102 protein-coding genes are annotated in these 115343 nt (G+C 51.4%); 35 read left to right on the forward strand and 67 right to left on the reverse strand.

What is annotated here, in order from left to right; genetic code table 11:
- Nucleotides 1-817 precede the first annotated feature (817 nt).
- Nucleotides 818-1738 (forward strand): cation diffusion facilitator family transporter, encoded by a 921-nt coding sequence (locus ACO0LC_RS00005; RefSeq protein WP_422999343.1) that lies wholly within the window; start codon nt 818-820, stop codon nt 1736-1738.
- Between the two features lie 41 nt (nt 1739-1779).
- Here ACO0LC_RS00005 and ACO0LC_RS00010 read toward each other — a convergent pair whose 3' ends face one another.
- From ACO0LC_RS00010 to ACO0LC_RS00030, 5 genes are all read right to left on the reverse strand, one after another.
- Nucleotides 1780-4518 (reverse strand): DUF1631 family protein, encoded by a 2739-nt coding sequence (locus tag ACO0LC_RS00010; protein WP_422999345.1) that lies wholly within the window; start codon nt 4516-4518, stop codon nt 1780-1782.
- A 122-nt stretch (nt 4519-4640) separates the two neighbouring features.
- Nucleotides 4641-7238: a DNA topoisomerase III gene (locus tag ACO0LC_RS00015; RefSeq protein WP_422999347.1), complete on the reverse strand. Its 2598-nt coding sequence runs from the start codon at nt 7236-7238 to the stop codon at nt 4641-4643.
- A 167-nt stretch (nt 7239-7405) separates the two neighbouring features.
- On the reverse strand, nt 7406-7870 hold the full coding sequence (locus ACO0LC_RS00020) for a DUF494 family protein (protein WP_422999349.1): 465 nt from the start codon (nt 7868-7870) through the stop codon (nt 7406-7408).
- Between the two features lie 63 nt (nt 7871-7933).
- Complete coding sequence (gene dprA / locus ACO0LC_RS00025; RefSeq protein WP_422999351.1) at nt 7934-9031, reverse strand: DNA-processing protein DprA; 1098 nt, start codon at nt 9029-9031, stop codon at nt 7934-7936.
- Between the two features lie 20 nt (nt 9032-9051).
- Complete coding sequence (locus tag ACO0LC_RS00030) at nt 9052-10149, reverse strand: LysM peptidoglycan-binding domain-containing protein (RefSeq protein WP_422999353.1); 1098 nt, start codon at nt 10147-10149, stop codon at nt 9052-9054.
- A gap of 161 nt (nt 10150-10310) precedes the next feature.
- Between ACO0LC_RS00030 and def the strand changes: the two genes are divergently transcribed.
- The 4 genes from def to ACO0LC_RS00050 all read left to right on the forward strand — a co-directional run bounded on the left by def (nt 10311) and on the right by ACO0LC_RS00050 (nt 13260).
- Nucleotides 10311-10835, forward strand: a complete 525-nt coding sequence (gene def, locus ACO0LC_RS00035; RefSeq protein WP_422999355.1) for a peptide deformylase — start codon at nt 10311-10313, stop codon at nt 10833-10835.
- Nucleotides 10835-11791, forward strand: coding sequence for a methionyl-tRNA formyltransferase (gene fmt, locus ACO0LC_RS00040; RefSeq protein WP_422999357.1), 957 nt, complete (start codon nt 10835-10837; stop codon nt 11789-11791). The genes def and fmt overlap by 1 nt, the downstream gene beginning before the upstream one ends.
- A gap of 219 nt (nt 11792-12010) precedes the next feature.
- Nucleotides 12011-12688, forward strand: coding sequence for a hypothetical protein (locus ACO0LC_RS00045; protein WP_422999359.1), 678 nt, complete (start codon nt 12011-12013; stop codon nt 12686-12688).
- A complete protein-coding gene (locus tag ACO0LC_RS00050) occupies nt 12688-13260 on the forward strand; it encodes a FlgO family outer membrane protein (protein ID WP_422999361.1) in 573 nt (190 codons plus the stop codon). Before ACO0LC_RS00045 ends, ACO0LC_RS00050 begins: the two co-directional genes overlap by 1 nt.
- Nucleotides 13261-13368: 108 nt before the next feature.
- On the opposite strand, the gene nhaR is transcribed toward ACO0LC_RS00050, so the two are convergent.
- Nucleotides 13369-14280, reverse strand: coding sequence for a transcriptional activator NhaR (gene nhaR, locus ACO0LC_RS00055; RefSeq protein ID WP_422999363.1), 912 nt, complete (start codon nt 14278-14280; stop codon nt 13369-13371).
- Nucleotides 14281-14443: 163 nt separating this feature from the next.
- Here nhaR and ACO0LC_RS00060 point away from each other — a divergent pair, with 163 nt between their 5' ends.
- Both ACO0LC_RS00060 and ACO0LC_RS00065 read left to right on the forward strand, forming a co-directional pair.
- A complete protein-coding gene (locus tag ACO0LC_RS00060) occupies nt 14444-15127 on the forward strand; it encodes a Bax inhibitor-1/YccA family protein (RefSeq protein WP_422999365.1) in 684 nt (227 codons plus the stop codon).
- 3 nt (nt 15128-15130) lie between these two features.
- The gene (locus ACO0LC_RS00065; protein WP_422999367.1) at nt 15131-16087 is read left to right on the forward strand and encodes a TerC family protein; all 957 of its coding nucleotides are present in this window, start codon (nt 15131-15133) and stop codon (nt 16085-16087) included.
- Nucleotides 16088-16224: 137 nt separating this feature from the next.
- Here the strand turns inward: ACO0LC_RS00065 and ACO0LC_RS00070 are convergent, their stop codons facing one another.
- On the reverse strand, nt 16225-18093 hold the full coding sequence (locus tag ACO0LC_RS00070; RefSeq protein ID WP_422999369.1) for a DUF4214 domain-containing protein: 1869 nt from the start codon (nt 18091-18093) through the stop codon (nt 16225-16227).
- A 385-nt stretch (nt 18094-18478) separates the two neighbouring features.
- Between ACO0LC_RS00070 and ACO0LC_RS00075 the strand changes: the two genes are divergently transcribed.
- Nucleotides 18479-20338: a hybrid sensor histidine kinase/response regulator gene (locus ACO0LC_RS00075; protein ID WP_422999371.1), complete on the forward strand. Its 1860-nt coding sequence runs from the start codon at nt 18479-18481 to the stop codon at nt 20336-20338.
- Nucleotides 20339-20350: 12 nt separating this feature from the next.
- Here the strand turns inward: ACO0LC_RS00075 and ACO0LC_RS00080 are convergent, their stop codons facing one another.
- The gene (locus tag ACO0LC_RS00080; RefSeq protein ID WP_422999373.1) at nt 20351-20992 is read right to left on the reverse strand and encodes a response regulator; all 642 of its coding nucleotides are present in this window, start codon (nt 20990-20992) and stop codon (nt 20351-20353) included.
- A gap of 409 nt (nt 20993-21401) precedes the next feature.
- On the opposite strand from ACO0LC_RS00080, the gene metH reads away from it, so the two are divergent.
- Complete coding sequence (metH, locus tag ACO0LC_RS00085) at nt 21402-25151, forward strand: methionine synthase (RefSeq protein ID WP_422999375.1); 3750 nt, start codon at nt 21402-21404, stop codon at nt 25149-25151.
- Between the two features lie 120 nt (nt 25152-25271).
- Here the strand turns inward: metH and ACO0LC_RS00090 are convergent, their stop codons facing one another.
- The 3 genes from ACO0LC_RS00090 to ACO0LC_RS00100 form a co-directional block, all read right to left on the reverse strand.
- Nucleotides 25272-25727, reverse strand: coding sequence for a hypothetical protein (locus ACO0LC_RS00090; protein WP_422999377.1), 456 nt, complete (start codon nt 25725-25727; stop codon nt 25272-25274).
- Between the two features lie 40 nt (nt 25728-25767).
- Nucleotides 25768-26361: a chalcone isomerase family protein gene (locus tag ACO0LC_RS00095; protein ID WP_422999379.1), complete on the reverse strand. Its 594-nt coding sequence runs from the start codon at nt 26359-26361 to the stop codon at nt 25768-25770.
- A 187-nt stretch (nt 26362-26548) separates the two neighbouring features.
- On the reverse strand, nt 26549-29431 hold the full coding sequence (locus ACO0LC_RS00100) for a TonB-dependent receptor plug domain-containing protein (RefSeq protein ID WP_422999381.1): 2883 nt from the start codon (nt 29429-29431) through the stop codon (nt 26549-26551).
- Between the two features lie 266 nt (nt 29432-29697).
- On the opposite strand from ACO0LC_RS00100, the gene ACO0LC_RS00105 reads away from it, so the two are divergent.
- The 6 genes from ACO0LC_RS00105 to ACO0LC_RS00130 all read left to right on the forward strand — a co-directional run bounded on the left by ACO0LC_RS00105 (nt 29698) and on the right by ACO0LC_RS00130 (nt 36927).
- Nucleotides 29698-30657: a LysR family transcriptional regulator gene (locus ACO0LC_RS00105; protein ID WP_422999383.1), complete on the forward strand. Its 960-nt coding sequence runs from the start codon at nt 29698-29700 to the stop codon at nt 30655-30657.
- A gap of 96 nt (nt 30658-30753) precedes the next feature.
- Nucleotides 30754-31773, forward strand: coding sequence for a transporter (locus ACO0LC_RS00110; protein WP_422999385.1), 1020 nt, complete (start codon nt 30754-30756; stop codon nt 31771-31773).
- Nucleotides 31774-31822: 49 nt separating this feature from the next.
- On the forward strand, nt 31823-32512 hold the full coding sequence (locus ACO0LC_RS00115) for a nitroreductase family protein (RefSeq protein ID WP_422999387.1): 690 nt from the start codon (nt 31823-31825) through the stop codon (nt 32510-32512).
- A gap of 42 nt (nt 32513-32554) precedes the next feature.
- On the forward strand, nt 32555-33010 hold the full coding sequence (locus ACO0LC_RS00120) for a YybH family protein (protein WP_422999389.1): 456 nt from the start codon (nt 32555-32557) through the stop codon (nt 33008-33010).
- 240 nt (nt 33011-33250) lie between these two features.
- The gene (locus ACO0LC_RS00125; RefSeq protein ID WP_422999391.1) at nt 33251-34534 is read left to right on the forward strand and encodes an HD-GYP domain-containing protein; all 1284 of its coding nucleotides are present in this window, start codon (nt 33251-33253) and stop codon (nt 34532-34534) included.
- A complete protein-coding gene (locus tag ACO0LC_RS00130; protein ID WP_422999393.1) occupies nt 34531-36927 on the forward strand; it encodes a sensor domain-containing protein in 2397 nt (798 codons plus the stop codon). Before ACO0LC_RS00125 ends, ACO0LC_RS00130 begins: the two co-directional genes overlap by 4 nt.
- Nucleotides 36928-37002: 75 nt before the next feature.
- On the opposite strand, the gene ACO0LC_RS00135 is transcribed toward ACO0LC_RS00130, so the two are convergent.
- Complete coding sequence (locus tag ACO0LC_RS00135; protein WP_422999395.1) at nt 37003-37764, reverse strand: tetratricopeptide repeat protein; 762 nt, start codon at nt 37762-37764, stop codon at nt 37003-37005.
- 161 nt (nt 37765-37925) lie between these two features.
- Here ACO0LC_RS00135 and ACO0LC_RS00140 point away from each other — a divergent pair, with 161 nt between their 5' ends.
- A complete protein-coding gene (locus ACO0LC_RS00140) occupies nt 37926-38837 on the forward strand; it encodes a methylglyoxal synthase (protein ID WP_422999397.1) in 912 nt (303 codons plus the stop codon).
- Here the strand turns inward: ACO0LC_RS00140 and ACO0LC_RS00145 are convergent.
- From ACO0LC_RS00145 to ACO0LC_RS00155, 3 genes are all read right to left on the reverse strand, one after another.
- Nucleotides 38834-39604, reverse strand: a complete 771-nt coding sequence (locus tag ACO0LC_RS00145; protein WP_422999399.1) for a hypothetical protein — start codon at nt 39602-39604, stop codon at nt 38834-38836. The two genes, ACO0LC_RS00140 and ACO0LC_RS00145, sit on opposite strands and share 4 nt — an antisense overlap.
- A 70-nt stretch (nt 39605-39674) precedes the next feature.
- The gene (locus ACO0LC_RS00150) at nt 39675-40487 is read right to left on the reverse strand and encodes a DUF2491 family protein (RefSeq protein ID WP_422999401.1); all 813 of its coding nucleotides are present in this window, start codon (nt 40485-40487) and stop codon (nt 39675-39677) included.
- 4 nt (nt 40488-40491) lie between these two features.
- The gene (locus ACO0LC_RS00155) at nt 40492-41331 is read right to left on the reverse strand and encodes a hypothetical protein (RefSeq protein WP_422999403.1); all 840 of its coding nucleotides are present in this window, start codon (nt 41329-41331) and stop codon (nt 40492-40494) included.
- A 116-nt stretch (nt 41332-41447) separates the two neighbouring features.
- Between ACO0LC_RS00155 and ACO0LC_RS00160 the strand changes: the two genes are divergently transcribed.
- Complete coding sequence (locus ACO0LC_RS00160; protein WP_422999405.1) at nt 41448-41939, forward strand: phage regulatory CII family protein; 492 nt, start codon at nt 41448-41450, stop codon at nt 41937-41939.
- A 202-nt stretch (nt 41940-42141) separates the two neighbouring features.
- Here ACO0LC_RS00160 and ACO0LC_RS00165 read toward each other — a convergent pair whose 3' ends face one another.
- Nucleotides 42142-42963 (reverse strand): DUF2314 domain-containing protein, encoded by an 822-nt coding sequence (locus tag ACO0LC_RS00165; RefSeq protein ID WP_422999407.1) that lies wholly within the window; start codon nt 42961-42963, stop codon nt 42142-42144.
- A gap of 203 nt (nt 42964-43166) precedes the next feature.
- Here ACO0LC_RS00165 and ACO0LC_RS00170 point away from each other — a divergent pair, with 203 nt between their 5' ends.
- Together ACO0LC_RS00170 and ACO0LC_RS00175 are read left to right on the forward strand one after the other, a co-directional pair.
- Nucleotides 43167-43760: a chromate transporter gene (locus ACO0LC_RS00170; RefSeq protein WP_422999409.1), complete on the forward strand. Its 594-nt coding sequence runs from the start codon at nt 43167-43169 to the stop codon at nt 43758-43760.
- Entirely contained in the window at nt 43760-44356 is a 597-nt protein-coding gene (locus ACO0LC_RS00175) for a chromate transporter (RefSeq protein WP_422999411.1), read from the forward strand. Before ACO0LC_RS00170 ends, ACO0LC_RS00175 begins: the two co-directional genes overlap by 1 nt.
- A gap of 6 nt (nt 44357-44362) precedes the next feature.
- Here the strand turns inward: ACO0LC_RS00175 and ACO0LC_RS00180 are convergent, their stop codons facing one another.
- Together ACO0LC_RS00180 and ACO0LC_RS00185 are read right to left on the reverse strand one after the other, a co-directional pair.
- On the reverse strand, nt 44363-45763 hold the full coding sequence (locus ACO0LC_RS00180; protein WP_422999413.1) for a DUF1501 domain-containing protein: 1401 nt from the start codon (nt 45761-45763) through the stop codon (nt 44363-44365).
- Between the two features lie 50 nt (nt 45764-45813).
- Entirely contained in the window at nt 45814-47574 is a 1761-nt protein-coding gene (locus ACO0LC_RS00185) for a DUF1800 domain-containing protein (protein ID WP_422999415.1), read from the reverse strand.
- A 300-nt stretch (nt 47575-47874) separates the two neighbouring features.
- Here ACO0LC_RS00185 and ACO0LC_RS00190 point away from each other — a divergent pair, with 300 nt between their 5' ends.
- Nucleotides 47875-48735, forward strand: a complete 861-nt coding sequence (locus tag ACO0LC_RS00190; RefSeq protein WP_422999417.1) for a hypothetical protein — start codon at nt 47875-47877, stop codon at nt 48733-48735.
- 51 nt (nt 48736-48786) lie between these two features.
- Here ACO0LC_RS00190 and ACO0LC_RS00195 read toward each other — a convergent pair whose 3' ends face one another.
- The gene (locus ACO0LC_RS00195) at nt 48787-49098 is read right to left on the reverse strand and encodes a hypothetical protein (protein ID WP_422999419.1); all 312 of its coding nucleotides are present in this window, start codon (nt 49096-49098) and stop codon (nt 48787-48789) included.
- Nucleotides 49099-49276: 178 nt separating this feature from the next.
- Here ACO0LC_RS00195 and ACO0LC_RS00200 point away from each other — a divergent pair, with 178 nt between their 5' ends.
- Both ACO0LC_RS00200 and ACO0LC_RS00205 read left to right on the forward strand, forming a co-directional pair.
- Nucleotides 49277-50734, forward strand: a complete 1458-nt coding sequence (locus tag ACO0LC_RS00200; RefSeq protein WP_422999421.1) for a PLP-dependent aminotransferase family protein — start codon at nt 49277-49279, stop codon at nt 50732-50734.
- A 146-nt stretch (nt 50735-50880) separates the two neighbouring features.
- Nucleotides 50881-52206, forward strand: a complete 1326-nt coding sequence (locus ACO0LC_RS00205) for a dicarboxylate/amino acid:cation symporter (RefSeq protein ID WP_422999423.1) — start codon at nt 50881-50883, stop codon at nt 52204-52206.
- A 253-nt stretch (nt 52207-52459) separates the two neighbouring features.
- On the opposite strand, the gene ACO0LC_RS00210 is transcribed toward ACO0LC_RS00205, so the two are convergent.
- The gene (locus tag ACO0LC_RS00210; protein WP_422999425.1) at nt 52460-53692 is read right to left on the reverse strand and encodes a TCR/Tet family MFS transporter; all 1233 of its coding nucleotides are present in this window, start codon (nt 53690-53692) and stop codon (nt 52460-52462) included.
- A gap of 78 nt (nt 53693-53770) precedes the next feature.
- On the opposite strand from ACO0LC_RS00210, the gene ACO0LC_RS00215 reads away from it, so the two are divergent.
- From ACO0LC_RS00215 to ACO0LC_RS00225, 3 genes are all read left to right on the forward strand, one after another.
- Nucleotides 53771-55084, forward strand: a complete 1314-nt coding sequence (locus ACO0LC_RS00215) for a hemolysin family protein (RefSeq protein ID WP_422999427.1) — start codon at nt 53771-53773, stop codon at nt 55082-55084.
- Between the two features lie 115 nt (nt 55085-55199).
- Nucleotides 55200-56474, forward strand: a complete 1275-nt coding sequence (locus ACO0LC_RS00220; protein ID WP_422999429.1) for an Hsp70 family protein — start codon at nt 55200-55202, stop codon at nt 56472-56474.
- 261 nt (nt 56475-56735) lie between these two features.
- Nucleotides 56736-58964: a bifunctional diguanylate cyclase/phosphodiesterase gene (locus ACO0LC_RS00225; protein WP_422999431.1), complete on the forward strand. Its 2229-nt coding sequence runs from the start codon at nt 56736-56738 to the stop codon at nt 58962-58964.
- Nucleotides 58965-59057: 93 nt separating this feature from the next.
- Here ACO0LC_RS00225 and ACO0LC_RS00230 read toward each other — a convergent pair whose 3' ends face one another.
- Nucleotides 59058-59579: a Spy/CpxP family protein refolding chaperone gene (locus ACO0LC_RS00230; protein ID WP_422999433.1), complete on the reverse strand. Its 522-nt coding sequence runs from the start codon at nt 59577-59579 to the stop codon at nt 59058-59060.
- A gap of 267 nt (nt 59580-59846) precedes the next feature.
- Here ACO0LC_RS00230 and ACO0LC_RS00235 point away from each other — a divergent pair, with 267 nt between their 5' ends.
- The 3 genes from ACO0LC_RS00235 to ACO0LC_RS00245 all read left to right on the forward strand — a co-directional run bounded on the left by ACO0LC_RS00235 (nt 59847) and on the right by ACO0LC_RS00245 (nt 62525).
- Nucleotides 59847-60575, forward strand: coding sequence for a response regulator (locus tag ACO0LC_RS00235; protein ID WP_422999435.1), 729 nt, complete (start codon nt 59847-59849; stop codon nt 60573-60575).
- Nucleotides 60572-61918: an ATP-binding protein gene (locus ACO0LC_RS00240; RefSeq protein WP_422999437.1), complete on the forward strand. Its 1347-nt coding sequence runs from the start codon at nt 60572-60574 to the stop codon at nt 61916-61918. The genes ACO0LC_RS00235 and ACO0LC_RS00240 overlap by 4 nt, the downstream gene beginning before the upstream one ends.
- Before the next feature lie 136 nt (nt 61919-62054).
- Nucleotides 62055-62525 carry a DUF2721 domain-containing protein gene (locus ACO0LC_RS00245; protein WP_423000191.1) on the forward strand — a complete coding sequence of 157 codons (471 nt, stop codon included), beginning with the start codon at nt 62055-62057 and terminating at the stop codon, nt 62523-62525.
- A 75-nt stretch (nt 62526-62600) separates the two neighbouring features.
- Here the strand turns inward: ACO0LC_RS00245 and ACO0LC_RS00250 are convergent, their stop codons facing one another.
- Nucleotides 62601-64019 (reverse strand): PKD domain-containing protein, encoded by a 1419-nt coding sequence (locus tag ACO0LC_RS00250; RefSeq protein WP_422999439.1) that lies wholly within the window; start codon nt 64017-64019, stop codon nt 62601-62603.
- Between the two features lie 195 nt (nt 64020-64214).
- Between ACO0LC_RS00250 and ACO0LC_RS00255 the strand changes: the two genes are divergently transcribed.
- Both ACO0LC_RS00255 and ACO0LC_RS00260 read left to right on the forward strand, forming a co-directional pair.
- Nucleotides 64215-65879: a long-chain fatty acid--CoA ligase gene (locus ACO0LC_RS00255; RefSeq protein WP_422999441.1), complete on the forward strand. Its 1665-nt coding sequence runs from the start codon at nt 64215-64217 to the stop codon at nt 65877-65879.
- 142 nt (nt 65880-66021) lie between these two features.
- A complete protein-coding gene (locus ACO0LC_RS00260) occupies nt 66022-66492 on the forward strand; it encodes a DUF5071 domain-containing protein (RefSeq protein ID WP_422999443.1) in 471 nt (156 codons plus the stop codon).
- 170 nt (nt 66493-66662) lie between these two features.
- Here ACO0LC_RS00260 and ACO0LC_RS00265 read toward each other — a convergent pair whose 3' ends face one another.
- The gene (locus tag ACO0LC_RS00265) at nt 66663-67073 is read right to left on the reverse strand and encodes a hypothetical protein (RefSeq protein ID WP_422999445.1); all 411 of its coding nucleotides are present in this window, start codon (nt 67071-67073) and stop codon (nt 66663-66665) included.
- A 427-nt stretch (nt 67074-67500) separates the two neighbouring features.
- On the opposite strand from ACO0LC_RS00265, the gene ACO0LC_RS00270 reads away from it, so the two are divergent.
- Nucleotides 67501-68295 (forward strand): N-acetylmuramidase domain-containing protein, encoded by a 795-nt coding sequence (locus ACO0LC_RS00270; RefSeq protein WP_422999447.1) that lies wholly within the window; start codon nt 67501-67503, stop codon nt 68293-68295.
- 251 nt (nt 68296-68546) lie between these two features.
- On the opposite strand, the gene ACO0LC_RS00275 is transcribed toward ACO0LC_RS00270, so the two are convergent.
- Entirely contained in the window at nt 68547-68903 is a 357-nt protein-coding gene (locus tag ACO0LC_RS00275) for an immunity 22 family protein (protein WP_422999449.1), read from the reverse strand.
- A complete protein-coding gene (locus ACO0LC_RS00280) occupies nt 68903-69502 on the reverse strand; it encodes a hypothetical protein (protein ID WP_422999451.1) in 600 nt (199 codons plus the stop codon). Before ACO0LC_RS00280 ends, ACO0LC_RS00275 begins: the two co-directional genes overlap by 1 nt.
- Before the next feature lie 257 nt (nt 69503-69759).
- On the opposite strand from ACO0LC_RS00280, the gene ACO0LC_RS00285 reads away from it, so the two are divergent.
- Entirely contained in the window at nt 69760-70782 is a 1023-nt protein-coding gene (locus ACO0LC_RS00285; RefSeq protein ID WP_422999453.1) for a BMP family ABC transporter substrate-binding protein, read from the forward strand.
- Between the two features lie 12 nt (nt 70783-70794).
- Here ACO0LC_RS00285 and ACO0LC_RS00290 read toward each other — a convergent pair whose 3' ends face one another.
- The 6 genes from ACO0LC_RS00290 to ACO0LC_RS00315 all read right to left on the reverse strand — a co-directional run bounded on the left by ACO0LC_RS00290 (nt 70795) and on the right by ACO0LC_RS00315 (nt 79416).
- Entirely contained in the window at nt 70795-70983 is a 189-nt protein-coding gene (locus ACO0LC_RS00290) for a 4-oxalocrotonate tautomerase (RefSeq protein ID WP_422999455.1), read from the reverse strand.
- 43 nt (nt 70984-71026) lie between these two features.
- Nucleotides 71027-72355: a guanine deaminase gene (gene guaD / locus ACO0LC_RS00295; protein ID WP_422999457.1), complete on the reverse strand. Its 1329-nt coding sequence runs from the start codon at nt 72353-72355 to the stop codon at nt 71027-71029.
- 126 nt (nt 72356-72481) lie between these two features.
- On the reverse strand, nt 72482-73615 hold the full coding sequence (gene xdhC, locus ACO0LC_RS00300) for a xanthine dehydrogenase accessory protein XdhC (protein ID WP_422999459.1): 1134 nt from the start codon (nt 73613-73615) through the stop codon (nt 72482-72484).
- Nucleotides 73616-73653: 38 nt separating this feature from the next.
- The gene (xdhB, locus tag ACO0LC_RS00305; protein WP_422999461.1) at nt 73654-76020 is read right to left on the reverse strand and encodes a xanthine dehydrogenase molybdopterin binding subunit; all 2367 of its coding nucleotides are present in this window, start codon (nt 76018-76020) and stop codon (nt 73654-73656) included.
- A 14-nt stretch (nt 76021-76034) separates the two neighbouring features.
- Complete coding sequence (gene xdhA / locus ACO0LC_RS00310; protein WP_422999463.1) at nt 76035-77516, reverse strand: xanthine dehydrogenase small subunit; 1482 nt, start codon at nt 77514-77516, stop codon at nt 76035-76037.
- Between the two features lie 313 nt (nt 77517-77829).
- Nucleotides 77830-79416: a S41 family peptidase gene (locus tag ACO0LC_RS00315; protein ID WP_422999465.1), complete on the reverse strand. Its 1587-nt coding sequence runs from the start codon at nt 79414-79416 to the stop codon at nt 77830-77832.
- Nucleotides 79417-79560: 144 nt separating this feature from the next.
- Between ACO0LC_RS00315 and ACO0LC_RS00320 the strand changes: the two genes are divergently transcribed.
- The gene (locus ACO0LC_RS00320; RefSeq protein WP_422999467.1) at nt 79561-80319 is read left to right on the forward strand and encodes a helix-turn-helix transcriptional regulator; all 759 of its coding nucleotides are present in this window, start codon (nt 79561-79563) and stop codon (nt 80317-80319) included.
- Nucleotides 80320-80322: 3 nt separating this feature from the next.
- Here the strand turns inward: ACO0LC_RS00320 and ACO0LC_RS00325 are convergent, their stop codons facing one another.
- From ACO0LC_RS00325 to ACO0LC_RS00380, 12 genes are all read right to left on the reverse strand, one after another.
- The gene (locus ACO0LC_RS00325; RefSeq protein WP_422999469.1) at nt 80323-80730 is read right to left on the reverse strand and encodes a hypothetical protein; all 408 of its coding nucleotides are present in this window, start codon (nt 80728-80730) and stop codon (nt 80323-80325) included.
- Between the two features lie 13 nt (nt 80731-80743).
- Nucleotides 80744-83110: a protein kinase domain-containing protein gene (locus ACO0LC_RS00330; protein WP_422999471.1), complete on the reverse strand. Its 2367-nt coding sequence runs from the start codon at nt 83108-83110 to the stop codon at nt 80744-80746.
- Nucleotides 83111-83767, reverse strand: coding sequence for a 4Fe-4S single cluster domain-containing protein (locus ACO0LC_RS00335; RefSeq protein ID WP_422999473.1), 657 nt, complete (start codon nt 83765-83767; stop codon nt 83111-83113).
- Complete coding sequence (locus ACO0LC_RS00340) at nt 83764-85611, reverse strand: AAA family ATPase (RefSeq protein ID WP_422999475.1); 1848 nt, start codon at nt 85609-85611, stop codon at nt 83764-83766. Before ACO0LC_RS00340 ends, ACO0LC_RS00335 begins: the two co-directional genes overlap by 4 nt.
- Complete coding sequence (locus ACO0LC_RS00345; protein ID WP_422999477.1) at nt 85608-86678, reverse strand: hypothetical protein; 1071 nt, start codon at nt 86676-86678, stop codon at nt 85608-85610. The genes ACO0LC_RS00340 and ACO0LC_RS00345 overlap by 4 nt, the downstream gene beginning before the upstream one ends.
- An 80-nt stretch (nt 86679-86758) precedes the next feature.
- Nucleotides 86759-87334 (reverse strand): hypothetical protein, encoded by a 576-nt coding sequence (locus ACO0LC_RS00350; RefSeq protein ID WP_422999479.1) that lies wholly within the window; start codon nt 87332-87334, stop codon nt 86759-86761.
- Between the two features lie 12 nt (nt 87335-87346).
- Nucleotides 87347-88009 (reverse strand): HAD-IA family hydrolase, encoded by a 663-nt coding sequence (locus ACO0LC_RS00355; RefSeq protein WP_422999481.1) that lies wholly within the window; start codon nt 88007-88009, stop codon nt 87347-87349.
- The gene (locus ACO0LC_RS00360; RefSeq protein WP_422999483.1) at nt 88006-88470 is read right to left on the reverse strand and encodes a GNAT family N-acetyltransferase; all 465 of its coding nucleotides are present in this window, start codon (nt 88468-88470) and stop codon (nt 88006-88008) included. Before ACO0LC_RS00360 ends, ACO0LC_RS00355 begins: the two co-directional genes overlap by 4 nt.
- Before the next feature lie 7 nt (nt 88471-88477).
- On the reverse strand, nt 88478-88816 hold the full coding sequence (locus ACO0LC_RS00365) for an antibiotic biosynthesis monooxygenase family protein (protein WP_422999485.1): 339 nt from the start codon (nt 88814-88816) through the stop codon (nt 88478-88480).
- Nucleotides 88817-88941: 125 nt separating this feature from the next.
- The gene (locus tag ACO0LC_RS00370) at nt 88942-89283 is read right to left on the reverse strand and encodes a YkvA family protein (RefSeq protein WP_422999487.1); all 342 of its coding nucleotides are present in this window, start codon (nt 89281-89283) and stop codon (nt 88942-88944) included.
- Nucleotides 89284-89294: 11 nt separating this feature from the next.
- Nucleotides 89295-89927, reverse strand: coding sequence for a LysE family translocator (locus tag ACO0LC_RS00375; protein ID WP_422999488.1), 633 nt, complete (start codon nt 89925-89927; stop codon nt 89295-89297).
- An 84-nt stretch (nt 89928-90011) separates the two neighbouring features.
- Nucleotides 90012-90839 carry a L,D-transpeptidase gene (locus ACO0LC_RS00380; RefSeq protein ID WP_422999490.1) on the reverse strand — a complete coding sequence of 276 codons (828 nt, stop codon included), beginning with the start codon at nt 90837-90839 and terminating at the stop codon, nt 90012-90014.
- A 214-nt stretch (nt 90840-91053) separates the two neighbouring features.
- On the opposite strand from ACO0LC_RS00380, the gene ACO0LC_RS00385 reads away from it, so the two are divergent.
- Nucleotides 91054-91521 (forward strand): hypothetical protein, encoded by a 468-nt coding sequence (locus tag ACO0LC_RS00385; protein ID WP_422999492.1) that lies wholly within the window; start codon nt 91054-91056, stop codon nt 91519-91521.
- 12 nt (nt 91522-91533) lie between these two features.
- On the opposite strand, the gene ACO0LC_RS00390 is transcribed toward ACO0LC_RS00385, so the two are convergent.
- The 22 genes from ACO0LC_RS00390 to ACO0LC_RS00495 all read right to left on the reverse strand — a co-directional run bounded on the left by ACO0LC_RS00390 (nt 91534) and on the right by ACO0LC_RS00495 (nt 112047).
- Nucleotides 91534-91974, reverse strand: a complete 441-nt coding sequence (locus ACO0LC_RS00390) for a GNAT family N-acetyltransferase (protein ID WP_422999494.1) — start codon at nt 91972-91974, stop codon at nt 91534-91536.
- Nucleotides 91975-92056: 82 nt separating this feature from the next.
- Nucleotides 92057-92608, reverse strand: a complete 552-nt coding sequence (locus tag ACO0LC_RS00395; RefSeq protein ID WP_422999496.1) for a gamma carbonic anhydrase family protein — start codon at nt 92606-92608, stop codon at nt 92057-92059.
- Between the two features lie 79 nt (nt 92609-92687).
- On the reverse strand, nt 92688-94724 hold the full coding sequence (locus tag ACO0LC_RS00400; protein ID WP_422999498.1) for a primosomal protein N': 2037 nt from the start codon (nt 94722-94724) through the stop codon (nt 92688-92690).
- Nucleotides 94725-95227: 503 nt separating this feature from the next.
- On the reverse strand, nt 95228-96310 hold the full coding sequence (hemE, locus tag ACO0LC_RS00405) for a uroporphyrinogen decarboxylase (RefSeq protein ID WP_422999500.1): 1083 nt from the start codon (nt 96308-96310) through the stop codon (nt 95228-95230).
- 360 nt (nt 96311-96670) lie between these two features.
- Nucleotides 96671-97435 carry an SGNH/GDSL hydrolase family protein gene (locus tag ACO0LC_RS00410; protein WP_422999502.1) on the reverse strand — a complete coding sequence of 255 codons (765 nt, stop codon included), beginning with the start codon at nt 97433-97435 and terminating at the stop codon, nt 96671-96673.
- Nucleotides 97432-98256: a PPK2 family polyphosphate kinase gene (locus ACO0LC_RS00415; protein ID WP_422999504.1), complete on the reverse strand. Its 825-nt coding sequence runs from the start codon at nt 98254-98256 to the stop codon at nt 97432-97434. Before ACO0LC_RS00415 ends, ACO0LC_RS00410 begins: the two co-directional genes overlap by 4 nt.
- A gap of 34 nt (nt 98257-98290) precedes the next feature.
- A complete protein-coding gene (locus tag ACO0LC_RS00420; protein WP_422999506.1) occupies nt 98291-98707 on the reverse strand; it encodes a CoA-binding protein in 417 nt (138 codons plus the stop codon).
- Between the two features lie 97 nt (nt 98708-98804).
- Nucleotides 98805-99227 (reverse strand): F0F1 ATP synthase subunit epsilon, encoded by a 423-nt coding sequence (locus tag ACO0LC_RS00425; protein WP_422973703.1) that lies wholly within the window; start codon nt 99225-99227, stop codon nt 98805-98807.
- A 74-nt stretch (nt 99228-99301) separates the two neighbouring features.
- Nucleotides 99302-100708: a F0F1 ATP synthase subunit beta gene (atpD, locus tag ACO0LC_RS00430; RefSeq protein WP_186945797.1), complete on the reverse strand. Its 1407-nt coding sequence runs from the start codon at nt 100706-100708 to the stop codon at nt 99302-99304.
- Between the two features lie 30 nt (nt 100709-100738).
- Nucleotides 100739-101608, reverse strand: coding sequence for a F0F1 ATP synthase subunit gamma (gene atpG, locus ACO0LC_RS00435; RefSeq protein WP_422999508.1), 870 nt, complete (start codon nt 101606-101608; stop codon nt 100739-100741).
- Nucleotides 101609-101637: 29 nt separating this feature from the next.
- Complete coding sequence (gene atpA / locus ACO0LC_RS00440; protein WP_162044016.1) at nt 101638-103179, reverse strand: F0F1 ATP synthase subunit alpha; 1542 nt, start codon at nt 103177-103179, stop codon at nt 101638-101640.
- A gap of 26 nt (nt 103180-103205) precedes the next feature.
- Entirely contained in the window at nt 103206-103739 is a 534-nt protein-coding gene (locus tag ACO0LC_RS00445) for a F0F1 ATP synthase subunit delta (protein WP_422999510.1), read from the reverse strand.
- Between the two features lie 2 nt (nt 103740-103741).
- The gene (locus ACO0LC_RS00450; protein ID WP_422999512.1) at nt 103742-104212 is read right to left on the reverse strand and encodes a F0F1 ATP synthase subunit B; all 471 of its coding nucleotides are present in this window, start codon (nt 104210-104212) and stop codon (nt 103742-103744) included.
- A 65-nt stretch (nt 104213-104277) separates the two neighbouring features.
- Nucleotides 104278-104520, reverse strand: coding sequence for a F0F1 ATP synthase subunit C (gene atpE / locus ACO0LC_RS00455; protein WP_186917574.1), 243 nt, complete (start codon nt 104518-104520; stop codon nt 104278-104280).
- A gap of 107 nt (nt 104521-104627) precedes the next feature.
- A complete protein-coding gene (atpB, locus tag ACO0LC_RS00460; RefSeq protein WP_422999514.1) occupies nt 104628-105458 on the reverse strand; it encodes a F0F1 ATP synthase subunit A in 831 nt (276 codons plus the stop codon).
- A gap of 2 nt (nt 105459-105460) precedes the next feature.
- Nucleotides 105461-105799, reverse strand: a complete 339-nt coding sequence (locus ACO0LC_RS00465; protein WP_422999517.1) for an ATP synthase subunit I — start codon at nt 105797-105799, stop codon at nt 105461-105463.
- Between the two features lie 309 nt (nt 105800-106108).
- Nucleotides 106109-106675, reverse strand: coding sequence for an RBBP9/YdeN family alpha/beta hydrolase (locus ACO0LC_RS00470; RefSeq protein ID WP_422999519.1), 567 nt, complete (start codon nt 106673-106675; stop codon nt 106109-106111).
- Between the two features lie 13 nt (nt 106676-106688).
- Nucleotides 106689-107582, reverse strand: coding sequence for a ParB/RepB/Spo0J family partition protein (locus ACO0LC_RS00475; RefSeq protein ID WP_422999521.1), 894 nt, complete (start codon nt 107580-107582; stop codon nt 106689-106691).
- Between the two features lie 2 nt (nt 107583-107584).
- Nucleotides 107585-108361 (reverse strand): ParA family protein, encoded by a 777-nt coding sequence (locus tag ACO0LC_RS00480; protein ID WP_422999523.1) that lies wholly within the window; start codon nt 108359-108361, stop codon nt 107585-107587.
- A gap of 16 nt (nt 108362-108377) precedes the next feature.
- Complete coding sequence (gene rsmG / locus ACO0LC_RS00485; protein ID WP_422999525.1) at nt 108378-109028, reverse strand: 16S rRNA (guanine(527)-N(7))-methyltransferase RsmG; 651 nt, start codon at nt 109026-109028, stop codon at nt 108378-108380.
- Nucleotides 109029-109160: 132 nt separating this feature from the next.
- Nucleotides 109161-111104 (reverse strand): tRNA uridine-5-carboxymethylaminomethyl(34) synthesis enzyme MnmG, encoded by a 1944-nt coding sequence (gene mnmG, locus ACO0LC_RS00490; RefSeq protein WP_422999527.1) that lies wholly within the window; start codon nt 111102-111104, stop codon nt 109161-109163.
- Between the two features lie 184 nt (nt 111105-111288).
- The gene (locus ACO0LC_RS00495; protein WP_422999529.1) at nt 111289-112047 is read right to left on the reverse strand and encodes a sulfite exporter TauE/SafE family protein; all 759 of its coding nucleotides are present in this window, start codon (nt 112045-112047) and stop codon (nt 111289-111291) included.
- A 187-nt stretch (nt 112048-112234) separates the two neighbouring features.
- Between ACO0LC_RS00495 and ACO0LC_RS00500 the strand changes: the two genes are divergently transcribed.
- Nucleotides 112235-113392: an iron-containing alcohol dehydrogenase gene (locus ACO0LC_RS00500; RefSeq protein ID WP_422999531.1), complete on the forward strand. Its 1158-nt coding sequence runs from the start codon at nt 112235-112237 to the stop codon at nt 113390-113392.
- Nucleotides 113393-113465: 73 nt separating this feature from the next.
- Here the strand turns inward: ACO0LC_RS00500 and ACO0LC_RS00505 are convergent, their stop codons facing one another.
- Both ACO0LC_RS00505 and ACO0LC_RS00510 read right to left on the reverse strand, forming a co-directional pair.
- Complete coding sequence (locus ACO0LC_RS00505; RefSeq protein WP_422999533.1) at nt 113466-114860, reverse strand: cytochrome D1 domain-containing protein; 1395 nt, start codon at nt 114858-114860, stop codon at nt 113466-113468.
- 27 nt (nt 114861-114887) lie between these two features.
- On the reverse strand, nt 114888-115313 hold the full coding sequence (locus tag ACO0LC_RS00510; RefSeq protein WP_422999535.1) for a DUF305 domain-containing protein: 426 nt from the start codon (nt 115311-115313) through the stop codon (nt 114888-114890).
- Nucleotides 115314-115343: the final 30 nt, after the last annotated feature.

The raw sequence follows: 115343 nt of genomic DNA on the forward strand, positions 1-115343 counted from the left end.
CTTTATTTCTTGTGAACACTTGCTATATTATTTAAGCTTTCCAAACAACCTAAGTTGCTTGGTGCGCTTCACCAAGTGCCCACATTTATTGACTGTTAATTGTTAAAGAACCGTATTCTTTTCTACTTCACCGGACTACTTATTCATCCAGTTTTGCGTCGCAGCGTTGTGTGCGTCAGCAGCAGAGAAACGAGATTATGGAGCATTTCGCTTTCACTGTCAACACCTTGATTTCACTTCGTTTTATTTCGCTCTTTCAAGCGAGTAAAACTGTTGTTCGGTGTTCACAGCTGCCCGTTTATTCCGCAATTTGTTCAATCGCTCATTTCTCGGGCCTGGCTACTTTTACTTCTCTTCTCACCCGCCTTTCAGCGGGAGGCGAACTATAGCAAACTACTACCCGCCTCCGCAAGGCTTTATCGGTAATTATTTACTCTGTTTATTGAAAGGCTAATAAAGGCAAAACCTTGGGTGCGCTGCGCGCACCCTTTGCATTCTCATATTTATATATGTCTGTGAGCAAGTATCGCGGCTTATCAACGAAAGACGCTGGAGCGCCAGCCCGGTAGCCTCCTGCCTGCGCAGGAGCGACGATTTGGAGGGTGTGTCTATTAATAATATTTCGCTTATCGGCCGAAACTCATCACACTGTCATGCCCACCCAGGTATTTCACTATGCTGCATGCAAGTTGCTTCGGCTCTTTTGGGTGTGGCAGTAATCTATATAGCCGAATACCCGCTCCTATATAGAGTATCCATTTGATTATTTGCAGAGAAATCAAGTAAGGTTAGGTTTTTCTCACTTTCCATTATTTCCATGTCTGCGAATTCAGAAGGTTCTACCAAGGCGATTTTTTATGCACTGGGTGCCAATGGTGGTATCGCTTTGGCCAAATTTGGCGCTGCCATGTTTACTGCTTCTGGTGCCATGCTGGCAGAAGCCATCCATTCCACTGCTGATTGTATTAATCAAATCTTTTTGCTGATAGGTTTAAAGGAAGCCAAGCGTGCGCCTGATGCGTCTCACCCTATGGGCTATGGAAGGGTCGTTTATTTTTGGGCCATGATGGTGGCCCTGCTGCTGTTTTTCCTGGGCGGTGCTTTTTCTGTCATGGAAGGTGTGGAACGTCTGAAACATCCTGAGCCTTTAAAGAACCCTATGGTCGCGCTGGTGGTACTGGGTATTTCTGTCGCCCTGGAAGCTTTTTCCTTGTATGGGGCGATGCAGGAGATACGCAAGATAGCCGGAGGCAAGTCTTTCTTTCGCTGGTTCCGCGAAACCCGTCAATCTGAACTGATGGTGGTGGCAGGTGAAGATATCGCTGCCCTGGCGGGTCTGGCAGTGGCTTTTGTTGCGGTGGTGTTATCGGTGGTGACAGGTAACCCGGTCTGGGATGCGATAGGCTCCATCATTGTGGGCTGTCTGCTGATGGCGGTCGCATTTTTCGTCATCCGCGAAGTCAAGGCCATGATTACCGGTGAATCTGCAGCGCCGGAAGTCAATGAGGCGATACGTGCGCATATAGAAGGCCATCCGCAAGTTGAGCACGTCATCAATTTGATCACCCTGCAATGGGGTGAGCAGTTAATGATAGCGGTACAAGCAAAAATGCGTCCGCAGGGATCTGATCAAGCCTTGATTGCCGCCATCAATGAAGTCGAAGATGGCATACAAATCAATTGGCCACAGGCGAAATGGTGTTTCTTTGAGCCGGATATTGATACTACCGACGACTAAGAAAATGCGCCGGTGAGTTTGCTCATCTGTCAGGATTTTTGTTAAACCCTGACATTGTCGACTTCATCGGCAGACTTGAGCAAGGTGTGGATGGCGCGCTCAAACAGAGGCTCTTCTTCTATGAAGCGCAGCTTGCCAAAGTCCAGCAATTCACTGAGTACACGCATGCTGAGTACGGAGGGGTATTCTTCCCCTTTGATGCTGAGCACCACATATTGCAAGTTAGGATCTACCCAGCGCAAGCAAGCCCTGGCTTTGATTTGCTCAGCCTTGATATCAAGCAGGGCACCGCAGACTATGCGTTCAAGATAGGCGGGATTGAGCTCTGGCCCAGCCGCTGTTTCAACAGGAGTCGGGCTTTCTGTAGCAACAACAGGCTTGCGGACCTCTCTATCAAGCATCCTGGCTGGCAAACCCAATTCAGCCAATACTGCCAGTTGATACTGCTCTCTGGCAAATTCATAGTGATGTATCTCGGAGTGTTCTATGGTATCGGCCTGATTGGTAAATTGCTCAAACCTGTCATGCATGGCAGGCAAGCTCAGTCCTTGCAGCTTTTTGCTATCCGCCGCCGGGCGCAGGGCTGTGGAATGAGCTTCTGCCAACCAGTTCAAGAGCTTCTGTTGCCTGGCCTTTTCCAATTCCATCAAATCCAGGCCATGACGCAAAGTGCCTACCATGCTGGGCAACATGGATGACAACAGGGTTCTATCCTCGTTTTCTGTCTTGGGGAAGACACTCCAGAGCAAGTCCGGTACCAGCAGGCGATAACGACGGGCGAGTATGGCATCTGTTCTTTCTGCCACTTCTATCGCCCTGACCCAATCTTTCCTGAGAAAGCTGCGGAAAGAGGCTTCCACATGCACTTTTGGCATGGCCTTATTGATCGCCACTGCAATGCAGGCAAAGCGCATGAAGCGTATCTCTGCTTCATCCATGGCTTTCACGGTGCGGCGTATATGTTGGTCATTGGTGCGCAATTCACGGGCAATAAAGGTTTCAAACCTGTTTTGTATGCGCGAAAATAATTCTGGCACTTCACTGTCATGCCGCATGAGGGTCTTGATAATGCGGGCTATCTCTTCTGAAACATGATTTTCCACATCGCCAATTTGCTCGGCGCTATAGGAAATGGAGCAAATCCGGTTCAACAAGAGGCGAGCCGGGTGTTTGCCCTCACTGAGCAAGTTCTTGTCTTTCAAGGCCAGCTGCAATATCAGGAATTGCAAACGCCCCAGATCAATGCGAGTCTTGAATGGCACGAGCTCGTCACAGAGCATGACTTCAAACAACATGGCGACCAGGTCTATGCACATTTGTTCGTCGGTATCTTTGGCCAGACTATACAGAGCGTCCTTGTGTTCACGTATCAGATTGCGGATTTCGCCTTGCTCGTCTTTCATGGAAGCACTGTCCGGCACCATGACTTTATGCATCTGGCCCAGCACTTTGGCCAGGCCCATACTCATTTCTGGAGGCAATTGTTGGGTTTCCGCCCTTTGTTTCAACTGGCTTTCTATATTATGCAAATGCGAAGCAACCAGCGCCGCTGGCACTTGTATCAAATCGGCACTACTCTTGCCTACCGAACTTGGCAGACCGGTATGCGCAAACTGGCCAGTATTGACTTGATTACCTGCGCTGCCAGTTGGCGCAGGAGCACTCTCCCTGGCGGTAAAAGGAATGCTGCCTTCTACATGTTTATCTCTTTGTGGGTTGGCAGTAGCGGCCGTTTCACCAAAGGCCTGTCTTAATACACCACCCAGCGCGCTGGCACTACTCAGCCAGGCTGGGCCTGCACTGGCTGGTGCAGCAGCAGGTGATGGCATGCCAGGATAAAACATGGCCGGCGCAGGCATATTGCCAGAAGCTTGTGCCAGTACCGGTGTGGCAGGTGGCAGGCTCAGTGGCTTGCCGCGCACAGTCTGGAATAATTGCTCCAGACGTACTCCAGGGCTGGCCATCGTGGTTTGTTGTGCAGCGGGAAATGCCCCGCCCTGCACCTGGCCTTGCCCTCCAGTTTGTGCTCCAGGGAAAACCCCGGTCTGCATGGTGGAATACCCCTGGGAGCCTTGCCCGCCAGGCCCGCCCTGAGGGGTAGTGGCCTGATTGCGGGGTGTTTGCGATTCCGGTGCCTTGCTGATCTTGAGTGAGAGATGCGCGCTGATGCCCTGTTTTTCCAGCGCAGAATTGGCTTCCTGATAAATCGCCGCCATGCTGCCAGCCAGAGTCTCGCCCAATTGTTCTATGAGGATGGCTTCTGTCTCGGCCTGCAAACGCTGCTCTTCTACGGCCAGGAACACGCAACGAGCCAGCAGATAGGGACGGAAAGGATTTTCCCTCTCGCGTATATCGTCTTGTCCGAACAGAATGGCAATGCGTATATTTAAATCCAGCAAGGCTTGCCCAGCCTTGTCGCGGAAATTCTGCGTCATTTCATTGAAACGCAAAGTGGTCTCAAAGGTCGACGAATCCAGCAAGCTCAGTTCGCTTGCCTTTGTCAGGGTCGAGGCGGGCCTGAATGTGCTGTAGGCAGTGCTAATGCTGCGGTCCAGTAACTGTACCAGGTGCACCGGCATGGCGCGGGATATGGCATCCCATTTTTCTGGCAAGAGGGCACGCGCAGCAACGATGCGGCTTTTTTCTGCCGATGAATTGCCATTGTAATTCGCCTTGGTCAGCAATGCTTCCATGGCTACGGGCAGAATGCCGGGTACTGCATGATTAAATGCATGAGTAAATTCAGCGCGAGCACTGGATAAGGACTCGTTTGCGACCATGTGTACCCTATATCTAGAAATTCATCCTTTAACAATACGCGAAAATGACACAGCTTGCAGGAAAAGTGGTGTTATCCCCCCTCCCTGCTGCTGTTCTTTGCTAATTTGCATCAAAAACCTGATCAGGCAGCCTTCTTTTTCCTGACCACGGTCTTTTTAACAGGCGCAGCCTTCACAGTAGTTTTGGCTTCTGCCTCAGGTTCGGCTTTCGCTTTCGATTTTGCAGCAGCAGGGGCTTTTGCCTTGCGTTCTTCAAATTCAAAGCTGACCTTGCCATCCTTGCCACGCACCAGGAAAGCCTTGAAAGGGCGACGGGTGCGTTGCGAGATAAAGCCAGGCAACAGGTCAGTTTTGCCATCATTCAACAATTTACCCATTTGTTCAGGCAGGATTTCTTGTTGCAGGATGATGCGGCCACTGCGGAAATCACAAGCCTTGGGTTTGGCCATGGTTTTTTCGCAGACATAGGCCAGGCCCATTTCATAGACTCCACTGCCACACTTAGGACAAGGTCCGAGGGAAGTTTGTTCAGAAAAATCGACGGCTTCGCCATCTTCGCCTTCATCCTGATTCTGACCAAAGTCAAATTCCAGCTTCAGGTTATTGTGTTCGGTGTCTGGCACGATCTTCAGGATGGCTGCAAATGGCCGCCCCATCTTGGAACGGAAACCTTGCAGCGGGCCAATCTCACGTTTGGCCAGCAATTCTTCCACTTCAGCGACTTCAAACTGACGACTGCCTGGTGTCTTGCTCATGGAGAATTCGCACTTGGTACAGGCAAAGCGACGGTAATTCTCTTTAACGACACCGCCACAATGCGGGCAAGGTGTATGCAAGGTCGCATAGTCACCAGGTATAGTGTCATTATTATATTCTTTGGCGCGTTTGACGATGATTTGGGTCATCTGGGCAATTTCGCGCATGAATTCTTCGCGGCTGATCTTGCCTTTCTCCATTTGCGAGAGCTTGTATTCCCACTCACCCGTCAGTTCTGGCGAGGTCAATTCATCGACCCCCAGACCACGCAACAAAGTCATCAACTGGAAAGCTTTGGCGGTAGGCATCATTTCGCGGCCTTCGCGCAACAGGTATTTCTCGTTCAGCAAACCCTCGATAATGGCGGCACGGGTGGCTGGCGTACCCAGGCCCTTGCCGGCCATGGCTTCACGCAGGTCACCATCATCCACCAGTTTGCCGGCACCTTCCATGGCGGACAACAGGGTCGCCTCGCTGTATCGCGCAGGTGGTTTGGTGACCAGGGCATTGGCGGTAATTTGCTCAGTCAGGACTTTTTCACCTTTGGCAACAGCAACCAGAGTGCCCTTGCTTTCGCCGTCGGCCTTCTCTTCCAGCGCATCCTTGCCATAAATCGCCAGCCAACCCGCGCTGGTCATGACCTTGCCCTCAGTCTTGAACTGATGACCGGATACTTCAGTGATACGGGTCGTTACCTGGAACTCTGCTGACGGGAAAAACACGGCCAGGAAACGGCGGGTCACCAGGTCATACAGTTTTTGCTCAGGCTCAGATAAGTTCTTTGGCGTCAGACCAGTCGGAATGATGGCAAAGTGATCACTGATCTTGGTATTATCAAAAATACGTTTGTTCGGCTTGAGCCAATTATTCTTCAGGATTTGCGACGCAAACTGGTGATAATTATTAGTTTCTGAGATGGTGCTCAGGGTCTCTTTCACCGTAGGCAGATAATCTTCCGGCAAATGACGGGAATCGGTACGCGGGTAAGTCAGAACCTTATGCTTTTCATACAAGGCCTGGGCCAGGCCCAGGGTATTTTTGGCAGAAAAACCGAAACGGGCATTGGCCTCGCGCTGCAAACTGGTCAAGTCAAACAGGGGTGGTGCGATTTGCGTGGCTGGTTTGGATTCTTCAGTAACATTGCCCTGGCGATTACGGCAAGCGGCCACGATGGATTCGGCTGCTGCCTTGCTCCACAGGCGCTCAGCCTTTTTCTCAGGGTCGTGTTCATCTTTTTTGAACTGGTGATCTTGCCAGCGGCCTTCGTAGATACCAGCGGCACAGACGAATTCTGCCTTCACTTCCCAATAATCACGGGAAACGAATTTCTTGATTTTTTCTTCACGCTCAACCACGATGGACAGGGTGGGTGTTTGCACACGGCCTACCGTGGTCAGATAAAAACCACCTTCCTTGGAATTGAAGGCCGTCATGGCGCGCGTGCCATTGATACCGATCAGCCAGTCAGCCTCAGAACGACAACGCGCTGCGTCGGCCAGGGGCATCATTTCTGTATCGCTACGCAATTTCTGGAAGCCATCGCGTATCGCACCTGTCGTCATGGATTGCAGCCACAGGCGGCTGACCGGTTGCTTGGCCTTGGCATGCTGGGCAATCAGACGGAAAATCAACTCACCTTCGCGGCCCGCGTCACATGCGTTAATCAGGCCGGTGACATCCTTGCGCTTGATCAGTTTGTTCAACACTTTAAGGCGTGACTCGGTCTTGGCAATCGGGTTCAGGGCGAAATGCGGCGGTATCATCGGCAGATGGGTGAAACTCCATTTGCCGCGTTTGACGTCATATTCTTCTGGAACCGTGATTTCCAGCAAATGGCCTACGGCTGACGACAGCACATAATTGTCTGATTCAAAATAATCATCATGCTTGGTGAAGCCACCCAGCGCTTTCGCTATGTCATTAGCGACTGAGGGTTTTTCGGCAATGATGAGCGTTTTTGTCATTTCGGGGTTCTCGAATAGGGTAAAGCGTGGTCGCCAATGTCGAATAGGCAACATTTCGCAAAATAAGCGTAAGACTAACCTAAATTTGCGGGGAATGATAAACGCGATAGACGAAAAACCGCAATCTATGCGCGATTTTTGTCATAAAAATTCCATTTAGGAAATGATTAATGCAAAAGCCTGCCCGTGTTGTCGTCATCTGACAACAATAATTCATCAAACATGAGCATGTCGGGCTCGGCACCCTGGCTCCACAGCATCATCAAGACAATAATGCGCAGCTTATCCAGGGGCAAGGGTGATTCATTGACAACTAATGCTCTTTCAATCACGATTTCGCGCTGATTGGCATTCAATAAACCGGCAGATTCCAGAAATTGTATGAAACCCAGGGCTGGCGTACCCAGGGCGGTAATTTCCTGCTCTGCATAAATCCTGAAACCCTGGGATATGGGCGCAGCTGTTACCGGCTCGGCAGTATTAATCGCCAGGCCCGTGAGCCAGTCCAGGGCTTCGGTAATTTCATCCTCAGGAAAGCCGACTGCCGACAATTTTTTGGTCAAGGCTGCCGTGTCAGGACAGGCGTCCGGACGGTAATAAGTTTCGTAGAGGTAAACAAGAATATCAAACATGCTGCTACTGTAGCCTTTGCGGCGATTTCAAACAAGCCCCCAGGACTTACGATGCATTATCAATCAGGCAAGTCGGCGGTAATAACCACCTGGCAAAGACTCCAATTGTCCACCCAGCTCCAGCGTCAATAACTCTGTCGTCAGGCTGGCAATGCCTATGCCAGTGCGGCTTGCGAGCATATCCATGTGTACGGGATCAAAACTGATTTCTTGCAAGAGCAACGATTCTGAGGCATCAACAGACACGGGTTCTTGCTGCGCCTTGATCTGGGGAGAGTGTGTCTGCAATTGCAGTTCTTCCAAGATATCTTGTGCCGATTCCACCAGTTTGGCACCCTGGCGTATCAATTGATGGCACCCCTTGGATAAAGGTGAATGGATGGAACCGGGAATGGCAAAGACTTCCCTGCCCTGCTCCGCCGCCATACGTGCCGTGATCAGGGAACCTGACTGCGCTGCCGCTTCCACCACCAGGACGCCTTTGGCCAATCCGGAAATAATGCGGTTACGACGCGGGAAATTAGGTGCCAGCGCTGGTGTTCCCAGTGAATACTCACTGACGATACAGCCGCCCTCAGCAATCAGATGTGCCAGATGACGGTTACGCGCCGGATAAACGATATCGGCACCCGTACCTATGACGGCAATCGTGGAACCCGGGCCACGCAAGGCACCTTGGTGGGCCGCGGTATCTATGCCTGCCGCCTGCCCGGAACTGATGCACAGGCCGGCAAGGCTCAGGGCTTCAGAAAATTGTTCTGCATTGCGTATGCCTTGTACCGTTGCATTCCTGCTGCCAACCACGGCCACCGTGGCAGCATCAAGCAAGCTGACGCGGCCTTTGATATACAGCATCAGGGGTGGATCAGGAATTTCCAGCAAGGAGCGCGGATAAGCCGTATCCGCCAAAGTCAATATCAAATTGCCTGGCTGCTCTTGCCAGTCCAGGGTCTTATCTACTTGTTGCCGGAAATCAGCTGGCATGGCCAGCAGGGCACTGGCCAGCCTGGGTGTGACGACTTCACATAAGGCGGTATGGCTGGCCGCAAAAATCTGCGCAGGCAAACCGAATACAGACAGCAAGCGACGTGCCGTTTCATTGCCCACGCCTGGCGTTTGCTCCAGCCTCAGCCAGGCGATTAAATCCGTCGACAATTCCACGCGCTTGCAGTGTTGATGACTTATCTTGGCGATCTCGCTGCGTCACCGACTTTGACGATGTCCTTGACTTGCATGATGAGGCCGTAAGAAATATTGCTGAAGACGCGGAAAATAAACAAATCGCCGATAGGCTCATCCGGCAACTTGATTGAACGATTAGCGTCGGTTTTGTCCTGTATCACTCTGCCATAATTATACAAAGTCAACACTGTTCCCAAATTCAAACCATCATTCTTGCCGCGGTTGACGGTCACGATCTGGTTTTGCCCCGCAGATGCCACGCCACCATAGACGGAGACTACACGGGCATCTACTTCGTCGGCCGGCGGGTGTGGCACATAGTTCAGGATAGGTGAAGGCGGGATAGGCATCAAACGGTCACCTACGGCCATTTCTTCCTTGGACCTGACAACATTAAAAGTATGCACGTCGCTTTCGTCCGTGCCTTCACGTTCAAGCTTGACTGTACCTAGGTAGACTGCCTCATAAGCAATGACGGCCTTGGTTTCTGGATCACGTAAAGGCGTGCCTGGACGGAAAACCTGGAAGGAAGTCCCTCCCTCGAGTTCACCGCGAACATATGCCTGTTCGCCCACACCCAGGTTCACCCTGCCTTCCTTGGTGGCAATAATCCTTGGTGCAACAGCCAGGTCATTGTCTTCCAGGATCAAAGGCTGGGACAGGAAGGGCTCTATCATCGATGCCGGGATAGATGGAATGGCATTTACCCCCAGACCCTGCACCCGTGAATGCGGATTCATTTTGACGGTAGGTATGCCGCCGGGGTTACCAAGACGCAAACGACCATTGACGCGGTCAAAATAGACGATCTGGCCAGGATAAATCCAGTGCGGATTCTTGATATCCTCTTGATTCATGCCCCACACCACTGGCCAGCACCACGGGTTTTTCAGGAACATGCTGGAAATACCCCATAGCGTATCCCCTTTAACAACAACATGCTTGTCTGGCGCTTCCGGCAAGAAGTCGCATTTGGTTTTGCTGGCAACTGCTTGCGCCTGTGCGGTGGTGGCCTGCCCACCGGCAGCGAGCGCCCCTGAAGAAATCAGGGGAAGACTGACAGCGAAGATGGAGGCGATTGTGCTAAACTTTTTCATGAATAATATCCGATGCAAAATACTGCAATACCGCAAGTGAAGGCGCGCAGGCAGGCGCAAACTTGCAAAACTTGCCAAATTGAATCAAATTCTGCCCATAAATCCTTGAACTAGCAAGAAAAACTGCGCAATAAGCCTTAATGCTTGTTGTGAAATGTCTTATGACGATACTAAATATACTGCGCTATCCCGATGCGCGCCTCCATAAAGTGGCAAAACCGGTAACACAATTTGATGAACGCCTGAAAACCCTGGTGGCCGATATGGCAGCCACCATGTACGACGCACCCGGCGTCGGTCTGGCTGCCTCCCAGGTCGATGTGCACGAGCAGTTGGTGGTCATTGACGTCTCGGAAACAAATGACCAGTTACAAGTTTTCATCAACCCGGAAATACTCTGGGAGAGTGCAGAACGCAAGGTCTATGACGAAGGCTGCCTGTCTGTCCCTGGCATTTATGACGGCGTAGAACGTCCGGCTGAAGTCAAGGTCCGCGCCCTGGATGCCGACGGTAAGCCTTTCGAACTGCATGCAACCGACTTACTGGCTGTCTGTATACAACATGAAATGGATCACCTCAAGGGCAAGGTCTTTGTTGAATACCTGTCACCCATGAAGCGTAATCGCATCAAGACCAAGATGCTGAAAGAAGAACGCGAAGAACAACGCAGACGGGCTGAACGTTAATGCGCGTCATCTTCGCTGGCACCCCGGAATTCGCGGCTACCGCCCTGCAAGCCATTCATGCAGCGGGTTTTGAAGTCCCCTTGGTATTAACCCAGCCTGACCGCCCGGCAGGACGAGGTATGCAATTACACGCCTCTGCCGTCAAACAATTTGCATTGCAACATGGCATCACGGTAGCCCAGCCTCAGTCTTTACGTCTGGATGGTAAATATCCTGAGGTCGCCAGAGAAGCACACGATTTACTCAATAACACAGCGCATGATGTCATGGTGGTGGCGGCTTACGGCCTGATCCTGCCGCTGTCTATATTGAATATTGCGCGCCTGGGTTGTTTGAATATACATGGCTCTTTGCTGCCACGCTGGCGTGGCGCGGCCCCTATACACCGGGCGATAGAAGCAGGCGATACAGAAACCGGTATCACCATCATGCAAATGGAAGAGGGTCTGGATACCGGGCCTATGCTGCTCAAGCAAAGTGTTACCATCGCAGAGAGCGATACTACGGGCAGTTTGCATGACAAATTGGCAGCACTGGGGGGGGAAATGATTGTTGCAGCATTACAACGTTTAACAAGTGGTGATTTGCCAGCGACAATGCAGCCAGAAGCTGGCGTCAACTATGCATCCAAAATCAGCAAGGACGAAGCTGGCCTGGATTTCTGCTTGCCAGCCGAGGTTTTGGCGCGAAAAATTCGGGCCTTCAATCCTTTTCCCGCTACCCACGCTCAATATGCAGGCACCACCATTAAAATTTGGAGTGCAAAGCTACTTGAAACAACTGGTAACCATAAACCCGGGCAAATACTATCGGCAAATTCGGAACAAGGTGTTATTGTTGCCTGTGGCCAAGGCTCGCTCAGCTTGACCGAATTGCAAAAACCCGGCGGTAAACGACTTTCAGCGACAGATTTCCTACAGGGCTATGCTTTCAACGAGGGAGAATTTTTCAGTTAAACAAGAAAAAACAAAAAAAGATGAAGCAAAAAAGCTACAACTTTCTCTTGTAAAGTTGCTTCACGGTGTTATAAGTGCGGAAATAATCCATTTAATGCCTGGCTGCAAGCAAAATCTTTGTTGCTCGCCGCTACTTGTTGTATTCTCTTACACTGAATTATTGCCATTTTCGTTTTCGATAACAAAAACTCTGACTAAGACCTAAAAAAAGGTGAGCTCATGAAGAAATTTCTTCCCATTGCCCTGGCAGCAACGCTGTTGGCAGGTTGTACTACTCCATACAGTGAAACGCCTTTAGCAGGCAATTTTCCGACGACTACGCAAAATAAACTGCAAGCAGCGTCGCACTGGCTCGTCATCGCGAAAGATGTAGCAGAGCAAATCAAACTCGGAACCGACAAGATAGGCGCCCCGGTTTACGTCATGCCGCCAGAAAAAGATAGCCAGTTCACGCAGGCTTTCTATACCCAGATCATTACTTCCCTGGTCAATCAGGGCGTAGTTGTCAGGAAAATCAATGACGGCACTTCACAAGTCGTCAGTATAGAAACTCAGCTGGTGCGCTTCTCCTATGATCGTCATCAAAACAAGCGCTTCACCAGCGTCACCGCTATCGGTGCTGGTATTGCTGCAGTACATGGCCTGGGTATCCCGGTCAAGACAGATGCCGTCCTGGGAGTATTCGCCCTGACTGGTGCTTATGACTACACCAGCTGGATCAATCAGGAATATGCAAGAGGCCGTACGCCTCAGCATGAGTTGATCGTGACGACGTCTTTGGTGAAAAACTCGCAATTTATCGCCCGTCGCACCGATGCCTACTATATCTCGGACTGGGATTGGACACTTTACAATAAAGACACCGATTTTAACTTCCGTGTTGTTGGGGGCCAATAATGATGAAAAGCGCAGCTCTCGTAATTGCTTCTGCCATCGCACTCAGTGCTTGTGCCAATCTGGGCCTGGGCAACACACCGCCACCAGCGGCAGCATCCCCTGTGCCTACGTGGAAAGATGCGGAAGCCAATGAATTCATCCCGGCGAATCAACGTGCAGCAGCACTATTGATCAGCAATGCAGGCTTGAAACTAGATCCTTCCCGTCCTTTGATTATTGCCACCTTGGCCAATATCAACTTCCTGGAAGAATCTTCGACCTTTGGTCGCATTATCGCCGAACAAATTTCAGGTCAGTTCACCCGTCAAAACTACAAGATGGTGGAAATGAAATTCCGCGATAAAGTGTTCATGAAGCAAAATGTGGGTGAATTGCTGCTGACACGTGAAATCAAGGATGTCGCACAAAATCATAGTGCCCAGGCGGTTATTGTTGGCACCTATGCCGAAAGTGACAAACTGGTTTTCGTCAACTTGAAGCTGGTCAGACCTAGCGACAATACCGTCATCAGCTCGGTTGATTACGCGATTCCCATGGATAAGAATGCCAAATCCCTGTTGGGACGTCGATAATTATCAAGTAGTGAATGAGCTTGCGCTCATTGTTACGGCAAGAAAACGACAGCCCAGGCTGTCGTTTTTTTTGCCTCTTGTCAGATTGGCAGGCTGCAATGACAAGCATCACCTAACTTCCATGGCAAATAAATCACTGCGTGCCGCCTGACTGATAGCTAATACTGCCGGATGTGTCAGCTTGCGCTGTACTGAGATGGCATAAAACTGCTCTTTGATTTCATCCGTCTGTCCCAGTAATTGCACATCATATTGGCGCATCACCATATCTGCGATCACCGTAGGTGCGGCAAAAAAACCTGCCCCAGCCTGGCCAAAAGCGCTCATGAGCGCACTATCATCAAACTCGCCAGCAATACGCGGATGCAAACCCTGATGATCAAACCATTGTAATAAGCGGGCGCGCAAAGCTGCATCTTCACCAGGCAATAAAAAAGGTGCGCCTTCCAGGCTTTGAGGGAATGGCTGAGAATATTGCTGCAGCAAAGCATTGGTGGCAAAAAAACTGATCCCACATTCCCCCAGTTGATGACTATAGCCACGCACATTGGCGCTGACAGGCATGGGACTGTCTGACATGACAACATCGAGTTTATGGGTTGCCAGGTCAGCCAGCAAGACTTCCAGCTTGCCCTCGCGGCAATTGATGCGCAAGGTTTGTGGCAACTTCAAGGCTGGTTCCAGCAAGCGATAAGCCAGGGTCTTGGGCAAGGCATCTGATACCCCCACTCTTAACTGCACAGTGCGGGCAGTCGGTCTATGATGCAAGACTTCTTCCAGCTCTTGCCCCAAGGCAAAAATATCATCGGCATAACTTAATACCAGGCGGCCAGCCTCAGTCAATTCCAGGTTACGCCCATTCTTGCGAAACAATTCCTCGCCCTGGATTTCTTCAAACAGGCTCAATTGCCCACTGATGGTTTGCGGCGTCAGATGTAATTGCTCACTAGCGCGAGCAATGCTACCAGCCTTGGCTACCATCCAAAAATAATGCAAATGCTTGTAATTGAGATGCGGCATATGAATTTGCTTGTTTTAAAAATACATCGGTTTTTACGAATATATATTCAATTATATTCGACTTTTCTTGTTTATCCCTAAGGCCTACACTAGCTCTACCTTCTGTTGAGAAGGTGAAGCCATTTTGCAGTCATGCATGGTTTCAACATTTCAGGAGATAAGCATGAAAATCTTGAGTCGTTCTGCCACTGATGCGCAAACCGTTGCCTATAGAGACAGCAATATCAGCACCGGCCATAAAGTCTTGCGCAACACTTATATGTTGCTGTCGATGACGCTGTTGTTTTCCGCAGTGACTGCGGGTGCGGCGATAGCCTTTAATATTCCCGGCCCCGGTTTCTTACTGACATTGGTCGGTTATTTTGGCCTGTTGTTTGCCACGACTAAACTGCAAAACAGTGGCTGGGGTATTGCTTCCGTATTTGCCCTGACCGGTTTCATGGGTTACACCTTGGGGCCTATGCTGACACGTTACCTGGGCATGCCAGGTGGTACGGGCATCGTGATGACGGCGATGGCCATGACAGGTCTGATATTCATGGGCTTGTCGGTTTATGTACTGGTCAGCAAACGTGATTTCAGTTTCATGGCGGGCTTTTTGATGGTGGGTATGCTGGTGGCTTTCGTGGCCAGCCTGGGGGCGATTTTCTTCCAGATACCTGCGCTGTCACTGACGATTTCTGCCGTCATGGTCTTGTTGATGTCGGGCATGATCCTGTTCGAGACCAGCAACATCATCCATGGTGGTGAAACCAATTACATCATGGCGACTGTCAGCCTGTATGTCACCATCTTCAACCTGTTCACCAGCCTCTTGCAATTGCTGGGCTTTATAGAGAGAGAATAATAAATGATCCATTCCGTCGCCCAGCCCTGGATGTGGGCAGTATTTATAGGTTTTGTTTTACTCATGCTGGCAATAGACGTGTTGGCCCTTGGTGGCTCACGCGCCCATAAAGTCAGTGTCAGGGAAGCGGCGGCGTGGTCATTGGTCTGGGTCAGCCTGGCCTTGTTGTTTGATTTTGGTTTATGGATTTACTTGTCCGATACCGTAGGTCGTGAAGTGGCTACGGCCAAGGCCATGGAATTTCTGACCGGCTATGTCATAGAAAAGTCCCTGTCGGTCGACAATGTGTTTGTTTTCCTGCTGATCTTTGGCCACTTTGCAGTTCCACCGCAGTATCAGCGCAAGGTCTTGCTGTACGGCGTACTGGGTGCCATCGTCATGCGCATTATCATGATTTTGGCTGGCAGCTGGGTGGTTACGCAGTTCTCATGGGTACTGTATTTGTTCGGTATCTTCTTGCTGGTCACAGGCTTTCGTATGCTGGTGGCAGCGGACAAGGAACCAGATCTGGAAGCCAACCCGGTCTTGCGTCTGGCAAAAAAACTGCTGCCCTTTTCCAATGAGTTTCACAAAGAGAAATTCAGCATCAAAGAAAATGGCAAGCGCCTGTTCACGCCCTTATTCCTGGTACTGATACTGATAGAAATATCGGATGTGGTATTTGCCGTGGATTCTATACCAGCGATTTTTGCAGTGACAACCGATCCCTTTATCGTATTCACCTCAAATATCTTTGCCATCATGGGCTTGCGTGCACTGTATTTCTTGCTGGCCGACATGGCAGACCGCTTCCATTTGCTGAAATTCGGCCTGGCTTTTGTACTGATGTTTGTCGGCATCAAGATGCTCATCGTGAAGTGGATGCATGTACCGACCAGCATATCGCTGATCGTCATTGCCACCCTGCTCGGCAGCTCGATTATTGCCAGCCTGATAGTCAGCCGCAAAAAAACTACTTAAACACCAGCAGTTCTTCCATTTTGTACGATTCCCCTTGGCACATCACAGCAAGACCGTGATGTGCCTTTTTTATCCGGGATAAGCGGCTAGTGCATGCAGGGGTGAGCAAAAATACTGTCTGTCCAATTTTGCCATGTTTAATTAAAGCTGATATCAGCGACATTGCCAGCCAAATCCTTGACACCAAGTAAAGTCAGATGTGTGAGCGAAAAAGCAACTAACGAATAACTACCAAGAGTAATGGTAAATTGATCGCCAGCAGCATTCCATGTCCCCTTGGCACCCGAACCGAAATACGCTTCCACAGGATAATTGTCGAACACATCTGTCACCAGAATATTGCGCAGGGTGATTTCTTTTGTTGTTGGCTCACTGAATTTCAAAATTGCTTTGGTTCCCTCTTCAAAGCTAAATCCAATTGATGGTTCCGGAACTCTGACGATGGTAAACGGGCTCACACTGGCCGCCTGTGGCGGAGTGATATCGTTACCAGGGCTTGCTGGATTTTTGGATATGGAGAGATTTTGCAGATTCTCCGTGACACTATTGCCAGATGCATCAAATAACTTGATCTGCGTCCTGCCCGTATTGATACCGCTCAACAAGGATGTGGCTGAATTTACATCCAAGGCAAAGCGAACATCGCCATCATTGGCAGCGATCTGGCTATCAGTCGCCACGACATTACCGTCCAGCAGCAGATATGCTTTCCCTCCATTGACCTGGCCCGCCGTAATGTTGACAGCAATTTCACTGCCACCATTTTGTAAAGTAACAATGCTGGCTTTGCCTGGTATAGTAGGCGGCAGATAGTCATGCAGGAATTTCTCACTGCTCACCTGAGTCACCTGACCAGAACTATCTATAACGCGCAAATAGAATGCTGCGTCTCGCGACATGATTTTTTGCAACAAAGAACTTCCCATATTTGACAGGTCAAATTTAATATTGCCATCCGAGGTTGAAGTAATATTTTTTGTTGCAAGTGTATTAAAGTCAGACAAGTTGTCCGAATATTTCAGCTCTACTCTCCCCCCTGCAAGCTGACTGATGTCCAGGCTTGCTTCAGCAAACAAACCTGTATTGCTGGTATTTACTTTTCCGGCGACGACATTTCCCCCTGTCGTGATGACATGAAAATTCACAGCTGCATTTGGCCCTGTATGCTTATATTCAGGTTTAAGCAAATCAAAAGATTCAGAGCTAGACAAAATATTGCCAGATGCATCCATCAGCAAAATTTTTCCCATATTGCTTGAATATTTAGATATTCTAGGAAAACTGAAGTCCAGGGAAGTATCAGATTTGGAAATAGTGCTATCAATCGCAATATTCTTGTTACCGATTTGTAGGACTGCAGTCTTTGCGGCCCAGGGCAAAGCTGTCAGGTAGACATGCGCTCCTATCGTTTCCTGATCCAGACTTGCACCATTTTTAAGGCTATCTACCGTTGTGACGGTATCAAATACCAAAGACTTGATAGGCAAGATTTTGGGATAAGCCGGAATTTGTAAAGCTGGCATATCAACACCCGGCTTGACTGTGGACATCAATACTTTCATTGCATCAAGAGCGTCGGGATCAAGATAACTAGCCTGTTTTTCAGGCGTATCCAGCACGCTGGTAAAAGCCGTTGCAAAACGCAACTTGGCCGCAATCATTTGCTCATCGGCACTACCACTGGTGACGCCGTTGACAATTGCCAATGCAGCAGTTCCTATATTGACTACCTTGTTTTCGATTTGTTCGGTCCAGTAAGCCAATCCGGCTGCGTCTGGATTGCGACCCAATAAATTCTTATATAAAGCAGTCACTACATCTAGTGTATTTTTACCAAAGTAAACATCTTGGTACTCCCGCTGCACACTAAATGACTGCGCAATGCCGGCCAGGGAAATCTTATTGGCATCAAGTTGACCTTGCCAATAAGCCAGGCCGGTTGTATCGGCAGGGCGATTGAAATAAGCGATGTAAAGCTTCTGTATGGCGCCGGCGTTGATGCCCATGAAAACCCCAAATGAGTTAAAAATGATGAATGCATAATAAACATGCATAAAACTGCACATACCTGGTCAAAGTCAGGTAATAGACATGGAATATGGAGGTATTAAAAATTGAAATTTTGAGAAAAAGAGATTTGGCCATTCAATAAAAGGCTCAAATTTTCCATCGCACCCATAGAAGAAAAATTCTGTTACTTCCAAAAACGATGGGGCGTACACCAGCATTATTTACATATTGTAACAATCCCTTGTGTCCCCTGTCTAATACCAAGGTATGTAGCGCGATGAATTGACGTCCTTCCCTGTTTGCGTTCCAATAAACAGGGAATCAGCCAGTCAATCCAGTTCATCGCTTATCTAAATAGGACGTACAGTCTCAGGCATGCAAATGGGAAAAAAACTTTCGGCGAGCCTGCGTAAGGACCTATGGGAAATACTGTTTCCTGATAAGGCTTATCTGGAGCGCAAGCGTGAAAATCACCGTCTCATGCTGGCCATGCTGCATGCTGCCTGCGCCCTGTTTGGTTGCCTGATGTGGTTCTGGGATTATTTTATCGATCCCATAGGTGCACAAAACACCCTGGGTCTGCGTCTCATGCATGTAGTCTTGTTCTTGAATGTCATCAATGCGCTATGGCGCACGCGGCTGTGGCTGGCGCAGTTGACGGTCCTCACCACCGGTTTATTCATCGAATGGCTATTCATGGAAATTCTGAACCGTCTACATGGCGCCATGGAATATGGCATAGGCGGTTTCATGTTTTTTCTACTCATGCCTCTGGTGCTATTCCAGGGCATGGCGCTCAGCTTTGGCATAGTGTATGCAGTATGCGCCACCTTCATGCCCCATCTGTTTGCCTGGCTGGGCTTATTACATGATTTCCCCCATGTGCAATACGCCATCTTGTTATGGCCTGCCTGCGGTTTGTTCATTTTTACCAGCTGCGCTGCAGAATTGAATTACCTGCGCCGCTACCATTCTGAAAATCAGCATCGCAGGCGCAACAAGGAAGTTTTGCAACAAAAAGAGCTGCTGGAACAGCAACGTAGCGCACTGGAGCAATCCAACCAGGCATTGACACTGGCCTACCAATTACAGGAACAGCAACAAAGTGAGTTGACACGTTTTCTGGCAGTCGCCAGCCATGACTTGCGCCAGCCCATGCATGCCCTGAACCTGTACCTCGGGGCCTTATCGAATATAGATTTGCCCACGCAGGCGCGCAGCCTGTTAAACAATGTCAGGCATTGCACCGACATCATGGATGATATGTTTTTATCCTTGCTCGATGTTTCACGGCTGGACGCGCACATAGTCACGCCAACCATACAGAGCTTCCCCATCGCTGCGGTGCTCAGCAAGATCATCATAGAATTCACACCACAGGCACAAAACAAGCATCTGGAGTTTTACGTTCATACCAGCACTATCTGGGTAAAGACTGATGCCAGCCTGCTAGAGCAAATGTTGCGCAACCTGACCGCAAATGCGATACGCTATACCCACGCAGGTGCTGTCAAAATTATTTGCCAGGCAGAGGCCGACAAACTGTGCATCCATGTCACTGACACAGGTATTGGTATTTCTGCCTACCAGCAAAAAACCGTCTTTGAAGAATTCTTCCAGGTTGGTAACCAACATAAAGACAATAGCAAGGGCCTGGGTTTAGGGCTGGCCATCGTCAAGCGCTTGAGCAGCTTGCTCGACATCCCCGTCAGCCTACAATCGAAACTCAATGAAGGCAGTTGCTTTTCCATTAAAGTCCCTATGGCTGCGGCTGAAGAGATCCCAGCCCAGGAAAATCTCGATCCAAGTCAGCTCAGTGATGAATTACGTGACAGCTTGATCGTGGTCATTGATGATGAAAAGAGTATCTTGCTAGCGACCCAGGCGCTTCTGGAATTGTGGGGTTGCCAGGTTATTGCCGCAGCCTCTGGGCCAGAAGCCCTGAGCGCCTTGAGCAGCCTGAATAAAAGGCCAGATGCCTTGATCTGCGACTACCGTTTGTCTTCCAAAGAAAATGGCTGCGATGCCATCGCAGCCATACGCGAAGAATTCAACGATGACATACCAGCCTTGCTGGTAACAGGAGAAACCTCGGCAGAGCAAATCGGCACGCCACAAAGCCAGGATTTCCAGATTTTGCACAAACCCATGCAAGCTGAGGCCTTGAAAGCTGCCTTACTGGAATTATTGCGCCATAACCCGGGACTACCGGCTCTGGTATACGCTTCTGACTTTGACTAAGCCGAATACCTCTTAGTCGTGCTGATCGGGAGAATACAAACCCAGACGCCGTGCCGCCAATACGGCCTGGGTACGATTCACCACATTCAAGACCCGGAAGATGGAAGTCACATGCATTTTCACGGTGATTTCTGCCAATTCCAGGCGCAAGCCTATCTCCTTGTTGGACAAACCCTGGCACAGCAAGGTCAGGGTTTCTTGCTGCCTGGGGGTCAGGGCCAGCAAGGGCTCTTCTTTGTTGGCTTGCTTGCCACGCAAGGTGATCCAATTCGAATCCAGGCTTTCTTTTGCCAGTATCTTGCGCACGATCTCTGCCATGACATCGGTAGACACGGCCTTGGAAATAAAGGCTTTGGCCCCAGCCCGCAAGGCTGCATCGACTTCGCGCCTGTCTTCTGATGCAGAAATGACCACAATCGCGACATCAATATAGTTTTTGCGCAAAGAACTGATGGCTTCCACCCCATTCATGCCAGGCAATCCCAGATCCAGCAAAATCAGTCGCAAACCAGCATAGTGACCAGCTTGTGCCAATGCCTCTTCGGTAGAAGTCACTGCTGCCACCATACTGTCTCCCAGCATATGGCGCATGAATACCAACAAAGCATCACGATAAATCGGGTGATCTTCAATAATGAGTGCAGAAATTTTCATCTGGACCTGAGAGTGAAAGGGCAAAAATGAGCGGCAGGCACAAGTACGACCTTTAAAGGATGATAATTGATGGTATGTAGAATAGTGAAGCGGCTACTGCTTTCAGGCAAGCAAAAATTACAAGTTTATACTTGTCAGGCAATTTATGCTCATTGCCAGCCTCTTCTGGCTCAGTGACAATGACAAAAGTGTCTTTGTTTTCTTTGCATGAGCAGTTTGGCAAGGCAAAAACCATACAGCTAAATGCTCGCAACTATCCAAGCCCTTGATTTGACGTATAATTTATACTTTCTTGCGCCGATTTGAGATTCAGATTGCGGGCGCGTAATAAGTGCTGCTAAAAGGACGTCGCCCGATCCGCCTGCACACACAAGCTGATCGGGTTTTTGCATTTATGTGAGTAAACATCATGACTACGACCCTGCCTGTATCTGCCCTCGAAACCCGTTTGCGCGAGATTTTGCAAAAGCGCATCCTGATACTCGATGGTGCCATGGGTACCATGATACAGCGCTATAAACTGACCGAAGAAGATTATCGCGGCGAGCGTTTCAAGGACTTTAGCGGCCCGGAAACCGTGCGTGAACTCTTCGTCAAGGGCAATAATGAATTGCTGTCACTGACACAGCCGCATGTGATTGCCGAAATCCATGAACAATACCTGGCAGCCGGGGCCGACCTCATAGAAACCAATACCTTTGGTGCGACGACTGTCGCGCAAGATGATTACCACATGGCGCACCTGGCCTATGAGATGAATGTCGCCTCAGCCAAAATCGCGCGTGCTGCCTGCGATAAATATTCAACCCCGGACAAACCACGCTATGTGGCAGGTGCCTTGGGCCCTACGCCCAAGACCGCATCGATTTCACCGGATGTGAATGACCCTGCAGCGCGTAATGTCACCTTCGACCAACTGGTGGCAGCCTATCTGGAGCAAACCCGCGGCCTGGTCGAAGGTGGTGCGGATGTGCTGCTGGTCGAAACCATTTTCGATACACTGAACTGTAAAGCGGCGCTGTTCGCCATCGACCAGTTTTTTGAAGAAACCGGCACCCGCCTGCCCATCATGATCTCAGGCACGGTGACAGATGCATCTGGCCGTATCCTGTCAGGCCAGACCGTACCTGCATTCTGGAATTCTGTGCGTCATGCCAAGCCGCTGACAGTCGGCCTGAACTGCGCTCTTGGTGCTGCCCTGATGCGCCCGTATGCAGAAGAATTGTCGAAGATAGCCGACACCTTCGTTTGTATCTATCCAAATGCCGGTTTGCCCAACCCCATGAGCGATACCGGCTTTGATGAATTGCCAGCTGACACCTCAGCCCTGCTGAAAGAATTTGCCGAAGCCGGTTTCATCAATATCGCCGGGGGCTGTTGCGGTACCACGCCTGACCATATCAAGGCGATTGCCGACATCCTGCAAACCCGCACGCCACGCGATATCCCGACAGTACCGGCAGCGATGCGGCTGTCTGGCCTGGAGCCGTTCACGATTGATGAAACATCACTGTTCGTCAACGTTGGTGAGCGTACCAATGTCACCGGCTCGAAAGCTTTCGCCCGTCTGATCCTCAATGAGCAGTACGATGAAGCCCTGGCAGTCGCCCGCCAGCAAGTAGAAAACGGTGCGCAAGTCATCGACATCAATATGGATGAAGCCATGCTAGATTCACTGGCAGCGATGACACGCTTCCTGAACCTGATCGCATCCGAACCTGATATCGCGCGCGTACCCATCATGATCGATTCGTCGAAATGGACAGTCATCGAGGCAGGCCTGAAATGCGTGCAAGGCAAGGCTATCGTCAATTCAATTTCCATGAAAGAAGGCGAAGCAGAATTCCTGCGCCAGGCTACGCTGTGCAAGCGCTATGGTGCGGCTGTCATCGTCATGGCCTTCGATGAAAAAGGCCAGGCGGATACCTACGCGCGCAAGGTGGAAATTTGCGAACGTGCTTACCGCCTGCTGGTGGATAGCCTGGATTTTGATCCACAAGACATTATCTTTGACCCGAATATTTTTGCGGTCGCCACCGGTATTGAAGAACACAATAATTACGCTGTCGACTTTATTGAAGCGACGGCCTGGATACACAAGAACCTGCCCGGCGCCAAGATCAGCGGCGGTGTCTCCAACGTGAGTTTCTCTTTCCGCGGTAATGACCCGGCACGTGAAGCGATACACACGGTATTCCTGTACCACGCCATCAAGGCAGGCATGACCATGGGTATCGTCAATGCCGGTATGGTTGGTGTATATAGCGAGCTGGATGCTGAATTGCGCGAACGTGTCGAAGACGTGGTGCTGAACCGCCGCGAAGACGCGACCGAGCGCATGATAGAAATTGCTGCCACGCTCAAAGCCGGTGGCAAGAAAGAAGAAGCGACTCTGGAATGGCGTAACGAACCAGTAGAAAAACGTCTGTCACATGCGATGGTGCATGGCATCACCAACTGGATCGTCGAAGATACCGAAGAAGCACGTGCTGCCATCATGGACGCAGGTGGCCGCCCTATCCAGGTCATTGAAGGCCCGTTGATGGCAGGCATGAATATCGTTGGTGACTTGTTTGGCCAAGGCAAGATGTTCCTGCCACAGGTGGTGAAATCTGCCCGCGTCATGAAGCAGGCGGTCGCCCATCTTATCCCTTACATCGAAGAAGAAAAGAAGCGCAGTGGCGACAACAAGCCCAAGGGCAAGATCGTCATCGCCACTGTCAAGGGTGATGTGCATGACATAGGCAAGAACATCGTCACCGTGGTCTTGCAGTGTAATAATTTTGAAGTGGTCAACATGGGCGTGATGGTGCCCTGCTCAGAAATCCTGGCCAAAGCCAAGGCAGAAAATGCCGATATCATAGGCTTGTCAGGACTGATCACGCCATCTCTCGAAGAGATGGCCTATGTGGCCAAAGAGATGCAGCGTGACCCGCATTTCCGCATGCTTAAAATCCCGTTGCTGATCGGTGGCGCGACTACGAGCCGCGCCCATACTGCCGTCAAGATTGCACCCAATTATGAAGGTCCGGTAGTGTATGTCGCCGATGCCTCACGCTCAGTGTCTGTTGCACAATCACTGCTGACGCCGGAAAGCCGTGATCAATATATTGCAGACCTCGGCAGTGACTATGACCGCATCCGCACCCAGCATGCAAATAAAAAAGCCACGCCCATGGTCACGCTGGCGCAAGCCCGTGCAAATAAAATGAAAGTGGATTTCACCGGCAACAATGCGCCAGTCAAACCTAAATTCATAGGCCGTCGCCTGTTCAAGAATATTGATCTGGCGACGATAGCCAATTACATAGACTGGGGTCCGTTCTTTCAGACCTGGGACCTGGCTGGACCTTTTCCGGCGATACTGACCGATGAAGTCGTTGGAGAAGCGGCCACCAAGGTATTTGCCGAAGGCCAGGCCATGCTGAAGAAAATCATCGAAGGCCGCTGGCTAACGGCGAATGGCGTGGTATCCCTGCTGCCTGCCAATACCGTCAATGATGACGATATAGAAATCTATACCGACGACACCCGCAGCCAGGTTGCCCTGACTTATTACGGCACGCGTCAGCAAACCGAGAAACCCATCATTGACGGCGTCCAAAGACCCAACCAGTGCCTGTCAGATTTCATCGCACCAAAAGACAGCGGTATCAAGGACTATATAGGCATGTTCGCGGTGACTGCTGGCCTGGGTATAGAAAAGTATGAAAAGCGCTTTGAAGATGCGCATGATGACTACAGCAGCATCATGCTGAAGTCTTTGGCCGACCGTCTGGCCGAAGCCTTTGCCGAATACCTGCATGAGCGCGTGCGTAAAGACCTGTGGGGCTATGTCGCTGATGAGGCCTTAAGCAATGAAGACCTGATCAAGGAAAGCTATAAAGGCATACGCCCTGCGCCAGGCTACCCGGCTTGCCCGGAACATACGGTCAAGACCGAGATGTTCAAGCAGATGCAGTGTGAGGAGATAGAGATGTACATCACTGAATCATGGGCCATGATACCGGGTGCGGCAGTATCGGGCTTTTACTTTGCCCATCCTGAATCGAAGTATTTCAGCGTAGGCAAGATTGCCGATGACCAGGTCACTGATATGGCAGAACGCCGTGGTGTGCCCAAGGATGAAGTGGAACGCTGGCTGGCCCCAAATTTGTAAACCGGCCGCTATCTGCAATAAAGCTGCGCATACTGAGGTAGGCGCAGCTTTATTTTTTAATTTAACGATGTGCTTAATTAAGTCTGCAAGTCCGGCTAGTGGGCTGGACTTAGGCTGGTATTAACCCAATTCCTTAATCACCAGATTTGTCAATTCGCTGGCCACTGCCCCATCAAAACTTTCTTCCATCAAGCGCCACTTGAAGCTATTGCCCAGCTGCGCTTTTTTGTACACATTCAAGCGACGGTCTTTTTTGAATTCAACAACTTTAAGGGCAAGCTGTTGCATGATTTTATGGCGCTTTAATACGGTCTTGTCCTGCTTTTTCTTGGTAATTTCTACCGGCATTTCCTTGATGACAAACTCAGCAAGCTGCAGGCCAAATTCTTTTTCTTCTTTTGCATTAAACCAATTAAACATGGCATTCTTTCTACTGGTATCAGGTATCTCAGCTAGTGATCGGGATGTCACATGTTTATCACTGAAATGATTTGCCCAAGGGTGGAGATGATAATTGCCACGATTATACTGAATCTTGTCATAGACTCCTACCCTCATCCATGCCGCCAGTTCCATTCCCCTGGAAAGACTGCTGTCCCGATGGCCATGCCAGTACTTACTTTACATCGGCTTTCTCACCCAATAATTGCCGTTTCAGGCTATCCTGAACAGTATTTTCTCCCAGCCATAACTTCAGCAAGGCGTTATAAAACAAAGGCTCAGGCAAGTTACTCATGGTTTTTTGGCCATTAATCATGATCACCGTTCCCGTGTCCGGGAGCCAGTCTACTGTCAATTTGTCTCCCTTGCGAAACTCGGGCACTTTGGAAAACATTTCGCCTAATCGTACCATTTGATCAATGATCTTGCTTTTTTGCTCCTTGCTGACATTTTGCTTCATGCCCTCCATGAAATTCTGACCAAATTTTTCTGCGCTGATGTCGCGCAACATCACTATCTGCATACGCTTGGCCGTGGGTGAAGCCAGTATTTCAGCCGCCTGCTTGCTTTTCTCGCTCAGATACAAGGCCGCCACAAAGACTTGAAAAATTGCCTTGCTGCGTATACCAGCACCATTCAATTGCAGATCATGTTTATCCAGGCAAATTTTATCTTCCAGCATAACGCCAGCGATTTCAGTGGCTCCCAGCCCAGGTGTGGTGAAACTGGCCAGCAGGCCCAGTAATAACATGCACAAGCTTTTCTTCATCTTATCGCCCTTTGACACGCGCAAAATACGCATTCAATACACTAGTGTATTGAATGAATTTTGTCAAATGCATAGAGCAAAGCCGTGCTTGCCAAAAGGCCAAAAAAAACAGGGACCGTAGTCCCTGTTTTCTGGCGTGTTGCTTAAGTCTTACTGTGAAGTCTTAACAGCGAAGTCTTAGCAGCGATTACTTGAATACATAACCCAGGTTCAGACTGAATGCACGGCCATAAGCATTGTGCAGACTATCGTTGTAACCAGCTGTTGTGTAGCTGGAACTTGGATCGTATGGCGCTTTGGAATCGAAAGCGTTCAAGACTTTAAAGCCCAAAGTTACATCCTTGAAACCTTTGTAGGTATAGCCCAGATCAACTGTCGTCCAGCTGGCGACTGCGCAATCTGGTACATAAGTCAGGTACTTGGCTACGCCGCCCAGCGATGTTGCAGTCGCTGGTTGACCAGAACCGTAATGGCAATACGACACTGGATAAGTTTCTGCAGCATTGGTGTAACGCATCAGGGATACGCCGCCAACAAAGTTGATGGCACCGTTGACGGTATGCGCTTCTTTAGTCCAGGCAGAGGACAAAGTCGCACGCAGGCGTGGAATATCGCCAACACTGGTAGAGAAGTTAGAAACACTGCCACGTGTGCCGACCAGATTGGTTTCAGGATCACCCGGTTTTTCTGCACGACGGTATTCTATCGTGTAGGAAGTGCTCAGGCGTGTATCCAGTTTGCCATTGGCACCCAGGTTGTTACGCATAGCCAGTTCGATATCCAGGCCACTAACTACTGTACTACCCTGGTTAACATAGTTACGCAACAGAGAAATCAACGGGCCGGAATTTGGCACGACATTACCATTCTTGTCTTTGACAAAATTGACAGGATTAGTGTCACGGATCACGGTACCTGGATATTGATCCGGGTTGTTCAGTATCAGTGTCGATGACAGGGAGGCCACTTCATCTTCCTTGCGGATGTTGTAGTAGTCAACCAGGATGTCAAAATCACGGGTAGGTGACAAGACCAAGCCCAGAGAGAAGCTTCTGGATGTTTCTGGCTTCAGTTTGGCATTTTGCTGTATCAGAGTGGAGATGCTTTTCGAGCAATCTGTATTGTCAGCGCCTGTCAGTGGCACTTTACCATCAGGGCAACGAACTGGATCAACCAGGTTGTTCAGGAAAGTCTGGGTACCACCTGCAGTTACTTGCACCAGTGCCGGAGCACGGAAACCTTGCGCATAGGTGGAGCGGAAAGCCAGGGAATCATTGACTGTCCATTTTGCGCCCACTTTTGGTACAAAATTGGTTTTGAAACTAGGGTATTTGTCGACACGGCCGGCAAAATCCATTTCAAAGTTTTTCAGGAAAGGTGTACGAACTTCAAAGAAAGCCGAACTGACATTACGCTGACCTTGGATAAACTGGTTAGCCAAACCCAGGACCTGGCCAGAGCTGGTCAGATTATCTGGTGTCAATGTCATTTTTTCCTGACGGAATTCAAAACCGGAGGCGAAGCCTATGGCACCACCTGGCAAGTTACCAAATTCTGTGCTGGCCTTGAAATCAGCCTGGGCGATTTCTGCAACGCCAACGCTCTTCAACTGACGGCTCAGGTTAGGTTGTTTGGCAACATCGGCCAAAGACATGTTTTGGCTGATCAGCTTTTGAATTTCTGGTATCAGCAAAAAGCCATTGGAAATATCTGTACGCTCGGAACGGTTCCACAATACGCCGGTTTCCCAGTCCCAAGTCTTGAAACTGCCTTTCAAACCAGAAGCGAAACGCAGGGATTCATTGCTCGTCGTAGAACCACCTGGGATGTTTTCAAAACGATAGACTACGGCAGCCCTGTCCTTAGGGAAAGGATTATCCGGATGGCCTACCGGCAAGATAGCCTGAAAGGATGTGCCTGCACCAGACAAGGCAAATGCAGTAGCTGGGGTACGGCCATCGATAGTACGGGGAGCACCCGTGTAATCACGGTCAGATTTGGTGTAAGCCACTTCAGCAAAAGCGGACAGAGTATCGTTGATCTGATACATGCCACGTGACATCAGGCTGACGTCCTGGGCGGCGCCCTGTACTTCATTGAAGTCGTTCAGGTTGTAATTACAGAACTGACGGCCATACAGTGCGCTGGTAGGCAGAATATTGTATTGGTCACCACCAGTTACCAGATGGGAAGGATCGCAATTGGTACGGTTGATGACGTTAGCATCATTGAGGGAGAAGAAAGTCTTGCTGCCTGGACTACGTTCACGGTAGAAGAAAGGCTGGTTACTGGCGAAGCTGGAGTAAGCAGACAAGCGGCTATTGAGCACGGTATACAAGTCTTTTTCTACGTCGTTGGCATCCTTGATGGCAACGCGGTCACGCTTGGAAACTTCTGCACTGACTGTGATGTTATAACCATCTTGCGCATAGTTACCAAAACCACCGAAACCGCTCAAACTTTTTTTCTTGAACTGTCTGTCATCATTGGCACCCATGCTGGCATTCATCTGGAAGCCCTGGAAATCGCTCTTGGTGATAAAGTTAATCACACCGGCGATCGCATCAGAGCCATACACAGCAGATGCACCGTCCTTGAATATCTCTACGCGCTCCAGCATGGACAAAGGAATGCTGTTGATATCGTACAGTGTGGACTGGCCTTGATTAGGATTGGCATAAGCCGATGGCGTCATGCGACGGCCATTCAACAAAATCAGGGTAGAACTGGAACCCAGGCCACGCAGGGACGCTGTTGCCACGCCACGGGAAAAACCGCCGTCAACCGCATCAAATGCGCCACCAGTGCCCAGGGCCGGAATAGTACGCAGCAATTCTGCTACCGTAGTCGCACCACTTTGGCTGATATCTTTTGCAGTCAAAGTCTGGATAGGAGAAGTACCTTCTTTGTCAGTACGCTTGATGTGCGAACCAGTCACTTCAATTTTTTGAATTTTTTCTGCAGGATCTGTAGCGACTGTCTGCGCTTGTGCGCTCATCATCATGCTGCCGGATAACACTGCCAATGCCAGTTTGACGGCATAAGCACATTTCTTCTCTTGGTAATACATCCAAAAATCTCCTTGGTGAATCATGAACAGGTTCAAAAGCGAAAAAGGGTAGATACGGCAAACTTAGTTGAACTGCACTGCCTTATCGTGGTCGAACCAGAGCCTTGCATAAACAAAGATGCATGCCGTTTTGTCAAAAGCACTACATTTTTGACAGCCTGATGTATACATGCGAGTTGTTACACTTTGTTTCATGCCTGTATGATCCCACTTCATTTTCATTACCGTCCAATGAGAATTTAAGGAAAAAGTATATAATTATCGTTATGATTGATACCTTACCCATAGAAAAGTATTTCGCCCGACAACTCAAGATCAAGCACTTACGCTTGCTCGTGGAACTGGCTGACAAGCAGACAGTTGCTCAGGTTGCGGCAACTTTGCACGTCAGCCAGCCAGCCGTTTCCAAGATGCTGGGAGAAATGGAAGAAGGGATAGGTGTCAAATTATTTGAACGCGCTGGCCGTGGTATAAAACCAACACCTTCTGGCGAATGTCTGATCCGACATGCCAGAGAAGTCTTATTTAACTTGCAAAAAGCCCATCAGGAGATGCGTTCCCTGGCCACAGGCACGGTAGGCAAGGTAAGCGTAGGTATTTTGAGCGTGGTCTCTACCACTATCATTCCCAAGGCAGTCAAGATACTCAAGGCCAGTTGGCCCAATGTCACCTTATGCATCATGGATGGCACGGTAGACCAGCAATTACAGGATCTGCGCGAAGGCAAGATAGACCTCATCATAGGCCGGGTATTTTCAGAACGTGCAGCCGAACATTTGCAAGAAGAAGTCTTGTATGACGACCCACTGGTCATTGTCACTTCCGCCAAAAACCCTTTGGCACGTCGCGATAACCTGACCTGGAAAGACTTGAATAACCTGCCCTGGATCTTGTCAGTCGAAGAATCGCCAACGCACCAGCGCATGATTAATCTGCTGGCCAAAAATGGCTTGAGCAAGCCCACCGATGTCATAGAGTCAGTCTCGAGGTCCGTCAATGTGCCCTTGCTGATGGAACCGCCACGCCTGGGTTTATTGTCACTTTCCGCTGCCCGCCAACTGGTTGCGGAAGGGGTCTTGCAGATTTTGCCGCTGAATCTGGGTCACCTGCCCAGCCCGGTCGGCATGATATGGAACAAGACCCGGCCTTTGTCACATGCAGCCATGACTTTCCAGGATTGCATACGCCAGGCATCCTTATCTTATAAAAACATGCTGATCAGCTGATTTTTGCACGAATTTATATCGCCCACGCATGGAAAGCCAGGCATGAACCTGCTTGGCTGATTTACAATATGGCCAGTTTCTTCGCCTGGACATTCAATGCAAACAGATCACTTAGCGTATGGTTCAGATCAGTCAGGACTGATCTGTGGCTATGTTTTTGCACCCGGCCAGCCAGGCAAGCCCCTGTACACCAAGGAAGCAGTGGAATGGCTAGAGTCCAGGCATAGCGCCAGGGATGACTCTTTCATCTGGTTGCATTTCAATTTATCAAATGTCACCGCAGAAAAATGGCTGCATGAACATGCCGCACTGCCTGAGGAATTTTTCGATACCCTGCATGAAGGCTCACGCTCCACCCGCATAGAACATGCCGACCACAGCCTGATCGCCGTGGTCAATGATGTCTTGCATGACTTTGCCTTTGAAGCTTCCGACATTGCCACCCTATGGCTGAATGTCAGCAGCAATGTCATGATCAGTGCCAGGCGCAAACCCCTGCAATCAGTGGACAGGTTGCGCAATGCCGTCAACCAGGGTGAACATTTCAGTTCACCGACAGAATTGCTGACCCATTTATTGCGTGACCAGGCCGATGTCTTGATAGGCATAGTGCGCAATGTCATCAAAAAGATCGATGATATCGAAGACAATTTGCTGGCGGACCGCCTGAATCATAAACGGGCCAACCTGGGTGAATTGCGCCGTGTACTGGTGCGCCTGCAAAGACTGCTGGCCCCTGAGCCTGCTGCCCTGTTCCGCCTGCTGCAAAGACCACCAGTCTGGGTGGCCGAGCGTGATGTGCAGGAACTGCGTCAATCGACGGAAGAATTTGCCGTGGTCCTGAGCGACATGGCTTCGCTGCAAGAGCGTATCAAGCTATTGCAGGAAGAAATTGCCGCCAGCGTCAATGAACAAAATAATCGCTCTCTCTTCGTGTTGACGATAGTGACCGTACTGGCCCTGCCCATCAATATCATCGCCGGTCTGCTGGGCATGAATGTTGGTGGCATTCCTTTGGCCCAGCATGAAAATGGTTTCTGGATCGTGGTCGCCATCGTCGCCAGCTTTACAGCGATTGCAGGCTGGCTGGCATTCAGGAAAAACCGTCATGATTGATCATCATCAGACATCACCCATCTCCTACCCACCTTGTCAGGAATAAGCCATGAGCAAACTTTCATTCAATCAGGGATCACCGCAATTCATCCCGCTATCGACTTACCAGGCTTACCCGGAAACCGAGATGCTGGAGCGTGCACAAAGCTTTTATCAGGACATGAAGCGCCGCAAGACCATACGTGAATTCTCTGATCGCCCGGTACCGCGTGCAGTCATAGAAACTTGTTTGCTGACTGCAGGTACTGCCCCTTCTGGTGCCAATCACCAGCCCTGGCATTTTGCCGTGGTCACTGACACAGCACTGAAACACAAGATACGCATAGAAGCCGAAATAGAAGAGCGCGAATTTTATGACAGGCGTGCCCCGCAGGAATGGAAAGACGCACTGGCACCGCTGGGGACAGATGCTGACAAACCTTTCCTGGAAACCGCCCCCTATCTGATCGCCATCTTTGGACAAAAAGCCACGCTGATGGATGATGGCAGTGCCGTTAAAAATTACTATGTGCCCGAATCAGTATCCATAGCCACAGGCTTCTTGATCTCTGCCCTGCACCAAGCTGGCCTGGCGACGCTCACGCATACACCCAGCCCCATGGGCTTCCTGAATCAGTTATTACAAAGACCAGACAATGAAAAACCCTATATCCTGCTGGTAGTAGGGTATCCGGCCGAGCATTGCATGGTGCCTAATATACAGAAGAAGCCCCTGAACCAGATTGCCAGTTTTTTCTGATCGCCAGCCCGACTTTCCCTGGTTCACGTGAAGAGGTACCCTATGCGCCAATTCTTATCGACTTTACTCATCGTCAGCAGCCTTTTGCTGGTCCATCAGGCACAGGCAGCGGATGAACAGGCTGAACTGGTCAGGCAAGTCATGCAAACTGAGGCCGCTTTCGCCAAAACCATGGAGGCACGCGACCACAAGGCTTTCACCGAATTCCTGGCTGAGGAAAGTGTTTTTTTTTCCAGCAAAAAAGTCTTGCATGGCAAACAGGAAGTGGCGGCAGCCTGGAAGCGTTTTTATAACGATCCTGTTCCACCTTTTTCCTGGGCACCGGAAACCGTAGAAGTCTTAAGTTCGGGCAAGCTGGCACTCAGCAGTGGGCCGGTACGTGATCCTCAGGGCAAGCTGATTGCTACCTTTACCTCGATCTGGCGACAAGACAGCCCTGGTGTCTGGCATATCATTTTTGACAAAGGCAATGATGTCTGTGATTGTGCGAAACCTTAATTAAAGTAGCTAGAGTAGATAAGGCAGAGCAAAACCGGTTCTAATTGGCCAATATTTCACCAATTTTGGCAAGAATAAGAAGTAGATAGGACGTAAACCCCACAGTCGACCTGAATTCTGCCAGGATGGATGAAAAGCTGATGTAACATGGAATCAGATATGGCTTGTGGCCGGATGGTACACATACGCTAAGATTGCAGATTTTTTTGCTCAAAAGTCGCATTTCCAGAAACCGGTGTCATGACTGATCTTCATACACAGTTTATTGAGCTGAGCCAGCTACGTATAGGCATGTTTGTCTATCTTGACGTGGGCTGGATGGATCATCCCTTTCCTGTTTCCAATTTCAAGATCAGCAACGAGTCACAAATCGAGACCATACGTTCGCTGGGCCTGGAACGTATACGCTATGCACCAGAGAAAAGTAGCCCGGAAGCCAGCCCCATAGCCAGTGATAGCCAGCATCCACAGGAAACCAAAGTCACGGAAAGTCCGGGTGTTTTTGCCGCCAGACAAAGGCGGGAATTACTCGCCAACCAGCAAGCCAGTTTGCAGGTGTGCGAGCGACAATTCAGCCATGCTGCCCTCACCTTCAAGCAAGTCACAGAACTGGTCCATTCTCAACCAGCGCAAGCCAGGGAATTGACCGAGCAATTGATACAAGGTTTTCTTGGCCATATCCTGGGTGAAGATGAGGCGGCAATACGGCTGTTATCGGAAAAAGCCGGTGAAAAAACCTCGCTGCACTCCATCAACGTGACTGTCATCTCACTCTTGCTGGGACGTGCCCTGCATTTATGCAAGGCCGACATGCTGGACCTGGGTGTGGCCACCATGCTGCATGACATAGGCAAGATGGAATTACCCGACCGGCTGCGCTGGCAAGACGAGCATTTCAACCATGCAGAGCGCCAGCTTTACCATGAGCATGTGCTGCATAGTCTGACACTGGCGCGCAAGATGGGTTTATCGGCCAATGTATTGCTGGCGATTGCCCAGCATCATGAGCATGCAGATGGTAGCGGTTATCCCAGCCATGTACTGGGCGACAAGCTGGGTGCCATCAGCCGTATCGTCGCCCTGGTCAATCATTACGATAATCTGTGCAACCCCGCCAATCCAGCTTTTGCCATTACCCCGCATGAAGCCTTGTCGCAGATTTTTACCCAGCACAAACCGCGCTTTCATACCCCCACCCTGACTGCCTTCATACGCATGATGGGGATTTATCCTCCTGGTTCAGTGGTGCAACTGACCGATGAGCGCTATGCCATGGTGGTCTCGGTCAATTCGGCACGACCGATCAAGCCCAAGGTAGTCATCCACAATTCTGCCGTACCACGCGAAGAAGCCCTGGTCATCAATCTGGAACATGAAGCTACCCTGTGCATACACCGCAGCCTGAAACCGCTGCAATTACCCAAGGCGGCTTATGACTATCTGTCGCCACGCAAACGCCTCTGCTATTTCTTTGAGCGCGGGCTGGAGGCCGAACAACGCACTGACGATGGAGTAGCTGCATGAAGGCCCATCCCTGGCAATCGCTGATTGAGGGCTTGCTGGAAGCGATCATCCTGGTTGACCCCATACAGTTACGCATAGTCGCAGCCAACCAGGCTATCCATCATTTACTGCAAGTTTCCTCCGGCAGTCTGCTGGGCAAGGGCATCATCGATCTGGCAGCAGCACCTGAAGATGTGTTTTTCTGGGAAGACGTCGCCGCTGGCTTGTCCCAAAATATTCATTCCGAAACCATGCTGAAACGTGCCGATGGCGGCATCGTCCAGGTAGAAAGAAGGGTTACCCTGGTCAGGATGGGTCTGGACAGTTCTGTCTATGTGGTCGCCATCAATGACCACTCCAACCAGAGACAGGTTGAAAATGAACTGGAAAAACTGATCGCCGAGTTGCGGGCCACCCTGGAATCCACTGCGGACGGCATCCTGGTAACCGACCTTGATGGCGCAATACGCAGCTATAACCACTTGTTTGCCGAGTTATGGGGCTTGCCTGATGACTTGCTGACCCAGCGCGATGACAGGGCGATATATGGCTGGATGGACAAATGCATGCGGGATGCCCATCAATATGAGGAACGCCTGGGCACCATCAGCCGTTCACCCTTGATGGAAGCCACCGATGTCTTGACCCTGCGCTCAGGCAAGACGCTGGAAAGAGTCACCCTGCCGCAGTACGCCCGTGGCCGCCCTATAGGTCGCGTGTATTCTTACCGAGACATTACCCAGCGCCTGGCTGACGAAGCCCGCTTGCGCCTGGCGGCCAAGGTATTTGAATCGAGTACGGATGCAATCTTCATTACCGATGCCGAACAAAAAATAGTCACCACCAACCCCAGTTTCGAGCGCCTCAGCAGTTATACCGAACAAGAAATGCTGGGCAAGACACCGCGGGAATTTTTTTCAGAAGAAGGCAATACCGCCCAGGTGGAAAACTTGCTGAAAGAACTGGACAATTTGGGTTTCTGGGAAGGTGAATTGTGGAACAGGCGTAAGAATGGCCATGCCTATCTGTGCATGATCTCCCTGGTCAAGGTCCAGGATGAATTTGGGGCAGCGCTGAATTACATAGGTTTTTTCAAGGACAGGACAGAAACCCATACAGCCAAGCAAAGAATCGAAGAACTGGCTTTCCTGGACGTGCTGACCGGCTTGCCCAACCGATTGTTACTGGAAGAGCGCATACGGCAGGCGATTACTTTATCCAGCCGGAATAACTCCAGCTTTGCCCTGCTCTTCCTTGACCTCGATCATTTCAAGCAAATCAATGATTCCCTGGGCCACCCCTTTGGGGATCGCGTCTTACAGCAAGTAACCGAGCGCTTGAAAAAATGCATACGCCAGGTTGATACGGCAGCACGCCTGGGTGGCGATGAATTTGTCTTGCTCTTGCATGAAGCCAATGCCGAAGGTGCAGAAATCTGTGCCAGGAGGGTGCTGGAAGAATTGTCCTCCCCATTCTCTTTGGATGGCATGCATTTCACCGTCACTGCCAGCATAGGCATAGCCCTGTATCCCGATGACGGTAACAGCATGGCGGACCTCATCAAGAATGCCGATAGCGCCATGTACCATGTCAAGGAGAGAGGCCGTTCTGACTTCCGCTTTTACCAGCGCCAGATGAATATAGGCTTGCTGTCACGCATGAAGCTCGATCATGCCATGCGCCAGGCCCTGGAAAACCAGTTATTCCGCTTGCATTACCAACCTCAGGTGGAACTGGCAAGCGGCAAATTGCTGGGGGTAGAAGCCTTGCTGCGCTGGACCGATAAAGACCTCGGTGAAGTCAGCCCGGTGCAGTTCATCCCGGTGGCAGAAGAATCCGGCGTCATTGTCCCCATAGGTAACTGGGTCTTGCAAACCGCAATACAACAGGCCGCCGCATGGAATCACGGTGGCAAGAGCATGCGTGTGGCCATCAATGTCTCGGCCCTGCAATTCCAGCAAGCCAATTTTGTCGAGAGTATCGCAGCGGCCTTGCATGAACATGACTTGCTACCCCAGTGCATAGAACTGGAATTGACAGAATCCATACTCATCAAGGATGTCGAAGATACCTTGAAAAAACTGGAGTCGCTGGCAGCCCTGGGTGTCAAGCTGGCCATCGACGACTTTGGTACTGGCTATTCCAGTCTCAGCTACCTGAAACGCTTTCCCATCTATAAACTCAAGATAGACCGCTCTTTCGTCGGTGACTTGCCTGGTGATGAAAGCGATGTCGCCATCGTCACTGCCATTATCCACCTGGCGCACGCCCTCAAATTGCGTGTCATTGCCGAAGGGGTAGAAACCGAAAAACAGCGCGAATTCCTGCAGCAGCAACGTTGCGATGAAATCCAGGGTTATTTGTTTTCACCAGCCATGTCGGCGCAAGAATTTGAGCAACTGTATTTACGCTGAAAAAAACGCCGCATAAAAATGCGGCGCGAGAGGATGGTCCTTAGCGAGCCATCAATGAAGTCATGTGTAGCTATTTCAGAAATGCGTTCTCCAAAAACGGGAATCATCACGGATTTCGGCAATTTGTTCGCTGGTCAGTTCATTGCTGACTAATTCACGGCTATCCATGGCTTTACTACCGACTTTGAGGCTGGCTTTGAGCAAGTAACGATAACCGGTCAGCATGTCATGTTCTACACCATCACCGTGCAGGTAGCGCAGACCCATTTGAAACTGGGCGGTGGACAAGCCCTGATTGGCCGCCAGCATTTCCCAATGGGCAGCTTGTGCAGTATTTTTTTCGACTCCTGCCCCGTCCTGATAAGCCAGGGCCAGATGATGCTGGGCACTGGCATTGCCTTGCTGCGCAGCTTGTTGATACCAGAATACGGCGTCTTCTTGATTGGCTTCCACGCCCTTGCCGGTGGCATACATATAACCCAGGGCCAGCTGGGCCGAAGTCAGGCCTTGCAAGGCGGCACGGCGGAACAATTTGAAAGCCTGGCTTTCGTCAGTATCCACACCTTCGCCGGTCAGATACAGCACCCCCAGATTGGCTTGAGCACCAGCATGGCCAGAGTCAGCGGCCTGCTCCAGCCAATACGCGGCTTCCTGAACATTTTGCAGATCTGCATCCGGTTCCAGGTATAACAAACCCAGCATATTTTGCGCCTGGGTATCCCCTAGCAGGGCCCAGCGCCTGACTTGCATCTCATCATCGAAATCATCGTCGCCCAGAGCCGAAGCGCAGGTCAGCATGATCATGAGCACCATCAGCAGATGTCGCCATTTTTTCATTGTTATCCTCACCTGTTTTACTGCATGTACAGAATGCTACGCCTCCTGCATGGCCGGTGTGTGTCGCGACTGTTGGATTAGGTAACAAAATGTAGCCCAAGCTGTGTCCAGGTAGACAGTCTGGGGGTAAACTACGGAGGCAGACAATTCCATCACCAGCCATGAAAGCACATGCCGTGACCCCAGCCACAAAGCTACGCATAGGATTAATTGCCAACCGTTCTCACCAGGATGCACCCAATTCTGCACTGGTGCAGCTATTACATGGCGGCGGGCCAGCACTACAACATTTACAGGCTGAAATGGTGATCGTCGGACGTACCCTGGATGCCATTATTTCACATGGTCTGGTCGAAAACTGTCCCACAGTGGAACGCTTTCCCTATGGCCGTGAAGGTGGGCTCATGAAACTGGTATCCAGGGTCGTCGATAAAGACCCGGACAGAGCAGTCGACGCGGTGATCTATCTCATTGATCCTGTCGACCCATCCTCGGTCTTCCCAGAAGCCCATGCACTCAAACGCCAGTGCGTGATACACCGCAAACCCTTTTTAGCAACACTGGCCAGTGCCAGAGAATGGCTGGAACTGGAAGCCACTGCAAGCGGCGCCGCGATAGACCATAAACTGGACTCCAGTTTTGAATTAAGCAAGGAAGGTATCGCCCTGATCGCCCACGATGCCATGAAAGACAGCATGCTGGCCATGGCGGAAAAACATTTCGCCATGCTCGACAGTTTTGGCCACCGCTATGCCACTGGTACTACCGGCGGCTTGCTGAACCGGCTGGCACAAAAAATCAAGGGTGAAGAAGCCGGCAAGAACTGGGTCACCCCTTATCTTTCCGGCCCTCTGGGCGGTGATGCACAACTGGCGGAACTGGTACTCGACAGACAGATACGCCGCATCCTGTTCCTGGAAGACCCGCACGTGGCGCGCCAGCATGAAGCCGACATACAGTTACTCGAAAGAGCGGCCCGCACCGTCTGTGACTATGCCCAAGTCATCAGTGAAGTCACTGGTGCAGACCGCTGGTTGACACTGCTGACTCAAAGAGTCAGCAGGCAGGTTTAGGCCGCTGTTGCGGTCTGGCCGGAAAGGCGCTTGAGTCTTTCCAGCGTGCTCTCACCTGCAGTATCTGCCTGAGTGACAGATTTGCGGATAGCATCGATCTCGGCAGCCTGGTCCAGCGGTTTTTGGGCGATATCGGCAACAATGCGCAAACCTGCTGCTTCGTTACTGACTGTCTGTGCGCGACGTGTCAGGGCATTCAAGGCACTTGAATGGCTGGCCATGCTGGACAGGCTGCTGAGTTGCTCCTGTCTGTCCATGCGCAGTTGTTGCAAGTCCTTTTGTGCCTTGGCCGCGGCCAGGCTTTGCAAGGCTTTTTTCGCAGCGGCATCAAAGTCGGCCAATTGTTTGGAGAAGGCATCGACGATCTTCTGCAATTCATCCATGTATTCTCTGGCGTCTGCCTCTTCCTGAATTTCCAGTGGCAGGCGTGCCTTGTTGGCTTCAAGCTCATCACAGAACAGGCCGACGGTTGCTTCAGAAATCTTGCCTGCAGCAAGACGCTCTGCCAGTGTAGCAGAAGCCTTTTCATCGTTGGCTATCAGTTCGCGCAAGCGTACCACATCACTATGCTCTTTGTCGAAAGAGGCACGGGCAGAGGCCAGTTTTTGTGCGGTGTCGCGCAGGGCGGCAGCCAATCTGTCACGATCAGCTTCGGTCGCTGTTTCAGGATCAAAATTGGCGATCGCTTCAGATATCTTGTCGCCAAGAGCGCCAAAGTGTTTGGAAATCAAACGTGCGGTCAAGCCCCAGCCATTCATATTGCTCATGGTATTTCCTTTCAGTGTGTGACGCGGTAAATATCAAATACAGTGTTATGGGTACTACATCAAGGCGGTGCTATTGCACCAGCAGCCTTTCCGCTTCCAGGGGTAGGGCTATCATAAAATCGACATGGATGTCGCGCCTGCTGCCGCCATCCTTGCTACGCAAAATCTCTGTGCTGATGAGTAATATTTCAGACTGATTCCCTGCTTCATTCAAACGCCTGCGGTAAGGCATGAAGACCACGTCCTGTTGCAGGCCCAGCTTGCCTGCAGCATCATCGATACGGGTTTCCACTCCTTTGTAAGGCGCGACAAATTCCTGGGCCGGATCGCCGGCGTCGCGCTCATATTGCAGGCTGTCGGCGTCGGCAAAAACGCTGTCCAGACTGGCGTCATCCCAGCCTATGCCCGCCAGTTGTTCACGCCACAAACTGTAATTGCGGTCGCCCAGACCTGTCCCGTTTTCACCCAGGAAAGCTTGCTGGTCTTCCACGGTTTCAGGTATCAGGCGCGTCAGGTGACTGCAATATAAAAGCTCTTGCAATTCACCGCTGGCATCACAATACAACTGCAAAAATTTCTCACCACCATCGGCATCGCGATTCAGATAATAGCGATACATCTTGCCGCTGATAGCCAGTTGCACGCGGCTGATGGCGATGATGCGGGTTTCGGCTTCATCCGGCATGGTGATCAACGAACCCTGGCTGATGGCGCGTATCAAAGGTGTCTTTTGCAAATTGACGACACTGCCTATGCGCGCTCCCAGTGGCAGGCCAGCATCTTGCCTGCCCTTGTCTGCATGCATCTCATCTGCAGTGAGTTCATCCTTGTTGTGCTTGTTAAACAATTTGCCTACGTACTGATATGCATCTTTCCAGGCCATGGTATTAATTTCCTCCTAAACTGTAATGAACTGCACTGTCTTGCCTGTTGCGCCGACTGCGCAGGAATCGCCAGCCTGCCCAGGCCAGGGTTGCGAATAGCAAGAGGACGAGGGCCGTGCGCATTACTTTAAAACCACGGTCTTCCTTCGCTGCTGTCGCTACTGCTGTGGTCCCGGCTGTTGAACTGCTCAATGCAGCCGTACTGTCATCTGTCACTGCCGCATCACTACCACTAGCGTCATCCTTACTACTGCCCCCCTCTATATTGGTAATGGGTTCCAGCTGTCGGGGCCGGTGGTTTTCTGCTGCCTGGGTATGGCTCATCACACTACCCAGGATGACGCCACCGACAACGGCAGGCAAAATGCCACTGCCTCGTTGCGTCACCTGCGGTTGCATCAATGGCGGTGTTGATTGCGTCACTGGCGACGTGGTAGGCGTGCTATATATGGACTGGTTCGCAGCCTGATGATTGATGCTATTGTTGGCATTGCTATTGCCAAAGCCCTGATCCTGCGTGCGCTGGCCAGGCTGAGCCGCTTGCTGGCGCGCATCCATACTCTTTTGGGCATTCGCCTGTGCCTGGTTTTTTTCCAGGTCACGGTTCAGCGCAGAGTCAGATTTCTTGCCCACATTGGCGGACTTGCTGGTATTAAAACTGCCAAATCCAGTATTCGATGGCTGGACTGGAGCAGGCTTGCTGACATTTTTTTGCGAAGAGAAACCACCGCGAAAGCCACCCGAAGAGCCGGATGGACGTCCACCTGCATGTGCCAGGCCTGTCGATAGCGGCAAGACCAGCGCCAACACAATGGCTATTAATTTGCTATTAAAACTGTTCATGGTTCTTGTCTATAGAAATATGGTTAAGCTATCTGTACAATCCCTCAACGCTCGATGGATGTCATCATAGTGAGCAAAAAGTTAAAGATCATCGGTAATAAACGAGGGAATTCACCATGACACGTAAATATTCGGACATGAACCAGCACGACGCCTTGTACAAGATTGCGCGCGCCTATCCTGGTGGCCTGGAGGCATTGGCTGGCCGTATGGAAGTCTCGGTGAATGTCTTGCGCAACAAGCTGGCACCTGGCATAGAATCACATTACCCCTCGTTTGAAGAACTCTCGCTGATCGTCGAGCTCTGCCATAACGCGGGTGTCAAGGATGCCCATTTGCCGTTGCATGCGTTGTTAAGCCGTCATGGCATGGCGGCATTTGTGATACCTGAAACTGACCAGGTCAGCGAAGATGATTTGTCGCAAACAGTTTGCCGCGTCATGAGCCGGGTGGGCGATGTGGCTGAGGCTGTCTCCACTGCCCTCATCGATGGCGTGATTACCGATGCCGAAGCAGACTTGATAGAAAAAGAATTTCAGAGTGCACTAACGGTGCTGGGTGAATGGCGCGCACGCATACGTGCGCATCATAAACAAAGGGAGTCGTGAATTTCTTGCGACTGTTCGCGCACCAGGGATTGCTTACATCTACGTGCATAAGACGAGCGTAGTCTTGTAGGAGCGACTTCAGCCGCGATTATCTGCTACAAACCGAAGACCGACACGGCCAGATGTTCGCGGCTAAAGCCGCTCCTGCGAAATGAAGAAAAGTGTATTGCTGGCACTTGCTTAACTCTTAAGCAGAGCCTGTTTAGTGCAATCTCTTTTCCAGGAAAGCGACTATCCTCGGCCAGCCCATTTTGCGTGCCAGATCCAGTGCTGTTTCACCTTTGGGATTGAGCGCACCAGGATCGGCACCATGTTTGACCAATAAAGTAACTTGCGCGAGATTGCCAGCCAGCGCATCCCTCTGCAGCAGGGTCCAGCCAGCTTCATCGACGCTGCGGGTAAAAGCAGGCTCATCCTGCAAACCCTTATCCATAGGCTCTGCCATGTTTTCACTTGCGGGGTGTTCTGGCAAGTCGTCTATGTTGTTTAAGACGGACTTTTCTGTCGTATCAAACAGACTGGATAAGAATCCCTGTTTTTCTTTTGCAGGTTCCAGTACGACGGAGATTTTTCCTGGCTTGCCAAAATCCAAATCCCAGGCCCTGTCATGATCGTCACGCTCTGTTTTTGACATACCGCTACGTATCACGTCAATGCTGTAACCACCATATACTTTGCCATCAATAGCATACATCCAGTCATCAATTTCCTCCAGCGACACGCTCACCGGGTCACCTGCTGCGATGCTGTCAAACCATTGTGGGTTATTCAGCAAAATACCGGTAATGGTATCTCCATCAAACTGTATTTCATTGATCCACATATGTTCAACTTCAGGCACGTCCCCGCTTGAACCTGTAGGAAAAGCTATTTTCACAGCGGCCAAATCCAGGGCAGGTATGATACGTCTACGCTCCCATGACAATTCGCGCCAGAAGTATTTAAACGTCTTGCGAGCCTGTTCAGCAGCCACCTGCATCGCCGGGCTGGCACCTTCAAACATGACTATTTTGTCTTCACTCATGATCTTGGCCGATAAAATAAAAACAATATACTGCAAGCAGACTGACAATTACGCAAGTACAGCACTTCGTTTCAATTGATACAAGCCTTTACTTATTAATCGCAATGCGCGCAGTCGGCACAGCTATGCTTTGGGAAATTTGAATAGATGAAATATTTGCCCAGCAGCATTTGCTCTGCTGATTTACAATACAAGCCTGCCCTATGCCAAGCCGTCAGGCTGCCATCATCATGTCCACAGAAGCCCCAAGCCAGCGTCCCACCTCCCTTGCGGATTTGTATATTTCATTTACCTTATTGGCATTACAAGGATTTGGTGGTGTGCTGGCCATAGTCCAGCGTGAGCTGGTAGAAAAAAAACGCTGGATGACGATGGAAGAATTCGTCGAAGACTGGGCCGTCGCACAGATTTTGCCAGGGCCAAATGTGGTGAACTTATCCCTCATGATAGGTCATCGCCATTTTGGTTTTGCTGGTGCCATGGCAGCACTGGCTGGCATGTTGTCTGTGCCCTTGTTGATCGTGCTGGTGCTGGCCGTGGTCTATGCCCAGTTTGCCCAGCATCCTGAAGTGGTCGGTGCCTTGCGTGGCATGAGTGCCGTCACTGCCGGACTGATCATTGCCACCGGTCTCAAACTGATCCCGGCACTGAACAATAACCCCCTGGGCAGAACTCTGGCCCTGCTGTTCAGCGCCTTGTGCTTTATTGGCATCGCCTACTTCCGCCTGCCTCTGGTTTATGTCTTGTTCAGCCTTGGTGCCATCACTTGCATCATCGCTTACCGGAGGCTCAAATAATGCCGGATACCCTGCCTCATGTTTTGCTCATCAGCATGAACTGGAATGACTGGCTGCAATTGTTCCTGCACTATATGATGCTCTCCCTGCTGTCCATAGGTGGGGCGATTTCTACCCTGCCGGACATGCATCGCTACCTGGTGGCGCAACAGGGCTGGCTGACGGATGCACAATTCAATGCCTCGGTATCGATCGCCCAGGCGGCACCAGGTCCGAATGTCTTGTTCATTGCCCTGATGGGCTGGAATGTGGGCATGAATGCCGGTGGTATGTTGACCGGTTTGCTGGGTGTCTTCATTACCATGACGGGTATCTTATTACCCAGCACTACCCTGACTTATGTGGCGGCCAGTTGGGGACATGCCAACCGCGAACTGCGCAGTGTGCGCGCCTTCAAGCTGGGTATGGCACCGATCGTCATAGGTCTCTTGCTGGCCACAGGCTGGATCATGGCAGCCTCGCATAACCAGGCCAGTAAAGACTGGCCTTTGTGGCTGATGACGGTAGTCTGCACCCTGGTGGTCTGGCGCACCCGCCTGCATCTGCTGTGGCTGCTGGCGGGTGGCGCAATATTGGGATGGTTAGGCTGGATTTAAAAAATGTCAAACAAAACCCAGGTAGCGCTGACTGGCGTTGTAATACTGCAAATTTGGTAGCAAGGCCAGCATATCACTGTCAGATACTCCCAGCCATTTACCCAGGGTAGCGGCATATTGATCGACCGAGGTCGTTGGCAATAAACGGCCCTGCCCTACATCATCATCGCTGTCAGTCGCTACCAGTGGCGCAGTGCCGTAATAGCGCTTGCCATTGACGGCACCACCCAGCATGAAATGCATGCTGCCCCAGCCATGATCAGAACCATCATTATTGCCGCTTAAAGTACGGCCAAAGTCAGAAGCCGTAAAGCTGGTGACCTTGCTGTCGACTTTCAATTCTTTGGTGGCGGCATAAAAAGCCGCCATGGCTTCTGCCACACTGGCCAGCAAACCTGGGTGTGTGGACACCAGGCCATCATGGGTATCAAAGCCTCCCATGGAAACAAAAAACACCTGACGTTTCGTCCCCAGCGTACCAGCACAGGAAATCATGCGCGCCACCATCTTCAATTGCATGGCAAGATTATTCTCTTCATTAAATGGTGTAGCGATTGCCGGTGCGCCCGCCAGTGCCGCAGTCAGTACCCCATTGGCATCGATGGAGCGTTTGCTGACACGGGTATATTCATTTTCAAACAAATGTGGCCGGGCTTGCGTGACCAGGTTTTGCAAGGCGGTGGAACAAGCTGCTGAACCAAACAGTGGTGCCTGCAAACCCGCCAGCGGCACGGAGCCATTGGTCGACACCTGGTATTGCACGGCCGTATTACCGGACAGGTAAACCGCATTGCCTGAAACATTCACGCAGGTAAAAGTGGCATTGCCATTACCTGCCTGGAACAGATCGCCCATGCGCCCGCCCCAACCTGAGGTTGCCCCCTCTGGCGCAGAAGATTGCCATACCGATTGCTGGTCGTTATGCGAAAACAATTTGGGCGGCAGCATCGCTGTTTTATTCGTGTATTCCAGCTTGGTGGTCGGGCGTATCAGGGTACCGACGTTCAACAATACTCCCATCTTGCCTGCATCGAAAATCGGCAGCAACGGTGCCAGTTCGGGTGCCAGTGCATATTGATGGCTGAAACCGCGGCGATCCAGCGGCACATTCAAACCCTGCAGCACGGTGCCACTGAGTTTATCGCGTGCATATGCCAGGGTGGGGCGCAACTGGTTATAGGCATTGTAATTGGCCGTATCATAGGGCACCAGGGTGTTGGCGTAATCATTACCGCCGTATAAGAATACACAGACGATGGCCTTGTAGTCGTCGGCATTGGCGGCGGAAGCTTCGGCCATGGCGGCCAGGTTGAGTGCCCAGGGGGTGGCAACACCGGCAATCGAGAGTGCCGAGACACGTTGCAAGAATGCGCGGCGTGAGGCATTCATGGTTGTAGAATTTTTCATCATGCTTTCCTGTCATCATTACAGTAAATTATTTGAGCAGTATCCCGAACTCATTTGAGAACGATAAATTCTGGTGCGGCCAGCACCAGCGTCAGCGCCGCATAAATTCTTTGTTTGCGGCGGTTATCGGTCCCCCTGGGCATGCTGTCGACAGCATTGCTGAGATTGAGCAAAGTAGCGGCGCTCAATTGACCTGCCGCCAGTACCAGATTGATTTCATCGAGCAGGGCGGGCGCTGTTTCTGCCAGCGGCATCAGGCTGCTGTAGTCCGCTGTCACATCACTGATACCGCTGCTGACTGCATGCTGCATATAATTTACATAACCAACCACCGAGGATTCATTGGTGATCTGGAATTCAGGTGCGACCAGGGCAGCCGTGGCAATCGCGGTATTCGGTGGCACATAGCCGGGACGGAAATAATTGAATACCGATGGTGAGCGCAGAGGGCTTTGTCCCAGCCTGGTGGCGGGATCACTGGTATTGCCGAGATTCCAGGTATCGTTCGTCGCCGTGGCATTGTAGGCTCGTGCCCAGGCCAGCAAGCGCAGCATGGGTTCACGCAATTTGCCAAACTGCGGATTGCTGATATTGGCTGGCTGGCGTGCCTCATCATCAAGCAAGATGGCTTTCAGTACTGCCTTCAGGTTCCCCCTGCTGCTGGCGCTGCCGCTACCATCATTGCCAAACACCACAGCCACTCTGGCGACATAGGCGGGACTAGGATTGCTGGTCACCAGTCTTTGTATCAATTGGCGGCTGATGAAAGGGGCGACATTGGCGTGGGCAAAGATGATGTCCAGCGCTGCTTTCAAGGCATCCGCACCATTCAGGCCCGCTGCCACAGTCTTGCCCAGGAAGCTGGAAGCACCGGTTTCATGTCTGCTGGCCACTTGTATCATGGGTCTGCGCATAAAATCCGGGGTATCGGCCTTGCCGCCAGCCAGATCAAAATCCCAGCCAGTAAAAATGCGGGCCAAGCCGGTAATATCGTCGAGGCCATAGGTTTCCCTGGTCTTGCCCGCTTCCAGGCGTGGGCTACCGTCGGGATTGAGTTCAAGCAAACCTATGCTGAAGAGTTGCATGAGTTCGCGCGCATAATTTTCATCCGGCAAGGCACCGGTCTGGGGATTGAACTTGATATTGCCGCGAAAGGTAAGGTAGGTGCCCATGGCGGGGCTGGTCGACACCAGTTGCAAGAGATCGCGATAATTACCAAAACAATTCGCTTCCAGCATGTCCAGCCAGGCCGCTGCGGCAAAGGCTTTCCAGCCACCACCAATCAAGCCATCAATGGCCACCACGATGATTTCAGACAAGGCCAGGGTAAAACGCTGGCGCAGGGTGTCGGGTGAGCTGATCAGCTTACGCCAGGCGGTGGCATCAAAACCGCTTTCACTATTGCGAAAGCTGATATCGCTAAGGCCCTTGGAAACCAGCCAGTCCCAGCGACTGCCATTACCAGGCAGGCTGAATTGCTCATCGAGCCAGCCTGCATAACCCAGGCTTTGTACTCTGGCGATCTGGGCCCGGCTGGCTCCCAGGCTGGCCTGTGCCAGGAAGCGGGCTGCTTCGCTGGATGTAATGGCGGTACTGACAGGTTCAGGAGCCGGCGCTGGTGGCGGCATCGTGCTGGCAGCTGGACTGACTGCATTGCTATCGGCAGTGTTAGTAGCTCCGCCGCAAGCCGCCAGCAAGGCGGTGGACGCCATCAGCGCCGCCCGCTTTAATTCCTCTTGTTGTTTGAACAAATTCTTGTCTATGCTGTCAATATGATTAACAGTCTCCGTGCCAGCCAGTTGCTCTTCCATATATGCCCCTCTTGTTTGTATAAAGATTGCTGGCTTTCACAATAGGATAGCCATGTAAATTTCCTATTACCGATTTGTAAGCAGTTGTCAGGGAATATGCAGGTTTTGTATATAGTTCGTTACTTAGTGGGTGGAAATAGAGCTGGATGGATGTAGCCTGCCCAGATCATTTGTTACACTTTCGTTTTATCGGAATGATCAGGACTCATTGGTCCTGCCCTCCAGACAATCTTTGTTACAGGAACAGGCATAGTTTGAGGTATGCTTGCCACCTTGAAATTCTGCACCGGTTCATAGTCCATGAAGTTGAGCATAGAAGCGCCTGAAGATGAAATTGCCCTGCCGGGTGAAGTTCATTTGCACATCCGGTTTCGCCCCGCGAATATGTTTGGCATCGTGCTGGCTTTGCTGGTACATGGGCTGTTGCTGTATTTCCTGCTGAATATGAGCGTGCTGAAAAAAAAGCTGGATAAAGCAGGCTTGAGTGAGCCTATCGTCTTGCTCATGAATAAGGAAAAGGCGGTGTCAGCACCCAAGCAGGCGACTGCCCCGCAAAAGCAGAAGACCCAGTCCAAACCTGTGCGCATCCCGCCATCCAAAAACGCCATCACCCAGCCCAGGGCCACGCCGCAGCCGACCACGGACTCACCTGTCCCGCAACCGCCGCCACCGCAAGCCAAGGAAACGCCGCCAGAAATGGATATGATGGCCCTGGCCAATGCAGCACGTGAACGCCGTCGCGCCGCCGAAGAAGCGGCAGCCCAGGAAAATGAAGGTGCCCGTCAGGCTGGACGCGGCATGACACCGCAAGAAGTGGCAGAAGCCAATGTGCGCCGTAGCATGCAGCAAGCCAATGGTCGTGGCGGCAGCGGCGTGTTTCAGTTAATTGATGTCAGCACCCGGGTGGGCCGGTTCTCCTTCCACGGCTGGAATACCCGTGCCATCGCATCAGGCAGAAAACAGTTCTTTGAAGTAGATGCCGGTCTGGGCGGTGATGTTCGCATGGCCGTAGTACGCCGCATGATAGAAATCATACGCATGGAATACAAGGGCGATTTCAACTGGGAATCCAGACGCCTGGGCACGGTAAGACGCATGTCTGCACGGATAGAAGATACGGCAGAGCTGGAAAGTTTCTTGATGAAAGAATTTTTCCCTTAGATCTTTGTATCTCAAGCCTGGCCGGTCCGGCCAGGCGACAAGCCCGGTATCTCAGACTGGCTGGCCTGAGACCCTGGCGGCCCGCCCTCGCCACAACTGCAGCAAACCCTGCCACCAGCTGACAGGCTCCACTTGCTGTATCAGCAAGTCACAAGTCTCCAGCGCGCGCAACGCTACCCAGCCATCGCGCTCCGCCGAGAAGCATGCACCGGCACTGAGCACCGTATCCACTTGCCAGGCCACGCCTTCCAGGAATTGCGGCGCAGCCACAATTTGCAAACACCCCTTATGCAAATGCAGTTTGCTATCTGTCATTAACAGTAGGTGCAGGCGCTGACCCGCTTTGATCGTATGTATATCCATGAAATGCTCCTGAAAGTGGTGAGGCATGTGTTTCAGGATAAGTCTTGCCAGAGATTCCGCACAGACACAGAAAAAGCCTATCTGTATCGCATCAGACAGTTAATTCATAATCTGTTATTGTATCGTTAGTCCTGAACTGTATCTGTGCAGGCCCTGAGCATCTTTACATCGTCAAGCTATGCAAACCCTACCTCTCTACAGGCAACTGGCCGACCATTACCTGAATGCCATACGCTGCGGCACACTCAAGCTGGGTGACCGCATGCCTTCGGTACGCAAACTCATGCATGTGCACGGCGTCAGTCTGTCCACTGCCTTACAGCTCTGCCGCCAGCTGGAAACCGAAGGCTGGCTGGAAGCGCGCCCGCGTTCTGGCTATTTTGTGCGACAGCCAAGACGGGTGCGCCTGATACCTGCGCAGGAACCCACCATAGGCAAGATCATCGACCCCGCGCAGTTTGTCGGCATCCATGAACTGGTGTCAGAAATCATTGCCCAGGGCCAGCGCCAGGTGAAATGCAATCTGGCCCGCGCAACTGGTGGCCCGGCGCTGTACCCACACCAGCAATTGCGCAGCCTGACCGTCAGTACCCTGCGCCGTTATCCAGAATTGCTGACCAAGGCGATATCACCGGGTGGCAACCGTGAACTCAAGGCTGCGCTGGCCAAGCGCGCACTTGATTCCGGCATCAGCACTTCCGCAGAACAAATCATCATTACCAATGGCTGTATCGAAGCCCTGAACCTGGCCTTGCGCGCCGTCGCTCAGGCAGGTGATGTCATCGCGGTGGAATCACCGACTTTTTACGGCCTCTTGCAAGTGCTGGAAAGCCTGGGCATGAAAGCCCTGGAAATACCCACCAGCCCCAGCACCGGCATTTCCGTCGAGGCGCTGGAACTGGCGATGCGCACCTATGACAATATCAAGGCAGTCGTGGTCGTGCCGCATTTACAAAATCCTCTGGGTAGCATGATGCCCGACCAGCACAAGCAAAAACTGGTAGCACTGTGTGAAAAGCAGGGCATACCGCTGATAGAAGATGACTCTTATAGCGCCCTCGCAGATGGCGATAAAATACCAACTGCATTGAAGCAATGGGACCATAGCGGCAATGTGATTTACTGCGCATCGGTACACAAGATACTCGCGCCTGGCATGCGCGTGGGCTGGATACTGGCGGGCCGCTGGCAAGAGCGAGTCAACATGCTGAAGTATGCGCACACCCGTTATAACGAGGAATTGTCACAGATAGTTACGGCGACTTTTTTACTGTCGTCAGCTTACGACAGACACCTGCGGAAACTACGTAGTAGCCTCGCCGTGCAAAGAGAAAAAATGGCCGAAGCGATTGCCACTTATTTCCCGGAAGGCACGCGTGTGACCATGCCAGCTGGTGGTGTTTCGCTGTGGGTGGAAATGCCAACCGGCACGTCGTCCCGCGCGGTTTTTGATGCCGCTCTAGAGGAGAGCATCCTGGTTTCACCAGGTTTGATGTATTCCAATTCAAATCGTTTTGATCATTTTTTGCGCCTCAATTGTGGCATGCCATATACCCAGGATCTGGATGATGCGATGCGTTTGCTGGGCCGCATCATTCAGCATCAGGCTTCTTCCAGGCAACACATCGCTGCATAATTTTTAAGCACTGTGGAAAGCCACAATTGTGGCTGTTCCGCGCATTTTCCATAATGGCTGCACTGACGGAAACAAATATTCCGCAACGTGCTCGCCATGCTGATTTCGTTCAGGCGAGACTTTCTACCATCCAATGGAGACCCAGGATGAAAGCTCAAGCCTTCTACAAATCCCTGTATTTTCAAGTCATCACCGCGATTGTTCTAGGCGTGATGCTTGGCCATTTCTATCCCGATTCTGGCACTGCCATGAAACCGCTGGGCGATGCTTTCATCAAGCTCATCAAGATGATGATAGCGCCGATTATTTTCTGTACCGTGGTAGTCGGTATAGCCGGCATGGAAGACATGAAAAAAGTCGGCAAGACCGGTGGCATGGCCCTGCTGTATTTTGAAGTGGTCAGTACCCTGGCATTGATCGTCGGCCTCATCATCGTCAATGTCGTGCAACCTGGGGTGGGCATGCATATCGATGTGCATACCCTTGATACCAAGGGCGTCGCTGCCTTTGCCGGACCGGGCAAAATGCAGACCACGACAGAATTTTTGATGGCCATCATACCTACGACTTTTACCGATGCTTTTGCCAAAGGCGAGATCCTGCAAGTCTTATTGATCTCGGTGTTTTTCGGCTTTGCCTTGCATCGCTTTGGCGGCCGTGGAACCCTGATATTTGATATGGTGGAAAAATTCTCCCACGTGTTGTTTGTCATCGTCGGCTATATCATGAAAGCCGCGCCGATAGGAGCATTTGGTGCCATGGCCTTCACCATAGGTAAATACGGTGTCAAGTCCCTGGCAGAACTGGGCATGCTGATGGCCACTTTCTATATCACCTGCCTGATCTTCATTTTTGGTGTACTTGGTACCATTGCCAGGTTCCATGGTTTCAGTATCTGGAAATTCATCAAATACATCAAGGAAGAATTGCTCATCGTACTGGGCACGTCCTCTTCTGAATCTGCCTTGCCACGCATGATGGCCAAGCTGGAAAACCTGGGCGTGAAAAAATCCGTGGTCGGCCTGGTCATCCCTACCGGTTACTCGTTTAACCTGGATGGCACTTCCATCTACCTGACCATGGCCGCAGTCTTCATTGCCCAGGCAACGGATACACCGATGACCCTGATGCAGCAAATCACTTTGCTGGCAGTCTTGCTGCTGACATCCAAGGGCGCAGCGGGTATCACAGGGAGTGGTTTCATCGTGCTGGCTGCCACCCTGTCTGCGGTTGGCGGTGTGCCTGTCGCTGGCCTGGCCCTGATACTTGGTATAGATAGGTTTATGTCAGAAGCACGCGCCCTGACCAACCTCATCGGCAATGGTGTCGCCACTATCGTGGTGGGAAAATGGGGCAACGATGTGGACATCGTCAAGATGCAGAAGCGCCTGAATAATGAAAGTGTGGAAGAAGCAGAAGATCCGGAAATCTTGATGGATACGGCATCCATGCACACAGCAGTACGTCACTAAATAAAGTAATAGGACTTACGCAAAACCGCCCCAGCTGCGTTGCAGCTCCTAGCCGTACTAAAAGTACTGTCTTCGTCGCTACGGTGCAGTCAGGGTTTCAGACAATATGTTGTCTGCTGACGAAACGAACCTCCCTTGCAAGGGAGGTTTCATAAAAGCGACAGCCTTGCTGGGACAATTTTGCGTAAGTCCTAAGTAATTGAATGTATGCAAAAGCGGACTTGAAAGTCCGCTTTTTTTATCTCTGCAAACTTCAACTACTTTTTCTCAAATGCCGCAAGGCCAGAGTCAGGGACATTAATTGTATGGTCGCCGCCAGAAAGAAAGGCGCGCCCAGCAAGATACTACCCTTTTCAAAATGACTGACCTGGCCGACTATCGATGTACCTATCAAGGTGGCAAACACGCTCATGATACTGGCCAGTGCCGTCAGTGAGCCCATGGCCAGGCCTTGCGAACGTGCATCCACTGCGCGCGAGAAAAAACCTTGCAGGGCAGGGCCGGTAGCAAAGGCCAGCACATTGCACAAAATCAACACATACATCATCCACCCCTGACTTGCCAGGCCATAACAACTCAGCGCCACAGTGGAAGACGCCAGACCGATCAGGACGGCATTGGCGTCACCTACCCGCTTGATATAAGACCCCAGAAAAACGCCTTGCATAAGTACGCTGGAAATGCCAACCATGAACAGTGAAAAACCATTTTGCATGGGTGTCCAGCCAAAGCGCAATTCTGTAGACAGGACCCAGGTGGTTTGCAAAGTGAACTGGGCAAACATGGTTAGCGCATATACCCATACCAATGCGCCAACGCCACGCAAATGCGCCAACCCACGCAGGCCGGCAAAGGGATTGGCGGCAGCAAGACGAAAAGCTTTGCGATGTTCTGCAGGCAGGGATTCCGGCAGTGAGAAATAGCCATACACCACATTAGCCAGCGACACAGCCGCTGCCAGATAAAACGGGTAATGGATATGCGCCTCACCCAGCATGCCACCGATGACAGGGCCGCAGATAAAACCCAGACCAAACATGGCACCTATCTTGCCCAGGGCCTTGGCACGGTTTTCCTGGCTGGAGACATCGGCGATATAGGCATTCGCCACTGACAGATTTCCTGCCGTGATACCGCCTATGGCACGCACCAGCAGCATCCAGTAGATATTGGTGACCTGGGTCAGCATGAAGAAATTCAAGCCCAGGCCCAGCACGCAAGTCAGCAAGACAGGACGGCGGCCATAACGGTCACTGAGTGCGCCTATCATGGGCGCGAAGATAAATTGCATGACGCCGTAGATGGCAACGATAGCGCCATACCAGTATGCCTGGCTATCTGCCTGCAAGGTATAACTGGCCACCAGCCGCGGCAAGACCGGAATGATGAGGCCTATGCCGAGGATATCGAGGAATACCGTAATCAATACAAAACGCACATTGGTCGGCAGTGCTTTGGCAACATCTGCCTGTTCAGAACTTGTCATACCAGACATCCTTTAAGCGGAATGTTCAAAGCACAATAGTATATGATTACTGCAAGATAGATTTGTAGAGAGGGCAATATGGCTTTGTTTGATCATTTTCTTGTTATTGCCTTGCTGGTCGCCATCAGCGCATTTTTTTCCATGTCCGAGATTTCACTGGCGGCAGCGCGCAAGGTCAAGCTGCAGATCCTGTATGCCGAGGGCGAGCAACGTGCGGGCAAGGTGCTGGCACTGCAGCAAGAGCCCGGGCATTTTTTTACAGTCGTGCAAATCGCCCTGAATGCAGTGGCGATACTCGGTGGTATCCTGGGTGAACAAGCCTTGACGCCGTATATCCTGAAAGCCCTGGCGGCTATCTTTGGCATGATCAGTTGGGTGGAAACTGTCAGCTTCGTCAGCTCTTTTTTGTTCGTGACCTCGATCTTCATTTTGTTTGCTGACCTGATGCCCAAGAAGATCGCCATGATTTCGCCAGAAACCGTGGCCATGCTGGTAGTCAGCCCTATACTTTTGTGCGTGCGCCTGTTCAAACCCCTGGTCTGGGTCTTCAATGGCCTGGCCAACCTGCTCTTGCGGCTGTTGAATTTACCGACAACACGCAATGAGCAAATCACTTCCGATGAAATTTATGCCATGTTTGATGCCGGTGCTGAAGCCGGGGTCGTGCTGGAAAGCGAGCATCACATGATAGGCAATGTGTTTGAGCTGGAAAGCCGCACCGTGCCATCGGCCATGTCGCAGCGCGACAGCATCGTCTACTTCACTTTGCAAGACACAGATGTGGTCATACGCCAGAAGATCGCCGAACATCCGCATACCAAGTTCCTGGTCTGCGATGGCAATATTGACAATGTCGTTGGCTATGTAGAATCCAAGGATATCCTCAAGCGGGTACTGACCAACCAGGCTTTCACCAAGGTGCAGGAATTATCGATACGCACAGCCCTGGCTGTCCCCGATTCGCTGACCCTGTCGGAAATGCTGGAACAATTCAAGGGCACACGTGAAGACTTTGCCGTCATCCTCAATGAATATGCCCTGGTGGTGGGTGTGATTACCCTCAATGATGTGCTGAGTACCCTGATGGGCAACCTGGTACATCCTTTCCTGGAAGACCAGATCGTCAAGCGTGATGCCAACTCCTGGTTAATTGACGGTGCGACAACGATCGAGGATGTCTGCCGCGCTCTCGACATAGATGGCTTGCCTGAGCAGGGAAGCTATGAGACCATTGCCGGTTTTATGATGACGATGCTGAAAAGGATACCCAAGCGCACGGATTTTGTCATGCTGGGGTCTTACAAGTTTGAAGTCGTCGATATTGATCATTACCGTATTGATCAATTACTGGTAGTCAAGCTCGATGGCGCAGATAGCAGCGCATCATCCTGATCAAGACCTTAAGATTTTAATATCTCGCTTTTTCTTTGCTTTTTCATCGCTTTTTCATTGCTGACAGCAGCCGGACAATAAAGCTGCTGGCTTACCCGTTTTTATCAGGATTTTCATGTTGCACGCTTGTGGAGTAGATTTTGGCACCTCGAATTCAACCGTTGGCTGGCACAGGCCGGGCCAGCCCGCGCTCCTGGCGCTGGAAGAGGGCAAAGTCACGCTGCCATCGGTGGTGTTTTTTGATGTAGAAGATGACCAGGTCAGTTATGGCCGCGCCGCCCTGGGTAACTACCTGGCAGGCTATGAAGGCCGTTTGATGCGCTCCATGAAGAGCTTGCTGGGCACCAGTCTGATGGATGGGCAAACCGAAGTACAGGGCAAGGCCGTACCTTTTCGCCATTTGCTGGCGCAATTCATACGCGAACTCAAAGCACGCGCAGAGAAATCAGCCGGTACGCATTTCACCCAGGCGGTACTGGGGCGCCCCGTGCATTTCATCGATGATGACAGCAAGGCTGACAAGCTGGCACAAGACACTCTGGAACAAATCGCCCGTGCTGCCGGTTACAAGGAAGTACAATTCCAGTACGAACCCATCGCTGCCGCCTTTGATTATGAATCGCGCATCAGCAAGGAAGAACTGGTACTGATCGCCGACATAGGTGGTGGTACTTCAGATTTTTCGCTGGTGCGCCTGGCACCGGAACGCGCCCACAGAATAGACAGAAAAGACGATATCCTGGCCAATGCCGGTGTGCACATAGGAGGCACCGACTTTGACAAATACCTGAGCCTGAACCATGTCATGCCCCTGCTGGGCCTGGGTGGCCGCCTGGGCAGCCAGATCGACGTGCCTTCCAGTTATTATTTCAACCTCGCGACCTGGCATACCATCAACCTGACTTATACCCAAAAAGTCTGGCGTGAATTGCAAGAAGTCTATCGCGATATCAATACCCCGGAATTGCGCCTGCGTTTTGAACGTTTGCTGAACCTGGTCGAAGAACGCGATGGTCACTGGCTGGCCATCAAGTCGGAAGAAGCCAAAATCTTATTATCGGATCAACAAACCATAGACTTGCCGCTGGAACGTTTGCGCAGCAAACTACCAGCCCCGGCCTGCCATCTGGCCCTGGACCAGGCTGGCTTGCAAACCTCGATCGCGCACTTGACCAGCAATATCGGCGAAACCGTCAACACCGTGCTCAACATGGCGAACCTGAGGCCTGAGCAAGTAGATACCGTGTTTTTCACCGGTGGTTCCAGCGGTGTGCGCGGTTTGCGCCAGCAAATCGCCAGCATAGTCCCCACCGCCACCAAGGTAGAAGGTGATTTGTTTGGCAGCATAGGCGCAGGCCTGGGCCTGGATGCAGCCCGACGTTTTGCCTGAAAATGCCGTCTCTGACTGCAACTTAGACTAACAGGACTTACGCAAAATTGTCCCAGCAAGGAGTAGCGACGAAGACAGTACTTTAGTACCGAATCTTGCTAAATGCGGGAGCTGCAACACAGCTGGGGCGGTTTTGCGTAAGTCCTGACTAATATATTTCACCTAAAGTCACATTATCTTCCTGCACACCCGCACGCCTGAGTCCAAAACTTAAACTATACTTGTGGCATCAATTAGCAGGCTTTTCTACTCGGAGAAGGCATGTCGAATGAACAAGACGATGATGAGCTGTTCATAGTTGAAGATGCGGAAGACGAAGCCGCAACTCAACAAGCAGGCCGTAGCTGGAAAATCGCCATCGTCGATGATGACGAGGACGTCCATCGCACTACCTGTTTTGCCCTGCAATATGTGCAGATACTGAACCGCCCACTGGAATTTATCCATACTTACTCCAAAGATGAAACCCGCCGGGTTTTCGCAAACGAGAGTGACATTGCCGTGATCCTGCTGGATGTGGTCATGGAAACCGAGCATGCTGGCCTGGAACTTGTCAGCTTCATCCGCGATGAGCTGGGCTGGACCGATACCCGTATCATCCTGCGCACCGGACAACCTGGTTATGCGCCGGAAGAAGAAGCCATACGTGACTATGACATCAATGACTATAAAACCAAGAATGAACTGACGCGCAAAAAATTACTGACTTCGCTGACTGCTGCCGTGCGATCGTATGAGCAGATACGCACCATTGATGCCAGCCGTCGCGGTCTGCACCAGATCATCAGTTCCAGTTCTGCCTTCACCTTTGAACACGGGATACAGTCTTTTGCCAGCGGCGTGATTACCCAGATCGCTGCCCTGTGTGGCGTCCCGCCCGAAGGCTTGCTATGTGCCCAGGGCGAGCTTGATGATGTGGATGAAGAGGCCCCTCAGGTCTTCAATGTCATTGCTTCTGCCGGGCACTATAGCAATTTGATGAATTGTCCCATCGACGATATCCACAATAGCAGGATACGCGATGCCTTGCGCCATGTGCTGACCCTGCGTGAACCCCTGTTCACCGATCACAGCATGACCCTGTATTTTTCTGGCCGGGGCAACCGGCCGCTGGCAGCCTATATAGACCTGCCCTTCTCGCTGTCAGAAATCAACCAGAATCTGCTGGAAGTATTTTGCTCCAATCTTGGCGTCTGCCTGGACAATTTGAGTCTGGTGAATCAACTCAAGAACCATGCTTACCGAGATCAATTGCTGAAGTTACCAAACCGCCTGAAATTCATAGACCAGATCAGCAGCGTCCTGAAAACCAGGATGCCCGGGCAAATGGTGGCACTCATAGACATCGATGATTTTGCCGAGATCAATGATGTGCTCGGCCATCACTATGGTGACCTGATACTCAAGGCTGTTGCTGACAGGCTGCGCGAAAAACTCGGCGAACCCATTTTCCTGGCGCGTATTTCCGGCGATGTCTTTGGCCTCCTGGGCAGTAGTGAATTACTTGAGCCAGAAAGCTTGCGGCTCTTGTTCATCGAGCCCTTCACGATAGAAGAAACCGCGCATTCGGTATCCATGTCGATAGGCATGGTGGCCCTGGCTGGTTATGAAGGGGATGGCGCAGAGCCACTGAAAGATGCCAGCATCGCCTTGAAGCGTACCAAGATACACCAGCGCGGCACTTGCACACTGTTCACCCGCTCCATGGGTATAGAAATACGCGAGCGCGCCACCCTGATGCAGCATTTGCACAAGGCCTTTGATGCGGAACGCCTGTTCCTCATGTACCAGCCACAAATCGATCTGGAAACCGGCAAATTCACTGGCCTGGAAGCCCTGATACGCTGGCGCACGGATGAAGGTGTGCTGATACCGCCGAATGATTTCATTCCCCTGGCAGAATATTCCGGCCTCATCATCAGCCTGGGTGCCTGGGTCTTGCGGACAGCCTGCTTCATGATGGTCAAATTGCAAAAAGCCGGCATCGCCCCAGAACGCATGGGCGTCAATGTATCTGTCGTACAATTCCGCCAGGATGATTTTATAGCCGTCGTGGAGCGCGCCTTGCGCGATACCGGTTTGCAGCCACAACACCTGGAACTCGAAATCACCGAATCTGTCACCATGAGCGGTGCCGCCATGTTTGAAACCCGGCTCGCCAGGCTCAAAGAACTGGGTGTAAAAATCGCCATTGATGATTTTGGTACCGGTTTTTCTTCCCTCAGTTACCTCGATAAATTACCGGTAGACAGGCTGAAAATAGACCGGGCCTTTGTCAACCAGATCGATACACCGGAGGGGCCACGCATTGCCGAATTGATTACACAGCTCGGTAAAAAGCTGGGCTTGCAAGTCATTGCCGAGGGTGTAGAACATGAAATTCACTGGAAAACCCTGGCTGCCATGGGTTGTCATGAAGGCCAGGGCTTTTATATAGGCCGGCCCATGCTGGAAGAGAATCTGATCAGCTGGATCAATCTCAGAAAATAAAAGGCTGTTGCAGGCGGGGCATGTTATTTCTGCCTCACGCTGCAACAGCCTTATTACAGTATCAGGGCAAACGCCCTGTCCTGCTTACCCGGCTTATTTCTTGTCCATAGGTGGATGCTGACCATCCTTTTGCGCGCCCATATGACCCATGCGTTCACGCATATGTGATGCCATGCGCCTGTGGCTTTCATCAAAAATCTTTTGCTGCTCTGGTGTCAGCACAGCATAGAAAGTTTTCAGGGAGCTCAGACGGGTTTGCATCCTGGCCAAATGCTCTTTCATTTTTTCCAGGCCTTTTTCCATACGCTCTGGTGTGGTCAGCTTATCCATTTCCTTGCGGTCTGGATGGGCAGGCATGGGGCCAGGGTTCATGGCATCGGTAAAGCTTTTCCAGGCGGGTTCCTGGGCCGCCGTGATTTTCAGTTTGTCGTGCAATTCGGCCTGGTGCTTGGCCATGCGTTCTTTCATTTTTTCTGCCCACTTGGCAGGGTCACCATGCTGGCCATGCCCGTCTGATGGGGTTGCAGGTGGGCTACTTTGCGCCCAGCTCAGGCTTGCAGCACCAAGTGTCAGTGCCGTCAAAGCGATCGATATTTTTTTTTGTAAGGTATTCATGATTTCACTTTCTGAACAGAAGAACATACTCAAGGTTTACTGTAAGCTGATTTGCCTTGCCCCGGCACGACTGTCCAGGACACGCTTCGCATCTTGCAGTACAGTTGTAACGATGAAATGTCGGTCTGCTCTCGCATTGTATCGACGTGTAACACGCAGGATTTTGCGGGCGTGGTATGTTACTTACTGTTTCCCCTTCGGTTTATCATAACAAGACGATACAAAATCAGGGTTTTTATAGTCAAGACCAGGCTCATAATGAAGAACATGGACACACCAAACAAAATTCTCATCGTTGATGATGACCGCGACATCCGCAATCTGCTGGCCGATTATCTCGACAATAATGGCTATAGCACCATCACAGCCGCCGAAGGCAATGCCATGTGGGCAGCCCTGCAAAATCACCAGATCGATCTGGTCGTGCTGGATTTGAACCTGCCCGGTGATGATGGCCTGACGCTATGCCGCACCCTGCGCAGCAAATCAAGCTTGCCGGTCATCATGCTGACTGCCCGCGGCGAACCCCTGGACCGCATCCTGGGGCTGGAAATGGGAGCAGATGATTACTTGCCCAAGCCTTTTGAACCACGCGAATTACTGGCCCGCATACGCAGCGTCTTGCGCCGCACCCAAAGCAATGCCCATCCGCATACAGGCGAAGCCCTGCAAAAACTGAAGTTTGCAGGCTGGACCCTGGACTTGACAGCCCGCCATCTGATAGGCCCGGATGGCATGGTGATCTCGCTGTCAGGTGCAGAATTCCGCATGTTGAATATTTTCCTGGAACACCCGAACCGTGTGCTCAATCGCGATCAATTGCTGAACATGACACATGGCCGCGATGCCGACCCCTTTGACCGCTCGATAGATATTCAAATCAGCCGCCTGCGCCAAAAATTACGGGAAGATGCACGCTCACCACAAATCATCAAAACTGTCAGGAATGGCGGCTATGTGCTGGCCGTGACTGTCGCTGTGGAGCAAGAGGCATGAAAATCTTATCGTCGATGTGGGGCCGGGTATTTGCCATCCTGTTACTGGGCGTGATTGCTTCAGCAGCACTGACCTGGTCACTGGCTTTTGGCGAAAGACAAAAAACCATATCGCAGTACAGGGATTCTCATGCCGTAGAAAGAGCCGAGCAACTGGTGCTGGCACTGGATGCACTACCTGCCGAAAACCGCGAAAAATTCCTGGCGACGGCGCCGCGCCTGGGTTTGAAAGTGGCTACCCTGCCATCCGAGACTACCGACCAGGCCCCGCGTTCTGAATATGCTGCAGCTGTCAGCGAAAGACTGGGCAAGACTTTTCGCGTGATGTCATTGGCACAAGACCCGGCATCCTGCCCGCGCAACCCGCAAAATATACAAACCAATCGCCTGCCCTGCGAAGCCCTGGGCATCACCCTGCATGATGGCACGGCCCTGCGCCTGACGGTATTACCGCCACGTAATCCAGCCCCACCGCTGCGCCCCGATTTCCTGCAATACCTGTTCCTGTTTTTAGCCAGTATCGCCGTGCTGGCGTATCTGATCGCCCGCATGACCATGCGGCCCTTGCAGCAAATGGCCAAAGCTGCCACTGCCCTGGGGCAAGATATCAACCGCCCTGCCCTGCCGGAAAAAGGCGCAACCGAAATCCTGCAAGCGACACGCGCCTTCAATGCCATGCAAGCCAGGATACGCCAGCATATCGCCCAGCGTACCCATATGCTGGCCGCCATCACCCATGATTTGCAAACCCCCTTGACTCGCCTGCGTCTGCGCCTGGAAAAAGTCAGAGATGAAGAATTGCGCGACAAACTCATAGAAGATTTGTCTGGCATGCAAATGATGATACGCGAAGGCCTGGATCTGGCACGCAGCATGGATAGCAATGAAGCCCTGAAGCCACTGGACCTTGATTCCCTGCTTGATAGTGTCTGTGCCGACGCTGCCGACGCTGGCCAAAATGTCAGCTTTGAAGGCAAGCCTGGCCTGACTGTCATGGCCAGGCCACAAGCCCTGCGCCGCTGCCTGACCAATCTCATCGACAATGCAGTCAAATATGGTCATTACGCCACCGTCAGCCTGGTAGCAGGCAAGGATGCTGCCAAAGATGTGCTGCATGTGCTGATACGTGATGGCGGCACGGGGATTCCACCAGAATTTCAAAGCAAGGTATTTGAGCCATTCTTCCGTATGGAAACCTCGCGCTCGCGCGAATCTGGCGGCACGGGCCTGGGCCTGACCATCGCCCAGAATATCGCCCAGCAACATGGCGGCCAGTTGCAACTCAATAACTTGCCTGAAGGCGGCCTGGAAGTACGTCTGACCTTACCCATGCAAACCGCCTGACCCCGCCAAAGACCTCGCTGTTACTCCTGCTGCCTTGCAGCAGGAGGCAGCCCCCCCAGCAAAAAGTCTGCAAGCCGCTAGCCCAAGCCTGTCCCCAGCCTGTAAAATTCAGAAAAAACCTGAGGACATACACATGATCAATCTACAACTGGGTGATGTCAGCCATATCATACAACTTGCTATTGCCCCGGTATTTCTGCTGACTGGCGTAGGTACCACGCTCTCAGTCCTGACCAGCCGCCTGGCACGCATCATAGATCGTTCCCGTGTTGCCGAGGAATTACTGCATGGCAATAATAGCCAGGCCGTCAGCCCGGCTGGCCTGGAAGAAGAACTCCATGAACTCTATGAACGCTCTCACCTCATCAATCGCGCCATTACCCTCAGCACTTCTTGCGGTTTGCTGATTTGCCTGGTGATCGCGACTCTGTTCATGGGTGATGCCACCAGCCTGAATCTCGACAAGCTGATTGCCACACTCTTCGTCGCCGGTGTGTTTTCGCTGATAGGCAGTTTCATCTACTTCATGCGCGAGATCTTTGTCGCCACCAAGACCCTGACACGCCAGCGCCAGCTTGGCAGGCGCAAAATCATCGCCCGCGAGTAAAATCCAGCCACATTAAAAAAGCCCCGCCCGTTCATCATGGGCGGGGCTTTTTTTTAGGGAAATCGACTTATCGGCTTATTGTTTAGGCGGTGCCTGCACCAGCACGATGACATCGATCGATGCCGCCGCCGGATTGGCAACGGTAATAGGTTGATAGCTGCCACTGGCGCGGAATACCATCAGGGTATCGCTGGTGACTGTCGGTGCCACAAAGCCGGCATTGCCTGTAGTCGCACCGGCAATGAATACCGTAGGGCCAGCCACTTGCGACCAGCGGTAGTAGATGATATTCGAACCCGTATTCGAAGGCGCATCCACCTTCAGGGTAGCGACACCGCCCGAAGCGACTATCTGTGTTGGTGTATACGAAATCAATGAGATCGGTGGCAAAGGATCAACATAGAAGACCACATCCATTTGCGTAATCGGATCCAGTGAAAAACCACCTGGTGTAATTGCCGAGTTAGAGACATTGAGGGTGAATACAAATGCCGTCCTGCTATCGATGAACTTGGGCAGGGCCGTGCTGGCGACACTGGAGAAAGAATTAAATACTTCTACCACAGGGCCGGATTTTTGTTTCCAGAAATAAAAGATGGGCGTACTGGTATCGACCTTGCCATTCGCATCATATTTGACCGACTTGCTGCCATCCAGGGTAATAGTGGCACCGGCACTGACCACGCCGCCGCTATACGAAATAGGGACTACTGTAGGCTTGATGATGGGCGTGACCGTCACGTTCTGGGTGGCGGTACCGACTTTTTGCTTGTCATCCGTGACCCGGCATTGAAACTTCAGGGTAGACGTCACTGCGACGATAGGCGCGACGAAAGTCGTCGTTGCAGTATCCGTAGTTGCCAGATTGATGGTCGTGCCGACAGCATCGCTGATGACCCATTGGTAGGAATAAGGCTCGCCCGTCGTCGCTGGTGTACCACCACTGCCCGCACAGGTCAGCGTGACTTTGTCACCTGTCGTGGCAGTCAGAGCGCTACCTGCCTTGGCAACCGGGTTGGCCGTGGTCGAGGCTTCCTGCTTCACCAGCAAAGTCGTTGAGGCCTTGATGGTATTGCCTTTGGCATCGACCGCATTCAGGGTCAGCTTATAGGTGTAATCGGCTGTCAGCAAGGTAGGAGGAGCCACTTGCAAGACGCAGGTGGCATCTGTACCAGCCGTGCTTTTTTGTATGCTCTTGCAATCAGCATTGCTGACCGAAGCCAGCGCATTGGCTGACAGCGTCAAATTCTCTACCTGCCAATACATATTGGTGATAACCCCGGCGCTACTGCTGACTTGCCCGGTAAAGTTCAAAGGCGCACCAGTAACCACGGTCAGGGCATCAGGCACGGCTATGGTCATGGGTGTAGCGCCAGAACCATTGTTAGTGCTGCCGCTGCTGCCCGAGCTGCCACTTGAACTGCTACCGCCACCGCAAGCCACCAATGCCAGGCTGGACAAAACGACTAGGGCTGATTTGATTTGCTGATACACGCTGACTCCGATAGCTTGCAAAATAGAGGAATGCTTAACATTGTAGCTTCATGCCAGCAATTGCAATACCTTTAAGCTAAGTGTTGACAAAATGTTTCAAGTTTCCGATAAACATGATTTTTTTTAGAACGACCGTGCAAAAATGAATTAGGTATGGCACTCTAATAAAAAACCGACAAAAACCGGAGACAGCCTATGAACACTTTGCACTACGCCCACTGGCCGCAAGGCTTGCCCCATGAATTACTGGTGCCGCAAGCCAGCGTCTACACCAATTTGCAAGTATCCGCCCTGCGCTACCCCGACAAGGCAGCCATCATTTTCTATGACAGCATCATCAGCTACAGCCAGTTGCATGCAGAAGTGCTGGCGCTGGCAGGCTATCTACAACAAGTCTGTGGCGTAAAAAGAGGCGACCGGGTTTTGCTGAACATGCAAAACTGCCCGCAATTCATCATAGGCTTTTACGCCATCCTGCGCGCCGATGCCATGGTCGTCCCCGTCAACCCCATGCTGATGACGGATGAGCTAAGCCATTACATCGCCGACAGTGGCGCCAAAACCGCACTGGTCTCGCAAGAAATATTCTCACGTCTGCAACCCCTGGTAGGCCAGAGCATCCTGCAAAATGCGATAGTAGCCACTTACTCTGACCATCTGACAACAGCCACCAGCCTGAGCATCCCGGATTTTGTCAAAGCTGAACGTCAGGTGCCGGAGCAGGTTGGCGTCCATAGCTGGCAGACCGCCGTAAGCGCCGGATACCAGCCGCAAGCCCACCTGGCCGGGCCAGAAGACCTGGCCTGCATGCCCTATACCTCAGGCACCACCGGCAAACCCAAGGGTTGCATACACACCCACCGCTCCGTCATTTTCAATTCCGTCGCCAGCCCCACCTGGTCGGGCAGCATAGTCGCCAATCATGTGTCCCTGGCAGTGTTACCCTTCTTTCATGTCACCGGCATGCAGTCGGTCATGAACAGCATGATTTACTGTGGCGGCACCCTGGTCATCCTGCCGCGCTGGGACAGGGATGCCGCCGGGCAGCTTATCACCCGCTATGCGGTCAGCAACTGGACCCTGGTGCCATCGATGATGATAGATTTCCTGTCCAACCCACGCCTGGCTGAATACGATATCTCCCGACTGATCCGGGTCTCCGGCGGCGGCGCAGCCATGCCCGCCGCGATTGCCCAAAAGTTGCTGGACTTGTCTGGCCAGGTCTATATGGAAGGCTATGGTTTGTCAGAAACCATGGCTGCCTCGCACGTCAACCCGCCTCAACGCATGAAACAGCAATGCCTGGGCGTGCCTTATTTCAACGTCGACTCGCGCATCGTTGATCCGACTACCCTGCAAGAAGTCAAACAGGGCGAAACTGGTGAAATATGGATACATGGCCCGCAAGTCTTCCAGGGTTACTGGAATGACCCGCAAAAAACCGCCGACTCTTTCGCCGAACTCGACGGTAAAAAATTCTTCCGCTCCGGCGACCTCGGCTATATGGATGCCGAAGGCTTTTTCTTCTTCACCGATAGACTGAAACGCATGATCAACGCCAGCGGTTTTAAAGTCTGGCCCGCCGAAGTCGAATCCATGATGTACCAGCACCCCGCCATCCAAGAATGCTGCATCATCGCCGCCCACGACGCCTACCGCGGCGAAACCGTCAAAGCCGTCATCGTCAAAAAACCTGGCAGTGAAGTAACGGCCGAAGACATCATGAGCTGGGCCCACGACACAATGGCTGCCTACAAGGTGCCAAAGTTCATCGAATTTGTCGACAGCCTGCCCAAGTCAGGAACAGGTAAAGTCATGTGGCGCACGCTGCAGGAGCAAGAGGCGGCGAAGGTTAAATAAAAATCCTGCAACTGGATGGATTTACTGCTGCCTTAGGCTTGTTCATGAGCTTCGATACCCAGTGCTAAGGCTTTGCCCTAAGCCAGGAAATATGCGAAGCTTCGATCGATCCATCCAAAGATTCTTCAAAAAGGCTTGCAGCATGTCTATCAGCGATTTGTACCCGAGAAGCAGTCACGACCATGAAAGAGTACTAGCCGTCATTGCAGCTGGTCCAAAAGCAGCAGAACCCATGCTCGAAGTCCTGTTTATGTGGCTACAAGATATAAATTATCCCATCGCCATGCCGATTGCTGACTTTCTCATCACAGTCGGAGATCCACTCATCCCGCATATCAAGAAAATACTGCGCTCTAACGATGACATGTGGATATATTGGGTCCTGCAATATGTCGTGGAAAGGCTGAGTCCAGAACACATCCATGCACTGAAACCTGAACTCCATCAATTAGCAACCATGGCTGAAAATGATATCGTCGCGACCCGTATTGGAGCATCTGCCGGAATATGGGAACAAAAAACCATGGACTGGATGCTCGACAACAAGATACGCGCGTATGAAGAATTTCTGCTTGAACTTAAAGCACTTAAAACCAGGAACTCGCCTGAATAGCCAGTGGAGGGTAGGGGCGATTAGCAATCGCGTAATCGCCCGTCTAGTTGAAAATGTATGAATGTTGGACCTGACCCCGCTCTCTTCGCTCTCTCGAAAAACCTAAAACCAAGAGCGCTTACATTTTCCCGCGCTTTTATTGGTCGCTAACTCTGCATCAACTGTCTGGCTCAGGCACAACTATTCGGTGGCACTGCAATACGCATGGTTTGGTCAGCGCCGCCGTCGGGGTTGTAGGTGTACAGGTATTCAATGGTGACCTTTTTTTCCAAAATGATTTTCATGGAGCCGCCGCAGATTTGGCTGATGGCGGTGGATTTGAAGAAGTCAACTTTGCCTGGGTCAATGCTAAAGCCGCGGTCCATAGTGTAATTGATGCGATAGATTTTACTGCCGGCGTCATACTCGACCTTGGTGGCAGTAGTGACATTGTCGATTTTCTTGGGCAGATCCTGGTTGGCCTTGGCGGTGGCGGCAGCCATGAGCTGGTCGACGTTTTCCCTGAACATGACTTTCTGAACGACTTTGGGCACGAAAATGAGGATGGCGATGACGCCGATGACTTTGACTACTTTGGACAATTGAAGACTCCGGTAAGTGTGACGACAAGCTGGCGAAAATATGGCAAGAACGAGGTGACAATGTGGCAACTGATTCGACGAGGCAAATCACGCCAAAGCGGTGACAGTGTGGCTTGTTCCACCTGATTTTTCTATTTCTTTTCTATTTCTTTTCTATTTCTTTTCTATTTCTTTTCTATTTCTTTTCTATTTCCTTTCCATTGTACTTTAACCAAGTTCTTTGGTACATGCTCACCAGGCCGCCAGGCCCGTTTCTTTGGCATTGCCGGGTAAAGTGACTGTGGGATGCAAAAAAATATTAAAGCAAATGTCATTGTTTTTTCATAAAAAAAGTCTACATTAAGAAAATGTTAACTAATTTTCATGGCGACAAGCCAGGGCGTTTTTTCACATTGACCAGCAGTTTTTTCTCACAACGGGGACCATCATGAATTTTGCAGGCAAGGCTTTACCACTACAACAAAATGCGCTCGATGAGATTATCGGCAATCTCGGCTGTGATGGCGCGTCGCTCTGGTCGGTGATCGCGGTGGAGACTTCAGGCCAGGGGTTTTGGGCCACAAAGAAACCAGCCATCCTGTTTGAACGCCATTTGTTCAGCAATAAGACTGGCCACATTTATGACAACAGCCACCCTGACATCAGCAACAAAGAAGCCGGTGGCTATGGTGCCTCGGGTGAGCATCAATATGCCCGGCTGAATACAGCGCTGGCGCTCAACCCGGACGCGGCACTGGCAGCAACTTCATGGGGCCTGGGGCAAGTGCTGGGCGAGCACTGGAAAGATCTGAAATACCCCAGCCTGCAACAATTTGTCAGTGACATGCAGGAGTCTGAAAGCAAGCAAATGCTGGCCATGGCGAAGTTTATCCAGCACTTCGGTCTGGCCAATGACCTGAAAGCACGTAACTGGTCTAACTTTGCCCGCAAATACAATGGCAGCAACTATGCCATCAACCATTATGACACCAAGCTGGCGCAACACGACGAGCTATTCAAGAAAGGCCCCCTGCCCGACTTGCGCATCCGTGCTGCCCAGTTGGCACTGACTTATTTAAGCCTGACAAATGGCAAATTTGACCCGCATGGCGTGGACGGCTGGATGGGCCGCATGACCAGCGCCGCCCTTGCCGAATTCCAGCACAGCAAAGGGCTGACTGCCAGCGGCACGCTAGACAATGCCACTTACACAACCCTGATGACAGCGGCCAATCTGAGCTGAGGGATTTGCCCAAAGACTGACCAGCACTTGTAGGTGAGAAAAAACTGGCAAGCCTGGCTAGCAAAAAAGCAGCATTCAGGCGGCGCCATCACTGGTGCCGTTTTTTATGCAGCCGGGGATATAACTCAGCAGCGTGTTCGTTCTTAGAACCTGTTCACAAAGCTGGGGGCCAGTCTTATTTCACACATTTCTTTAACATGGAATTGTCGTAATGCAAGATCCAACCCCAATTTTTTTGTGTAACTCCTGCCCTAGTCATCATCGTCGTAGTCAAACACGCCTAAGAATCTGACTTTGTCTGACATCTTCTTTTTTGTTTGGCTTTCATCAAAAGAAAAATTCAATTGCATCACTACCCAGGCTACTTCATTGATACCAATGGCTTGAGCTGATGAACAAGCATTACTGCCAAAAGATTCATTGTATGAAAGTTGATTAACTAAGTTTCCAATTGCATTCGTTTTCCCATTCAGGGCCGGGATACACTCCTGAAAATCAAGATCATAGAAATCCACGCCACAAAGGTCTTTAAGCAAATCGATATCGCTGCGCTGATGTTCTAACCCAACCCAGATGGAAACCACCCCATCCTTTTCATTTTTGCTCATCAAACTGTCCTTTCCGATAAATTTTGCATGTATTCATGGACATTATTTTCATTGAAGCGAACCATATCAAAACCAAAATTGCTGCAAAGATTTTTCTGCAAGTTCTGCAGCAGGCCTTTATCTGCGAAATAAATGCCGTCTAGATCTTCCACATCCAGCGCTGAAGGCACTAAGCCATATGGCGTTTTTTTGAAGTAATCAAAAATATTACGTTTATCAGCTTCGCCTACTAAGCTTGATTCGATAACATAAGCAAGTGCGTCTATGCCCAAGTATCTCGACAAGAATTCAATGTCGACAAAATAACTCACCTGGTCTATCAATCCTGAAAGCTCTGGGCGAATATTTGGGCGGACTAACATTCCCACCCAAAAATCATTTTGCAAACTTTCCCATAAAAATGGTGTGCTCAAAATGAAATCCAGCACATATTGATGATGCCAATTCAGGTTCATTTGATGCTGTAAAATTATTCCAAAATCAAACTTTTCCAATTCATTAGAATATTTTCTGAAATAGGAAATCCCCACTGCATCCGATGTCCCATAGCCGTCATACATAGACGTCAACAGTAAAGAAAGTCTCTTTATTTTTTTCATTTTCTCATTACCTAAACAAGTTTTATTTATGAAATTTTTTCCCAGTCGATCCCTTTCACACTTGAGTGCATATAAATCCTGGCGGGGTGATTATCTTAATAAAGAAACCTCACACTTAACACAAGCCCTATTCTCATCTATCCCCAAAAATCCATATTCATTATTGCGCATAACACTCTCACCGCCCATCTTTTTCCTCCAAGATAAAACCTCATGCTGACCCCGAAGCCAGCAGTAAAAATATCTGGAGGACGACCATGCGAGTCTGTATAGGCAAGTATAAATTCATCTGCACAATTTTGCTGTTCATCGCTGCAAGCACTGGCTACACAGCCAGGCTGGCATTTGCCGCGGAACCACAAAAAATCTTCTACATACGCCCGGTCCCCGATAACGACGATCCCTATCTACAACAAGGCAGCGACGGCATCAAACAGGCGGCGCAGATGTACCAGATGCAGGCCACTACCCTGGCCAGCCAGGCTGACCGTGCGGGCAGGCAAAAACAGCTGGAAAACGCCATCAGGCTGGGGGCGAATATCATTGTCATGATAGGGTATGAATTCAGGGAATTGCTGGATACTGTGCCGCACACTGCGCCGCATGTGCGCTTCGTGATGCTGGAACAATGCATCAGCAATCCACCACCTAACCTGCTCTGTATCAGCTTTCGCGAAAGCGAAGCCAGCTACCTGGCGGGCATGGAGGCGGCGCTGGTGTCGGCCAATGGCAAGATAGGTGTCATCGGTGCAGTGAAGTCACCGCTAAAACAAAAGCCTGTCGATGCCTTTATCGCCGGTGCAAAGTCAGTCAGGCCGGATGCGGACTTGAGCCATATCGTCTGGATAGAAGGCAGCCAGCCCTTCAATGACACAGCACGTGCCGAGGCGCTGGCGAAGAACATGCTAGCCGATGGTGTGGATATGATTTATGCGGCCGCTGGCAGCAGCAATAATGGCGTATTCAAAGCGCTTGCTGGCAACAACAAGGCGCGGGCCATAGGCAGTTATGTCAACCAGTGCCCCAGGACTGCGGGCAAGGTTATCGATAATATGCAGGTGCATGGTGATACTGCCATCAGCCTGGCGGTCGCTGCCATCCTGGGTGGATCAACTGCAACCAGGATAGAATATGGTTTGAAAGAAGGCGCAGTATCGCTGACCGGCATCAGCACGGATGCAGCATATTCCGATTGCGATATCCTACGCCAGCGGGCTGTGCTGCAAAAACTGCGTGAAGCCAGTCAGGCGATTATCAAGGGCAAGTTGAAAGTGGAATAGGCGTATTCAGTCTTACTTTTTGTCTGACCACAAAGTCCCGCCAGAAGCCCAGTCTTCACGTTTCACTTCCTGGATGATGATATCCACAGCGTCGAGAGAACAACCCAGGGTCTGGGCGCTGGCTTCGGTAACAGCTTTGACGAAGGCACGCTTTTGTTCCAGCGTGCGGCCTTCAAACATTTGTACATTGATGGTGGGCATGGCTTTTCCTTGAAAGGTATTGAACAATACCCACCATCATAAATCAGTTATGCACGGCTTGTCGCTGATGCACCAGCTTACCTGCTGCATAAGTTGCGGCTACCGTTCTGTCGTCCCCCAGCATTGCCAGCGCAAACAGCAATTCATCAAGATTCTCTGTATGCCCGGTACGACGAGCCAGCAAAGGCGTGGCCTGCGGGTCAAGCACGATGAAATCGGCTTCTGCATCCTTGACGAAATTACCTATCGTGCCTTCTAGCTGCATGCTGCGTGCGCCGCCCAGGGTTGCCAGGTAAAACATGCGCAAGGCTGGCAGGTAAGTACCGCCAAGGCGGGCCATTTTATAGGCTTCATTCATGGTGCGCAACATCGAGAATGAAGTGCCGCCACCGACATCGGTTGCCAGTGACAGGCTGACTTGTTGGGCATCGGCACGTTCAAAATTGAACAGGCCGCTGCCAAGGAAGAGATTGGATGTCGGGCACATCGCCACTGCCGATTGCGTTTCTGCCATGCGCGCACGGTCGGCATCGTCGAGCCAGATGCAATGACCGTACATGGCACGCGGGCGCAGCATGCCGTACTGGTCATACACATCGAGATAACTGCGTGCTTTTGGATACAGTGCTTTGACCCAGGCCACTTCATCGGTATTTTCTGCGACATGAGTCTGCAGGAAGGTATCGGGATAAGCCTGTGCCAACTCGCCCGCCAGCTGCATTTGTGCGTCGCTGGATGTAGGTGCAAAGCGCGGGGTGATCGCATATAACTGGCGGCCTCGCTTATGCCATTTCTTGATCAGGGTTTCGCTGTCGCGTATGCCACCTTCGGCAGTGTCACGTAAAAACTCAGGACAATTCCTGTCCATCAAGACCTTGCCCGCCACCATGCGCAAATTGCGTGCTTCACTCTCAGTGAAAAAGGCTTCGACGGATTCTGGATGGACGGTGCAATACACCATGGCTGTCGTCGTGCCTGAGCGCAGCAATTCATCAATGAAAAAATGCGCGACCTGGGCGCTGTGGTTGATGTCTGCAAACTGGCGCTCAGTCGGGAAGGTATAAGTCTCCAGCCAGGGCAGCAAACCGGGCGCTGGCGAGGCGATCATGTCAGTCTGGGGGTAATGGATGTGGGTATCGATAAAACCCGGCACTATGAGTTTGCCGCGGTAATCGATGACCTCTGTCCCTTCAGGCAGGCTGGTATGCAATTGCGCATATTCGCCGGCGGCAACGATCTTGCCGTCTTCAACGATCAACAGGCCATCTTCATGCCAGGCATAAGCCTGTTCATGAAAGGCAGGGTCTTGCTGGAAATGCAGCACACTGGCGCGGTAAGCTTGCAGCGTGTTTTTATTTGAAATATTGCTCATCGTGGTCTTTCTGAATTCTTGTCTTGCAGGCGCAATCAAGCCAGACCACGACTTGTTCATCAAGTCTGCCGGTCTGGCATCACATTCGCATTGATCTGGTGGGTGCTAAGCGCTAACAGCGAGAGTTTAACGCTTAGCCAGCAAGTGTCGTTCATCTGGGACCATTTTTTCTGTCTGTGCGGCAGCAGAAACATGCTGCCCTGCCTGTGTACCTATGCGTGCCAGTACGCGGTTCAATTCTTTTTGTTGCTGGATGTCCTGCTCTTCCCAGACCTGCAAGAGCTGGGCGACTACTGAGGCGGCTATGACTGCCGGTTGCTTGCCGTGTATGCCGGGCAGGCCTATAGGGCAGACCATGTCATTGAGGCGGGTAGCCGGTATGCCACGTTCCCGCAGGCGGCGTTCAAACTGTACGCGCTTGGTTTGTGAGCCTATGAGGCCAAACCAGCCCACATCCGGCAGGCGCAGGATATGTTCAGACAGTTTTTGATCCAGTGCATGACTATGTGTGAGCACCAGAAAGGATGTGCCCGGAGCTGCTTTGGCGATCAGGGCCTCTGGTGTATCCGTCGCTTCTACCGTGACATTGGCTGCCAGCCTGGTAGGGAACATGTCTTCGCGTTCATCGACCCAGGTGATACGGCAAGGCAAATCAGCCATGGCACGCACTATAGCAGCACCGACATGGCCTGCGCCAAACAACATCAGGTGGGCACGGTAAGCGAGGCAGGAATCCAGCAGCCAGCGCTGGCCTGCTGCATCAGTCAAGACCTGACAGGGATTGCTGGTATCCATTTGCACCGGCAAACCCGTGGGCCAGGCCGGGCCTGTCAGGTGGGTACCATTGGCATCGCACAGGCTTGGCTCTTGCGCACTGTCCAGCGCCAGCAAACGCCAGCTGTCCTGCCCCAGACGCCAGCGCTGGTTCAGGCAATTCAGATAAGCCAGGCTGTCAGCCTGTACGCGTTCAAAAGCCAGGTGCACGACACCACCACAGCATTGACCCAGGCTGGGACCTAGGGGGAAGCGTTCAAAGCGGCGCTGGGCGGCAAGCTGGCTTTCCGGCATGGCCAGCATGCTGCGGGCGATTTCTGTTGCCTTCATTTCCAGATGGCCGCCACCTATGGTGTCGAATAATTCATCTGCGGTGACCAGCATCTTCGCACCCGGTTCACGCGGGCCGGAACCCAATACCGTAGCAACCGTCACCAGTATCTTGGGTGCGGCTTGTGTGGCAATTGCATTTAACCAAAGCTTCATGATGAACTCGCTTGTCTGACTTTATGTCTGACTTTATCTTAGCTGGCCGCAGCCATGGCCTCTACGCCATTGATGGCCGACAAAATCGCTTCACTGGTTGCCGGTGCATTCAGCGGCGGGTTATAGCGGTAATCTGCCACGCTGGCAATCGCATCACGTATCGCGAAGAAAACAGAAAACGGCAACAGCAGCGGTGGCTCACCGACGGCCTTAGACCTGTGTATGCTGTCTTGCACATTGCGGTTCTTGAACAGGCTGACGCGGAAGTCTTCAGGGCAATCAGAAATTGCCGGTATCTTGTAAGTCGAAGGTGCATGCGTCATCAGCTTGCCACTCTTGTTCCACCATAATTCTTCTGTGGTCAGCCAGCCCATGCCCTGTATGAAAGCACCTTCTACCTGGCCGATATCGATGGCGGGGTTCAGTGAGTTACCGGCATCGTAAAGAGCATCGGCACGCAGGAGTTTCCATTCACCGGTCAGGGTATCGACGATGACTTCAGATACCGAGGCACCATAGGCATAGTAAGAGAAAGGATTACCGCTCATGGTCTTGGGGTCCCAGTGCAAACCCGGTGTCGCATAAAAACCATCAGACCACAATTGCACCCGCGCCAGATAAGCTTTTTGTACCAGGGCTTCAAACGGGATATCGAGGCCATTGACACTGACTAGGCCCGCCGCAAAGCGTATGTCTGCCAGTTCACCACCATAAGTCTTTACTGCAAATTCAGCCAGGCGCTGGCGCAGGGTATGCGCGGCGTTTTGCGCGGCCTTGCCGTTCAGGTCAGCTCCAGTCGAAGCAGCCGTGGCCGAGGTATTCGCAACCTTGCTGGTGTCAGTGGCGGTAGCACGCACCTTGTCCAGGTTCAGGCCCAGTTCATGGGCGACTACCTGGCAGACCTTGGTATTCACGCCCTGCCCCATTTCACAACCGCCATGGTTGACGAGCACCGAGCCATCGGTATAGATGTGTACCAAAGCACCAGCCTGGTTCAGATGAGTGACGTTAAAGGCGATACCAAATTTAACCGGCGTCAGCGCCAGGCCTTTTTTGAGAACGAGGCTGCTGGCATTGAAAGCCTTGATGTCAGCACGGCGCTGTTGGTATTCACTGCTGGTTTCGAGTTCTGCCACCAGTTCATGAATGACGTTATCGACCACCTTCTGGCCGTACTGTGTAACGTTACGACCCTCTGCGTCATTGCGGCCATAGAAATTGATCTTGCGTATTTCAAGCGCATCCTTGTTCAGCTCGCGGGCGATATTGTCGACGATGTACTCAATCGCAATCGCCCCTTGCGGGCCACCAAAACCACGGAAGGCGGTATTCGACTGGGTATTGGTCTTGCCGCACATGGCGCGGATATCGACATCACCAAGGTAGTAGGTATTATCGAAATGGCAGACTGCGCGGGTTGCGACTGGCGCTGACAGATCGGCAGAAAAACCGGCACGCGAGACCATCTCTACCCTGGCGGCAATGATGCGGCCTTCGTCGTCATAACCGACTTCATAATCGTAATGGAAGCAATGACGTTTGCCTGTCACCATCATGTCGTCATCACGGTCGGCACGCAGCTTGACAGGTCGTTTCAGATGCACCGCAGAGATCGCTGCCGCTGCTGCCCACAATGCCGATTGTGACTCCTTGCCACCAAAACCACCTCCCATGCGGCGGCACTCAACCACGATGTTGTGACTGTGTACGCCAAGCGCGTGGGCAACCACATGCTGCATTTCGCTGGGGTGCTGGGTAGAGCACAAGACCAGCATGCCACGATCTTCTTTAGGTATCGCGTAAGAAATCTGGCCTTCGAGGTAGAACTGTTCTTGCCCACCTACATACAATTCACCCTTGACGCGGCGCGGTGAACGCTCGAACGCAGCCTGCGCATCACCACGCTGCAAACGCATAGGTGGCAGGACGAAGGACTGGGCTTTTTTTGCTTCTTGCGGTGTCAGTATCGCCGGTAATTCTTCATAGACTATCTCAGCCTTGCGCACGGCACGGCGCGCATTGTCATGCGTGTCGGCGACGACGATGAAGATGGGCTGGCCCACATATTCAACCAGGCCTTCTGACAGGATAGGGTCATCATGGATGATGGGGCCGCAGTCATTGGTGCCCGGGATATCCTTGGCGGTGTATACCGCCACGACGCCACGTGCGCTTTTGACTGCATCAAAATTCATGGACACGATATTTGCATGCGCCTTGGACGACAAGCCAAGTGCCGCATGCAAGGTGCCCTGCACTTCCGGGATATCGTCGGTATAACGTGCCTCACCCAGCACATGCAGGATAGCCGATTCATGCGGATGTGATTTGCCCACCTCGGCCCAGTCTGCATTATCTTTGGCAAGGTTTTTGTCGGTCAGGAAAGCTTCAGTTTGGGTATTCATGTTTTCTCCTGAGCTTAAGCTGTGACGGTGACGGGGGCAAAGACATTGATGGCCTGCAGTTTCAGCGGCGCATCGGTGCGTGTCTCCAGCCAGAAACGGCGCAAGAGATTTTGTGCTGTCTGCATGCGGTAGGTATTGCTGGCACGCATATCGCTCAGTGGTGTGTAATCCTGCGCCAGCATGGCCATGGCATTTTTCACTGTCGCTTCATTCCAGGCTTGCCCATTCAAGGCTGCTTCGGCCAGTGGTGCGCGGCGTGAAGTGGCGGCCATGCCACCGAAAGCGATATGCGCATCACGCACGATGTCACCATCCAGGTTAATTGCAAAAGCGGCGCAGACGGCAGAGATGTCCTGGTCATAACGCTTGGCGAGTTTATAGGTGCGGAATTGCTGTCCGGCTTTGGGCAGAGGTATGCGCACGGCAGCGACGAATTCGCCGGGCTGTATATCCTTCTTCATATAGTCGAGGTAAAAACTCTCGAGCAACAGCCCACGCTGGCCGCGCACACTGTGCAAGACTATCTCAGCGCCAAGGGCGATCATCCACGGTGCAGAATCACCGATAGGTGAACCATTGGCGACACTGCCACCGAGCGTGCCGGTATTGCGTATCGGTTGTGAAGCAAAGCGCTGCCACATCTCGGTCAGCTCATCCGGATAATGCTGGCAGACCGCGCCATAGGCGTCATTCAGTGACACGGCAGCACCTATCTCCAGCATGTTATCCACAGTCTTGATGTGTTTTAACTCATCAACTTCACGCACATAAATGATATCGCCGAGGTCGCGCATTTGCTTGGTCACCCACAGACCGACATCGGTAGAACCCGCCAGTATGGTGGCCTTGGGGTTGGCTTCACGCACCTCAGCCAGTTGCTGCAAAGTGCGCGGTGCAAAGAAAGTCTGGCCATCAGCCGTATAGCTGAACATCTCGCCACGCTGCAGACCTTGCAGGCCGCTGATGACAGCCACACGGTCAAACTCAGCCGCAGGTAATTCACCCATGCGCTTTGCCGCATCAATGATGGGGCGGTAACCTGTGCAACGGCATAGGTTGCCAGACAGGGTTTCGTCTATCTCCTTGCGGCAAGGCGGAACAGTGTCGCCTTCTTTTTTCAGGTACAGGCTCCACAGGGACATGGCAAACCCTGGTGTGCAAAAGCCGCATTGCGAACCATGGCATTCCACCAGCGCCTGTTGCACAGGATGCAGTTCACCATTCTTTTGTTGCAAGTCTTCTACCGTAAACACGGCCTTGCCATCAAGCGTAGGCAGGAATTGTATGCAGGAATTCACCGACTGCAATTCCAGCTGACCATGTTTCATTTCACCAACGACAACTGTACAGGCCCCACAATCGCCCTCGGCACAACCTTCCTTGGTGCCGGTGCAATGCAAGTCTTCACGCAAATGCTGCAAGAGCGTACGCGTAGGCGCAGCATTGCTTACCTGCTGGATGTGGCCTTGGTAGTAGAAACGAATAGGGTCAGACATGAATGCTCCGGTATGAAATTCTTATGGGGCGAGGTTAGCATCCGTGGCGCTGACATCTATATGCATAAAATGATGTTGACTATCCGCAGAAAAAAATATGAGCACCCGCCATGCTTTTACCGGGCCTGTTTGCCCCTGAACATGGAGATTTGCTATTAGTTTCAGTATAGGCAGTTTGCCGGGATTCGTCCAAAACGGGCTAATACATCAGCTTTTTGTGGGAATTTGGGAGTTTTCAGGCTAAAAAGCCTGACTGTAGGGAATAGTCATCTCCCCTGGATCGCGTAGACCCAGGGAAATTACAAGATGCTGTTTATGGCAGGGGACGCGCAGAGGCCAGGTCCTGTTCTATACTGTTAATGAGGCGCGCCGCACGGGCGCGGTCACTCTCACCCGGCGTGGGCTCCAGGGGGATATCGGGGATATTGGCCATGACTTCATCACTGCCATCCTTACGCAAGCGCACACAATCCGGTGCCTGAAAACTGAGTTTTGAATGTGGCAAGGTGATAGGACGTATGGCCTGCATATTGCCGCAGCCGGAACCACCGGTAATAGTGCCTATCGTTTTGGCCACGCCATTATCTTTCATGATGGCAACAAAAGCTTCTGCAGCCGAACCTACTCCGCGATCAGTCAATACATACACCAGACCAGTCCAGCTGCCACGATATTTGTCAACATTGGCGGGCCAGTACATATGGCCGACATAGTCGGTTTCTGTCTCGGGCGTCACTGGCAAGTAAGCATAAGGGCCACTGGCAAAACCTACCCTGCCCAGGTTAGAACAGCCTTCAGCCTGCCATGGCCTTTGTTCTTGCCATACCCAGGATAAATCGCAGGAGCGTGTGGACATGTCTGCCTGCGCTTTCTCAAACGTCGCCATCGCAGCCTGCATGCCAGCTCTTTGGGTCGTCTTGGCATAGGCAGCATCATCATGGACCTTGCGCATGCCTCGTAATTCTTCCTCCAGATAAGCATGTGCTATCGGCCCTGCTGCCATTAGTAAAGGAGCTGAACGCACGGGCGCGGCCGTCAATAAGCGCGCGGTCCAGTCGCCAAAATCATTACCCCCACCATTACCACCTACGTCGACGATGAGCGCTTGTACGCCAGCGGTTTTCATGCGTGCAAGATGACTGGCGAGCACATCAAACCAGGCATCCGCCATGGCGCTTTTAAGTTTGCGCACATTGACAGGCTGCTTGGCTGCAACCAGGGTGTTCCAGGCATAGCTACACAAGCCTGGATTTTCAATTTCGCGAAAACGGGGTATGCGCAGGATACCTAGCTTCCCGCCTTTTTCCGTTGTCATGATGCCCGCTCGAAAAGCCTGTGCTACGCCATCAGAAAAAAGTGAAAATCCCGGCAAGCTCTCAACAGGCAAAGAAAATTGCACTCGACCAGTAGAGCCAACACCAATGGCAGCGCAAGCGTTTTCCATGCTCATATTGTCGATGGCAACAGTAGCTGGCTCATTGTCAGTGCCAGGTTTTGCCGTGCCGTCCTGGCGTGCGGCCAAACGCAAATGCCCATCGTGGAAGGCATCGATGAAATTGCGCAAGACTGCTCTGGCCTGCTCGTCACTTCCTGCCAGTGCCAGGGCTTTTTGTGTATACAAATCGAGTTGTGGCAAATTGACCTTGCCCTGGGGCGTGGCAAACCAGGCCAGATTTGCATACTGTTTTTGCAGTTGCTGTTTTAAAAAAACATAATCTGCCTGCCATCCCTTCAAGTCAAAAGCTACGGCAAGCGGTGCTGCGCCCGGGCTTGTCGTTAATGTTGAAGTTGCTGCATGTGCGACAGAAAATGCAGGAAAATTGGCACAAATAAATGCCAGAGAAAAAAACAAGTGCCTGGCTTTAGGCCAGCTGCCTTGCGGTGAAACACTGATAGACATAGCTTATATCCTATTCAAAACCCAAAAACAGGTAGCCCTACTTTAAAGGTAAAATACCTGCTCGTCTTTCCCATAATTAGCGTTTTTTCCTGGATTAGCATCCTTACTCCCTCATACTATTTTCTAGCCAGGTAAAAGCCAGACATGCAAACCGGACTACAGCTCCACCTTTCAAATTATCCGGCACTGGCCAGTTTGGAAGAGCATGTGCATACTGAAACCTCGTTTTGCCTGGTCATCGCAGGCAGCTATCAGGAAAACATACGTTCACGTGTTTCTGAACATGTCAGAGGTGATTTGCTGGTATGCCCCAGTGCCACGCCCCATGCCCAATTGATAGGAGCAAAAGGCGCACGCAAATTGATTTTCACTGCCAGCCAGATCGCCCAGGATTATTTGACTGAGCGCGGTATCAAACTGGATCAGGCACCATGTTTGCGTTCAGAAAAATTCCTGCAACTGGGTTCACGGCTGCTGTCAGAATTGCGCAATGAAGATGCTTACACTGCACTGGCAAGAGAGGGCCTGGCATTGGAACTGATAGCACTGTTTGCACGAGAAAAAGAATGCACAGGGCAAACCCGTGAACCAGCATGGTTAAAAAGCGCGCGTGATTACATACATGACAAATGCGAGCAAAGCATCTCGCTGGAGCATATCGCCAGTGAAGTCCATCACCACCCCGTACATCTGGCCAGGGAATTCAAGCGGTATTACGGCATGACCATAGGCGAGTATCAACGACAGATCAGGGTAGAACTGGCAGCACGCCTGCTCAAAGAGGGCAAGTTACCCTTATCAGAAATTGCACTGGCTTGCGGTTTTGCCAGCCATGCCAATCTGTGCCGCAGCTTCAAGGCAGCCTATGCCATGACGCCATCCCAATACCGCCTGCAATTCTGAGGTTCAGCGTGTAGCAGGCTTGATGTAAGATACATGGCGAAAGCGTAATGCCGACCAATCCTCATCTATCGCCACCATCCTCACCGTATCAAAGCCAGCTGCCTTGATCACATCCCAGCCAGTATCACGGTTGAATTCGCATTGATACTTTTTGGACGAAGCTTTGGGATAGACAAACCATAACAAGGCATCGCCATGCACCAGCTTGCTCAGGGCCAATGAGACTTCATCAAGCTCTTGCTGCTTGCTGACAAACACTAAAGCGTAGCTTATTTGTTTAACAGCAGACAATTTCCTCAGCACCTTGACACCCGTCAAAGCAGCAATCTCTGGTTCAAAAGAAGCTGCTGCATTTAAGATCAGGATTTCGTTCTGGTCCTTCAGGTTCAATTTCTTAAAAATGGCAGACATATCACTCCTGGATTTATAACTGTTCAGCCAGCTCACGGATTTTGCGCATAGTCAGGAAATTAGGCAAGAAGCGCCAGATGGCGACTGCAATAATCAAGGCCGGTATCCAGTAGAAATTAATCAAACGAAGAAACAAGGGTACTCCCACCAGGGCGATGACCACGAAAATCTGCATTTCCTCGCCTATCCAGCCCTGGTTTTCCATGCGTCTGGCAGCCAGTTTATCAAGCAAACGGGATATTTTTGCGGCTAGGTGCTCTACTCTTAAAGCAGCCTTCCTGGCGTCTTGCCATGCCAGTTCAGTGCTGGCGGAGGCACGCAGCTTTTCCAGCAATGCATAGTATTCATCCAGCGCAGCATAGAGATTGTCAGCCGCACTGGCAGGCAAGAGACTGTCCGTAGCGGCCACGCGTATGGCCTTGATGCTGCGCATAACCTCTTGCTTCATGGCCACTGCCGCATCCTGATCGGATGTGCGTTGCCAGGCCTCGGCTTTTTGCTGGCGTTCTACGGCCTTTTGCGCCTCGGGCAACATGGCTTCCAGCACCAGCAAGGATGCCACTGGCATTTGCTCTATCTCACCCAGCACAGATAACCAGGGACAGTAGGCTTTCAGGCCCGCATAGGCAATGACCAGACGTTTGCGCAGGCGCTCTGGCCAGCGCTCATCGTAGGCCAGTGCCAGAACGCGCGCATGCAATTTGTGCAAGGGTGCGCTGTCATCCGTCTCCAGGCCATACATGAGCTTGTCGACATTGGTATATTCGCCAGGCAATTGCTTGCTGGCATAGTCTTTCATCAAGCCAAAAGCCTCTTGCCAGGCTTGCTGTATCTGTTTGCAGCAATGCTGCCACTTTTGCACGATGCTGGCGACTTCCTTGTTACCGGCATCGGCATAGGTTTCCAGCACGCCATAGTTATACAACTGGTTCAACCAGTTACTGGCAGCTTCTTCACCTTTCAGTGAACGATTGGCATAGCTGAGTATAGCCGGTAGCTCTATGGTTTCACCACGCCAGACTGGCGGTATGCCAGGAGCCAGATGCAGGATGATGCGCAAGAGCTGCACATCGACCGAGAGTTTTTTATCCTGGCGCATGTCGAGCAAAACCCGCACCGCATTCTGGTCTTTTTGCACATCGCGGAACCAGGCCAGTAATTGCGCATTCGAGATATCCCTGACGCCATCGTCCCAATTGCGGGTCAGCGCCACCGCCAGTTGTTCGCGGGTATGGCAAAGATATTGCCCCAGGTGATAAGGTTCGCGAAAACCGCCCATGGCCATGGTTTCCACCGCGTCTGGCAAACTGGCATCCCGCGCCAGCCAGCGCATGATCTGCTCGTCGCCCCAGCGTTTCTTGGGGTCGCGCAAGAGCAGGCCGCGCAGCAGCTTGCGCAGATAAGTGTCCGCTACTGCATTGAGTTCCAGCTCGCGCGTGGTCAGATGATGCAGGATCACCGCTTCTGACAAACCAGCGAAGGGATGCTGGCCCAGAGCCAGCTCCAGTACGATCATGCCCAGCGCCCAATAATCTGCCTTGGCATCGATGACGCCGGACAGGCTTTCTGGCGAAGCATAGGGCAAGGTGCGCGCCGTGCCAGTCAATCTTTGCGTCGCATCCAGTACGGAGGAAATACCAAAGTCCGTCAGTATCAAATCCAACGGTTGCAGCGTGCGCAACAGTATATTTTCTGGCTTGAGATCACGGTGGATAAGTCCGGCTTTATGCACACTGGCGATGGCAGTCGCCAGCTCACGCACTATGCTTTCCAGCATGGCCGCATCGATTTTTTTGTTTTGCGCGAACTGCCTTAATGATCCCAGGGCGCAATACTCCATGAGCTCATAGGCATGACCATCAGAGACACCGGCTTCCAGCACAACCACGCAATGCTCAGCCGGTACTGCTTTCAATCTCTCCCTGACTTCTGATTTGCCATGTATGCCATGGCGATATATCTTGGCGACGCGCTGTATCGCAGATGCGTTTTCCTGTACCAGTAACAGCTCTGCCTCTGCCCCCAGGGTGGGCAGGTGATGCAGTATTTTATAACGCTCACGCAGGGCTTGCGGCAGTGATAGCAGGCTATGGATTTCGCTACTATCTGGCGTAGCTGCTGCGCCCTCCTTGATCAGCGGGCGATTGCAATACAGGCAAAGCTCGCTACCTGGCGGATTGCTTTGTTCGCAATCTTCATAACTGCAAATTAATTCTGCTGCGCTGGCTACGGCTTGCTGTATTTCGATTGCAGGTTCAGTCTGCTCGCGCTTTTCCATCAAATCCACGCCTGACAGCAAAGTGCCGCAAACGCAGCGCATGACTTCAGGCGCGTTTTCGGTTTCACAGGCGGGGCAGCGACGTATGTAGATCTGACTCACTCAGGGTCTCCAACTGACGCTATCAAAGCTCAGGCCACGGCTGGCACATAATTGTTCCAGCGCCTGCATGTCGCCACGCGCTGGTATGCCTACATACCAGACACGCTGGCCATCTATCATGGTCTGTATGCGCTTGTCCTGTTCATCTATGGGGGCATCAACATAAGTCTGCATGCGTGCCCTGGCACGCTCTGACAAGAGTACCAGAGGCTGATTGGCTGAGCCACGCCAGGCCTGGGTCAGCGGCTTATTGGCGATAAACGGTTCGGGGATCAGGGCATCGAGTTTTTGCAGCAAGCCTGCATGCTTTTTTTGCAGGGTCGCCAGTGGATAACCGCTATAGCAGAGTATGTCAAAATCCATCCCTGCACTACTGCGCCAATGATGCAGACCATCCAGCAAGGCATGCAGGGCCCTGGGCTGCTCGAATGGTTCGCCGCCTGAGATGGTGATGCCATCAAATTGCCCGGCACTGACTTCGCGGCACCAGCTCAGCAAACCCGCGACTGTCATTTCCTTGCTGCCATCCCTGGCCCAGGTATCTTGCGAGACACAGCCCTTGCAGCCTATGCTGCACCCCTGTACCCATATACCTATGCGCCGCCCTGGCCCTAGTACGGTGACGGGGAAATGCGCTTTATTGATGGCAATATTCATGCTAATTGCAGGCTCAGGCTGATGACTTTATCGGCTTCGGTAATCGCTGTCACCGTGACGCGCTGCTTGCCTTCCAGTTCTTGCTCAAACAGGGCGCGCGACAGAGGATTGATGAAATTTGATTCCAGCTGGTTGCCAACACCACGGCCCCCATTGCTAAGATCGCGTATGCAACGTGCCAGCAATTCATCACGTACCGTCGCTGGCATGGCCAGTTGCAGGCTGAGTTCTTCCTGCAAACGACGCGCCACATTGCGCAGCATGCCATCAAAAATTTTTGCGGCGACTTCAGCAGAAATAAAATCAAAAACCACGATATTGTCACCGATGCGGTTCAATAATTCTGGCCGTGACAATTTGAATTTGAAGTAATTTCCTATGGCTTCACGCACCTTGAATTCCACGGTTTCATAACTGTCACCAGGTTTCACATTCTGGCTGCGATTACCCTGCTTATCCTCAACATAAATACCCAGGTTAGAGGTGAAGATCAAAATGGTTTCCGAGAAATAAGCGGTGTCACCACGGCCATCGGTGAGGCGACCATCTTCTAGTATCTGTAAAAATTTATCGAGTATGCGCGGATGGGCTTTTTCGATTTCATCGAAGAGCACGACAGAAAAAGGTTTTTGCCTGACGGCGTTGGTGAGTTCGCCACCTGCTTCAGAGTCAATAAAACCAAGCTGCGCACCCAGCAACCTGGCACTGGTATGTTCTTCTGAAAATTCACTCATGTCAAAACGTGAGTAAGCAGCTTCATCACCAAACACCAGTTGCGTCAGGGTCTTGGCCAGCTCGGTTTTACCGACGCCAGTAGGACCAGCAAAAAACAAAACCCCGCGTGGCCTGCTACCAAGCGAGCGTGTCTGCGCGCCCGTCAAGCTCATGACTGATCGTTTCAAAATATCCAGGGTCTTGATGACTGCAGGGCGTTGGCCCTTGACGCGGTCTTCGATAAAATTTTCAGCATCGCGTATTTTTTTACGCAGATATTCCTTACGCCAGGGGTTATCCAGCACCCCAACCTTGTAGCAGCGTACCGCATCTTCTATATCGCCGATAGCCAGCTTTTGCCGGTCTGCCAGTTCAGTGATATCTGCCAGGGCAGACAGGGACATGCCATCTGTTCCTTCAGTAAAAGTTTTGACGAATTGAGTACGAACATTGGCTTGCGCATCGGCAAACCCGGCAAACAAGGGTGCCAGTTGTTGTGCGGCAGCCTGGCGCATTTCAAAATCTGGCTTGTTGATATGCAGAGTTGCAATTCGCTCGCTATCGAGCGTAAACCAGGATGGCAAATCTTGCGCACGGTTCACCAGCCAGAGTATGGGATTGTATTGCGGCAACCCACCGTTCTGACGTGGCACTATGGCAGTAGCATTGAGAGAAATTTTTTCTGCAGCGACAAAAAAGCGATGTTCAGCCTCGCTCAATTGTTCGGCTTTGCGGGTAATCCTTGAGGCGAAATCCAACACCAGGGCGCAACGCACTTCGCGTTCAGCACTGAGTTTTTTCATGAGTTTGTTCAGGCTTTCGAGGCTCATTTGCTGGCCACCGTCTGCCAGCTTCACGTCAAACAGACGAGCTGCCAAATCACGTTGTGCAGCTTCGTCGGGATAGACACGCAAGCCATCCACGGTATCGTAGACCAACAAAAGACTGTAGTCCTGGCGTTTTAAAAATTCCCACAATGCTCTGTTAAAGGGTACCAGGGTGGCACTCGCGGATGCGATATCAAGAGGCAATAAAAAACTGTCACGTATGCTGCCAGAAACCACATATTGAGATCGTATAGGCAGCAAGCGCTGCAAGTCTTGCAGCCAGCGTATGTCAGGTACATTCATGGCAATTTATTGCTACGTTGTTGTTTGTGGCTGTCGACTTGTTCTTCTTCTGCAAATCGCGGCAGCTTGTCTTCCACGACCAGTTGCACCGGTAATTCTCCAGCCTGTAATAGTCGCGTCACTTGCATATGTATGCCATGCGCCTCAAGAGCCGCCATCAATGCCGGAAACTCGCTGCACCAGCGGTCTTCTGCCAGATGGTCAAGTACGCTACGTTCATTTTCACCCTGCTGGACGGCGCGTATGACATTGAAATTGGCTTGCCCGGTCTTGGCATCGATGCGCATGCGCACCATGTATTTGTCCCAGCTGTTGCGGCGAAAGTGGACTATGCCGCCGGCTACAAACAAGGTGTGGGATATTTCTTCGACCTGGTAACCCAGGTCTTTCAAAGTCTGCTTGAGTATCAGGGCCTGGGCCTCATCTACCTGACGTTTTTTCTCGGTTTCCAGCAGATTCTGGATCTGCAGGCGCAAATCACTGGCAAGCAGATCCGCTCGCTCACCAGGCAGGGATAATTCCAGCTCTCTTGCCAATTGCGTAATATGTTCTGGTAATTGTGGCAGGTGGGTGATACGTTTCAGCAAGCGCGCCAGGCGGTCTTGCGGCAAGGTTGCACTGCTGGCCGCCCCAACATCAAGATCTGCCTGATCAACCAGGGCATGAGCCCGGTTGGCCGACTCTTGCAAGAGGACAGGTCTTAACTCATATACCAGTGCTTGCAAGTTATGCAGATAAGCGATGATTTCTTGCTCATCCGTCCCTTGTGGAGCTGGAGGACGAATGGACAGTATTTGATCATTACAGCCTATTTTTTCAGCCAATGCCATTAAGTCGGCATAATCTTGTTGTGTCGTTTGCAATTGCTGCTGCAAAGCATGTTGACCCAAGGCGGTGGCCGCATGCAAGCGCTCTTGCAGAATGTTTTGTTGCTCATTCTGTTGTGTGCGCAAGAGATCGGCATTTTGATGCGCCTGAGCCACTGCCATGGCGGCACGTATGCCTGCTGCCGACAGCAAAACCCTCATTGCGTCGGCTCTTGTCAAGACGGTGGTAGGACCGCTCATAAGCCCTGTTCAGGAAGTTGCAGGAATACATAATATAGCATGCGCAAGAAAACACTAGCCAAGTGCTACTGCTTGCCGCCTTACTGGAACACGCAATACCCGGCAATCAACCAGCGCTGACCGACTTTGACGAACTTGAATTCCGCTTCCCATTGATAAGGTGAAACCACGGTAACACTGGCTTTATCACCATCGAGCTTGATAGCCTTGGCCTTGATTTTCTTGATGAAAGCAGGCTTGTACTCATATTCCTGGGCGCAAAAGAAGATATCCATATCTTCCGTCTCCATCAAGGGCCCACGGCCATCCCTGGCCATCTGGGCAAACTCAGCATCGGTATACGCCTGGAACTGTTGCTGGTACTTGCCGTAATAACGCTGCAGTGCCGCTGGGAAATCGGGCGCAAAATAACCGGAAGCCATGAACTTGCCACTGAAAGCCTTGAGGTTTTTGGTATCAAGCTGGAATTTCTTGCTGCCAGGAATATCTTTGATTTGCGGCTGCAGGGCAGCAACCTGCTTACCGTTTTTTAAGGCCCAGCCATAAAAACCCTGCACGCCTGTCATCAATGCCTGTTCATCCTGGCTTGTTGCTACAGCCAGGGGTGCACTGCTCAATAAGGCAACAATCAGGGCTAGACTCAGGCTGGTTTTCATATGGCTGTGTTTTCAGAAGTGGGCTGGCAAACCCGACAATAAGAATGGTAACTCATTCATAGTGGAAAATCGTGGTACCTGTGGATAAGTATCTCTCTGGTTAGCGCCACCAAACCAGCAAGCTTGCATGCCGGCAGCCAAGGCTGCCTGTATGCCGACCTCACTATCTTCAATGACGACACAATCTGTGGGCACAAATCCCATTTGCCTGGCCGCGTGCAAAAACAGGTCCGGCTCTGGCTTCCAGGAAGAAATATCGTAGGAACTATAGATGCGCTCCCCAAAGAACTGACTCAGCCCAGTAAGGCCAAGCGCTTTTCTAATTTTATGCGGCGGCCCGGCAGATGCGACGCACATGGGCAAGTCCAATTGCTGTAAAACTTCAAGGACACCAGGGAAAGCCTGTAAAGACTCATCGAATAATAGGTCTACGGTACGTCGGTAACTCTGCATAAAATCCTGACCCAGTTGCAGGCCATGCCGCTCCGACAAGGCACTGCAGATATCCGCCAGTTTGCGGCCACGAAAGCGCTGCGTCAGATCAGCAAGATCTTCTTGCACGCCATAGCACTGTAATTCTTTTTGCAAACCCAGATTACACAAGCCCTCGCTGTCGACCAGCGTGCCATCGCAATCAAAGATCAGGCAACTGGATTTGCGCAGCAGGGAATTCATTTTTTCTGTGCGGAGTTCAAGACTATCTCTGCATTCATCTCGCCCTCTTCGTCTACGCCTGTTTCTACAAAGCCAAAACTGGCATAAAAATCTTTGGCTACCGGGTTTTCCGGGTGATAGCAAATAGTGATACGTTCTGCCTGCAGGTCCTGACGTATTTCCTCGATCGCCAATTGCAAGGCTTGCCGCCCTATGCCATGTCCCTGTTGACGATGATCGATCATGAAGCGATGTATGGCATATTCCCTGGGACGATGTTCATCATCCATGGTCTTGTACATCAAAAAACCCGACAACTGTTCATCCACATAAATGGCACGCGGTCTGTAGTAAATATCATATTTGGACTGCGCCAGGGAATAAGCATTACTGGCCAGATAATTTTCCTGATGAGGCAGCAAGGGCAGATTGATGACTTCATCAAAATTATCGATATCTACTTCCCTCAGTTGTATGTTCATCGCGGTTTTAATTTGCTGCATGCGGCACTACTTTCACACAAGGATGCGGCAAATTGCCATCACCATAAGTGCGCAAGACTTCGGCCACGATGACTTGATAGCCATCCAGCCACTTTGCCTGTGCCGCCTTGGCTTGCTGGTGTATGGGATTATTGATGAGCGATTGCAGGGATTCCAGGCTATCCCAGTAATACACATTAGAAACCTGCCCTGTTGTTGCATTCTCCCAGGTCTCTTCACCCAGATAGCCAGGGATGGACTTGGCCAGGCTGATGATCTGATCATCGAGCGCATAAAAAGCATCGTCGTATTGCTTTTTCTTGAAAGTGAAAGTAGAGGTGTACATGCGTAAGCCCGGCTGATTAAATGAGCAGCAAATCATACATAAATTTGCACTTGCCTGATCTTTTTTTGTCGTATTTTTGTGCGTTTTTTTGAGCGATAAAACTGGCAATAAAAAGTGAATGCATTTCAAGCTGAATTCTGCCCAAACCAGGCCTTCATCCTGTCCCGTGCACTCTGCCTGACCTCATCCGTAATATACATACTGACCGTCACCAGCGCACCCGCTATGACGCCCAGGTCATCTGTATAACCAATCACGGGCAAGACATCCGGCACCGCATCCAGCGGGAAAATGAAATAGCCCAATGCCCCAAAGATAACCGTCTTGGCCCAGGCCGGGGTCTCCGGCCTTTGCGCCGCATAATACAGGCACAGCACTTTTTCTATGACTTCGCTGCCTGCTGCCTGCGCGTATTTTTTGAGCTTGTCCCAAAAACCACTTTCACTATAAGCCTCTGCATGTAACATGATCCTGCTCCTTAATCATTTGCCTTTTTCACGGTTGCCAGCAAGCCCGCCGCTGCCACGAATACCCCGCCAGAAAACTGATTGAACATTTTTGCCTTGCCCTTGGAACGCAACCAAGGCCCCATGCGTTCTGCAAACATGGCATACAACATCAGGACACTGAATTCAAAAAACACAAAGGTGCTGCACAAAACCAAAAACTGCGGCAGTTTGGCGGCAGCAGGATTGATGAACTGCGGGAAGAAGGCGGTAAAAAACAACAGGGCCTTGGGATTGCTGATACCGACCAGCATGCCTTTGACATACAGGCGCAGGCGGGTGCCGCGCAGCTCGGTTTCTGTAGGTATGACAAAATCGCTGCTTTTGGCACGCAGGCTGCTGATACCCAGATACAAAAGGTAGGCCACACCCAGGTATTTGATAACGGTAAACACCAGCGCCGATGTGGCCAGAATGGCACCTATGCCTATCGCCGAGCAAGTCATGATGGCGATCAGGGAGGTGATATTCCCCAGCGCAGGGAACAGGGTCATGCGGGCACCAAAATTGATGCTATTGGTGATACACATCAGCACGGCAGGACCGGGGGTGATGGTCAATACCAGTACGGCGACAACATACAGCAACCAGGTTTCTATAGACATGGGGCTTCCTTGAAGTGAGTTAAATATCCTGTCAGGGATATCTTAGTCGATTTCAGGAGTCACTATCGCCCGCTCTAAAAAACTTCAGGAAGCTTTCACCGCTTTGCGTGCAGCAGGCGCAGGTGCTGTATAGGCCGCCCATTCCGGTTTTTGTTCTTTGCCGCTATCGACAATGACCATATAGCGACCCGCCCAGGGATTGTCCTGGCGGTTTTTATCGAGTACCCAGAATTTTTTGCCTTCTGCCAGCCCCTGTACATAGTCAGCATCGAGTACCGAATAATGGTCGAGCAGGAAATTCAAAGTCCCTGGTATGCGCACACAGCCCTTGGATTGCACTGTGCCCAGGCGTGGCTCAAGGATGCCGGGGTCGGTGGCATGCATTTGCAGACGCATGTCAGCAATGATTTTATCGCCCCAGCCTTTTTTAGCCTTTTGCCAGCCAAAATCAAAGACCCGCCTGCCCTTGGCACCATAACCGCGTATGCCCTTGCTATTTTTACTGCCTTCGGCACGGTAATCCAGATTGGCCAGACTATGGGCATATACACCGGTTGGCGTTTCAAAGTGTTCAAAACCCGGTATGCGCCCTGTTGATACAGGCGAAGCACCAATCAACTGGTACTGCCCTTCCTGGTCCAGCCAGAACAGCATGGCGACCTGGACTTTGGGATTGCGGTCTACCAGCAAGATATATTGGGAAGGCAAGTTGCTGATATTGCTACTGGCCAGCGCGGTCGCCATCTGGTCTATATAGCTTTGCAAGTCTTCCGCTGCGGGCTGGACTTGTTGTTCTACCGTGCTGGCATAGATATCTTTCAAGCTCAGGGCCGATTCCAACGCCTGGACTGGTACGGCAAAGGCAAGTGCCACCATGATGGCGAGCGTAGGTTTGAGCAGGGATGAAAGCATGTTGGCATAAAGAAAGAGTCTGATCGGTACACAGGCATCCACATCTGCATGTGGATAAGTGCATAGTTTCAATATGCCGCAGTTTCATGCCAGCCGACAAGCTTTACAGCATACTGGCACGCATTTGTTGCAACTTTGACTCATCTCAAGTGGTCGAATGCCAGAATGCCTATATTCATTTACAAGCTCAATATTGACAAGCCAGGAGCATGCTATGAAGCTGTACAACTTGATGATGATAGTCCCCCTTTTGTTTTCCCTGTTGTCGGGTGCTTCAACTATGGCGGCTGGTAAAGATTGCTCGCAAAAGGGCATCACCTGCGTATCTGGTGGCATAGGCAGCTCAGAGAGGGAAGAATTGCAGCAGCAAACCGGTCAGTATAATTTTTGGCTGCGTACTGTCGCCAATAAATCCGGTGCTTACCTGGCAGATATCAAGATCATTGTCAGAGATGAAAAAACCAAGTCCGTGCTACTGAGCACCGCTATGGATGGTCCATGGTTATTCCTGGCTCTGCCTGAAGGTCGCTTCGAAGTCGAAGCACACTACCATGACAATGTGAAGCGCGCTGACCAGATCATCAAGAAGCTGACTGATATCAAAAAAGGCAGCCAACGTCAGATGATGATGTATTTTGAGGCTAGCAATGTCGGAGAATTGAATTACCAGCCTGCGCAGTAAAGTGTTGTGGATTCAGTCCAGGTAGATCCTGGGCTTATACACTTCCATGAAATTTTCAGGCTTGCTCAGTGCTGTAAAACCGAACTTTTCATACAGGCCAGCGGCTGTGCTGGTCGATAGCGTGAAGCGGCGTAACTTGCTGACAACCGGGTGGGCCATGACTTCTTGCATGAGCAATCTGGAAAGACCCTTGCCGCGCATATCAGTGACGACAAAGACGTCGACCAGGTTACCAAAGGTGGCCATGTCGGTGATGATGCGGCAAAAACCTACCATGCGCTCTTGCTGGAAGATACTGAAACACAGGGAATTGCGCAGGGATTCCTCTACTACAGGTCGTGAAATGCCGGTGGCCCAGCCGCTTTCAGTCGTCAGGAATTGATGGACCAGGTCAATATCGATCTTGTCCCTGTCTGTGGTGATCCAGTATTCGCCCGTCTGTGTTGCGTTCATGCCATCCTGTCCTTGTGCTTGGGTGCTTGAAAATCTCTCAAAAATGGTTTGCCGGGTTCAGACCACAAAACCGTTTTCAAGTTCATTCCGATGGCTGGGCTACCGCGCTGGCCAGGTAATTATTCTTGATGCGTACATAGTGCTCGGCTGAATATTTGAAATAGCTGATTTCTTCCGCCGTCAGGGCCCGCACCTTGACTGCCGGACGACCTACATACAGATAGCCGCTTTCCAGTACCTTGCCCGGTGGCACCAGGCTGCCCGCACCCAGCATGACATGCTTGTGGATAACGACATCGTCCATGACGATGCTGCCCATGCCTATCAGGCATTCATCGCCTATATTGCAGCCGTGCAGGATGACAGAATGGGCAATCGTCACATAGTCACCAATGATGAGCGGTGAACCGGCGGGCTTGCTGGCATTCTTATGTGAGACATGGCCCATGGCCAGGTCCTGGAAATTGCTGCTACGGCCTATGCGTATGTGATTCACATCGCCACGCAAGACAGCGTTGCACCAGACAGAGCTGTCCGGCCCCAGTTGTACGTCGCCTATGAGCTGGGCGCCGGGGTGGATGTAGCAATTTTCAGATACTTCAGGGAAGGTGTTCAGGTAAGGGCTGAGTGGCATGGTGCTGTAAGGTGTTCAGTGATGAGTTTGAGCAGCAATTTTAACTGATCGATATCGCCAAGCCCATGTGGACAAATACTTAGATATCCACAGGATCAATCTCCACCGACCACCTGACCCGGCTTTTCATGGCGCGTAAATCAGCTATCCAGGCTTTGACAAAGGCTTGCAGCGCCGGACGCGAGACTGATTCAACCAGCAATTGTGCCCTATCGACGTTGGCCACCCGCGTCATGGTCATGGGGATGGGGTCATTGATCATGATGCCCTGATGCTCGGTACAGAGCGCAGCTTCTTTCAAAAAGGTGATGGCAGTTTCCAGCTCTTTGGCTTCTGCCCGCAATAAAGCCTGGTACATGAAGGGTGGCATATGGGCTTGCTGGCGTTCATCCAGCAAGTCTTTGGCAAAGTCGGGGTAATTGTGTGACATCAGCGCATGGTAGAGCGGATGGTCAGGGTAGCGGGTTTGTACCAGTACCTCGGATGCATTGCCACCCTCTTTTTGTGCAGCCCGCCCTGCCCGGCCTGCGACCTGCATGAGCTGGGCAAACAGGCGTTCACTGGCGCGGTAATCTTGCGAGAACAGGGCAGCGTCTGGATTGAGCGCCGCCACCAGGGTCAGGCGTTTGAAGTCATGCCCCTTGGCCACCATTTGGGTGCCAATCAGGATATCGACTTCACCGGCATGCACGCGTTCAAAGGCGGCGGCGGCACTGCCTTTGAGGCGGGTAGAGTCGGCATCGATACGAAACACTCTTGCCTCGGGGAAAAGCAAGGCCAGGCTTTCTTCCATGCGCTGGGTGCCGCGGCCCAAAGGTTGCAGGTCGATATTGCCGCAAGTCGGGCATGAGCGAGGTATGCGTTGTTCCAGACCGCAATGGTGACAGCGCAGCCTGTGATCGCCTTTATGCAAGACAAGATGGGCAGTGCAACGGGTGCAATTGCTGATCCAGCCGCAGGCATCGCAAGCCAGCACAGGTGCATAACCACGCCGGTTAAGGAATAGGAGTGATTGCTCACCCTTCTCAAGACGCAGCTTGATTGCCGCTGTTAGTCTTTGTGTCAGGCCTTCGCTAGGCTTTTCTCTTTCCAGATTGATGATGCGTATGATGGGCAAAACCGCGCGTTGGACTGCGCGTTCGCGTAATTCCAGCAAACGGTAGCGGCCAGTCTGCGCGCCCTGCCAGCTTTCCAGCGAAGGCGTCGCAGAGCCCAGCAAGATAGGGATGGAGAGCTGGCGAGCCCGCCATACAGCAAGGTCACGGGCGGAATAACGCAGGCCTTCCTGTTGCTTGTAGGAAGGGTCATGCTCTTCATCAATAATGATCAGCTTCAGCCTGGGCAGGGATGCCAGCATCGCCAGGCGAGTACCCAGTACGATACGGGCACGCCCAGTATGTGCGGCCAACCAGTGAAGTAGGCGCTCACCCTCCGCCATGCCGCTGTGCAAAGTAGATAGCATCAGGCCGGGAAAACGGGCGCGGATATGGGATTCCAGCTGTGGTGTCAGATTGATTTCTGGTACCAGGATCAGGATCTGGGCATCCGGGGTTTTTGCCAGGACTTTGGCGGCGGTCTGCAAATACACTTCCGTCTTGCCACTGCCGGTGACGCCAAACAAGAGATGCGGAGCATAGCCCTCAGCTTGGGCCACCGCATCGACAGCTGCCTGTTGCTCGGGATTTAATTGCGGCTCACCCAGCGGGCTGACATCAGCCTGCTCAGGCAATTTGGCCAGCTTCTTGATGGCACGCTGCAGGGATACCGTCTTGATGGCTTTGAGGTTCCTGGGCAATGCAGGTATCGCCACCTCGCCTATCGGACGCTGATAATACTCGGCGGCGAACTGGCATAGTGCCAGCCATTCCTTGTTCATGGCCAGTAGTTCATGTCTGACGGCAATGACATCACGCAACTTGGCGGGCGGGACATCTGTCTCGCTCACCACATCCATGATCAGGCCGACGACTTCCTGGCGGCCAAACGGCAAAGCCACCAACTGCCCAATCTGGGGCAGGTCCGCATTGATACCGCCCTCTTCTTGTGCTGTCCACCGATAATCGAAGGTGCTGTCAAGAGGGGTATCGAGGGCAACGCGTAAATAAACTTGTTTCACGATCTAAATCTGAACATGAAAATCGACGCTAACTATTGATTTCATAAGGCTTTTTGACATATCCACAGTTTCTGTGGATAACTTTGTGGAGAAAGGTCTATTGACATCGGTTTTCGCTAGCGTTTACGTGGGTTTCGGCAAAATGGCCTGTCTCAGAGCCAAGAATTTAATCTTTTAAAATCAATGACTTAGAAAAAATGCTGGACGACAAAAAAATATTTTTGAAAATATTTTTTGTCGCCCCGATTTTGTGCATAAGTGACAGAAAATGTGCATAGAAATGCAAAATTTTACTAGCGCTAATCCATTGGTTTTCCACAGCATTTTGGCTGGAAAAGCACGCCAGTACTATGTTTTGCAGAGCAACATAACGCAATGACAAGCATCTCCAGCACTTGTTGTTTTGCCAGTGGCTAAATATACAGACTTTGCCTATCAGCCCAGCAACAATACTGCCTGAGCAGCCAGTCTGCACAAACAAACTGGCAATTAAATTGTGTGACTTATGCTAACAGACGTTGCTTGCGGCTATATTCATGCACCGTTTCGACCAGCACGCTGACTGACTCAATCGGGGTAAATTGCGAAATACCATGACCCAGGTTAAATACATGGCCATGACCAGCCGCAGGTTTGCCATAACTATCCAGTGTGGCAATCACTTGCTGGCGGATTTGTTCTGGCTCAGCAAACAATACTGCCGGATCAAGATTGCCCTGCAAGGCGACCTTGTCGCCGACTTTGGCACGAGCCTGGCCGAGGTTCATGGTCCAATCCAGGCCCAGGGCGTCTGCACCGATATCGGCCAGCTGTTCCAGCCACAGGCCACCGCCTTTGGTGAAAACGATGGCGGGAATACGCTGGCCATCCTTTTCTTTTTGCAACTGGCTGACGATATCACGCATATAAGATAGCGAGAACTCCTGATACGCCCCATCAGCCAGCGCCCCGCCCCAGCTGTCAAAGATCATCACGGCCTGGGCGCCTGCATCGATTTGCGCATTCAGATAAGTCGCTACCGCATCAGCATTGGTACGCAGGATGTGATGCATGAGGTCTGGGCGCTTGTACATCATGCTCTTGACGGTATGAAAGTCGCGCGAGCCCTGACCTTCGACCATATAACAAGCCAGTGTCCATGGGCTGCCGGAGAAACCGATCAGTGGTACACGACCATCCAGCGCGGTGCGGATTTGCGTTACAGCATCAAATACATACTGCAGGCTGCCCGCTTCCGGCACTTTGAGTGCCATGACGTCTTTTTCATCTTTCAGCGGACGCTCAAACTTCGGGCCTTCACCTTCTTCAAAGTACAGGCCCAGGCCCATGGCGTCTGGCACGGTCAAAATGTCCGAGAACAGAATCGCGGCATCCAGGCCATAACGGTCTATCGGCTGCAAAGTCACTTCAGTGGCGAAACCGGGGTTCTTGGCCAGGCTCAGGAAAGAACCCGCGCCTTTGCGGGTAGCGCGGTATTCTGGCAAGTAACGACCAGCCTGGCGCATCAGCCATAAGGGTGTGTAATCAGTTTCCTGGCGCAACAAGGCTCTCAGGAAAGTATCGTTTTTGAGTGGGGCAAAATTCATGGATATAAAGGCTTTCTGTGAGGCTGCGCGCATATGCTCACGCATCTGCACATCTAATGACATTGTCAAATTACGCAGGCTATTGCTGTATAAGCGACATTATCGCCTATGCGCGCAGGATAGGCATATGATCTGCAACAAGTGACGCAATTTTCAGCAAAATTTCCAGTAATAAACTGTGGATAACTTTGTGGATAGAAATGACAGAATGCCAGTTTACTGATTAATTTTAAATTCGGTTAACAGGAATGTTATGTAAGTCATTGATTCTATTGATAGTGATTACTGATTTCTAATAATTATCGATTTTTGTGCATAAATAGCATGCAAGCTAAATTGTGCATAAGTAGCAGATCTCGATTATTTTTCTTGACGATTTTGCAGAAATGTTTTCGCTAATTCTTGCGCCCAAATACTGACGCCAAGTGCCGACGGATGGTAGCCATCTTCGGCCATCTGGCGCGCATCTTGAAGTTTCGCGGTAAACGGTAAATGCAAAACCTGCTGTCGGGATGCTGCCATGTCGCGATTTATTTGATCCAGAACGCGCGCTTTCATGCCCAGGATCTGGCGCAAAGGGCTAGGCAAGGCGGGGAAAACTTGCATAGGTGGCACGCCAGCCAATATGACAAAACCTGCTGGTCCCAACATAGTCTGCAACTCGTCCAGCAAGCTTTGTAACTCTGCCCTATAGCTCCTGGCGGAACAAAAGCTGGTTGTATCATTGACGCCAAAGGCGAGCAAAATCACATCCCAGGCTGGCGATGCCTGGGCTAGCGTCTGGCGGAATGCAGCTAAAGCTTGCCTGGCCCACGACAGGCGTGCGCCGTTTTGCCCCAGAGCCTGCCATTCCACAGTGGCATACAGCTTGCCCGCCAGGGCGTTTGCCAGTTGTGCAGTGATGGCTTCTTCATAATTGGCGACGCCAACCCCTGCAACTGGAGATTCTCCTATGCCCAACACCCGCAACTTATCCACAGGCGCACTAGCAGAGACACATACGCCATAGGCGAGGTCACTGGCCTCTGGCAGGCGCGGTGTCACAGCACGTGTACGCCTCCCCTGCCAGGCCAGCAGGGGATACAGCGGTGCCGCGACCAGCTCAGGTAAATAGCTGAACTTCATTCCACCTTGAGCTTGCTGAATTCAGGATTGCCAGGTGGGTATTTTAGTTTCAGGTTGAGTAATTTCTCTTGCACTATGCTGGCAATCACCAGATTACGCTGGGTCTTGGAGTCAGACGGCACGGCATACCAGGGCGCATGATCGGCGTCTGTTGCCAGTAAGGCATTTTCATACGCTTCTTGATATGCTTCCCAGTATTTGCGCTCTACCAGATCCTGGGTATCAAACTTCCAGTGCTTGTCAGGATCAGCCAGACGCTCTTCCAGCCTGGCTTTTTGCTCGGCCTTGGAAATATGCAGGAAGAATTTCAGTATCACCGTGCCGGTTTCGGCCAGCATGCGTTCAAAGTCGCGGATTTGCGCATAACGGCGCTTGCATTCTGCCTGGTCTATCCAGTCATGCACGCGGGTAATCAAGACATCTTCATAATGACTGCGGTTGAAAATGGTAATCTCACCCTTGCCCGGCACTTCTTTGTGGACGCGCCACAAATAGTCGTGACTTTTTTCATCATTGCTGGGGGCTTTGAATGCCACCGTGCGCGCCCCCAGGGGATTGATTTGCCCGAATACACCTTTGACCGTGCCATCTTTGCCAGAGGTATCCATGCCCTGCAGGATGACCAGCACTTTGCGGTTATGCTCTGCATACAAGAGGTTTTGCAGATCTTCAATTTGCTCAGCCAGCTTCAGGGTCAAAAGTTTATCGGCGGCCTTGCCACCATTTTTGTCATCGTCTGATGCACCCAGCAGTTTCTTTTTCGCATTCGCGTCTTTGACCTGGAATTCCTTAGTGACGCGAAACTGTTCGGCTATCGTCATGCTATCCCTTTCATGTTGACTCTGGTTTGTTGTGCTACAGACGTATACGGTGTTCTATCTTGATGCATCTGTCCATGACTACTTTGATACCGGCGGCCTCTGCCCAGGCAGCAGCCTCTGTATTGACGATGCCTGACTGCATCCACAGATAAGGCGCGGCTATCTGTATGGCCTCTTCGACGATGGGAGGGATATCAGCCGCATTGCGGAAGCAATCGACGATATCAATACGGTGTTCTGCCGCTGCAATGATCAGGTCAGGATAACAATACTCACCTAGTATCACATTCCCTGCTTCGCGCGGATTGACCGGGATGATGCGATAAGCATGCGCCTGCATATAGGCAGCCACACCATGGCTGGGCCGTGCAGTTTTTGAGGACAGGCCGACAACGGCGATGGTTTTACTTTTGCTCAGTATTTCGGCAATCAAGTCTTGTTCCAAGGTCATAGGCGGCTTTGCTCATCATTCAAGGAAAAACAAAAAGGCAGCCTGAGCTGCCTTTCCATTGTACTGCTTTCGTCGCGAAAAAATTTTCGCAGCGAAATTAACGCTTTTGACGCAATCTTTGTATCGCTGCCAATTGGGCGATCGCAGAAGCCAATTCTGCCTGTGCTTGCGCATAGTCAATTTTGGAATCACGATTAACCAAAGCTTGTTCTGCCAGTTTCTTGGCTTCATTGGCTTTGGCTTCGTCCAGATCTTGACCGCGAATCGCGGTATCGGCCAAAACTGTCACTGCATTCGGTTGCACTTCAAGCAGGCCACCGGCGACGAATACAAATTCGTCTTCAGCTTTACCTGGAACCTTGATGCGCACCGCGCCCGGCTTGATGCGGGTAATCAGTGGTGTATGTTTCGGATAGATACCCAATTCACCAGCCTCACCCGGCAACGCGACGAATTCGGCTTCACCGGAGAAGATCAGCTCTTCTGCGGAAACCACGTCAACGTGAATAGTGTGTGCCATGTTGGACCCTTATTATTCGCTCAAAAAAGCTATGGTGCGACCACTTCAGTCGCACCGCCAGTGCGCTTTATTAATTAAGCAGCAGCCAGTTTTTTCGCTTTTTCGATTGCTTCGTCGATAGTACCGACCATGTAGAACGCTTGTTCTGGCAGGTGATCGAGTTCGCCGGAAGCGATCATTTTGAAACCACGGATCGTTTCTTTCAAGGAAACGTATTTACCTGGAGCACCGGTAAACACTTCAGCAACGTGGAAAGGCTGAGACAGGAAACGCTGCATCTTACGTGCACGTGCGACCAGCAGTTTGTCTTCAGGAGCCAATTCATCCATACCCAGAATCGCGATAATGTCGCGCAATTCTTTGTAGCGTTGCAAAGTACCTTGAACAGCGCGGGCTGTTTCATAGTGCTCTACACCAACCACTTGTGGGTCCAGCTGACGGGATGTTGAATCCAGTGGATCAACCGCAGGGTAGATACCCAGGGAAGCGATGTCACGGGACAGAACAACGGTGGAATCCAAGTGAGCAAATGTTGTTGCTGGAGATGGATCGGTCAAGTCATCCGCTGGAACATATACGGCCTGAATGGACGTAATGGAACCAGTTTTTGTGGAAGTAATACGCTCTTGCAGACGGCCCATTTCTTCAGCCAGTGTAGGTTGATAACCCACGGCGGAAGGCATACGACCCAGCAAAGCGGATACTTCAGTACCGGCCAGTGTGTAACGGTAGATGTTATCCACGAAGAACAGAACGTCTTTGCCTTCGTCACGGAAACCTTCAGCGATCGTCAAACCTGTCAGAGCAACGCGCAGACGGTTACCTGGTGGTTCATTCATTTGACCGTACACCATCGCAACTTTGGAGTTTTCTGGATTTTCCAGATCAACCACTTTTGCGTCAGCCATTTCGTGGTAGAAGTCATTACCCTCACGAGTACGCTCACCCACACCAGCAAACACGGACAAACCGCTGTGTGCCTTGGCGATGTTGTTAATCAGTTCCATCATGTTAACGGTTTTGCCTACACCCGCACCACCGAACAGACCGACCTTACCACCTTTAGCGAATGGGCAAACCAGATCAATAACCTTGATACCGGTTTCCAGCAATTCCTGGGATGGGGACAGTTCGTCGTAAGCAGGGGCTTTACGGTGGATGGATGCTGTCTGCTCGTGGCTGACAGGACCGCATTCATCGATAGGGTTGCCCAGTACGTCCATGATGCGGCCCAGCGTTGCTTTGCCGGTTGGTACCATGATAGGGTTGCCAGTGTTGGAAATAGTCATGCCGCGACGCAGACCATCAGAAGTACCCAGAGCAATGGTACGGACGATGCCGTCACCCAATTGCTGCTGAACTTCCAATGTCAGTTCGGAGCCTTCCATTTTCAAGGCGTCATAAATCTTAGGCATCGCGTCGCGTGGAAATTCAACGTCCACAACAGCGCCGATACACTGAACGATTTTGCCATTAGCCATGTTCGTTCCTTCTTAATATTTAAATTCAGTTTAGACCGCTGCCGCGCCGGCGACGATCTCGGAGAGCTCTTTGGTAATGGCGGCTTGACGGGTTTTGTTATAAACCAGTTTCAGTTCGCCAATCACGTTACCTGCGTTATCAGTTGCTGATTTCATCGCCACCATACGGGCCGATTGTTCAGATGCCATGTTTTCCGCTACAGCCTGGAAAATCAGTGCTTCTACATAACGTATCAACAATTCATCAATCACGGTTGCTGCATCTGGCTCATACAGATAGTCCCAGGTATGGGCATGTTTTTCTGTCGCCAGTTTGTCCGCTGTCAGGGGCAACAACTGCTCCATCACCGGCTCTTGCTTCATGGTGTTGATAAATCTTGTATAACTCAGGTAAACCGCATCCAGCTTGCCTTCCTGATACGCATCCAGCAAAACTTTGACTGGACCTATCAGTTTGTCGAGGTGAGGAGTGTCGCCCAATTGTGTGACATGGGAAACCACTTGCGCACCTACGCGATTCAGGAAGCCGAGACCTTTATTACCAATTGCGACCGCTTCTATCTTTGAACCCTTACCTTCGAGTTCACGCATTTTGCTGGTGACCAGACGCAACACGTTAGTGTTGAGACCGCCACACAAACCTTTATCTGTCGTTACAACAATCACGCCAACTTTCTTGGACTGATCCTGTTGCACCATAAAAGGATGCGTGTACTCTGGGTTGGCCTGTGACAAGTTAGCCGTAATGGTACGAATCTTTTCACTGTACGGGCGAGCCGCACGCATCCGGTCTTGCGCTTTACGCATTTTGGATGCGGCGACCATTTCCATCGCCTTTGTGATCTTCTTCGTATTTTCTACGCTTTTGATCTTGCCACGTATCTCTTTGCCTGCAGCCATGAGTATTGACTCCTTCTAGCTACAGTAAATTAATAGGCGCCGGATTTTTTGAAATCAGCAATTGCGGCAGCCATGGCAGCTTCGCCATCTTTGTCCAGTTGCTTGGTTTCTTCGATCTTCTGCAGCAATGCTGCATGGCTCGTTTTCATGAAATTGTGCACGCCTGCTTCGAATGCCAGCACTTGCTTGACCGGTACATCATCCAGGAAGCCTTTGTTCACGGAGAACAGAGTAACGGCCATCAGGGAGATAGACAGTGGAGCGTATTGAGCTTGCTTCAACAATTCAGTCACGCGGGCACCACGATCGAGCTGCTTGCGTGTTACTTCATCGAGGTCAGAAGCGAACTGGGCAAACGCTGCCAATTCACGGTACTGTGCCAAGTCATTACGGATACCGCCGGACAGGTTTTTGATAACTTTAGTCTGTGCTGCACCACCAACGCGGGAAACCGAGATACCAGCGTTAATCGCTGGACGGATACCTGCATTGAACAGGGATGTTTCCAGGAAGATCTGACCGTCAGTAATCGAAATTACGTTGGTAGGAACGAAAGCGGAAACGTCACCAGCCTGAGTTTCAATGATAGGCAATGCTGTCAAAGAACCAGTTTTACCTTTAACTTCACCTTTGGTGAAAGCTTCAACGTAGTCAGGGTTAACACGTGCTGCACGTTCCAGCAAACGGCTGTGCAAATAGAATACGTCACCTGGGTAAGCTTCGCGGCCTGGTGGGCGGCGCAGCAACAGGGATACCTGACGGTAAGCAACAGCTTGTTTGGACAGATCATCATAAATGATCAGTGCATCTTGACCGCGGTCACGGAAGTATTCACCCATCGCGCAACCGGAGTAGGCGGATACGTATTGCATTGCTGCAGATTCAGCAGCAGTAGCAGCAACAACGATGGTGTATTCCATGGCGCCGTGGGCTTCGAGAGCGCGCACAACGTTTTTAACGGAAGAAGCTTTTTGACCAATCGCTACATAGATACAAGTAACGTTTTGACCTTTTTGATTGATCACGGCATCGATCGCAACAGCTGTTTTACCAGTTTGACGATCGCCAATGATCAATTCGCGCTGACCACGACCAACCGGTACCATGGAGTCGATAGACTTCAGGCCAGTTTGCATAGGTTCAGAAACGGATTGACGTGCAATAACGCCAGGCGCAATCTTTTCGATAGGCGCGGACAGTTTTGCATTGATAGGACCTTTGCCGTCGATAGGCTGACCCAGCGCGTTAACCACACGACCACGCAGTTCAGGACCGATAGGCACTTCCAGAATACGGCCGGTACATTTAACTGTATCGCCTTCGGAGATGTGTTCGTAGTCACCCAGGATAACGGCACCAACGGAATCACGTTCCAGGTTCAGCGCCAGACCAAATGTGTTGCCTGGGAATTCCAGCATCTCACCTTGCATCGCGTCAGACAGACCGTGAATGCGGCAGATACCGTCGGTAACGGAGATAACCGTACCTTGATTGCGAATCTCAGCTGTGTCGCCAAGGCCTTGGATCCGGCTCTTGATCAGCTCGCTGATTTCAGATGGGTTGAGTTGCATACTAACTCCTAATATTTATTACGTTCTTACGCGGTCAGGGCGACGTGCATTTTCTGCAGCTTCGCGCGTACCGACGTGTCGAGCACCTGATCACCAACCACGATGCGTACACCACCGATCAAAGAGGAATCCACTTTGACTGTAGGGTGCAACTTGCGGCCAAATTTCTTTTCCAAGAGCACTGAGAGCTCGCTCAACTGAGCTGCCGACATGTCAAATGCGCTAGTCACTTCTGCATCTGCAGCGCCTTCGTGGGCGTTTTTCAGCGCATGGAACTGGAAAGCGATTTCCGGCAGCAAAGTCAGACGGTCATAGTCAGCAAGTGTGTTGATGAAGTTTTTCGCTTCAGCAGTCACTGGAGATTTGATCGCAGACAAGAAAATCTCAGCTTTTTGATCAGCCGAGACTTTGGGGTTGTGTGCAAGAGCTTGTACATCGGGATGCGCACCTACCTGTGCCATTTCGGTAACCAGGTCCGACCAAGCGGACAGGTTACCGGCTTGGGCAACACGAAACAGCGCTTCTGCGTAAGGACGAGCGATCGTTGCGATTTCGGCCATGATTACAGCTCGGTTTTCAGTTGGTTCAACAGATCAGCGTGAGCAGATGCGTTGACTTCACGTTTCAGAATTTGTTCTGCACCTTTGACTGCCAGAGTGGCAACCTGGTCGCGCAATTCTTCGCGTGCTTTAGTCACTTGATTTTCAGCATCCGCTTTTGCTGCAGCAATAATGCGGGCAGCTTCAGCAGCAGCAGTGTTGCGAGCTTCTTCAACGATCAGAGCAGCGCGTTTTTCTGCGTTGACGATATGTGTTTTGCTCTCTTCACCAGCAGCAGCCAATTGAGCCTGCACGCGCTTTTCAGCAGCTTGCATTTCCAACTTGCCTTTATCAGCAGCAGCCAAACCGTCTGCAATGCGCTTCATGCGCTCATCGATCGCACCAATCACTGGTGGCCAGATGAATTTTGCAGTCACCAAAGCCAGGATGAAAAACACCCCAGCCTGATACCACATAGATAGATTCAGATTCACTTTAGTTTCCTTATCAAATTAATCGTTCCGCAGGCCAGAGACCTGCGGTAGAAAAAGGAAAGCTATTAGCCTTTGAATGGGTTTGCAGTTGCGAAGAACATGGCGATACCAACACCGATAATGAACGCAGCATCGATCAGACCAGCCAACAACAACATTTTACCTTGCAGTTTGTCCATCAATTCTGGTTGACGAGCAGACGCTTCCAGATATTTACCACCCATCATAGCGATACCGATACAAGCACCCAAAGCGCCCAAACCGATGATCAAACCACAAGCCAATGCAACGAAAGCGACGTTAGTCATGAGAAAACTCCTAGAAAGTTAAAATTAAAATACCAAAATCAAAAAACTAAAACCAAAACTAAAACCAAAAACCTAAAACTTCAAAACTTCAAAACTTCAAAACTTAATTAATGCGCTTCGTGAGCCTGACCCATGTACACCAGAGTCAACATCATGAAAATAAAGGCTTGCAGAGGTACGATCAGGATGTGGAAGATGGACCAGGCAGACCCCAGTACCAAATGACCAATACCGCCGAAGATGGAATCGGAAGCACCCAGCAAAGCTGCAATCAACAGGAACAACAATTCGCCAGCAAACATGTTGCCGAACAACCGCATACCAAGCGAGAAAGTTTTCGCTGCGTATTCAACCAGATTCAATGCCAGATTGAAAGGGAAGAGCATGGGACCAAACGGTGCGCTCAACAATTCCTTGATGAAACCGCCTACGCCTTTGATCTTGAAGCTGTAAAACATCATCAGGGCAAAGATACCGATGGAAATACCGAGAGTACCGTTCAAGTCAGCAGTAGGGACTACGCGGTGAGGCATTTCATGATCCAGGCCCAGCACCGGGAACAACCATTGAGAGAACAAATCAACTGGCAGGAAATCCAGGGAGTTCATCAATACTACCCAGACAAACACCGACAAGGCCATAGGAGCGATGAAGCTGGTGTTGCCATGAACGATGCTTTTTGCGTTGTTGTCGACCATTTCGATGAGCATTTCAACTGCGCATTGGAAACGGCCAGGTACACCGGATGTGGCCTTGCGTGCTGCCATGTACATAATGAGAGAACCCAGCAAGCCGCAAACGACTGACCAGATAACTGTATCAATATTCACATACGACATGTCCCACAAGGAGGTTTGCGCATGGTGGCCGTGGTTAGTCAAATGCCCAAGGTGATGGGCTATATATTCTGACGGAGTGACTTGTTCAGCTGAGCTCATGATCAGTGCCTAAAGAGTAAAATGAAATAGCTTTTCAGTACGACGATGAAGGCGATCAAAAAGGCCGGCCAGTTAACATCGGGGTACCAGAAGACAACCGCTGCCATCAGCGCGACTGTCGATATAACTTTGAAAAATTCACCGATGAAAAAGCTCATCGGATTTGCTCCTCCAGGCCTCCGGGCGCTCATACTCAGGCGCAACGCGAACAAGGCATTTGGAATCGCACAAGATAATCCCCCAAACAGGGCGGACAATCCGTAAGAAATATTGCCGAAAATTCCAGCAAGCAAACCCGCAACCAGCGCTGCTACCAGTTGCAGCAGTATGATGCGTGCCATGCTTCCCTCATTTATCCAGGACTTGCGCAAAATAGCAGCAATGGATCAAGCTCATTACCAGCCCCAAAGTCCAGTTTTGCACTGTATTCGTTAAGGGCTTTGCTGGACTATCTTGCGTAAGTCCTACAATTTTATAAATATGACAGTTGAATTTGACTGGCTTGCCACTATATATCCGGGCAGCGCAAATCCTCGCCAATCAAAACCACGGAATTATACGTGGTTGTGCGTAATAACGTCAAACGTTTGATGCATATGGTCAAAGCTTTGGTGCATTGCATAAAAATGCAACATTTTAGTGCATTTTTACTATTGTACCGGTTTTATAGTTTTTGCTGTTTTTGCAACCAATCCGTTCAGCCAGTCCTGGCCTTGCTTCCAGCTGCCCAGTCCAGACTCGCCATTGATATGCCCTTTCGCACCGATCAGGTGCAGCTCCGCACCCCAACTATTTGCCCAGGCTTCAACAATTGACACGTCGCACCATGGATCATCACTGGATGCCACCACGGTAACTGGGAAAGGGAAGCTGATCTGCGGCATGGGATTAAAACTGGATGCAGGAAAATTTGCCCGCCCCACATCCGGTGGTGCCACCAGAAATGCTGCCTTGACTTTGCTTTTATCCAACACCCCCGGCATGCCGGACGCCAGCCACCAGGCAATCAGCGCACAACCCATGCTATGCGCGACCAGCACCACCTCATCATCAACCCTGTTAACGGCAGCTGACAAAGTGGCAACCCACGCATCCTTGACCGGATGATCCCAGTTTTGTTGCTCTACTCTTTTTACATTCGGTAATTCGGCTTCCCAGCGTGTTTGCCAGTGGCCAGGACCTGAGCTATACAGGCCGGGTAAAGTCAATATTTGCATGGGCCTGGTCGTTTTACTGTCCGCGTATCTTCAAGATAACTCCGTCCAGGCTATCGAGATCAGCAAAATCAATAATCATCTGCCCCCTGCCCTTGCTGCCTAATTTGAGAGCAACCTGGGTGGCCAGCAAATCAGATAACTCTTCTTCCAGACGGGTGATGTCGCGAGATTTTTCTGCCTTGTCGCGCGGCTTGCCATTGGCACTCATATCTGCCGTGGTCTTGGCCACCAGTTTTTCCGCTTCACGAACCGACATGCGTTTGGCAACAATCTGGTTCGCCAGTTGTATCTGGGTGGCGGCATCGGTCACCAGCAGTGAGCGGGCATGGCCCATGTCTATGTCACCCGCCATGAGCATGGTTTGCACCGGCTTGGCCAGATTCAATAAGCGCAGCAAGTTAGACACGGCACTGCGTGAGCGCCCTACTGCATTGGCCGCCTGCTCATGGGTAAACGAGAAATCCGTGATCAACCTGTGTATCCCCTGGGCTTCTTCCAGGGGATTCAGGTCTTCACGCTGCATGTTCTCGATGAGGGCCATGGCGGCGGCGGCCTGGTCATCGACATCCTTGACCAGCACCGGCACTTCATCCATGCCTGCCATTTGCGATGCACGGAAACGGCGCTCACCGGCAATGATTTCGTAGCGGGTAACGCCGTTGTTTTGTCCTATCGGGCGAACCAGGATAGGTTGCATCAAACCCTGGGCCTTGATAGAGGCAGCCAGCTCGGCCAGTGCGCCCTCGTCCATGCGGGTGCGGGGCTGGTACTTACCAGCTTGCATTTGTGCCACGTTCAGGCTGGTAGGGGCACCAGTGACGGTAGGTACGGCCTCAGCGAAGTCAGCAGCACCGCCGAGCAAGGCGTCCAGGCCACGGCCCAGACCTTTTTGTTTTTTGATCGACATACTTATTTTTCCAGTTGTTTAATTCTTTCCACCATCTCTGCACCAAAGGCGATATAGGCTTGCGCCCCCTTGGATGCAGGATCAAACACCACGCCAGGGATACCGTAGGATGGTGCTTCTGCCAGACGGACATTGCGCGGGATCAGGGTTTTGAAGACCTTGTCGCCGAAATGCTGTTCCAACTGATCAGAGACTTGTTGCGACAGGGTCATGCGCGGGTCAAACATCACACGCAGCAAGCCGACTATCTTCAAGTCAGGGTTCAGGTTGGCCGAGACTTTCTTGATGGTATTGGCCAGATCGGACAAACCTTCCAGCGCATAGTATTCACACTGCATGGGGATGATCACACCATGGGCGGCGCACAGGCCATTCAGGGTCAGCAAGGACAGCGCTGGCGGACAGTCGATGAGGATGAAGTCATAGTCAGCATCGACCTTGGCCAGGGCTTCACGCAGGCGCTTGTCGCGGTTATCGAGTGAAACCATTTCAACTTCAGCGCCAGCCAGCTCACGGTTGGCGGGCAAGACATCAAAACGACCAGATTCAGAGCGCAGTTTGGCGGTCGTCACATCTGACATACCCAGCAAGACTTCATAGATGGAAGCGGTCAGCTTGGCCTTGTTGATACCTGCCCCCATGGTGGCATTGCCCTGGGGATCGAGATCAACCAGTAAGACACGTTGATCGAGTTTCGCCAGGCCTGCGGCGAGATTGACGGTAGTTGTGGTTTTACCCACGCCACCTTTTTGATTTGCTATACAAAAGATTTTTGCCATAGAGGTTTCCGTAAGATCAGGCCTGGGTTTTCTTGATAAAGACGAGGTGACGTTCTGCCTGTAAACCAGGCACCGTCAAAGCTTGCAACTTATCCACATGCCAGCCAGCGGGCAGGCTGTCTATTTCCTGTTTCGGTTCTACGCCCTTCATGGCGATGAACTGACCACCATCCGCCAGCAGATGACCCGACCAGTTGACGAAATTGGACAGCTCAGAAAATGCGCGTGAAGTGATGACGTCAAAGGCATGTTTGACCTGCAAGGCTTCTACCCTGCCGGTATGTACAGTGACGTTTTTCAATCCCAGCTCAGTCTTGGCCTGGTTCAGGAAGGCCGTTTTTTTGCTGACCGTATCTATCATGGACACTTTGGCCTGTGGATAAGTAATGGCCAGCATCATACCGGGCAAACCACCACCGGCACCCACATCCAGTATATTTTTTGCATCCTTGAATGCCGGCGCCGCAGAAAGCGAATCCAGCAAATGTTGCTTGACCATTTCTTTGGGGTCACGGATGGCCGTCAGGTTATACACAGAGTTCCATTTCGACAATAATGCCAAATATGCAATCATGTTATCAATTTGATCATCATTTAAATCCAGCAATAATTCCTCGACACCGCTCTGCAATATCGCTTTTAACTGTGCTTGTTCCACGTGAATCATATGGCCCTACTCTCGATTAACTGCTTGTTTTTCATTATTCTTCGTTTTATTTTTAGTTTTCTTCATCACCTGTATCCACGCAGACTTTAGCCGCGCTTTGAAACGCGCCTGTTATCTGATGTTCCACGTGAATCATTCAGGCTGGCCTTCGGCTACCGCATCTGCATTCGCCATGAACTCTTTAAAACCGCGCTTCTTCAAATGCACCAAAAGCAGGGAAATCGCAGCAGGCGTGACACCAGAAATACGGCCACACTGGCCCAGGCTTTCAGGCTGATGCTTGTTCAGTTTTTGCCTGACTTCAATGGAAAGCCCATTGACTTCCATGTAATCAAAAGCCACTGGCATTTTGAGATTTTCAAAATGTGCATGACGCTCAACCTCTTTGGCCTGCCGGTCTATATAACCGGCATATTTGACCTGTATCTCTACCTGCTCACGTACATGTGGATCAAGCACACCTGGCCCGGCCAACTCCTGCCCTTCCACACCTTGCAAACTCATGAGGCTTTCATAAGTCACTTGCGGGCGGCGCAATAAATCAGCCAGGGAATATTCGCGTTCCAAAGCCTTGCCAACGACACGCTCAGCCTCCACATCCGCCAGGATGCGTGGATTGACCCAGGTCGAGCGCAGCCTTTCCATTTCACGTGCAACACTTTCACGCTTTTCTTCAAACTGCTGCCATTGGGCATCGCTGACACAACCCAACTGGCGACCTATCTCGGTCAGGCGCATGTCTGCATTATCTTCACGCAGACTGAGACGGAATTCGGCGCGACTGGTGAACATACGGTAAGGCTCTTGCACACCCTTGGTAATCAGGTCATCCACCAGCACGCCGAGATAAGCTTCATCACGGCGCGGCACCCAGGCCTCTTTACCCTGGGTTTTCAGTGCGGCATTGAGGCCAGCCAACATACCCTGGGCTGCTGCTTCTTCGTAACCTGTTGTGCCATTGATTTGACCGGCAAAGAACAGGTCCTCAATCTGGCGGGTTTCCAGCGATGATTTCAAACCACGCGGATCAAAGTAATCATATTCAATCGCATAGCCAGGACGCAGGATGTAGGCATTTTCCATACCGCGCATGGAACGAACCAGGTCCAGCTGCACGTCAAATGGCAGGCTGGTAGAGATACCGTTGGGGTAAAACTCATTCGTGGTCAGGCCTTCTGGCTCCAGGAAAATCTGGTGCGATTCTTTGCTGGCGAAGCGGTGTATCTTGTCTTCTATCGATGGGCAATAGCGTGGCCCCACCCCTTCAATAACCCCCGTATACATGGGGCTACGGTCCAGACCAGCACGGATAATGTCGTGGGTTTTTTCATTGGTATGGGTAATCCAGCATGGCAACTGCCTTGGATGCATGCTGGTGTTACCCATATAAGAGAACACCGGCACAGGATCAAGATCACCTGGCTGCTCTTGCAACTGTGAAAAATCGATGCTGCGACCATCTACACGTGGTGGTGTACCAGTCTTCAAACGCCCTTGTGGCAGTGCCAGCTCTTTCAAACGGGCAGACAAAGATATCGCAGGTGGGTCACCGGCACGGCCTGCCGAGTAGTTATTCAAGCCCACGTGTATCTTCCCATCAAGAAAAGTACCTGCTGTCAGCACGACTGCGCGGGCACGAAACCTGATACCAACCTGGGTCACGGCACCAACAACACGGTTACCTTCGACCAGCAAATCATCGACTGCCTGCTGGAACAGCCACAGATTAGGCTGATTTTCCAGACGACTACGGATAGCCTGCTTGTACAAAATACGGTCAGCCTGGGCACGGGTTGCGCGTACAGCTGGGCCTTTGGACGAGTTCAAAATGCGAAATTGTATGCCCGCCTCATCGGTGGCAATCGCCATGGCGCCGCCCATGGCATCGACCTCTTTGACCAGATGCCCCTTGCCTATCCCACCTATGGATGGGTTACAAGACATCTGACCCAGGGTCTCGATATTATGGGTCAACAACAGTGTGGACTGCCCCATACGGGCAGAGGCGAGTGCAGCTTCAGTACCGGCGTGACCGCCGCCGACGACGATGACATCGAATTCTTTAGGATAAAACATGGTGGATTTCTGAGAATCTAGGAGATGAGGCTCGATTATAGTTTGTTTTGCAGTGCAAACTTTAGCGGGCTAAAGATTCTCTTTTTATTTAGATCTATGTTTCACGTGAAACATAGGTATCAAGACATAAAAAATGGGACCGAAGTCCCATTATCACTGCCAGATTGTTTCACGTGAAACACTGCTATTTAAGAAAGCCATCGTAAGTCGTCTTGCATATCAGCGCTACCACCACGCCAAGGAACATTTTGCGAACAAACGAAGTACCGTGTTTTATTGCCAAATGACTACCTAAAATTGAACCGCCAACACCGCACACAGCCATCGTCAAGCCCAGCATCCAGAGTACGTGACCACTGTATCCAAACCAGATCAGGGCAGCGGTATTGCAGGCAACATTCAAAACCTTGGCTGCCGCAGAGGCGCGCAAGAAGTCATAACCGAAGATGCGTACAAACAGAAACATGAAGAAGCTGCCTGTGCCAGGCCCAAAAAACCCATCGTAAAAACCTATGCCCGCCCCCACCAGCATAGCCATATAGGTTTCTTTACTACCTGAAAATACCGGCTTATTGTCCGCCCCAAACTCTTTTTTCTTGAAGGTATAGATAGCCACAGCCAGCAAGATAAAAGGTAAAGCCCTGCGCAAATAGGTAGGTGGGATATGCGTCACCAGAAAAGCCCCGGCAAAAGAAAACGCAAAAGCCATGAATGCGGCTGGCGCCACCATGCTCCAGCGCAGGCTGACGGTCTTCATGTAGCGAGTCGCTGCAACTGTCGTGCCCCAGATACCTGCCATCTTATTGGTGCCCAGAAGTGTCGCTGGTGCAGTTCCTGGGAGGAATGAGAACAAAGCTGGCACTTGCACGAGCCCGCCACCACCAACAATAGAATCAACAAAACCAGCAAAGAAAGCGGCCAAACCTAGTAATACTATATCCATGGGAAACCTGAAAATTTGATGTAAATAAGTGGTGCTGACAGGGAAAGTACAAGATCCAAGCAACTACGCCTCACCTATAGTACGATAAAGACCAGGCAATAAATCAGAACAGAAATGCGCAAACAGAAATGGAATTACATCTGGCCTAACAACTTTAAACCCTTATCCATTTTTAGAAAATTTACACATGAACGACTTTGAATTCAGAACCGTCCCCAGCCTGATCAGCCAAACCGGTGCAGCTACACGTCTCGGTAAAACCATACGCCAGGAATTTCCAGCAATCCAGCATGTATTGCTGGTGACCGATGCCGGTTTCCTGCGTACTGGTCTGGTCCAACCCGTCATAGCCAGCCTGGAAACAGAACAACTCAAAGTCAGTATTTTCTCTGATGTGATTGCCGACCCGCCAGAAGCTATCGTCTTGCAGGCAGTAGAAAATGCGCGCGCCCTGCAGGTGGAACTGGTAGTTGGCCTGGGTGGTGGCAGCTCCATGGACGTGGCCAAACTCATCGCCATCCTGGCGGGCAGCGAGCAAAGCCTGTCCACCATGTATGGCATAGGCAATGTCAAAGGCAAGCGCTTGCCTTTGATACAAATCCCGACCACGGCAGGCACAGGTTCTGAAGTCACGCCCATCTCCATCGTCACCACCGGTGCCACCACCAAGATGGGCGTGGTTGCACCACAACTGTATGCCGACATCGCTATCCTCGATGCACAACTGACTACCGGCTTGCCAGCCAAGGTCACGGCTGCCACCGGCATTGACGCCATGGTGCATGCGATAGAAGCGTATACGACCAAACACAAAAAGAACCCGCTATCCGACATGCTGGCAGTGCAGGCTTTGAAGTTACTCTGGAACAATATCGATGAAGCCTGCAACAATGGCAGCAATCTGGCAGCAAGGCAAGCTATGCTGCTCGGTGCCATGCTGGCCGGGCAATCCTTTGCCAATGCCCCCTGCGCTGCTGTGCATGCCCTGGCCTATCCGGTGGGCGGCATCTTCCATGTGCCGCATGGTTTGTCGAATTCCCTGGTCTTACCGCACGTACTGCGCTTCAATGCCAGTCATGCGGCTGAACTGTACGCCGAACTGGCAGCTATCATCGCGCCTGAAGCTACAGGCACAGCAGAGCAGCGCTGTCACGCCATGATCAAGGCCATGGAAGACCTGGCAGTAAGGGTAGGCATAGAAACCCGCCTGAGCCAGGTAGGCATCACCGAGAAAGACCTGGACCAGCTCGCCAGCGACGCCATGTTGCAAACACGCTTGCTGGGGAATAATCCACGTGAAGTGACGAAGCAAGATGCGCGAGCGATTTACGCCGCGGCCTTGTAAGAGAGAAATAAGGTCAGAATATGCAAGGCCAGATGCTGCATGAGCGGCATCTGGCCTCAGCGTCAAATAAGCGTCAGATAGCATCAACCAGTACCGCATTCGCCTTATCCACAGGTGTACAGCCTTCCATTACAACGATATGGTTAATGGTGCCTGCACTTTTTCCGTCAGGCGTAACCAACTCCCTGACTGGCCCTATCATCGTGCCATTCACCGCGCCCTTCGCATCCGTCCTGAAGATACCACTGACACTCGCCTGCCCATTCACATACACGCTATAGGTCGTGCCTGGCTTCAGCTTGAACAGTGACACTTCCAGCGCATCGACCACGCCCAGATTACGCAAGACCACAAAACCACGGGCATCACCCTTGGCGGGCTGCAAACGGATATTACTGGGCTCGCCATTGCCACGCGCTAGCAGATTGGCACTGCCATCGTCGCTTTCCACCACATGCGACAAATACACCAGCGCCTGCGGTGCCTGGCCGCCGCCCATATGAGCAAGCACCTTGTTGCTGGCGGTATCAATGACTTCCACCCCATCGCCATTTTCGAGACCAACATACACACGACTGCTGTCATCAGAAGCCCAGATGCCATGCGGTAAAGCGCCGGTAGCAATTGTCGCCATCAATTCTGCATTCTTGTCCGTGGAGTAGACCTTGACCACATTCTCGCCACCTATGCTGACATAGGCCACAACTCTGCCACCGACTTTGGCAAAGGCAATGTGGTTAGTGATAAAGCCGGTATCAAACACGCCAATGACTTCCAGAGTCCGCGTATCAATGCGTGTGACCTTGCCGACATCCTTATGCGTCATCCACACTTCCCGCCCGTCTGGTGTGAATTGCAGGAAAGGCGAAAACGGGCTGACGACAGGGATCTTTTTTATTACCTCATGCGACTTGACGTCCACCACATCGACAGCCGCTGTAAAGCTGGAAGCCACGAAAGCCAGTTTGCCATCAGGATGAAACTGCACCATGCCTGGCCCCAGACCAGTCTGGATACGGCGGGTTTCCTTGAAGCTGATGGGGTCGATCACAGATACGTAATCTTCGCCACGCACCACTACCCAGACTTCTTTGCCATCGGCGCTGAAGAAACCTTCATGTGGCGAGCGGCCGACATAAGTCGTGCCGTTGACTTTATTGGTAGCAGTGTCGATAAAGCTCACCGCATTCGAACCATTGGAAATTGCCAGCAAGGTTTTATGATCAGGCGAAAAACCCAGACCATGCACATTGATCTGCCCTTTGTACAAGGGAGACAGCACATCGGGCCGTGCATTGCCAAGGCGTATCTGCCCAACCAGCGTATTCGTGGCGGGATTAAATACCGACACCGTATTGCTGTTCTGATCTGCTGTGTAGACACGGTCCTGTGCGGGCGGCAAGGCCTGTGCAGATGGCAAAAACAAACCCATTGCAGCGGCAGCCAATAGATAAGAGGATTTTTTCATGAGATTCATTTTTCGTGAGGGAAGGATTTATTTTTTCTCTGAAGCATCAGCATGATGTTTCAGCCAGGCTTGCATGAGGCGGATTTCGTTTTGCTGTTCCGTAATGATGCCCAGTGCCAGATTGCGGATTTCCGGGTCTGTGGTGTATAGCAGCATCCCTTTCGCCATATCCACCGCACCCTGGTGATGGGGGATCATCATAGTGATGAAATCATGTTCCGAAACACCGTTCATATAGGCACGCTGCATGCCGTCATCCATGACGGCCATGGCATCGTCCATCAGTTTGGCGAAGGGCTTTGCTGTACTGGCGACGAACACTGGTGGCGGGCCTGATGTCGTGGCATTACCGTGGTGGTGATGTGCTTCCTGGGCGCTGGCCATAGCAGTGGGCAGGCCGAAACTGAGGGCTACTAACAAATGCCATAAGAAACTGGAATTGAAACTACGCATGAAAACCCCTCTCAATGATGGAAAACTGTC

The organism is Undibacterium sp. JH2W (genome assembly GCF_049340425.1).
In the GTDB taxonomy this organism is placed as follows: domain Bacteria; phylum Pseudomonadota; class Gammaproteobacteria; order Burkholderiales; family Burkholderiaceae_D; genus Undibacterium.

Coding starts and splice junctions, on each gene's coding strand:
- ACO0LC_RS00020 (WP_422999349.1), bottom strand. CDS start 7,870: ATGTTTGATATTCTTGTTTACCTCTACGAAACTTATTACCGTCCGGAC.
- hemE (WP_422999500.1), bottom strand. CDS start 96,310: ATGAATTTTGCCCCACTCAAAAACGATACTTTCCTGAGAGCCTTGTTG.
- ACO0LC_RS00385 (WP_422999492.1), top strand. CDS start 91,054: ATGAAGCTGTACAACTTGATGATGATAGTCCCCCTTTTGTTTTCCCTG.
- atpA (WP_162044016.1), bottom strand. CDS start 103,179: ATGCAACTCAACCCATCTGAAATCAGCGAGCTGATCAAGAGCCGGATC.
- ACO0LC_RS00210 (WP_422999425.1), bottom strand. CDS start 53,692: ATGACAAGTTCTGAACAGGCAGATGTTGCCAAAGCACTGCCGACCAAT.
- ACO0LC_RS00315 (WP_422999465.1), bottom strand. CDS start 79,416: ATGTCTATCAGTGTTTCACCGCAAGGCAGCTGGCCTAAAGCCAGGCAC.
- ACO0LC_RS00290 (WP_422999455.1), bottom strand. CDS start 70,983: ATGCCCACCATCAATGTACAAATGTTTGAAGGCCGCACGCTGGAACAA.
- ACO0LC_RS00070 (WP_422999369.1), bottom strand. CDS start 18,093: ATGGGCATCAACGCCGGCGCCATACAGAAGCTTTACATCGCTTATTTC.
- ACO0LC_RS00115 (WP_422999387.1), top strand. CDS start 31,823: ATGAGCAAACTTTCATTCAATCAGGGATCACCGCAATTCATCCCGCTA.
- ACO0LC_RS00390 (WP_422999494.1), bottom strand. CDS start 91,974: ATGAACGCAACACAGACGGGCGAATACTGGATCACCACAGACAGGGAC.
- ACO0LC_RS00215 (WP_422999427.1), top strand. CDS start 53,771: ATGGCTTTGTTTGATCATTTTCTTGTTATTGCCTTGCTGGTCGCCATC.
- atpD (WP_186945797.1), bottom strand. CDS start 100,708: ATGGCTAATGGCAAAATCGTTCAGTGTATCGGCGCTGTTGTGGACGTT.
- ACO0LC_RS00005 (WP_422999343.1), top strand. CDS start 818: ATGTCTGCGAATTCAGAAGGTTCTACCAAGGCGATTTTTTATGCACTG.
- ACO0LC_RS00395 (WP_422999496.1), bottom strand. CDS start 92,608: ATGCCACTCAGCCCTTACCTGAACACCTTCCCTGAAGTATCTGAAAAT.
- ACO0LC_RS00475 (WP_422999521.1), bottom strand. CDS start 107,582: ATGTCGATCAAAAAACAAAAAGGTCTGGGCCGTGGCCTGGACGCCTTG.
- ACO0LC_RS00120 (WP_422999389.1), top strand. CDS start 32,555: ATGCGCCAATTCTTATCGACTTTACTCATCGTCAGCAGCCTTTTGCTG.
- ACO0LC_RS00110 (WP_422999385.1), top strand. CDS start 30,754: ATGCAAACAGATCACTTAGCGTATGGTTCAGATCAGTCAGGACTGATC.
- xdhC (WP_422999459.1), bottom strand. CDS start 73,615: ATGAAGCTTTGGTTAAATGCAATTGCCACACAAGCCGCACCCAAGATA.
- ACO0LC_RS00345 (WP_422999477.1), bottom strand. CDS start 86,678: ATGAGCGGTCCTACCACCGTCTTGACAAGAGCCGACGCAATGAGGGTT.
- atpE (WP_186917574.1), bottom strand. CDS start 104,520: ATGACTAACGTCGCTTTCGTTGCATTGGCTTGTGGTTTGATCATCGGT.
- ACO0LC_RS00355 (WP_422999481.1), bottom strand. CDS start 88,009: ATGAATTCCCTGCTGCGCAAATCCAGTTGCCTGATCTTTGATTGCGAT.
- ACO0LC_RS00465 (WP_422999517.1), bottom strand. CDS start 105,799: ATGGCACGCATCATACTGCTGCAACTGGTAGCAGCGCTGGTTGCGGGT.
- ACO0LC_RS00280 (WP_422999451.1), bottom strand. CDS start 69,502: ATGAAAAAAATAAAGAGACTTTCTTTACTGTTGACGTCTATGTATGAC.
- ACO0LC_RS00275 (WP_422999449.1), bottom strand. CDS start 68,903: ATGAGCAAAAATGAAAAGGATGGGGTGGTTTCCATCTGGGTTGGGTTA.
- ACO0LC_RS00075 (WP_422999371.1), top strand. CDS start 18,479: ATGGGAAAAAAACTTTCGGCGAGCCTGCGTAAGGACCTATGGGAAATA.
- xdhB (WP_422999461.1), bottom strand. CDS start 76,020: ATGAATACCCAAACTGAAGCTTTCCTGACCGACAAAAACCTTGCCAAA.
- ACO0LC_RS00505 (WP_422999533.1), bottom strand. CDS start 114,860: ATGAAAAAATCCTCTTATCTATTGGCTGCCGCTGCAATGGGTTTGTTT.
- ACO0LC_RS00045 (WP_422999359.1), top strand. CDS start 12,011: ATGAAGAAATTTCTTCCCATTGCCCTGGCAGCAACGCTGTTGGCAGGT.
- ACO0LC_RS00095 (WP_422999379.1), bottom strand. CDS start 26,361: ATGAAGAAAAGCTTGTGCATGTTATTACTGGGCCTGCTGGCCAGTTTC.
- ACO0LC_RS00370 (WP_422999487.1), bottom strand. CDS start 89,283: ATGTTACATGCAGAGGCTTATAGTGAAAGTGGTTTTTGGGACAAGCTC.
- ACO0LC_RS00060 (WP_422999365.1), top strand. CDS start 14,444: ATGAAAATCTTGAGTCGTTCTGCCACTGATGCGCAAACCGTTGCCTAT.
- ACO0LC_RS00500 (WP_422999531.1), top strand. CDS start 112,235: ATGAACGACTTTGAATTCAGAACCGTCCCCAGCCTGATCAGCCAAACC.
- ACO0LC_RS00380 (WP_422999490.1), bottom strand. CDS start 90,839: ATGCTTTCATCCCTGCTCAAACCTACGCTCGCCATCATGGTGGCACTT.
- ACO0LC_RS00335 (WP_422999473.1), bottom strand. CDS start 83,767: ATGAATATTGCCATCAATAAAGCGCATTTCCCCGTCACCGTACTAGGG.
- ACO0LC_RS00270 (WP_422999447.1), top strand. CDS start 67,501: ATGAATTTTGCAGGCAAGGCTTTACCACTACAACAAAATGCGCTCGAT.
- ACO0LC_RS00155 (WP_422999403.1), bottom strand. CDS start 41,331: ATGAACAGTTTTAATAGCAAATTAATAGCCATTGTGTTGGCGCTGGTC.
- atpB (WP_422999514.1), bottom strand. CDS start 105,458: ATGAGCTCAGCTGAACAAGTCACTCCGTCAGAATATATAGCCCATCAC.
- ACO0LC_RS00205 (WP_422999423.1), top strand. CDS start 50,881: ATGAAAGCTCAAGCCTTCTACAAATCCCTGTATTTTCAAGTCATCACC.
- ACO0LC_RS00320 (WP_422999467.1), top strand. CDS start 79,561: ATGCAAACCGGACTACAGCTCCACCTTTCAAATTATCCGGCACTGGCC.
- ACO0LC_RS00080 (WP_422999373.1), bottom strand. CDS start 20,992: ATGAAAATTTCTGCACTCATTATTGAAGATCACCCGATTTATCGTGAT.
- ACO0LC_RS00285 (WP_422999453.1), top strand. CDS start 69,760: ATGCGAGTCTGTATAGGCAAGTATAAATTCATCTGCACAATTTTGCTG.
- ACO0LC_RS00365 (WP_422999485.1), bottom strand. CDS start 88,816: ATGTACACCTCTACTTTCACTTTCAAGAAAAAGCAATACGACGATGCT.
- ACO0LC_RS00170 (WP_422999409.1), top strand. CDS start 43,167: ATGCCAAGCCGTCAGGCTGCCATCATCATGTCCACAGAAGCCCCAAGC.
- ACO0LC_RS00130 (WP_422999393.1), top strand. CDS start 34,531: ATGAAGGCCCATCCCTGGCAATCGCTGATTGAGGGCTTGCTGGAAGCG.
- ACO0LC_RS00415 (WP_422999504.1), bottom strand. CDS start 98,256: ATGACGATAGCCGAACAGTTTCGCGTCACTAAGGAATTCCAGGTCAAA.
- ACO0LC_RS00350 (WP_422999479.1), bottom strand. CDS start 87,334: ATGAAAACCAGCCTGAGTCTAGCCCTGATTGTTGCCTTATTGAGCAGT.
- ACO0LC_RS00220 (WP_422999429.1), top strand. CDS start 55,200: ATGTTGCACGCTTGTGGAGTAGATTTTGGCACCTCGAATTCAACCGTT.
- ACO0LC_RS00195 (WP_422999419.1), bottom strand. CDS start 49,098: ATGGATATACATACGATCAAAGCGGGTCAGCGCCTGCACCTACTGTTA.
- ACO0LC_RS00175 (WP_422999411.1), top strand. CDS start 43,760: ATGCCGGATACCCTGCCTCATGTTTTGCTCATCAGCATGAACTGGAAT.
- ACO0LC_RS00410 (WP_422999502.1), bottom strand. CDS start 97,435: ATGAAGTTCAGCTATTTACCTGAGCTGGTCGCGGCACCGCTGTATCCC.
- ACO0LC_RS00445 (WP_422999510.1), bottom strand. CDS start 103,739: ATGGCCGAAATCGCAACGATCGCTCGTCCTTACGCAGAAGCGCTGTTT.
- ACO0LC_RS00185 (WP_422999415.1), bottom strand. CDS start 47,574: ATGGAAGAGCAACTGGCTGGCACGGAGACTGTTAATCATATTGACAGC.
- ACO0LC_RS00140 (WP_422999397.1), top strand. CDS start 37,926: ATGAAAGCACATGCCGTGACCCCAGCCACAAAGCTACGCATAGGATTA.
- guaD (WP_422999457.1), bottom strand. CDS start 72,355: ATGAGCAATATTTCAAATAAAAACACGCTGCAAGCTTACCGCGCCAGT.
- def (WP_422999355.1), top strand. CDS start 10,311: ATGACGATACTAAATATACTGCGCTATCCCGATGCGCGCCTCCATAAA.
- ACO0LC_RS00470 (WP_422999519.1), bottom strand. CDS start 106,675: ATGCAAATATTGACTTTACCCGGCCTGTATAGCTCAGGTCCTGGCCAC.
- ACO0LC_RS00235 (WP_422999435.1), top strand. CDS start 59,847: ATGGACACACCAAACAAAATTCTCATCGTTGATGATGACCGCGACATC.
- ACO0LC_RS00375 (WP_422999488.1), bottom strand. CDS start 89,927: ATGTCTATAGAAACCTGGTTGCTGTATGTTGTCGCCGTACTGGTATTG.
- ACO0LC_RS00190 (WP_422999417.1), top strand. CDS start 47,875: ATGAAGTTGAGCATAGAAGCGCCTGAAGATGAAATTGCCCTGCCGGGT.
- ACO0LC_RS00255 (WP_422999441.1), top strand. CDS start 64,215: ATGAACACTTTGCACTACGCCCACTGGCCGCAAGGCTTGCCCCATGAA.
- ACO0LC_RS00105 (WP_422999383.1), top strand. CDS start 29,698: ATGATTGATACCTTACCCATAGAAAAGTATTTCGCCCGACAACTCAAG.
- ACO0LC_RS00180 (WP_422999413.1), bottom strand. CDS start 45,763: ATGAAAAATTCTACAACCATGAATGCCTCACGCCGCGCATTCTTGCAA.
- ACO0LC_RS00420 (WP_422999506.1), bottom strand. CDS start 98,707: ATGACCTTGGAACAAGACTTGATTGCCGAAATACTGAGCAAAAGTAAA.
- atpG (WP_422999508.1), bottom strand. CDS start 101,608: ATGGCTGCAGGCAAAGAGATACGTGGCAAGATCAAAAGCGTAGAAAAT.
- rsmG (WP_422999525.1), bottom strand. CDS start 109,028: ATGATTCACGTGGAACAAGCACAGTTAAAAGCGATATTGCAGAGCGGT.
- ACO0LC_RS00240 (WP_422999437.1), top strand. CDS start 60,572: ATGAAAATCTTATCGTCGATGTGGGGCCGGGTATTTGCCATCCTGTTA.
- ACO0LC_RS00145 (WP_422999399.1), bottom strand. CDS start 39,604: ATGAGCAATATGAATGGCTGGGGCTTGACCGCACGTTTGATTTCCAAA.
- ACO0LC_RS00160 (WP_422999405.1), top strand. CDS start 41,448: ATGACACGTAAATATTCGGACATGAACCAGCACGACGCCTTGTACAAG.
- ACO0LC_RS00050 (WP_422999361.1), top strand. CDS start 12,688: ATGATGAAAAGCGCAGCTCTCGTAATTGCTTCTGCCATCGCACTCAGT.
- metH (WP_422999375.1), top strand. CDS start 21,402: ATGACTACGACCCTGCCTGTATCTGCCCTCGAAACCCGTTTGCGCGAG.
- ACO0LC_RS00100 (WP_422999381.1), bottom strand. CDS start 29,431: ATGTATTACCAAGAGAAGAAATGTGCTTATGCCGTCAAACTGGCATTG.
- mnmG (WP_422999527.1), bottom strand. CDS start 111,104: ATGTTTTATCCTAAAGAATTCGATGTCATCGTCGTCGGCGGCGGTCAC.
- ACO0LC_RS00015 (WP_422999347.1), bottom strand. CDS start 7,238: ATGACAAAAACGCTCATCATTGCCGAAAAACCCTCAGTCGCTAATGAC.
- ACO0LC_RS00480 (WP_422999523.1), bottom strand. CDS start 108,361: ATGGCAAAAATCTTTTGTATAGCAAATCAAAAAGGTGGCGTGGGTAAA.
- ACO0LC_RS00230 (WP_422999433.1), bottom strand. CDS start 59,579: ATGAATACCTTACAAAAAAAAATATCGATCGCTTTGACGGCACTGACA.
- ACO0LC_RS00150 (WP_422999401.1), bottom strand. CDS start 40,487: ATGGCCTGGAAAGATGCATATCAGTACGTAGGCAAATTGTTTAACAAG.
- ACO0LC_RS00135 (WP_422999395.1), bottom strand. CDS start 37,764: ATGAAAAAATGGCGACATCTGCTGATGGTGCTCATGATCATGCTGACC.
- ACO0LC_RS00495 (WP_422999529.1), bottom strand. CDS start 112,047: ATGGATATAGTATTACTAGGTTTGGCCGCTTTCTTTGCTGGTTTTGTT.
- xdhA (WP_422999463.1), bottom strand. CDS start 77,516: ATGTCTGACCCTATTCGTTTCTACTACCAAGGCCACATCCAGCAGGTA.
- ACO0LC_RS00260 (WP_422999443.1), top strand. CDS start 66,022: ATGTCTATCAGCGATTTGTACCCGAGAAGCAGTCACGACCATGAAAGA.
- ACO0LC_RS00030 (WP_422999353.1), bottom strand. CDS start 10,149: ATGAAAAAGTTTAGCACAATCGCCTCCATCTTCGCTGTCAGTCTTCCC.
- ACO0LC_RS00090 (WP_422999377.1), bottom strand. CDS start 25,727: ATGGAACTGGCGGCATGGATGAGGGTAGGAGTCTATGACAAGATTCAG.
- ACO0LC_RS00340 (WP_422999475.1), bottom strand. CDS start 85,611: ATGAATGTACCTGACATACGCTGGCTGCAAGACTTGCAGCGCTTGCTG.
- ACO0LC_RS00325 (WP_422999469.1), bottom strand. CDS start 80,730: ATGTCTGCCATTTTTAAGAAATTGAACCTGAAGGACCAGAACGAAATC.
- nhaR (WP_422999363.1), bottom strand. CDS start 14,280: ATGCCGCATCTCAATTACAAGCATTTGCATTATTTTTGGATGGTAGCC.
- ACO0LC_RS00360 (WP_422999483.1), bottom strand. CDS start 88,470: ATGAACATACAACTGAGGGAAGTAGATATCGATAATTTTGATGAAGTC.
- fmt (WP_422999357.1), top strand. CDS start 10,835: ATGCGCGTCATCTTCGCTGGCACCCCGGAATTCGCGGCTACCGCCCTG.
- ACO0LC_RS00125 (WP_422999391.1), top strand. CDS start 33,251: ATGACTGATCTTCATACACAGTTTATTGAGCTGAGCCAGCTACGTATA.
- ACO0LC_RS00510 (WP_422999535.1), bottom strand. CDS start 115,313: ATGCGTAGTTTCAATTCCAGTTTCTTATGGCATTTGTTAGTAGCCCTC.
- ACO0LC_RS00010 (WP_422999345.1), bottom strand. CDS start 4,518: ATGGTCGCAAACGAGTCCTTATCCAGTGCTCGCGCTGAATTTACTCAT.
- ACO0LC_RS00425 (WP_422973703.1), bottom strand. CDS start 99,227: ATGGCACACACTATTCACGTTGACGTGGTTTCCGCAGAAGAGCTGATC.
- ACO0LC_RS00225 (WP_422999431.1), top strand. CDS start 56,736: ATGTCGAATGAACAAGACGATGATGAGCTGTTCATAGTTGAAGATGCG.
- ACO0LC_RS00065 (WP_422999367.1), top strand. CDS start 15,131: ATGATCCATTCCGTCGCCCAGCCCTGGATGTGGGCAGTATTTATAGGT.
- ACO0LC_RS00165 (WP_422999407.1), bottom strand. CDS start 42,963: ATGAGTGAAGACAAAATAGTCATGTTTGAAGGTGCCAGCCCGGCGATG.
- ACO0LC_RS00200 (WP_422999421.1), top strand. CDS start 49,277: ATGCAAACCCTACCTCTCTACAGGCAACTGGCCGACCATTACCTGAAT.